This is a genomic window from Bacillus sp. Marseille-Q1617, from assembly GCF_903645295.1.
In the GTDB taxonomy this organism is placed as follows: Bacteria; Bacillota; Bacilli; order Bacillales; family Bacillaceae_B; genus Rossellomorea.
Genome location: NZ_CAHJXM010000002.1, coordinates 100,001 through 215,343 on the forward strand (window position 1 = coordinate 100,001; position 115,343 = coordinate 215,343).

A 115,343-nucleotide genomic window follows, 5' to 3' on the forward strand; every position below is an offset into this window, starting at 1 on the left:
TTATTGTCATTTATTCTTCTGAATCGTCTGCTGATTCATCATTAACTTCTTCATTGTTTAGTGCTTCATTGTCTTCAAGTTCATCTGACTCTTCGGATGTTTCGACAGGTGCGGCTGTTTCTTCCTCTTCTTCTTTTTCTACTTTGGCTACAGTAGAAACGAATTCACTTTCTTGAAGACGGATCAGTTTCACACCCTGCGTGTTACGTCCGGTTGTGGAGATATCATTTACGTCCATACGGATCAGGACACCGTGGGCAGTGATGATCATGAGATCTTCTTCGCCTGTCACAGCTTTAACGGAAACCAGTTCCCCGTTACGATCGGTTATGTTGCACGTCTTAAGACCTTTACCACCGCGGGTTTGGACTCTGTATTCACTGGCAGGTGTCCGCTTACCGTAGCCGTTGACGGTTACGACAAGGATATCACTCTTCTCTTCCAGAATCTCCATGCCTACGACGATATCATCATCGGAAAGGTTGATCCCTTTCACTCCGGTGGCCGTTCTTCCCATTGAACGGACATCGGTTTCAGGGAAACGGATCAGCATACCTTTTTTCGTACCGATGATCATGTCTTTTTCACCGTCCGTGAGTTTGACGGAGATTAGTTCATCGTTCTCCCTGAGGTTGATGGCAATGAGTCCGTTTGTACGGATATTGGCAAAATCAGAGACAGGAGTACGCTTGGAAATACCATGTTTGGTTGTGAAGAATAGATACCAGTCATCCACGAACTCTTCTACACGGATCATCGCATTGATCCACTCATCTTTTTCCACACCGAGCATGTTGATGATCGGAAGTCCTTTCGCCGTACGGCTGAATTCAGGGATTTCATATCCTTTGGCACGGTATGCTTTCCCTTTATTCGTAAAGAACAGGATCGTGTCATGAGTCGACGTTGTCAGAAGATGTTCTACAAAGTCATCACCCGTCGTACCCATTCCTTGGATGCCTCGTCCCCCGCGTTTTTGACTGCGGTAAGTGGAGACAGGAAGGCGCTTGATATAGCCATTATGAGTAAGAGAGACCACAATGTTTTCACGCGGGATCAGATCTTCATCTTCAATATTTTCAATTCCGCCGGCAACGATTTCAGATCTTCTGTCATCGTTGAAGCGCTCTTTGATTTCAAGGAGCTCTTCACGGATGATTTCAAGGACTTTTTCATCGTCAGCTAAAATAGCCTTCAGTTCGGCAATCAACTTGACTAGCTCTTGATATTCATCTTCGATCTTTTCGCGCTCCAATCCTGTTAAGCGCTGAAGACGCATATCGAGGATCGCTTGAGCCTGCTTGTCAGATAGAGAGAATTGCTCCATCAACCCCTGTTTCGCGAGTTCCGTTGTTTGAGAGCCGCGGATCAGGGCAATGATTTCATCGATATGATCCAGCGCAATGCGGAGACCCTCTAAGATATGGGCCCTTGCTTCCGCTTTGCGCAATTCGAACTCGGTTCTGCGGCGGATCACGACGCGTTGGTGTTCCAGGTATTCCTGCAGACACTGCTTGAGGTTCAATACCTTCGGCTGCCCCTTCACAAGCGCCAGCAGATTGATCCCGAAGCTTGTTTGAAGGGCCGTCTGTTTGTAAAGGTTGTTCAAGAGTACATTGGCATTGGCGTCTTTTCTGACTTCAATGACGATGCGCATACCATTACGGTCTGATTCATCGCGAAGATCCGTGATGCCGTCGATTTTCTTATCGCGGACAAGATCTGCTATTTTTTCAATCAATTTTGCTTTATTTACTTGATAAGGGATTTGATGAACGATGATCGTTTCTTTCCCGTTGCTCTTCTGTTCGATTTCGACACGGGCACGCATTGTGATGGAACCTTTACCCGTTTCATAGGCACGGCGGATCCCGCTTCTTCCGACAATCAATCCTGCAGTAGGGAAGTCCGGTCCGTGGATATATTCCATCAGTTCCTGGATCGTGATCTCAGGCTCTTTACTCAGTGCAAGGATCCCGTCAATGACTTCTCCGAGGTTATGAGGCGGAATATTCGTTGCCATCCCGACCGCGATACCTGAGGAACCGTTCACTAACAGATTAGGGAAACGGGCAGGCAAAACTTCCGGTTCACGTTCTGTGCCGTCGTAGTTATCTTTGTAGTCGATGGTATCTTTATTGATGTCACGGATCAGTTCCATAGAGATCTTGGACATACGTGCTTCCGTATAACGCATTGCTGCAGCTGCATCTCCGTCCACAGAACCGAAGTTTCCATGGCCGTCCACGAGCATGTAGCGATAGTTGAAATCCTGTGCCATACGTACCATTGTGTCATATACCGCTGAGTCACCGTGCGGGTGATACTTACCGATTACTTCACCTACGATACGCGCAGATTTTTTGTAGGCTTTATCCGCAGTCATCCCAAGGTCGTTCATCGCATATAGAATACGGCGGTGAACCGGCTTCAAACCGTCACGGGCATCCGGAAGGGCACGGGATACGATGACACTCATCGCATAGTCAAGGAAGGACGAGCGCATCTCATTGCTTATATTAATTTCTTTAACATTCGATCTTGGTGTTTCTGCCATAGTGTAAGGGACCTCCTTTTGAAGAAAGATTTGGACCTTTCTCTTTGTTAACCTTGTCCGCTATGTAAAAGACAGGATAGATTGGTGATGTCTATCCTGTTTTAAAAATGTTGTTTTCTAAGGTTGTAATCACTGGTCACGCAGACCGTTCCTTTGCGCTCCAGGCACAAGATTCTCCGGGGAGGAAGTCGAGCCTCCTCGTCGCTGCGCTCCTGCGGGGTCTTAACCTTTCCTCTACTTCCCGCCGGAGTCAAGTGCCTTCCGCTCCAATCCACTGGGTGCTCTTTATATAGCGAAAGAGCAACACGATCCGAAAACCTTATTTTATTTTAGATATCCAGGTTTTTGACATAAGCTGCATTTTCTTCAATGAAGTTACGTCTCGGTTCTACTTTGTCACCCATGAGGATTTCAAAGGTTTCATCGGCTTCGATGGCGTCCTGCAGGCTTACTTGAAGCAGTGTTCTTGTTTCAGGGTCCATTGTGGTTTCCCATAACTGTTCAGGGTTCATTTCCCCTAGACCTTTGTAACGCTGGATGCCAGGTTTCGGTGTAGGTGAAATTTCTGCCAGGATGCGATCGAGTTCTTTGTCGTTGTACGCATATTCGATTTTCTTTCCTTGCTGGATCTTATACAACGGCGGCTGCGCGATGTAGATGAATCCTGCTTCGATGATCTGTCTCATATAACGATAGAAGAACGTCAACAGAAGCGTCCGGATATGGGCACCATCGACGTCGGCATCGGTCATGATGACGATTTTATGATATCTGGCTTTGGAGATATCGAAGTCTTCCCCGATTCCTGTACCGAGCGCAGTGATGATCGCCCGAACCTCATTATTTGAGAGGATCTTATCAAGACGGGCCTTTTCCACGTTGATGATTTTACCTCGCAATGGCAGGATCGCCTGGAAATGACGGTCACGGCCCTGCTTGGCAGATCCGCCGGCTGAGTCACCCTCAACGACATAGATTTCACTGATACCCGGGTCCTTCGAAGAACAGTCCGCGAGTTTACCAGGCAGGCTTGAAATTTCGAGAGCACTCTTACGGCGTGTAAGCTCCCTTGCTTTCTTCGCAGCCATACGCGCACGTGCAGCCATGAGTCCTTTTTCGACTACTTTCCTTGCAACGACCGGATTCTCAAGCAGGAATGTTTCCAGATGTTCAGAGAACAATGAATCCGTGATCGTCCTCGCTTCAGAGTTACCCAGTTTCGTCTTCGTCTGCCCTTCGAATTGGGGATCCGGGTGTTTAATGGAGATGATGGCCGTCAAACCTTCACGGACATCCTCACCTGAAAGGTTCGCATCACTTTCTTTAAACACATTATTTTTACGTGCATAGTCATTGATTATACGAGTCAATGCCGTTTTGAAGCCGGACTCATGCGTACCGCCTTCATGGGTGTTGATGTTGTTGGCGAAAGAGTAGATATTGCTTGCAAAGCCGTCATTGTATTGCAGGGCGATTTCCACTGTAATATCATCTTTTTCACCTTCGATGAAGATCGGTTCTTCATGGATGACTTCTTTCGAACGGTTTAAATGCTCGACATAGGATTTAATCCCGCCTTCGTAAAGATAGTCCTTGCGCTTTCCTTCACCGCGCTTGTCTTCAATGCTTAACTGAATGCCTTTATTCAAGAATGCCAGTTCGCGAATACGGTTCGCCAGTGTTTCAAAGTCATATTCAGTTGTTTCCGTGAAGATCTCAGGGTCAGGAGTGAAATGAATGACCGTTCCCGTCTTGTCTGTCTCACCGATTATTTTAAGGTCGAAGCTTGGAACACCTTTTTCGAACTTTTGGTAATGGATTTTTCCGTCACGGTGGACATTGACTTCAAGTTCCGTTGACAGGGCGTTAACGACTGAAGCACCAACACCATGCAGTCCTCCGGAAACCTTGTATCCCCCGCCGCCGAATTTACCGCCGGCGTGAAGGACGGTCATGATGACCTCTACGGCAGGACGTCCCATCTTCTCATGTATCCCGACCGGAATTCCGCGTCCGTTATCGGTAACCGTGATGCTGTTGTCTTCTTCGATGATCACTTCGATTTCATCACAATATCCGGCAAGTGCTTCGTCGATACTGTTATCCACGATTTCCCATACCAAGTGATGAAGACCCTTGCCGCTTGTTGAACCAATATACATTCCTGGTCGTTTACGTACGGCTTCCAATCCTTCTAAAACCTGAATCTGATTTTCATCATAGGATTGACCTTGTGCTTGCTTTTGTTCCATAGCCATGCCGATTCACCTACACTTTCTAACCTTTCGGGCTTGTATTTCTATAATAAATTCTCATAGTTTGAGTATTTCTTTGATCGTTTCTTAAGCGTGCTTGATGCTAGTGGGGAAAGATACAATTGATCCTTCGTAATAACGAGAGATTTATATGAACCCTTTGCAAGATTACAAAGGTGATTATCTTTATTCTTCAAAAAAAGCTGTAATTCTTCTGAAAACTGTACGGTATCTCGATCGATTATTGCGATGATATCATCTGTTCGTACCATGACATCTTCTCCGACATGAATGTACAAGGTACCACCTCATTTCAGTCTTTTCATAGTTCCCGCTTCCACTTCGAATTGCGCTGCCTCGTTCAGCGTCTGATGATCGATCCCATCCACATTGGTGGTCGTGACAAAGGTCTGTACCTTGCCCTGTATCGTGTTTAGCAAATGGGATTGACGGTAATCATCAAGCTCAGACAGCACATCATCAAGAAGAAGAATCGGATATTCTTTTATTTCAGAGTGGATGAGTTCAATTTCTGCCAGTTTTACAGAAAGGGCCGTTGTCCGCTGCTGCCCCTGCGATCCGAACGTCTGGACGTCGCGTCCGTTCACGATGAACTGCAGATCGTCCCGGTGCGGTCCGGCAAGAGTGACCCCCCGATCGATTTCACGCTCGCGGATCCCTTCAAATTTCCGTTCATATACCTCTACCATTTTTGACCAATCTTGATCATCTGATACATCCAAAGAGGGTTTATAAAGGATTTCCAGCGTTTCAAGGTTCCTTGAGATTCCTGAATGGATCGGTTTTGCCCAACTCTCAAGCAGCTGGACGAATTCAAACCGTTTCTTAACTATCTTGACAGCCATCTCGATGAATTGTTCGGTCAGTACGTCAAGCATCGTCTGATCTGTCTGTTTTCTCGTCTGCAAAAGTTTCAAATAATGATTACGCTGTTGTAATATTTTTTGATAAAGGCTGATATCATGTAAATAAACAGGTGAAACCTGCCCGATTTCCATATCAATAAAACGACGCCTAACTTGAGGGCTCCCTTTTACAAGATGGAGATCTTCAGGCGCAAACATGACAACATTCATATTGCCGACGTATTGACTCAGCTTTGACTGTTCAAGGTGATTGCACTTTGCTTTCTTGCCCTTTTTAGAAAGGACAAGTTCCAAAGGCAATGGTCCATTATACTTTTGAATCCTACCTTTTATTTTAGCATATTCCTCGTCCCAACGGATTAAATCTTTGTCATTTGACGTCCGGTGGGATTTTGCCATTGCCAGAACGTAGATAGACTCCATAATGTTCGTCTTACCCTGGGCGTTTTCCCCGAGGATGACGTTCACCTTGTTTTCGAAATTCACTTCGATCGACTCGTAATTCCGATAATTTTTCAATTCCAATTCTTCAATATACATGGACATAACATCCTTTATTATTCTCCAGCAACCACAAAGACTCCTACTTCCGGAATTTCAACTTTGTCCCCGACTGCAAGCTTTCTTCCTCTTCTCTGGTCCTGTTCACCGTTTATGTATACCTCGTATTCACTTAAAAACCATTTTGCCATCCCGCCGGATTGAATCACATCTGCAAGTTTCAGGAACTGCCCGAGTGTAATGATCTCCGTCGAAATCGTGATCTTTTTCTCCACTAGAATCACTACTTTCCGTATAAAGTCTCTAATATCTTATTTTACTCTAAATTTGCTTAAGTCACAACTAACGAAAGATAGAAGGTCTATCAGCTTACTTGGAGAGGTAGATTGGAATTGAATAGACTTGCGGAATAAAGTAATCGAACAATATTGGGGGAATACGGACGAAAAGTGGGATTGGCGGACAATATTTTTGTAAAGCGGACAAAAATCGGCGGACTCGGACAATAAACATTAGTTTGCCGACAATTCGACAAGAAACTCCATTTCTCGCAACACCTTTTACAAATGAAAAAGCCGACACCTTCTCAAAGAAGGTATCAGCTTAAACACTATTAATACGTTCTAACCGGAAGAATCAACTGAAGGATGGAATCATCATGAAGCGGTTTTAACACAAATGGTCTCATCGCTCCTGTGAAATTCACATAGATTTCAGTCCCTTCGATGGCTTTCAGTGCATCCATCATGTATTTCGCACTGAATGAAATCTTCAGTTCTTCACCTTCTACAGATTGACTTTGAACCTGTTCGATGACTTTCCCGATCTCCGGGGTATTGGATGAAATTTCGATTATGCCGTCCTCAAGGGTAGAAAGTTTTACGACATTGTTTCTTCCCTCTCTCGCCAGTAGCGAAGCACGGTCGATCGCCTGCAAGAATTCCTTCGTCGCGAGCGTAAGTTCTGTCTTTGTATCAGACGGAATCAAACGGCTTGTATCCGGGTAATTCCCTTCCAACAATCTTGAGAAGAATAATAAGTGCTTCGCTTTAAAAAGCACCTGGTTTTCAGTAATAACGATTTCAACTGGCTCGTCCGTATCATCAAGGATTTTATTCAGCTCATTCAAGCTCTTCCCTGGAATGACGATATTGTAAGACGCATCATGGTTTGTTTCAATCGGCGCTTTTCTCATTGCCAGCCTGTGACTATCTGTTGCAATACAGCTCAGCTCCCCATTTTCGATCTGACAGTTTACACCTGTCAAGATGGGGCGTGTTTCTGAGGTGGACACTGCGAATACCGTTTGCCTGATCATCGTTTTTAAAAGGTCAGTGGAAACTTTGATTCCATTCCCTTCTTCGATTTGTGGAAGATGCGGATACTCTTCCGGATCCAATCCATTCAAATTGAATTCTGCTTTACCGGAACGAATGACCGTCTGGAAATGATTTTGGACTTCGATTTCAACGGTGTCTCTAGGAAGTTTTTTAACGATTTCACTAAAGAATTTCGCTTGCAGCACAATTCCTCCGGTTTCCATGATTTCGACAATTTCCGAGCCTTCTTCTTCTCTGGGGATAAATGATTCGATTGAAATATCAGAGTCGCTTCCTGTTAAGGTTACTCCTTCTTCTGTTGCAATGATTTTGATTCCCGTAAGTATAGGGATGGTTGTTCTAGACGTAACAGCCTTCATGACATCTTGAACGCTTTGAACGAGATCGTCCCTCTGAATAACAAATTTCATGATTATTTCCTCCAATTTGCACATAATTTTATGGACTGAATCATATATTAATAATTTATTTTAAAAAAGTAATAGTACTAGTAGGGCCTGTTGATATGTGGATAAGTGTGTGAATTGAACGGAAACACAGCCTATCCACATGTGGACAGACTGTGTGCTAGTTGGTCTCGGTTATCAACAGTATTCAGTTGTGAGATTTACGATTATTTGAGAAAGCCCCTTTGAATACCGCAGTTGATTTCCGTGCAGGACTTCGCTTTCCGCGGGCGAGCGGTGAGCCTCCTCGGCTGCGCCTGCGGGGTCTCGCCAGCGTCGCTATTCCCGCAGGAGTCTTCGTCCTGCACTCCAATCAACTGCTGGGACTAGTTATATCCTTGATAGGACATTAACTAGTACATAATGCTTCCCAGCCAATCAGTTTATTCAGTGGAGCGTACTGATCTGCAGTTTAATATCCGATCAAGTTTCCACTAGCTTTCTAATACACTTATTACTTCAACGAATCCCTGATGTCTTTCAGCTGCTGCTGCAGGAGAGCGTCTGCTCCGAGCAGGGTGCTGATTTTTTCGTGGGCGTGGATGACGGTTGTGTGATCTCGGCCGCCGAATTCTTCGCCTATTTTAGGAAGGGAAGAATCGGTCATCTCCCTGGAAAGATACATAGCGATTTGACGCGGAAATGCGATGGATTTCGTTCGTTTCTTTGCTTTGAAATCCTCGATTTTCACATTGAAATGCTCGCCGACAACGCGCTGGATCTCCTGGATTGTAATGGCCTTGGGCTTTGAGCTTGGAATGATATCCTTTAATGCTTCCGCTGCAAGGTCGGCATTTATATCCTTATTGATAAGTGAAGAGTACGCAACGACCCTGATCAGGGCGCCTTCCAGCTCACGGATGTTCGTATCGATTTGATTTGCGATATATAGCATGGCCTCATTTGGGATATCCAGGCCTTCTGCTTTTGCCTTTTTCCTTAAAATCGCGATTCTCGTTTCCAGATCAGGAGGAGTAATATCGGTAATAAGGCCCCATTCAAAGCGGGAACGAAGGCGGTCCTCAAGTGTCGGGATCTCTTTGGGAGGACGGTCACTGGAAATGACAATCTGCTTACTTTCTTCATGCAATGTATTAAACGTATGGAAAAATTCCTCTTGTGTCTGTTCTTTACCGGCCAAGAATTGAATATCGTCAATTAACAGCACATCGACGCTCCGGTATTTATTTCGGAAATCGACCGCTTTGTTGTCACGGATGGAGTTGATGAACTCATTCGTGAATTTTTCAGAAGAAAGATAGACCACTTTTGCAGCCGGATTATGTTCGAGCACATAATGGCCGATCGCATGCATCAAGTGAGTCTTTCCAAGTCCTACGCCCCCGTAAATAAATAAAGGGTTGTAGGCTTTGGCCGGTGCTTCGGCGACTGCCAAAGATGCAGCGTGTGCGAAGCGGTTCCCCGAGCCAATGACAAACGTATCGAATGTATATTTGGGATTCAGCATATTCTGATTGAGATCATACTGATCATCGTCTTTTGCCGCTTTTTTCGGCGGTACTGGAATATCAAACTCTTCCGGCTCCTGATTTTGGGGAATAATGAATTTAACAACCAGTTCTTCGCCGGTGATGTCATACAACACTCCTGAGATTAACTGAGAATAACGGCCTTCCAGCCAATCTCTCGCAAACTCATTCGGAGCGGTAATCACAAGAGTATCTCCTTGTATGGAGTGTGCCTTCGTCGATTTCAGCCAAGTGTCGAAGCTTGGCTTACTGATTTTTTTCTCGATATTTTCCAAGGCTTTGCTCCAAAGATCCCCGATATTCTCCAAACCTGATCCCTCCTTTTCATTTTCTTTGTCCGGCTGAAACGCCAGCTTTTCATACTTGTACAACCTCTGTATAACTTGTAAACGACTCTAATCTCGTTATCTTATAAAAATACAATGTACTGAATGTGGAAAATATATATAATAAGGAAAGAAAATGGTTAGTCGACAATATCCACCACTTGTGGACAAGGTTTTACAAACCATCTGAATAAGTTACCCACATGATATCCACATTTTGTGGATAAGTAAATTACGTAATTGCAGTTATCAAGAGTGAAAACACAATAATCATATCAAAATATCCTTAGAGGTGCAATGGTTTTTAAATATTATCCACAACCCCTGTCAGTTGTGGAATGAAATTGTCCACAAGGGTAGAACTTGTGAAAAACCTGTCAATAGCTGTTGTGGATAATTAAAAATCGTGTCGAATTCTATCCACAGGCCGATTTTATGTGTGGTGGGAGAGATTTTGTAGAAGGTGATTTGTGAGAAAAATTTATTTTGGTAACTATCCCTTTTAAGCAATTCTGATTGCCGCTTTTCATTTCCGAGCTAGACAGCTGAATCGTAGTCCGTTTCTTTCCGCTGGAGGCATTTGCTTTCCGCGGGGAGAAAGTCGAGCCTCCTCGGCGTTTCGCCTCCGGGGTCTCGACCTTTTCTCTCTTCCCGCAGGAGTCAAATGCCTCCAGCTCCAATACACTCTGTATTTTTACTATTGTAAGCAGCAGTAATTAGTAGAAGTGGATTTGTTAATCAAAACTCATTCTGCTTGGACATTTTCACCTGTAAGAAAACTTCCTTCTTTTCTTTAACGGATCCAGCGTTGATTGGAGTGCAAGACGAAGACTCCTGCGGGAGAAGTGGCCAATGTGAGACCCCGCAGGCGAAGCCGAGGAGGCTCACGGGTCACCCGCGGAAAGCGAAGTCTTGCACGGAAATCATAAGCGGCAATCGGAGCAGTTAAAAGCAAAAGACAAACCAAGTCACTAGTAAATTTTAGATACCCAAAAATAAAATAATCTGAGTGTTGACTTTTTGTGGTTGACGTCTTTATAATAGTGTAGAATGTCTTTAACTTATGAAGATGAACCCTTCAGGGAGGTGTCAATAGATGAAAAGAACGTTTCAACCAAATAATCGTAAGAGAAGTAAAGTACACGGTTTCCGTGCGCGTATGAGCTCTAAAAACGGACGTAGAGTATTAGCTCGTCGCCGTGCTAAAGGAAGAAAAGTATTATCTGCTTAGACCACTGAACTGACTCAGTGGTCTTTTTTTCTAGTAATCGGACAAAAGTGATTAAGATCTTCTATTATATGAAAGACTTATGGAAAAACAAAAAATAGGTGTGGCTTATGCGGAAAGAACAAAGAGTAAAGAAAAACAAAGAATTTCAAGAGATATTTAAAAAAGGGACATCATTTGCAAACAGGCAATTTGTTCTGTATTCCTTAAAACAGGAAGAAGCACAGCCTTTCCGGATCGGGATCTCCGTCAGCAAGAAAATCGGGAATGCGGTGTGCCGGAATAAAATCAAACGCTACGTAAGGCAGGCTTTTTTAGAATTGCGTGAAGACGTTCAAGATAACCACGATTATTTGATCATCGCCAGAAAACCGGCGGCCGACATGAATTTTCATGAAGTAAAAAGCAGTATTACCCATGTATTAAAAAGAGGGAAAGTATTGAAAAAGCCTTCTGATGGTAAAAATGATAGAAAAAAGTAAAAAAGTATTTAGTATTTAGACAAGTTTCAACATCACAATCCTTTAAAAAGATGTTACAATACGAGGGATTGTACTTTTTGAAAAAAGGGTGGGGAAACGTGTCCTTGCCTATTAGTAAACGGCTGTTTTCTGATAGATTGTTCTTTGCGTATGTTGGTAAAGGGATCTGAATGAATGTATGGTAAAACAACCTTATATGAAAAGAGCCTTGCAGAAACATATTAGTTGGGAGGAAAATAAGGGTGAAAAAGAGAATTATAGCCCTGATGGCAATTATTGGGCTAATGACTGTTTTATCAGGCTGTACGGAATATAACCAGCCCATCACACCTGAAAGTTCAGGTTTTTGGAATGAATATATTGTGTGGCCATTATCACAATTAATTACAATGGTTGCAGATTGGTTCAGCGGCTCCTATGGTATGGCGATCATCATTGTAACGCTGATCATCCGTTTAGCAATCTTACCTTTAATGATCAAACAAACGAAAAATTCCAAAGCGATGCAGGCATTGCAGCCTGAAATGAAAAAGCTTCGTGAAAAATACAGTTCAAAAGATGCTCAGACTCAACAAAAGCTGCAACAGGAAACAATGGCGTTATTCCAGTCACATGGAGTCAACCCTCTGGCAGGATGTTTCCCACTGATTGTTCAAATGCCTATTTTGATCGGATTTTATCACGCGATTGTCCGTACAAGAGAAATTGCAGAACATAATTTCTTGTGGTTCGACCTTGGAGAAAGAGATATTATTCTGGCGGTCGTTGCCGGTATTACAACATTCATCCAGCAAAAGCTGATGATGGCAGGTACGGCGGATCAAAATCCTCAAATGGCCATGATGCTTTATATCATGCCGGTGATGATCGTGATCTTTGCCATCAACTTCCCGTCAGCCCTTTCACTATACTGGGTAATCGGTAATATCTTCATGATCGTTCAGACATATTTCATCAAAGGTCCTGATATCAGGGAAGTACAAGCTGCAAAAGCTGGTGGTTCGGGAGGAAAGAAAAAGTGAGAGAAGTGAAAGCGACTGGTCAAACGGTGGAAGAAGCCATTGAATCAGCCTTGTCTCAACTGAACATCACCAAAGAAGAAGCAGAAATCGAAGTTATAGACCAAGGTAAAAAAAGCCTGTTCGGACTGTTCGGCGGAAGACCTGCAGCCGTACAGGTGAAAAAAGCAATCAACCCGGTTGATGAAGCGAAAGATTTCTTGTTATCCGTAGCACGCGCAATGGGAGTGGAAGCTTCCATTGATGTGCATCAGAATGGCAGAGATATTGAATTTCGTTTATCAGGTGAAAAAATGGCCCTTTTAATTGGTAAAAGAGGACAAACCTTAAATGCACTTCAGCATTTGACGCAATTGGCGGCAAATAAGGTGTCCGATCAATTTTTAACCATTCTTTTGGATGCAGAAAACTATCGTGAGCGCCGCCGCCAGACTCTTACCAATCTGGCAGAGAGGCTTGCAGATAAAGCGCTGCGCACCAATCGCCCTGTTTCGCTGGAACCGATGCCTTCTTATGAAAGAAAAGTGATCCATACTGCGCTAGTGAATGCTAAAAAAGTGGACACGTATTCTGAAGGCCGGGAACCGAATCGGTATATTGTCATTGCACCTAAATAAGGTTGATAGAGACGATCCTTTTTGAGGGGTCGTCTTTTTGTTTGCTTCATGTTTCAACATTGTCTATCATGTTGATTTTGAAAATGAAACCTCGTTCCGCTTTTGATCCCTCTACTGTAAAACCCACTATGACAAATCCACCATACGCATCGAACTTCCAACACTGCCACCTTGTGGATATTCCTTTTTGACCCGGTTTATTGTTATTCACATGTGGATAAGTTAAAATAATAGAGATAAGAGAAAATAGTCTGTGGATAACGTGACAACAAAGGAAATTAGTTTCTTTTGTATTAAATAGGTTTGTGATATTCTAATAATTTGGGGAAACTTTGCTCTCTGAATTTCATTCGTTCATATAGATCAAAACCGATAAAAAAGAGAGGTGATAAGAATGGAACTGGATACAATTGCAGCCATCTCTACCCCGATGGGTGAAGGAGCCATTGCCATCGTTCGTTTGAGCGGGGATGAAGCCTTTGACATCGGAGCGAAAGTGTTTAGGGGAATGAAGGGTACTTCCATGAAGGAGTTTGCCTCTCATACCATTCATTACGGACATATCATCGATCCGGATACCGAACAGGTAGTGGAAGAGGTTATGGTCTCTGTCATGAGAGGACCAAAAACCTTTACCCGTGAAGATATTATTGAAATCAATTGTCATGGCGGACTGGTTTCCGTCAATAAAGTTCTTCAGCTTGTCTTGAAGCATGGGGCGAGGTTAGCGGAGCCTGGTGAATTTACAAAGCGGGCCTTCTTGAATGGCCGCATCGATTTATCGCAGGCAGAAGCCGTCATGGATCTGATCCGTGCGAAAACGGACCGGGCAATGAACGTGGCTTTGAATCAGATGGAGGGACGCCTTTCCAATCTGATCCGGAAACTTCGTCAGGAAATCCTTGAGACCCTCGCCCATGTCGAGGTGAACATTGACTATCCGGAATACGACGATGTGGAAGAAATGACCCATCATGTCCTATTGGAGAAATCAAAACACGTACGAGACGAAATTGATAAACTGATCCGGACATCCGAACAGGGGAAGATCCTTCGCGAGGGGCTATCCACTGTCATCATCGGACGTCCGAACGTAGGGAAATCTTCTTTATTGAACAGCCTTGTGCATGAAAATAAAGCAATCGTGACAGATATCCCGGGTACGACCCGCGATGTCATCGAAGAGTATGTGAATGTACGCGGGGTGCCGCTCCGTCTTGTCGATACTGCAGGAATCCGCGAAACAGAAGACATTGTCGAGCGCATCGGTGTCGAACGCTCAAGGCAGGTTCTGAAAGAAGCGGATCTGATTCTGTTGGTACTCAACTATGCCGACGAGCTGACCCACGAGGATGAACAGCTTTTTGAAGCGGTAAAAGGGATGGACGTCATCGTCATTGTGAATAAGACGGATCTTCCGCAAAAGATCGACTTGGGTCGAGTCAGGGAACTGGCAAAAGAACATCCTCTTGTGACCACGGCCTTACTTGAAGAAGAAGGGATCGATGAGCTGGAAGAAGCCATATCGTCCCTGTTCTTCGCCGGATCCATTGAATCAGGGGATATCACATATGTGTCGAACAGCCGTCACATCGCACTATTGAATCAAGCATCGCAAGCAATCAACGAAGCAATCAACAGTGTAGAAATGGGAACGCCGATCGATATCGCGCAAATCGATTTAACGAGAACATGGGAGCTGTTAGGTGAAATCATCGGCGACAGCGTCCATGAAAGCCTGATTGACCAGCTGTTTTCTCAATTCTGCTTAGGAAAATAAACATTATATTAGTTGGATGGGTGGACGACTCATCCATAAGGAGGAAAAAATAAACCATGCAATATGACGCAGGACAATATGATGTCATTGTCATTGGTGCTGGACATGCCGGCGTTGAAGCGGGACTGGCTTCTGCCCGGATGGGAGCGAAAACGTTAATGGTGACCATCAATCTTGATATGGTTGCCTTTATGCCGTGTAATCCATCTGTCGGCGGTCCGGCAAAAGGGATTGTAGTACGTGAAATTGATGCCCTCGGTGGTGAGATGGGGCGTAATATCGATAAAACGCATATTCAGATGCGGATGCTGAATACAGGGAAAGGTCCGGCTGTCCGTGCCCTTAGAGCGCAGGCAGACAAATTCCTTTATCAGCATGAAATGAAGCGCACGCTTGAAAATGAACCAAATATGACCCTCCTTCAAGGAATGGTCGAAGAGTTGATCGTCGAAGACGGTGAATGTAAAGGTGTCGTGACCATGACCGGTGCCGCTTATCGTGCAAAAACGGTCGTCATTACGACAGGTACATTCCTGCGCGGGGAGATTATTCTGGGAGACTTGAAATACTCCAGCGGTCCGAACAACCAGCAGCCTTCCATCCGCTTGGCGGATCATCTCAGGGAGCTTGGGTTTGATACGGTCCGTTTCAAAACGGGAACGCCTCCGCGTGTCAACAGCTCATCAATCGATTATTCCAAAACGGAAATTCAGCCGGGTGATGATGTACCGCGTGCGTTCAGTTATGAGACAACAAAATATATCACGGATCAGCTGCCTTGCTGGCTGACGTACACAAATGAAGAAACACATAAATTAATCGACGAGAATCTACATCGTTCTCCGATGTATTCAGGTATGATCAAAGGGACGGGCCCTCGTTACTGCCCAAGCATCGAAGATAAAGTGGTTCGTTTCCATGACAAGCCGCGTCACCAGATCTTCCTGGAGCCTGAAGGAAGAAACACGCAGGAAGTATACGTGCAAGGATTATCGACGAGCCTTCCTGAAGACGTGCAGCAAAAAATCCTTTCTACGATCCCTGGTCTTGAAAAGGTACAGATGATGCGTGCCGGATACGCGATCGAGTACGATTCAATCGTGCCGACCCAACTATGGCCGACACTTGAGACGAAAAAAATCAAAAATCTTTACACTGCAGGACAGATCAACGGGACTTCCGGTTATGAAGAAGCTGCCGGACAGGGACTGATGGCCGGTATCAATGCTGCCTGCCGTGCCCTGGATAAAGAAGAAGTCATCCTCAGCCGTTCCGATGCTTATATCGGCGTATTGATCGACGATCTAATAACAAAAGGAACAAATGAGCCTTATCGCTTATTAACTTCCCGTGCTGAATACCGATTATTATTACGACATGACAACGCAGATCTGCGCCTGACGGATATCGGGAAAAACATCGGGTTGATTTCCGACGAAAGATACCAGCGTTTCACTGAAAAGAAAGAAGCGATCCAAGCTGAGAAGGAGCGTCTCGAAGGCATCCGCATCAAACCTGTGGAAGAAACTCAGGCCGTCATCCGTGAAGCTGGAGGCAGTGAACTGAAGGATGGCATTCTTGCAGCCGATCTATTGAAGCGTCCTGAAATGAATTACAGCCATATCAAACGCCTTGTACCAAGTGAGGCTGAGCTTTCTCCGGATGTTGAAGAACAGGTAGAGATCCAAGTGAAGTACGAAGGATATATCGAAAAATCCCTTCAACAAGTCGATAAGCTGAAAAAGATGGAAAACAAAAAAATCCCTGAAAACATTGATTACGAAGCGATCAGCGGCTTGGCTTCAGAGGCCAGACAAAAACTGATTGAAGTGCGCCCGCTGTCACTTGCTCAGGCTTCTAGAATCTCAGGGGTCAATCCTGCTGACATCTCAATCTTGCTTGTGTATATCGAACAAGGGAAAATTGCGAAAGTTTCAGGCGATCAATAGGCAAAGGAAGGGTAATAGCATGAATGTAGACCAATTCCAATCCATGCTCGAGGAGAAGGGGATTTCTCTTTCTCCCGGGCAATTAGATCAATTCGAACGTTATTTTGAAATTCTTGTCGAGTGGAATGAAAAGATGAATCTGACCGCCATCACGGACAAGGAAGAAGTATATTTAAAGCACTTCTATGATTCAATCAGTGCAGCATTTTTTATTGATTTTACCGATGTGAAAACGATATGTGATGTGGGAGCAGGTGCAGGGTTTCCAAGTATCCCTCTTAAAATCTGTTTCCCTCACCTACATATAACCATTGTCGATTCATTGAATAAACGTATTTCATTCCTGAATCATCTGTCTAAAGAGCTGGGACTGGAGAATACTCATTTTTACCATGACCGGGCAGAGACCTTCGGGAAAAAGAATGAACACCGTGAATCCTACGATATCGTGACAGCGAGGGCGGTGGCCAGAATGTCCGTGTTAAGCGAACTTTGCCTGCCACTCGTGAAAAAAGGCGGATTGTTCGTAGCGATGAAGGCTTCAAATGCCAGCGAAGAATTAAACACAGGGAAAAAAGCGATTGCGACACTTGGAGGACAGACAGAAAAAGTATTTTCATTTGTCCTTCCCGAAGAAGAAAGTGAACGTAATATCGTGAAAATAAACAAAGTAAAAGAAACACCTAATAAGTATCCAAGAAAGCCGGGTACACCAAATAAATTACCGTTGGAATAGGACTTGAACCAGAAAGGTTCTTCTTCTATAGGAAAAATGGTATGCTTTTACTGTAGTGATTTGTGTGAATATGTCTAGATGAGGCAGGAACTTGTCATATTTTAGAGAATTATAATATAGGGAGTTTCTTAAAGGTGGTGTAGGAAGATGAAGCATCCTTTCTCTCGTTTTTTTGGTCTGGGTGAAAAAGAGCAAGATGTTGAATCTGAAGAATCAAGTGTAGTGGAAGATCGAGATGAGGTAAAGAAAATACCAGTGGCTCAAATCGTTCCAAATCGCTTTCAACCAAGAACCGTTTTTAATGATGAAAAAATAGAAGAGCTATCCAGAACGATACACACGCATGGAATCATACAGCCGATCGTTGTCAGACAGTCGGCTGATGATCAGTTTGAAATTATTGCAGGGGAACGCCGTTACAGAGCCGTTCAAAAACTTGGCTGGGAAACCGTTCCTGCCATCGTCAAAAACCTGAGCGATACCGAAACGGCTTCAGTCGCTTTAATCGAAAACCTGCAAAGGGAAGAGCTTTCTCCGATTGAAGAAGCGATTGCCTACGGAAAATTGCTGGAATTGCATAATCTGACCCAGGAAGCACTTGCTCAGCGTTTAGGAAAAGGACAGTCCACAGTGGCAAATAAGCTTCGTCTCCTAAAGCTTCCAGAAGAAATTCATCATGCTTTATTAGATAAGAAAATTACGGAACGACATGCACGTGCACTGATTCCATTGAAAAAACCCGAGAAACAGATCGAGCTTCTTGGTGAAATCGTCGAAAAAAGCTTGAATGTCAAGCAGACAGAGGACAGAGTGGTAAAAATGCTGGAAGGCTCTGCCCAAAAACCAAAGCCGAAGCGTAAAGCATTCTCGAAGGACATGCGCATAGCCGTCAATACAATCCGTCAATCTCTTTCCATGGTCTCCGACAGCGGGATCAACCTCAACGCCGAGGAAGAAGAGCACGACGAATTCTATCAATTTACCATTCGCATTCCCAAGAAAAAATAGATTCATAAAAAGCGAGAAACAGATATTGGGTGTTTCTTGCTTTTTTGTTTGCTTTTTTTTAGGAATTTCATTATAGGTTTGTTCTGTTAATTACAACTCAACATAAGAAGACAGAGTGGATTGAAGCGGAAGGCACTTGACTCCGACGGGAGATAGAGGAAAGGTCGAGACCCCGCAGGCAGAATGCCGAGGAGGCTCGACTTCCTCCCCGCGGAAAGCAAGTGCCTGCAGCAGAAAGAAACGGTCTAGCATAAACCCTTCATTCATTAATTGATGACCAGCCTGGATATTTTCAATTTCAAATAATAATTTCCACGGAAATATGACATTTTTCACCGGGATTCTACTTTTCTTTTATGTAGAATTTATTTTTTCCAATTATTGAAAGAGAAGCTTTCATTATTTTCAAAAAAGAATCAGACATTTTCCCTCGAATTTTGATAGAATAGAAGAATACGATGAAGAAAAACGACCAAGCTTGGCCGTTAAAAGGTAGGTGACAACCTTGGGAAGAATAATAGCGGTGACCAACCAAAAAGGCGGTGTGGGCAAAACGACCACTTCCGTTAATTTGGGTGCGTGCTTAGCATACATAGGGCAAAAAGTTCTGCTCGTAGATATCGACCCCCAAGGAAATGCCACGAGTGGTGTTGGAGTGGAAAAAGGTGATGTACATCAATGCATTTATGATGTTCTCGTTGATGATGTCGATGTAAAAGAAACCATCAAACAATCCAAAGTCGAGAACCTTACAATTGTGCCTGCAACCATATCATTAGCAGGGGCGGAAATTGAATTAGTTCCCACCATATCTCGTGAAGTTCGATTGAAGAAAGCATTGGAAAAAGTCAAAGATGAATATGACTATATTATTATTGATTGCCCGCCATCTTTAGGGCTCTTGACGATTAATGCACTGACAGCTTCGGATGCAGTCGTGATCCCGGTGCAATGTGAATATTATGCACTCGAAGGATTGAGCCAGCTTTTGAGCACGGTGCGCTTAGTTCAAAAACACCTGAATCATGAATTGATGATAGACGGTGTGCTGTTAACCATGCTGGATGCCCGTACTAACCTTGGAATTCAAGTCATCGAAGAGGTCAAGAAGTACTTTCAAGATAAAGTGTACCGCACAATTATCCCGCGTAATGTTCGCTTGAGTGAAGCACCCAGTCACGGTGAACCCATCATTATTTATGATGCTAAGTCCAGGGGAGCGGAAGTTTATTTAGAACTGGCAAAGGAAGTGGTGGCGAATGGCTAAAGGTTTAGGGAAGGGTATTAATGCCCTTTTTCAAAACGTACAATCTCCTCAAAATGAAGAAAGTGTTCAAGAAGTAAAGCTGAAAGACATACGGCCGAATCCTTATCAGCCGCGTAAAATTTTTGACCCTGGTGCAATCGAAGAGTTAAAGGAATCGATTTTGGAGCACGGGATTCTGCAGCCGATCATTGTCAGAAAGTCGATTAAAGGGTACGAAATCGTGGTTGGAGAACGGCGTTACCGTGCAGCGACCGCTGCCAAGTTAGACGTTGTCCCTGTGGTGGTCCGTGAATTGAATGACCAGCAGATGATGGAACTTGCCGTACTGGAAAACCTTCAGCGGGAGGATTTGACTCCGATTGAAGAAGGGGCAGCGTATCAGATGTTAATGGATAAGCTGAAAATCACCCAGGAGGAAGTGGCAAAACGCTTAGGGAAAAGCCGTCCTCATATCGCAAACCATATTCGGCTGCTTTCATTGCCGGCACCGATCCAAGAATTGATTTCTGAAGGGAAATTAACGATGGGTCACGGCCGTGCCTTGCTGGGATTGAAAAACAAAAAGAATCTTTCGACCCTCGTGAATCGTATCCTGAAAGAATCATTGAACGTTCGCCAGCTTGAAAAAATCGTCGGTGAAATGAACGGAAGTGTTTCACGTGAAACAAAGAAGCCTGAGAAGAAGAAAGATGTATTCATTAAAGAACAGGAATCCATGCTGCGTGAGCGATTTGGAACAACGGTGACAATCAAACAATCCAAGAAAAAAGGGAAAATTGAACTTGAATTTTTCTCCAAGGAAGACTTGGACCGGATATTGGAGCTGCTTCAGGATAAATAAAGAACGCGGCTGAATTTAAAGGTTGAATCAGAGAAAGGACTGCCCCTTTTTATACAAAGGGTCAGTCCTCTTCCCTTTTAAGAAAATAGCAAAAAGATTCTAGTCTGGATAAGGGGAACGTGTATGGTATTATTAGGGACGCTTGTAAATGGAGTATGTATTATTATCGGGACGCTGCTTGGGGTCTTCCTTCACCGCATCCCCGAAAATATGAAGGGTACCGTGATGAAAGCCATTGGATTAGCGGTAGTTGTCCTTGGCTTGCAAATGGGACTGAAAAGCGAGAATTTCCTCGTTGTCATCATCAGTCTGGCTCTCGGGGCGGCCTGGGGGGAATGGATGAATTTAGAGGACAAGCTGAACGCAGTCGGTGCATGGTTGGAAAAGAAGCTGGGAAGCAAGAAAGAAACATCCATTTCACAAGGATTTGTTACTGCCACTTTGATCTTTGTCATTGGTGCAATGGCTGTCATCGGGGCTCTTGACAGTGGTATAAGGGGAGATCATGATGTTCTCTATACAAAGTCGATCATCGATGGTTTCACTTCCTTGATCTTGACGACTACGTTGGGAATCGGGGTCATGTTTTCTGCTGTCCCGGTTGTCCTTTATCAAGGGCTGATCGCACTATTTGCCACTCAGATTCATCAATGGGTCCCGCAGGAGCTTATGGATGCTTATATTGTGGAGATGACGGCGACCGGCGGTATCATGATTTTTGCCATCGGGCTGAACCTGATAGGAATCACCAAGATACGGGTAGCCAACTTATTGCCGGGTATTTTAGTGGTAGCGCTTGTTGTCGGCGTGATCCACGCTTATCATTTATATATGTAAGCTGACAAAAAGGGAGGCAATAGCGCCTCCCTTTTTTATATCAATGTAATTCTTCTCTCCACTTTTCAATGCTTATTGCATTCCTGCGTTCGATGATTTCTTCAGCCAGCACAATGGCTTCCACCATCGTTTTCGCCATCTTCATCACAAGGTTTAATCGGGTATTTTGAAGGACAAAGAACTCCATGAAGCCACTGACGTTCACAATCCCAGTGAGGTGTATGTTCCCTACCTCGGGCAGTTCTTTATTAACACCTGCACCCGGTTTTAACGGTCCATCACACAGCTGGATGGCCCCCACACTTTTCAATCTGCCAAGACAGGCATCAATCCCAATGATAAATGGATTGAGGTGCTTCCCTTTGATCTCCTGTATCTTCTCCTCAAGGTTCACCGCATGAATCGGATCATCCAGGGTCCCGTACACATGAAATATGCCTATGGCCTGCTCTTCCAGCAGGGATCCTATCAATGGACCCAACGAATCACCAGTGGATCGATCGGTGCCTATACAAACAAATACAATCGGACGTGTCCTATATAGAGTGGGAAGTATGGATGCCAGTTGAACGGAAAGATCCCTTGCAGCGTGCTCATCCTGATGAAAGACCCTGAAAGGCTCAGATTTCCGTTCGAATAGTCCTTTTTTAAGATTCATGACTTCCACTCCTTTGATTGGTAGGTTTCCGGGAAAGAGTTTTTATCATTATACGGCCGATATTGTTTTTTCATACATAAAGAAGGATGATTTTTCATAAAATAAAAAATTTCGTTTTAATTTGTAAGTATAGGTTAGAACTACCCAAGGTTCGGGAAACTTGATAGAATAATACGTAACTTATTACTGAAAAAAGCAGGTGATACTTCAATATGGCAAACACAACTCCTGAAGATGTTAAAAAAACAGTTGATGACACGGTGGATAAAATTATCGACAATGACCTATGGGTAACATTAGGAACGAACACACTTAAGATCGCAGCGATCATGCTGATTACATATATTGCGTTGAAACTGGGCAGGACAGCCATCCGTAATATATTCAGGGTGCGTTCGAAGGCTCCCCTCAAATTCACGGAGCGGCGCGAAGCCACTTTGTTAAAGCTGCTTGAGAATGTATTGACATATGTGGTGTACTTCATCAGTCTGATGACCATCCTCTCGACGCTCGGCATCGATATAAAAGGGTTGATCGCAGGTGCCGGAATCGTCGGTCTTGCCATCGGTTTTGGAGCCCAGAACCTTGTACGTGACATCATTACAGGTTTCTTCATCATCTTTGAAGATCAGTTTTCCGTCGGTGACTATGTCAGAATTGGGTCTGCAGAAGGAACTGTTGAAGAAATCGGCCTCCGTACGACGAAAATAAAAAGCTGGACGGGTGAACTGCATATTTTCCCGAATGGTAACATCACAGAGGTCACGAACTTCTCCATTCATAACAGTATCGCTGTCGTGGATGTCAGCATTGCCTATGAGGAGAACATAGATGAGGCAGAAAAAGTCATTCAGGACCTGCTTATCACTCTTCCGCAAAAATATGAAGACCTGGTGAATCCGCCAGAGCTGCTGGGCGTCCAGACGCTTGGAGCTTCGGATGTGGTCATCCGGATCGTCGCGGAAACTGTACCTATGAGACACTGGTATATTGCCAGGATGATCCGAAAAGATGTGAAACTTGTTCTTGATAAGCATGGTATCGAAATTCCATTCCCTCGCATGGTCATGTATTCGAGAAATGAGGATATCCACGCACAGCCATATCATGATAAAAAAAGACTTGGACAGGAGGAAGGCTGATGGAGCAAAAGACATTCCAATTAAATGATGTAGTAGAGATGAAAAAACCTCACCCTTGTGGAGTCAATCGCTGGAAAGTGATCCGTCTTGGTATGGATATCCGTATCAAATGCGAAGGCTGCGGCCACAGTGTGATGATTCCACGTAAGGATTTCACAAAAAAAATGAAAAAAGTACTGGCAAGTTCCCAAGAATAATTACTTTTTTCATACCCCTGTCTGGGAAAGCTTAATCCTCCTGCTGCAAGGGGATGGCATACTCAATAAAATAATGGACACCCTCTCGTTTTTCTGCGGCAGGGTGTTTTTTTATGTTCGGTATCAGAGACCGTATCAATAACCACTACTTGTCTTTTCCCTCCATTAACTCTATAATTGTGAAGGGTTCGACCATTTAGAAGAATTAACATCAAAACACGATTTTTCATAGATAAGAACAATAAAGAGGAGTGACCGAAATGGCTTTAACAGCTGGTATTGTTGGGCTGCCGAACGTTGGTAAATCAACACTTTTTAATGCAATCACGAAAGCAGGAGCAGAATCTGCTAACTATCCTTTCTGTACAATCGATCCGAACGTAGGAATCGTAGAGGTGCCAGATCACCGCTTGGATAAATTGACTGAGCTGGTGGATCCGAAGAAGACCGTCCCTACTGCATTCGAATTTACCGATATTGCCGGAATCGTTAAAGGCGCAAGTAAAGGTGAAGGGCTGGGAAACAAATTCTTATCCCACATCCGCCAAGTCGATGCGATCTGTCAGGTAGTCCGCTGCTTTGCAGACGACAACATCACACACGTATCCGGAAAAGTGGATCCGATTGCTGATATTGAGGTCATCAACCTTGAATTGATCCTTGCAGACCTTGAAACGGTTGATAAGCGTCTTGCCCGCGTTCAAAAGATGGCGAAACAAAAAGATAAAGAAGCGGTATTCGAGCATGATATCCTTGTGAAACTGAAAGAAGTACTTGAAGCGGAGCAGCCTGCCCGTACGGTTGAATTTTCCGAAGAGCAGATGAAACTCGTGAAGCAGCTTCACCTTCTTACTTCAAAGCCAGTACTATATGTAGCGAACGTAAGTGAAGATGAAATCTCTGATCCATCAGACAACGAATATGTTCAAAAGGTCCGTGAATTTGCGAAAGAAGACAACGCTGAAGTAATCGTCGTTTGTGCGAAAATCGAATCTGAAATTGCTGAACTTGATGATGAGGAGAAAGCGATGTTCCTTCAGGAGCTTGGAATTGAAGAATCAGGCCTTGATCAGCTGATTCGTGCAACATACTCACTTCTTGGACTTGCCACTTACTTCACGGCAGGTGTACAGGAAGTCCGTGCTTGGACGTTCCGCGAAGGCATGAAAGCTCCTCAATGTGCCGGAGTCATCCACTCCGACTTCGAAAGAGGCTTCATCCGGGCGGAAACCGTATCCTATGATGACCTGGTGGAAGCAGGAACAATGGGAGCAGCCAAGGAAGCCGGTAAAGTACGACTTGAAGGTAAAGAATATCTCGTAAAAGACGGAGACGTCATCCACTTCCGTTTTAACGTATAAGAGTTATACTGAAAGGCCGGGGCCACTCCGGTCTTTTTTCTTTTTTTGTGTTTTTTGATTTTATTGCAGTATTTATGCAGATGCATTTTTGTGAGTATATACCGTTTCTAGCTTTTGATTGGAGTGGCAGACGAAGACTCCTGCGGGAAAGCGAGACAGGTGAGACCCCGCAGGCGAAGCCGAGGAGGCTCACCGCTCGCCCGCGGAAAGCGAAGTCTGCCACGGAAATCAAAAGCGGTGATTAAAATTGGATGAATATAAAATCTATCAGATATCCTACGATATATTGCAATACTAGAAAAGCTGTGATATAATTCTATTTCGTGAGTAATGAACGCATTGCTCCTTGTCCTTTCAAAACGAAAGGACCGCATAGACCACGAGGAGGTGACATTCAGATGAGAAAGTACGAAGTTATGTACATTGTCCGCCCAAACATTGACGATGAGTCAAAGAAATCAGTAGTTGAGCGTTTCGATAACGTTTTATCAACGAACGGTGCGGAAATCATCGAGTCAAAAGATTGGGGTAAACGTCGTTTAGCGTATGAAATCAACGATTTCCGTGATGGTTTCTACCAACTAGTGAAGATGAACGCTAACACTGAAGCTGTAAACGAATTCGATCGTTTGGCTAAGATCAGTGACGACATTATCCGTCATATCGTTGTTAAAGAAGAAGAATAATCCGAACGTTTTAAGATACACTTCTATGAATGTTTCACGTGAAACAGGATACTAGAAGGAAGGGGTTGATTCTGATGATGAACCGAGTTGTATTAGTAGGGCGTTTAACCAAAGACCCTGAATTAAAATATACTCCGAATGGAGTAGCTGTTGCTTCGTTTACTCTTGCAGTGAATCGTAGTTTTACGAATCAATCAGGAGAACGGGAAGCAGATTTTATTAATTGCGTTGTATGGCGTCGCCCTGCAGAGAATGTAGCAAACTTTCTTAAAAAAGGCAGCTTAGCTGGCGTTGACGGTCGCATTCAAACACGTAATTTCGAAGGACAAGATGGACGTCGTGTGTTTATGACGGAAGTTGTAGCAGAAAGCGTTCAGTTCTTGGAACCGCGCAGTGCGAATCAAGGCGATCGTGGAGGAAGTCCGGGCTATTCGGGTGGAGGTCAGCGTGACCAAGGAAATCCTTATAGTCAGAATCAGAATCAACAGCGCAACAACAACAATAATAACTATACACGTGTAGATGAGGATCCATTTGCAAATGACGGTCAGCCGATCGACATTTCTGATGATGATCTGCCATTCTAAACGAACGATACGAATAATCTAAAATGATAGGAGGCGAATCACATGGCAGGAGGACGTAGAGGTGGACGTAGACGCCGTAAGGTATGCTACTTCACAGCAAACGGAATTACACATATCGATTACAAAGATGTGGATCTTCTTAAGAAATTCATCTCTGAGCGTGGAAAAATTCTTCCACGTCGTGTAACTGGAACAAACGCTAAGTACCAACGTAAGTTGACTCGTGCGATCAAGCGCGCTCGTACAATGGCATTGCTTCCATACGTTAGCGGTGAATAATTGAACGGTGAAAGCAGCAGGGACTTTGTCTCTGCTGCTTTTTTGTTGTTCTGATGGATTTGGTGTTACTTCTCCCCGACCTCAAAACAATCGAAATCCCCCATTCCTATTAAACTATGACGAAACGTGTCGATAAATTAGAGGAGAAAAGGTTTACGCCAGCCATGGCACAAGGGGGAAAAGAAGTGAAAAGAGAGAAACTAAAAAAGAAACATCCTAAAAGTAAAGATAAAAAAGGATCTTTGAAGCTATCATCCATAAGAGCGAAGCTGATCATGGTCTTCTCCATCTTATTTGTCGCTTCACTCATCGCAATCATTGCCATCACGAGCTGGCAGACGAGGATGAAGACCGAGGATCAGGTCATCGGTCAGACACAGGGGGTGGTGAAGGAGCTGAATAGTTCGGTGCAGCTTTTTCTCGAACAGTATGAGAAAAGCTTGAATCAATACTCAGTTTCGAATGTTTTGAAGAACTATTCCAAAGCACAGCTCGACCCGGAAACAGATGCAGCCCGGGATACGGAGTTATATGCGGATATTCAGTCAGATTTCAAGAATTATTTAGGTTTATACCAAGAGGCTACGTCCATTTACATCGCGTCACCGAACAAAGAGCTTAAGATCGTACCAGCTGTCGATCTGCCCGATGATTTCGATCCGACAAGCCGTGAATGGTATCAGGAAGCCGTGGAAGCGAAATCGGGTGCTGTTTGGAGTGAACCGTATATCGATACAGCTACGGAAGAGTATATAATTACGGCTTCAAGAGCGGTCGTTTCCGATAATAAAATCATCGGGGTGATCGGGGTCGATGTCAATCTGACAAAATTGACAGACAGTGTGTCGGATATGGAGCTTGGTTATGAAGGCTATCCATTTCTTTTTGGCCTTGACGGCACAGCGATCGTTCACCCGACTTTACGAGGGGAAAACCTTTCCGATCGACCGTTTATCAAAGAAATGTTGGAATCTGAGAATGAGCAGGGGACCATCCACTATGAATTAGACGGCGAGAAGAAGGTGCTTGTCTACAATACGGTTCCGAAAACGAATTGGAAAGTCGGATCGGCTTATGAGATGGATGCGCTTTTGCAGTCATCAAAGGAAATTGAACGACTGCTGCTCTTGACGGGGGCGGTGACCCTTGTGGTCATGTTGATCATGGTCGTTTTTGTCTCGGATAAAATGACCAAGCCAATCAAAGAGCTTCAAAAAACAGTAACGGAAGTGGCTACCGGAGACCTTTCCATCCAGTCATCGATAAAATCGAAGGATGAAACGGGACTGCTTGCCTCAGACTTCAATAAGATGATCGAGAGTATGAGAGAAACGATCAAGATTGTTCAGGAGTCTGTCTTGAACGTCCGTCAGTCAGCTGAAAGCCTTAGCGCTGTCTCGGAAGAAACCAATGCTTCCAGTGAGGAAATGGCTACGGTCGTAAATGAAATCGCACACGGTGCCTCTCAGTCGGCTGCAGATTCAGAAAACGCTCAACAAAAGTCCGAACTGCTCGGGACCCGCATCAATGAAGTGTATGATAACTCGAAAGCGATGGCTGAAATGGCCGGCCGGGCAGACGAAATGAATCAGACCGGACTCCTTCAAGTAGAGGAACTCGTCAGTGCTTATCACTCTTCAAATGAATATATTTCTTCCATGGAAAAGGTCATCATGAGCCTTGAGTCCAAGGTGAAAACGATCGAGTCTGTCATGGAGACCATCACGGACATTTCGTCCCAAACCAATCTTCTTGCCCTGAATGCAAGCATTGAAGCGGCAAGGGCAGGTGAACATGGAAAAGGATTCGCGGTAGTAGCAGATGAGGTCAGGAAGCTTGCCGATCAGTCTGTGCAGGCTACAGAACAAGTGAAAAGTACAATTAACGAAATTCAGCAGGGATCGAATCAGGCGGTCGATGAAATGGCGAAGACAAAAGAAACATTCGAGACTCAGTACGTCGTCATTCAAAAAACAAACGAAGTCTTCGATCAAACGTCTGCCCTGATGAAAACGATGCAGAACGAAATCGAACAGATGTATAAACAAGTCGGACAGATCAATCTGGATAAAGATGAAGTGGTCAACGTCATTCAGTTGATGGCGGCGACGGCGGAACAAACGGCCGCTTCCTGTGAAGAGATGAATGCGTCTTCCGAAGAACAATTAAGGGCGATCCATTCGGTCACAGAAGCCGCGGAAGTACTGACAGACTTGAGCCAGGAACTGCAGGACTCGATTCAGAGATTTAAAATCAAATAATCAAATCGGGAAGGTGCCTTCTGCATCGTCCTTCTGTGAACCCTCAGGAATACTCTTCCATGAAGCGAGTATATACTAAGGGAAAGAAGGATGGCATGCAGGGGCATTTTTTGCGCCTTCTGTTCGAAATGGACAAGCCGTTAAGATGAAATTCATTGATAAAATTGATATGATTATTCTATTATGGTTGTTTCGCCTGAAATTAATGTTGGGAGAGTTAGATATTGAAAAATAATCGTGTTTTAACGGAAGGTGTACTCATGCTTGTCTCCTTCACCGGGTTATTGCTATTGACTGTATATATACCCATTTTAGGGATAGCGGCGTTTTTTGTCCTTCCGCTGCCTCTGATGATATTCAGTTCCAAACATGCACTGATGCGCTCTTTATTTGTATTCGCCGGTACGCTGGTGCTTGGCTTTTTAGTTGGGGGACCTATAGCGCTCATGCTTGCCTTTGCAGTTGGAACTACAGCCATCGTGATGGGCTGGTGCATCAAAGAAAAGCGGGACAAACTCAGGATATTAATGGCGGCGACCTTTACGTTATTAATCAATATCGTCCTGGGCTTTATACTAACGATTGCTATTTTCAACATTAATATTGTTGAAGACAGCCTTGAGGAATCAAAAACTACATATTATTCGTTATTTGAACAAATTGGTCAGGAGCCGGATCAGAAACTGGTCGAAAGTCTTGAAAGCTCGATCAATTTACTTCAGACACTGACTCCCACGATGTTCTTGGGAATGGCAGCAAGTACAGCCCTCATCTTCATCTGGGTGAATTTCCCGCTATTGAAAAGACTGGGCGTCACGGTACCTGTTTTCAAGCCCTTCAGGGAATGGATGCTTCCTAAAAGCATTTTGTGGTACTATCTGATTATTTTAGTTGTATCGATGATCGCACAGCCGGAGCAGGGTTCCTATTTGTATACGGCAGTATTGAATGTGCTTTATGTATTACAGACACTGATGGCTGTCCAAGGCCTGTCATTCCTTTATTTCCTGGGCCATTTCAAGGGATGGTCGAAGGGGATTTTGGTATTAATTACAATCATTTCGATTCCACTCCTTTATCTCGTGAGAATTTTAGGTATAATTGACTTAGGATTTAATCTGAGAGAACGGCTGCAACGTAAGTCATAGATAAAGATAATATAATTTAAGTTCCAGGAGCTGAAATCATGCCATCTTATTTTAATAAGCGAATGATCCGGTACCCTTTGTACGGTCTAGCTATATTAGCAGCTCTCTTGTTAGTAGCGGTCGCTTTTTACAAATGGATTATTTCGTTAATCGGGTTGATTGTCTTTGGAAGCGCGTTTTTTCTCGCTTTTTATTTCGAGAAAAGATCTCATGAAGAAACAGAAGAGTATATCTCCACTTTATCTTACCGGGTAAAGCGTGTCGGCGAAGAGGCATTGATGGAAATGCCGATCGGGATCATGCTGATAAACGATGAGTACTACATAGAATGGACGAACCCTTTCCTGGCGTCATGCTTTAATGAGGATACCGTCGTAGGCAGATCTCTCTATGATGTGGCAGAAAATCTTGTCCCGCTCATCAAGCAGGAAGTGGATTCTGAAATCATTACATTGAACGAAAGAAAGTACCATGTCATTTTGAAGCTGAAAGAAAAGCTTCTGTACTTTTTTGATGTAACCGAACAAAAGGAAATCGAAAAGCAATATCATGAGGAACGTACGAATATCGCCATCATCTTCCTTGATAATTATGATGAACTGACCCAGGGGATGGATGACCAGACACGAAGCAGTCTGAACAGCCTGGTGACGTCGATCCTGAATAAATGGGCAAAAGAATATGGGGTTTTCTTAAAAAGGATTTCCTCGGAACGATTCATCGCGGTCATTAATGAGAAAATCCTTCAAGTGCTTGAAAAAGAGAAGTTTGGTATCTTGGATGATGTGAGGGATACGACTTCGAAGCAGAATGTCCCGTTAACCCTGAGCATCGGTGTGGGGACGGGGGTTCCGTCCCTTCCTGAACTGGGGACGCTTGCTCAATCAAGCCTCGACCTTGCTCTTGGCCGCGGCGGTGATCAGGTCGCCATCAAGCAGACGAACGGTAAAGTGAAATTCTACGGCGGTAAAACGAATCCGATGGAAAAACGCACACGGGTGCGTGCACGCGTGATTTCACATGCACTCCGTGAGACGATGATTGAAAGCGACAAAGTCATCATCATGGGGCACAGGCATCCTGATATGGATGCGATCGGAGCGGCTATCGGTATCCGCAAGGTCGCCCAGATGAACCAGCGCGAAGGATATGTTGTGCTGAATTTCAACGAAATAGACACTGGTGTCAAACGAATGATGAAAGAAATCAAGAACAATTCAGACCTTTACTCCCGCTTCATCACACCAGAAGAAGCGCTTGAGATGGCGACTGAAGACACCCTTCTTGTGGTCGTGGATACCCATAAGCCGTCACTTGTCATTGAAGAAAAGCTGTTGAATAAAATCGATAAAGTCGTCGTCATCGATCATCACAGACGAGGCGAGGATTTCATCAAAAATCCGCTGCTGGTCTATATGGAGCCATATGCTTCATCAACGGCAGAACTTGTGACAGAGCTCTTGGAATATCAGCCGAAGCATGAAAAGATCTCGATGCTCGAAGCCACGGCCCTGCTTGCCGGCATTATCGTCGACACAAAGAGCTTCACGCTCCGCACCGGTTCCAGAACGTTCGATGCGGCTTCCTATTTAAGGGCTCAGGGGGCTGACACGGTCCTCGTTCAGAAGTTCCTGAAAGAAGACGTCGATACTTATATCAAACGGGCCCGTCTAATCGAATCGGTGGAATTTTATCATAAAGGTGTCGCCATTGCGAAAGCGGACGAAGACGTCATTTATGACCCTGTCCTGATTGCACAGGCGGCAGACACGCTGTTAACCATGGACGAAGTCATCGCATCCTTTGTCATTTCAAAAAGGGAACCCGATACGATCGGCATCAGTGCCCGATCATTGGGGGATGTGAACGTCCAAATCATCATGGAAAGCTTACATGGCGGCGGCCATTTAACGAATGCCGCCACTCAATTAAAAGATATGTCTGTTGGGGAAGCGGAACAACAGTTAAAAGAAGCACTAAATGATTATTTCGAAGGGAGAAAAGAGACATGAAGGTAATTTTCTTAAAAGATGTTAAAGGTAAGGGTAAAAAAGGCGAAGTGAAAAATGTCGCAGACGGTTACGCGCATAACTTTCTGCTGAAAAAGGGCCTCGCTGTAGAAGCGACGAACGCCAATATCGGTCAGCTTGAAGGCCAGAAGAAAAAAGAAGAGAAGCTTGCACAGGAAGAGCTTGAAGAAGCAAAGCAATTAAAGGCAACTCTGGAAGAACTTACGGTGGAAATGAAAGCGAAATCCGGTGAAGGCGGACGTCTTTTCGGTTCCATCACAAGCAAGCAGATTGGTGATGTGTTAAAGAAAGAACATGGCATCAAGGTGGACAAGCGCAAGATCGAAATGAACGACGCTATCCGCTCTTTAGGTTTTACAAATGTACCGGTGAAGCTGCATACAGACGTAACGGCTACACTGAAAGTTCACGTGACGGAAGAATAATTTCCCGAACATACGAAATTTGGTAACTTCATTTACCGAAAAACATGATAAAATGAATATAGCTTGATAAAAAATGTGATCTGGATTCTTTCCCGATCACATTTTTTCGGTAGGAAAAAAGTCTTGAATAATTGATTATAGAGAAGCTCTTCCACCTGTTTTTCGAAATGGAGGTAATAAATAGATGAATGAGATGTTACAAGAACGGATCCCCCCTCAGAATATAGAAGCGGAACAGGCCGTGCTCGGGGCCATTTTCTTAGAACCGAGTGCCTTGACCACTGCTTCTGAAGGACTGATCCCTGAAGATTTCTATCGTCACTCTCATCAGAAAATATTCAATGTCATGCTGAAACTCGGGGATGCCGGTAAAGCGGTCGACCTGATCACGGTGACAGAAGAACTGGCAGCTGCCAAGGAACTTGAGGATGTCGGCGGGGTCGCTTATTTAAGTGAACTTGCAGGGTCTGTCCCGACTGCTGCCAATATCGAATACTACGCGAAAATCGTAGAAGAAAAGTCTTTACTCAGAAGACTCATCCGAACGGCTACTGATATAGCGTCCGACGGCTATGCACGCGAAGATGAAGTGGACATGCTTCTCGGAGAAGCGGAAAAAAGCATCATGGAAGTCGCGCAGCGGAAAAATGCCGGTGCCTTCCATAATATCAAGGACGTACTCGTTCGTACGTACGACAATATTGAAACACTCACTAATCGAAAAGGAGACGTAACCGGGATCCCAACCGGGTTCGCCGACTTGGATCATATGACGGCTGGATTCCAAAGAAATGACTTGATCATCGTCGGAGCCCGTCCGTCGATGGGTAAAACCGCCTTCGCCCTGAACATCGCTCAGAACGTAGCGGTCAAAGCGAAGGAAAATGTCGCGATCTTCTCGCTTGAGATGGGTGCGGAGCAGCTGGTCATGCGTATGCTCTGTGCTGAAGGAAACATCAACGCGCAAAACCTCCGTACAGGGGAACTTACGGACGAAGATTGGAGAAAGCTGACGATGGCAATGGGAAGCCTTTCGAATGCCGGTATCTATATCGATGATACACCGGGGATCAAGGTCGGGGAAATCCGTTCGAAATGCCGCCGTCTCGCGCAGGAGCACGGACTCGGCATGATCCTGATCGATTACCTGCAGCTCATCCAGGGGAATGGACGCGGAGGCGAGAACCGTCAGCAGGAGGTTTCTGAAATCTCCCGTTCATTGAAAGGACTTGCCCGTGAGCTTCAGGTCCCTGTCATCGCCCTTTCCCAGCTCTCCCGTGGAGTGGAGCAGCGTCAGGACAAGCGTCCGATGATGTCCGATATCCGTGAATCAGGGAGTATCGAGCAGGATGCCGATATCGTAGCCTTCCTATACCGTGAAGATTACTACGACCATGACGCAGAAAATAAAAACATCATTGAAATCATCATCGCTAAGCAGCGTAACGGTCCGGTAGGGAATGTATCGCTTGCTTTCGTGAAGGAATACAATAAGTTCGTTAATCTGGAACGGCGGTTTGATGATTCCGGGGTTCCGCCGGGGGCTTAGATCAGCCTCCGGATTGATAGATATGGACGAAAAAACCAAGCATGGTGTATGCTTGGTTTTTTTGCGTCTTATAAAATCGTCGCATGCTGATGAGCATGAAGCTTCGTAAAGATCCCATCCTCAATCGACAATAACTCTTCATGCGTCCCATCTTCTGCAATCCCGTTCTCGGTTACCACAAGGATACGGTCCGCTTTCCGAATTGTTGCCAGACGGTGGGCGATGACCAGCGTCGTGCGGTCTTTCGCGAGTTCGTTCAGCGCATCCTGGATGATGGCTTCAGTCTCTGTATCAAGTGCTGATGTCGCTTCATCAAGAATCAGGATCTGAGGATTCTTCAAAAACATTCTCGCGATTGATAACCGCTGCTTCTGACCGCCAATAACTTCAATCCGCGCTCTCCGATCTGTGTATCATAGTCATCGGGAAGCGACGCAATCAGCTCGGTCAAGTGAGCCCGTCTCGATGCTTCCTCGATCTCTTCCTGGGTCGCATCCAATCTTCCATAAGCGATATTCTCACGGAGCGTCCCGGTGAACAGGAAGACGTCCTGCTGCACGATCCCGATCTGTGAACGGAGCGACTCCTTTGTCATATCCCTGATGTCGATTCCATCGATTGTGATCGAGCCTGCCTCGATATCGTAGAAACGCGGGATCAACGAGCAGATTGTCGTTTTTCCAGCTCCGGATGGGCCGACGAATGCCACGGTCTGCCCCGGCTCGATCGCGAACGACAAATCATTCAGGATCGGCCGTTCCGGTTCGTATCCAAAGTGGACACGGTCAAACTCGATACGTCCTTTTAAGGTAGATACTTCTACTGCATCGGGGCGGTTTTCAATATCCGGCTCCATATCCATTAGCTCCGTGAACCGCTTGAAGCCGGCCATCCCTTTTGGATAAAGTTCAAGCAGTGCGGAGATTTTATCGATCGGTTTGAACAGGACATTGATGTAAAGGATGAAGGCTACCAGCTCCCCGTAAGTAAGGGCACCAGAGAAGCTCAGCCAAGCCCCGTATACGAGAATCACAAGCGTCATCAACCGCGTCGTGATATAAATCCCCGACAGGTTCACACTCATGACATTGTACGCTTTCAGTTTTGACTTTCGGAAGAACTGGTTGTTTTCATTGAAGCGGTCCATCTCGTATTGTTCATTTGTAAAAGACTGAACCACCCGCGATCCGGAAACGCTGTCCTCCACCCTGCTGTTCACATCTGCGATATTGCCGTACATCTTTGTCCATGCTTTATTCATCTTGATATTTGAAACCGAAATCAGCCAGACAAGGAATGGAACGATGATGATCGCAACAAGTGCGAGTTTCACGTTGATCGTCAGCATGATCCAGAAGGCCCCGATGAACGTCATGACCGCAATGAATAAATCCTCCGGCCCGTGGTGGGCAAGCTCGCCGATATCCATCAGGTCATTCGTCACCCGGCTCATGATGTGCCCGGTCTTCGTGTTGTCGAAGAAACGGAACGACTGCCGCTGCACATGGTGGAAAAGTTCACTCCTCATATCGGTCTCGATGTTGATCCCGAGCTTATGCCCCCAGTAGTTCACGACGAACTGCATGCTCGAACTGAGCAGGTACAGAACCAGAAGGCCTGCACTTACGGCGATAATCGTGCTCCAGTTCCCTTCAGGCAGGAGGGTGTCGATGAACCAGGACACAGCAATCGGAAACCCGAGTTCAAGCAGTCCGACCAGAACGGCACAAAAGAAATCTATGTAAAACAGCCGCCTGTGAGGACGGTAATAACTGAAAAAACGTCTAATCATATCACTCACCTCAATATCCAATTGTATGTAAAATTCAAAATGCTTATTTAACCATACCAAAAATAAAAATATCGGGCTATTACTTTTTTATCAGTCAGGCTCTCTGATGCGTTAAAGCACCGAGGGACGGGCCTTTAGTATGATAAAGTGAACTCCTTTTCACGAACATAAATATAGATACATATAATAATGTTCGTGTTTTGATTGACTTTCTACTCTACTGTTGATAAAATGAGTTTGTTTGAAAAAAGAGGGAATACTAATTCCCGTCGGAGGTGCTTAATATGTCTTCAGTAGTAGTAGTAGGAACACAATGGGGAGACGAAGGAAAAGGAAAGATCACTGACTTCCTTTCTGAACATGCAGAAGTAATCGCACGTTACCAAGGTGGTAATAACGCAGGTCATACAATTAAGTTTGACGGTGAAACATATAAGCTACATTTAATTCCTTCTGGTATTTTCTATAATGAAAAAATCTCGGTCATCGGGAACGGGATGGTTGTCGATCCGAAAGCATTGGTAAAAGAACTTAAATACTTACACGATCGTGACGTCACGACTGAAAACTTACGAATCAGCAACCGTGCGCACGTCATCCTTCCTTACCACTTAAAGCTTGATGAAGTGGAAGAAGAGCGCAAAGGCGCCAACAAGATCGGTACGACGAAAAAAGGGATCGGTCCTGCATACATGGATAAAGCAGCACGTATCGGAATCCGTATCGCTGACCTTCTTGACCGTGCATCGTTCGAAGAAAAGCTTGCACGCAACCTTGAAGAAAAGAACCGCCTTCTAGAGCGTTTCTATGAAACAGAAGGATTCAAAATCGAGGATATCCTTGATGAGTACTATGAGTACGGCCAGCAGATCAAGAAGTACGTAGTTGATACATCCGTTGTATTGAACGATGCGATTGACAACGGCCGCCGTGTCCTTTTTGAAGGTGCACAAGGGGTTATGCTTGATATCGACCAGGGTACATACCCATTCGTTACATCTTCGAACCCTGTAGCGGGCGGAGTGACGATCGGTTCCGGTGTCGGCCCTACGAAGATCAATCACGTCGTGGGTGTTTCCAAAGCTTACACGACCCGTGTCGGTGACGGTCCATTCCCGACTGAACTGAACAATGAAATCGGAGATCAAATCCGTGAAGTCGGCCGTGAGTATGGTACGACGACTGGACGCGCGCGCCGTGTCGGCTGGTTTGACAGCGTGGTCGTACGTCATGCACGCCGTGTGAGCGGACTGACGGATCTTTCTCTTAACTCAATCGATGTATTGACAGGCATCGAAACATTGAAAATCTGTGTCGCTTACAAATATAAAGGCGAAATCATGGAAGAGTTCCCGGCGAACCTTAATATCCTGGCTGAATGCGAGCCGGTATACGAAGAGCTTCCAGGCTGGACGGAAGACATCACAGGATGCAAGACGCTGTCTGAGCTTCCTGAAAATGCACGCCACTATTTAGAGCGCGTATCTCAACTGACAGGTATTCCGCTTTCCATCTTCTCTGTCGGACCGGATCGTTCCCAAACAAATGTGGTCCGCAGTGTTTGGAGTGCAAGATAATTTTTATAAAAAAGAAGCTGATCCATCATTGTGGATCAGCTTCTTTCGTTTATTCAGTTGATCGCCGTGAGCTGTTCAAAAACACGATCGTGACAAACCACATAAAGGACGTCGGTATTGTGCAATTCACGGTTGATGGCATCCGTGAAGTCCATACTGTCATTGACTGCGAGCAATATGGCCCCTTTTTGCAGAAGTTCTTCCGACGCTTCTTTGATTGTCTTCCATTCAGGGTTCGGCTTCAGTTCATGAATATTATTGCCGTAACGCTTACTCAGCAGCTGCCTGAACAGACTGGTCGTTCCAGGGTGAATCGTCGCTTTTGCCATTAAAAAAGAGACCGAATCAGTGGAAAGGATGAAATCCTCGACGGCAATATGCTTGAATTTAGGGATATGCCGGTCTTCTGAAATCTCTACAATCGTATGGATTTCTTTTTCATATGTTTTCGACAAACCTTCAACCGCTGAAGCAATCAAGAGCGTCTTCCCATCAATCAGCGATGGGTCTTCGATGCGCGAATCGGAAAAGATCGCGACTCTCTTCGCCTCAAGGATATTTGCCCGCAGTAATATGTCTTCATCCGACGGGTCCCCTTGAATATAATGGATTTGTTCATGATCGACTGGCGATTCACTGAGTGTATCGATCAGCACCATTTCTACTTCAGGCGAATGAGCCAGCACTTCAGTAATAGCCCGTTCCGTCTTCTTGGACCAGTTGATATAGATAAAATGATCATTCATGGTATACTCAAGCTTCCCTTCCCGTTTGTATTTTTGAAACGTCGTGATGGCATCCACCGTTTTGCTGATCAAGACCCCGATGATCCCGATTCCGAAGATAAAGAGGAAAATGCCCAGCAGGCGTCCGCCCACGGTGACGGGATAATAATCCCCATATCCGACAGTGGTCAACGTGGTCATCGTCCACCAGAAGCCGTCAAACAATGAAGGAAAGCCTTCCGGTTCTAAAAAATATATACCGAACGTACCCAATAATATAATGATAATGGATAACAATAAGATAAAACCGAAATCCATTTTGGATACTTGTTTCCATAGTCTCATAAAAATGGCCATGCAACCGCTCCTTAGTAAGAAATCATAGTATAATAATACCAATAACCGGGTTGTAATTGAAACCTTTCCTTTTATGAATCGTATACATAGAGAGTGATTTGGGAGATGGCCGGTTTTTCATCGTTCCGACAAGAAAAAACGATATAGAAGAAAACAACACCAAGGAGGAGGATAAGGATGAGACCCATATTGGAATACCGTTTGCTTAAGGGCATGAACGGCTTCGAGCCCATTTTTCATTATCCGGATATCGAACTCGAACAGATCCTTGCCCGCAGGGAATGTGAGTTTTTTGTCAAGGAAGGCATCACCTACAAACAGGTCTCCTCAGCAAAGGAAGGGAACCTCTTTCTTATTTATGTAGAAATATTTGAAGAAGAGCCTGTCAAGGATCCGCTGTTTCCGCCGCAGGGGCTGCTGCTCGAGATCCGCGAGCTGAATATGCGGAAGAATCATCCGATCATAAAACAGGACACGTACGAAGAGCACCTTGATATTCTGAGTGTCATCGGTTCTGTATATATCTATATAGATGGTGCGGAGTATGAACGGGACTCTGCTGAAATCGATGAAGACCGATCCGTTTATATCTTATATGTGAAAGCAACTGGCGTAATGCTGGAGGAGGAAGCACAATGAACAAAACGAAAAAAATGATGGCGGGAGTCGTCGCGTCCGTCATGGCCATTTCCGTCACAGGCTGCGGGAACAATCAGGAACTGCCGCCTGAGCCGACGGACACCGACTGCGACGACTGGGATTGGGATGACGAAAGCGGTACGTACTACTGTGATGACAGCCGCTCCTCTCATTTCGGCTACTTCTGGTTCGCCGGCCGAATGTTTAAAAATAAATCCAGCCTGAAGAATTATTCCGGCTACAAATCCTATTCGAAATCGTATAAATCAGGCATAGGAAGCGGATCGAAAGGCGGTTTCGGAGGGTAATATGGCTACTTCCCATCGTGAACAGAGAATCAAATTTTATGAAGGGATATCGGATTTCTGGCATGACCTTTTCGGGATGGAATATGCTCTTTTAGATCTGAAAAAAGAATCGCATGAGGTTGTGGCTGCGATTCGTGATGGCTCTGAAAAAGTCTATAAAGTGTACCGGAAAACGGCAGATCTGCTCCGGGAACTCAGTGATGAGTCCCTGCTGGAGTTAGGCTTTCCCGAGGAATCCCTTTCGTATATACGGTTTAAATCGATCCCCCAGGAATGCATCATCGGCAGGTTTGATTTTGTCGTCAGGGATGACGGCAGGGTGAAATTACTGGAGTTCAATAGCGATACACCGACTTTCATTAAGGAGCTATTTCACGTGAATGGCAAAGTGTGTTCGTATTTTTCATGTGAAGATCCCAATGATGGGCTTGAAGAGCGGCTGGGTCTTGAGCTGCGTCGATCGCTGCTTGCTTCTTGGCGGACACTGGAGCGGGGCGGCTCGCCGAAGATCGTATTTTCATCTCACAGTGATCATGAAGAAGACTATTTGACGACGCGGTACCTGCAATCATTGGCAGGCGTCCCCTCTGAATTTGTCAGCTTGGATCAATTGCAGATCAGGAGCGGTCGTGAAGCCGGCGTCTATACTCCTTCCGGGGAGCGGATCGATGTTCTGTACCGTCCTACATATCCCGTCGAGCATCTGGTGGATGACGTCGATCCTGAAACCGGTGATAAAGTGGGACTGGAGTTGATTAGGCTTGTGCTGGACGGGAAACTGGCTTTGTTGAACCCGCCTTCTGCCTTTTTGATGCAGTCAAAAGGAGTGCAGGCCTTGATATGGGGTCTTCATGAGTCGGGCAGCGAGTTTTATACAGAAGAAGAGCATGAATGGATTTCTTCGTTTTTTTTACCGACGTATCTGGATCCGGATGCGTTCGAGGAAAGCGGCGTGACCTATGTGCAAAAGCCAGCCTTCGGACGTGAAGGGGACACGGTCAAAATCATTGAAGCCTCAGGTGAGGTCGTGATGAAGGATCCGAAAGAAACGTATAAAGAATCATTGCCTGTCTATCAGGAGTATATCGAACTGCCGCGTTGTGACATCAGGGTTGATGCAGGTGTTGTGGAGGCAAGCCTGATGGCCGGCAGTTTCATCATAAACGGTACAGCGGGTGCCGTCGGGTATCGCGCCGGCAATGCCATCACCGACAACGAATCATACTTCCTTCCGATTGGGTTCGGGGAAGATTAAAAAGGAGAGAAATCCATGCAAATCATTACAAGTGAAGCACTTATCAGTTTTCTTGCCCATGTCGGCACCGGTCTTGGACTCATGATCCTCGGTGTCATCGTATTCGCATTCACCACCAAATTCTCGGAAGCCACCCTCATTCGCGAAGGCAATGTGGCCGTCGCGCTGAAACTGTGGGGAAAAGCCATTGGGCTCGCAATCGTCATCTACACCGTCTGGGCGAACAGCGTCAGTTTATTCGATGCCTTCATATGGGGCTTGATCGGTATCGCCACACAGGTCATCGCGTACTGGATCATCGAGTACGTATTGACGCCTAAGACGAACCTGGCCAAAAAAGTGGAAGAAGGAAACGTCGCGATCGGATTCAGTTTGTTTTCGGTTTCGATTGTGGTTGGGTTGGTCGTGGCGGCTAGTTTGACTTATTGAGGTGTTTGGGGTTGGGATAGGATGAGGCTGCAGCTTGGTTCCTGGGATGGGGCTGGGCTGTGGTTTTTTTTGTTTAGCGAGGCGGTTGGCGTCTTAAAACATGGTAGTTGAAAATAAAAGTGCCAAAGTTGAAAATAAATATACAAAAGTTGAAAATAAAATCGTGAAAGTTGAAAACAAAAGTTCAATAGTTGAAAATAAACCCACTAATATTCAACTTCTAAGGTTCATTCATTCATTTCTAGAACCCAATTGAGGGTTAAATGCTAATCTTTCAAGATTAAAAACATTAATTTGTCTATTTTGATAAAAAATTTCTACATAGTTAGTTCATTCATTTAATATTTGAACTCTGAAATTAATATTCCTTTGTTACGTTAAGAGAATTAGCAGGAGATTTTGCTTTTATACAGAATAAAGTAAGGATAACATTGATTGGAGTGATTTAATGCCCGTGAAAGAACGTACCATCCCCTGGAAAGTTCTGAAATTGCAAGCCATCCTCGAAAGGCTAGCCCCCAATTACCCCAAGGTGCCACTTCTCAAAGAAAACCTCGCTAAAAGTCTAGCTGGTTACAACGGTGAAAAGTCTTTAGATTTCCATCTTAGCTTTCTTTCTGAAAAAACCTATTATGTTCTACACGATGTTAGATTGTCAGATGGTGAACGTTATTTTCAGATCGATACATTAATTCTAACTGACAAATTTGCATTAATAGTTGAAATTAAAAACTTAGCTGGAACAATTCATTTTGACACAGATTTCAACCAAGTCATTCAGACAAAGAATGGTATAGACTATGCACTTCCTGATCCTATACTTCAAATACACCGACAAGGAGCACAGATGAAAGCCTGGTTAAAACGCAACAAGTTACCTTCTATCCCTATAAAAAGTGTGGTCGTCATAAGTAATCCTCACGCTATACTCCGCACAAACGACTCCCTTCTTCATGAAAAAATAATACGCTCTGATTACCTCCTTTATAAGATAAAACAACTTGAAACACAATTCCCTGTAAGTGTCATTTCAGATAGAGAGTTAAAAAAAATTATTAAATTCATTAAAAAAGATGATACCCCTTTGAACCAGTCTATTCTCGATCTATATAATATCGATAAAGAAGATATTATGACCGGTGTGTTTTGCAGTAATTGTAATCAACTATCGATGAATAGAATATATGGAACCTGGCTTTGCCCTCACTGCTATGAAAAGAAAAAAGATGCCCATCTAGATGCAATTTATCAGTATTTTTTGCTGTTTGGACAAGAAATTACAAATAGACAATTAAGAGATTTTCTTAGAATTTCCTCTCATTCACTTTCTACTAGAATCTTGAATTCTGTTGCTCCAACAACACGTGGTAAGAATAAAGACAAAGTCCACATCTTAAACCTTGATAAAAGATCATAAAAAAGCACCCCTTCTCTTGGGATGCATCTACTTACTAAACGATTTTATTCCCCAGAAAATAATTTTCAACAAAATTCTACAAAAAACTATTGCCCCCTTCCTCCATACGTGATAATATTAATTTCGTTGTCACGAAAGACGTCGCGAAACTTTCGTGTTGATATATATTGTGAGCCATTAGCTCAGTTGGTAGAGCATCTGACTTTTAATCAGAGGGTCGAAGGTTCGAGTCCTTCATGGCTCACCAAAGATTTTTGCGGAAGCAAAAGATCTATCATCATGCATGGCCCGTTGGTCAAGCGGTTAAGACACCGCCCTTTCACGGCGGTAACACGGGTTCGAATCCCGTACGGGTCATATCTTTATTTTTTACTAGATTCATTGTTTGGCAACTTACTTTTTTGCTAAAGTAAGTTAATGACAGTTATTTTGCTAAAGCAAAGCGATTTAAGGATAAATATTTTGCTAGCGCAATTATTGAAAGTTCTTTCGCTAAAGCGAAAAACTCTGGTCCGGTAGTTCAGTTGGTTAGAATGCCTGCCTGTCACGCAGGAGGTCGCGGGTTCGAGTCCCGTCCGGACCGCCATTTTATTTTTTGCATAATGAATCATCTGATCTGAAACAGATGCTGTTTGATTCTATGTGGAATATACATATATGGCTCAGTAGCTCAGTTGGTAGAGCAATGGACTGAAAATCCATGTGTCGGCGGTTCGATTCCGTCCTGAGCCATCTTACAAAAAGTACTGCGATGACTTTGACTCTCGTAGTACTTTTTTATTTTGTGTTTGTAACATGGGTGTAACAAAAAGTAACAAAATTCCACTTTTTTCTTCCTGAAGAATTTTTCTCCTCTGTAACCTTATACCTAGATATAAAAGGGATTTCAGTATGTAAATCATGAATTAGACTCATTGAATTTTCGGTTTATTATACAGTTTCATTACAATCGTGATACTTTTCCCCGTATTTCGTCGAATTATGGTAAATTGGTAAAGTACAAATTTACAAGAATATTTACTAAAATTAGGCATAATGAACGACCAACACAGTGATTTTTGCTTTTTAGTGTACAGGGGGCAAGAGAATGAGGTTTGGAGAAGTATTATTACCGAAATTAGAAAAATATAAGAGTCGCTCTTCTCAATTCATGAAGAAGGTTGCGATCACAACATTAGCACTTTCAACACTAACATTTTCATCTGTTTCTGCGGATGATTCATCTGATAAAGAGCTTAAGACCATCTATCATGTGTATGTAAACAGTCATTATGTAGGGGCTGTTACGAACCAGGATGATGTGAAGAATATGCTTGAAGATAAACTTGAGGATGCTCAAGAAGAATATAAAGACTTTCAAGTGACGTGGAATAACGACATCACATACATACCTGAAAATGTTTTTACAGCAAAGACAAATAATCAGGAAGTATTAAATAATGTTACTAAATCGATGGCTGTCGAAGCGAACGCTTATGCATTGGTTGTCGATGACAAACCGGTTGCTTATGTAAAAGATAAAGAAGCTGCTGACGAAGCGTTGAAAAAGATCAAGTTAAAATATGTTTCTGAAGACGAACTAAAAGAATTAGAAGCTCGTAAGAAGGATCCTAATTCTTCTCTACCCGCTTTAAAAGAAAATGAAACACGTTTATTGGAAGTTTCTTTTAAAGAGGATGTAGAAATGGAAAAATCTTCAGCAGATCCAAAAGAAATCCTTTCTTCAGATGAGGCTGTCAACCTTCTTCTTAAAGGAAGTCTAGAAGAGAAGAAGTATAAGGTCGAAGAAGGAGATGTACTTGGTTCTATCGCTGAGAAGCATAAATTGACGACTGCCGAGCTTTTAAAGTTAAACCCTGAACTTGATGAAGAGGGTGCCTTGAAAATCGGTTCTGACTTAAATGTCACAGTGAGTAAGCCGTTTGTTCATACGGTTGTGAAGAAAGAAGTCAATAAGATCGAGAAAATCGCCTATGAAAAACAAGTCATTGAAGATTCAACAATGAATAAGGGCGATACGAAAGTGAAGCAAGAAGGAAAAGACGGTGAGAAATCAGTTACCTTCACATCTACAGAAGTAAACGGATTTCAAACCGAGAAAAATATCAAAGAAGAAAAAGATTTGAAAGATCCTGTGAAATATATCGTTCTTAAAGGGACGAAAGAAACACCTTCACGCGGGTCAGGAAAATTTGCATGGCCGACAAATGGCGGATACATTTCTTCCAAGCAGGGACCTCGCTGGGGAAAACATCATAAAGGGATTGATATTGCCCGTCCGAGTGACAAAACGATCAAATCCGTTGACAACGGGGTTGTCGTATCTGCAGGCTGGGACGATGGCGGTTACGGGAACAAGGTTGTAATCGATCACCAAAATGGCTACAAAACTATTTACGCTCACCTGGATTCCATTTCTGTATCAGCCGGTCAAACAGTTGGCAGAGGCGAAAAAATCGGAATCATGGGAACTACCGGAGAATCAACCGGAGTTCACTTACACATCGAAGTATACAAAAATGGATCCCTTATCAATCCATTGGATGTACTATAATAAATAAAGAAGATACAATACGGGACTGACAACAACCACCAGCTGTCAGTCCCCTTTGTTGTATTTGGGTTTCTTTCTTTTTACTTTTAATTAGCAAAAATGAAGTGACTATGATAAAAAAATAGGTGTATATTGGCTTCTTTACATCGTACTAGGTTTTAAGCCTCTCCAGCTGTTGATTGGAGTGCAAGACGAAGACTCCTGCGGGAAAAGTAGCCCATGTGAGACCCCGCAGGAACGAAGTGACGAGGAGCATTCCTGTTATAAAGTAAATTGCGTTAATATCGAAGTTTTTGCGATGTGCATAAAAAAAGCCCCCTTGGTACGATAGAGAGTGTCATGCATGACCTCGAATTAAGTACCGAAGGGAGACTTCTATTATGGATTTTACACAAAATGAACGACTTAAGCAAATCAATGAACAGACACTAATTATAGGAATTGATATCGCCAAACATAAGCATGTTGCCAGGGCGATTGATGATCGGGGAATCGACTTATCCAAGCGCTTGGTTTTCCCTAACACGTTAGAAGGATTCAAACTATTACTCGAGTGGGCTAAGCAGTTAAGCGCTCAAACATCCCGTCCCAACCTGATGATCGGTATGGAGCCCACAGGGCATTATTGGATTAATCTAGCGTATTTCTTGAAATCTCAGAGTGAAAGGCCAGTCGTGGTAAACCCGATGAAGGTGAAGAAATCAAAAGAACTGGATGATGATTCGCCCACCAAAAATGACACCAAAGATGCGAAAGTCATCGCTCAAGTCATGCGAGCGGGTCGTTATCATGAGCCCATCTTACCTGAGGGGTTGTATGCCGAGTTACGTGAAGGAGTCAAACTCTATGACATCATCCAAGAGGATTTGTCATCCATTAAAGCTCAAATTCATAATGCGCTGGATCGCTATTTCCCTGAATTCTTAACTGTATTTAAAAAGTGGGATGGGAAAACAGCTTTATATTTATTGAAGTGTGGATATCTTCCAGATGATATTCAACAGAAAACAGAAGATGAACTTCTAAAAGAAGTGAAAACTAAAGTAACTAAAAATATTGGGATAGCGCGTATGCGCCATCTGAAAAAGGCAGCTGCCTCCAGTATTGGACTGACCGTAGGTCTTCGAATGGCTCGTGAAGAACTTCGCTATCTTGTCGATCAGTATGAATTATTAAACGGTCGTCTAGAAGCCCTTAAGGGAGAACTTGAAGAGCTTGTTCGAATGGTTCCTGGGGCCGATAGTATGATGGCTATAAAAGGCGTCGGGCCTATGACAGTTGTTGGCTTCTTTGCCGAGATTGGTGACCTTTCAAACTATAGAGATCCACGACAAATTATCAAATTAGCAGGACTCAATCTGATGATAAACCAATCCGGCAAGCATAAAGGGCAGACGACCATCACCAAACGAGGGCGGCGGAGATTACGTACAATTTTATATCAAGTCGCTCGCCCATTAGCCTTTCATAATAAAGGGTTTAAGGCCCTGCACAATTACTACAAACACCGTAGAAACAATCCTCTAAAGGGGAAACAATCTTATGTCGCTTTAGGTCGTAAACTGATTAAAATTCTATTTGTGATGGGGACACGGAAGTGTGCCTTTAGTGAAGAACGCATGCTTCGTGATATCCCGCATATTACTGATGTGCAGGCTGCTTAATACGTAATAGGTTATAGTTTCACATTATACTCTGTTTTTTAACGAATTTTTTTGTAAATCAAAAGAAGCACGGATAAGCCGGTCAACATTCCGAGCATTAGGGCATAGACCCACCCGAGGAGCATATCCGGCATCCACACATGGTCAGGTCGAACGAAGGAATTTGCGCGCATAGACGCCGAGAGAAATGGGAGGGTCCACCACCATGTCGCTTGTGGAGATCCAAAGGTGCGATCATATTATTTAGTACCTTTTATTGGAAATAACCCTTTCCAGTCTATTTAAGTGCCAAGTATGTTTCCAGATATATTTAAATCTGGGTGTATCTGTTTGACCATGTCATGTATCTTCTTTTGAACACTTAAGAAATCCAGAGAAAAACAAAGGTATTTTAAGTAACCTGTCATTATCGTGAGGGAGGCTCACGGGCTACCCGCGGAAAGCGAAGTCTTGCACGTAAATCAACAGCGGCGTAAAAAAGCATATATGCAATCAACCAGTCTTTGTAATGAAAAACCTTGGTAAAAAAGACATGAAATCAACCAAACATAGAGTAAAAGATGAATTAAGACGCAGAAAGTGATAAATTTAAAGGAAGAATCCTATACTAAGCAAAATTACTTCAAGACCGAATTTAATTGTCAAAGGAGATCAATTGATATGGATAAAAAGATTCTAGTTGTTGACGATGAAAAGCCGATTGCGGATATTTTACAGTTTAATTTAAAGAAGGAAGGCTATGAGGTTCATTGTGCTTATGACGGCGATGAGGCTGTGAAGATGGCGGAGGAAGTGAAGCCTGACTTGGTTCTTCTGGATATCATGCTTCCGAATCGTGACGGGATGGAAGTGTGCCGTGAGATTCGTAAGAAATATGAGATGCCGATCATCATGCTGACGGCGAAAGACTCGGAGATCGATAAGGTGCTGGGACTTGAGCTGGGTGCGGATGATTATGTGACGAAGCCGTTCAGTACGCGTGAATTGATCGCGAGGGTGAAAGCGAACCTTAGACGTCATCAGGCAGGGGCTGCGCAGGCAAGTGACGAGGATGAAAATAATGAGATCACGGTTGGTTCGTTGACGATTCATCCGGATGCGTATGTTGTGTCCAAACGCGGAGAAACGATTGAACTGACACACCGTGAGTTTGAGCTTCTTCATTATCTGGCGAAGCATATTGGACAGGTCATGACCCGTGAGCACCTTCTTCAGACGGTGTGGGGGTATGATTACTACGGTGATGTCCGTACGGTAGACGTAACGGTCAGACGTCTTCGTGAAAAAATTGAGGATAATCCCAGCCACCCTACTTGGATCGTAACACGTAGAGGAGTCGGTTATTACTTGCGAAATCCTGAACAGGAGTAAGGTTGAATGAAGAAAGTTGGTTTAACGCGTTCGATCCATCTTAAATTTGTCATGATTTATGTGCTCCTGATTCTTTTGGCAATGCAGATCATCGGGGTTTATTTTGTCAGGGAATTGGAGCATAAGCTGGTTGATAACTTTCAAACCAGCATAAAAAGCAGGGTGGATCTACTTGAATATTCGGTCAGGGAAGAGATGGTCAAGGATCGTGCCGAGGATGATCCCACGAAAGAAAGTGAAATTAAGAATCTATTAGAAGACAGTGATGAGCCAACATCCGATATTTATGAAATTCGCGTAGTGGATGATCGGAGCAGGATCGTAGGCACCTCTGACGAAAACAACCAGGCGCTGGTTGGGCGCCCGACGAATGAGATTTCGGTTAAACGGGTACTCGCCGGCGGAGGCACTTATGATAACATTTTTATTGATGAAAAAACCGGAGACCGGGTCTGGGTCCTGACTTCGCCTATCATGACGTCTGAAGAAGTGATCGGTGCCATCTATCTGGTCGCTAAGATTGAAAATGTATATGACCAGATGAATGAAATAAATAAAATTTTCACGAATGGGACGCTGATTGCGCTCGCCATTACAGCCATATTGGGAGTCCTGCTGGCTCAGACCATCACACGTCCGATTTCGGATATGAGAAAACAGGCACTCGCGATGGCAAAAGGTAACTTCTCACGGAAAGTAAAGGTCTACGGCTATGATGAAATCGGTCAGCTTGCGATGACTTTTAATAACCTTACCAAGCGGCTGCAGGAAGCCCAGGCAACGACAGAAGGCGAAAGAAGAAAACTTTCTTCCGTTCTTTCCTATATGACGGATGGGGTCATCGCTACGGATCGAAAGGGCAGAGTGATCCTGATCAATGATCCGGCTGTCGAAATGCTGAATGTTTCACGTGAAACAGTGCTGTCCCAGCCGATCGTAGCACTCCTCGGCCTGGATGAAGAGTATACGTTCGAAGACCTTTCGAATGAGCAGGACTCGATCATTTTGGATTACAGTACGAAGGATAAGCCATATATTTTAAGGGCCAATTTCTCGATCATTCAAAAGGAAACCGGTTTTGTTAACGGGTTGATCACGGTGCTTCATGATATTACGGAGCAGGAAAAGATCGACTTGGAGAGACGGGAATTCGTTGCGAATGTGTCCCATGAATTACGTACCCCTTTAACAACGATGCGAAGCTATTTAGAGGCATTAGCCGAAGGGGCATGGCAGGATGAAGAGATTGCGCCGCAATTTTTAAATGTGACTCAAACGGAGACGGAACGGATGATCCGCCTCGTAAACGATCTACTTCAATTATCTAAGATGGATAGCAAAGACTACCGATTTAATAAAGATTGGGTGGACTTCATCCTATTCTTCCATCGGATCATTGACCGTTTTGAGATGACGAAGAATCTGAATGTCACGTTTGAACGCTATTTACCCGATGAGGCGATGTTTGTAGAGATTGATCAGGATAAGATTACTCAGGTATTGGATAATATCATTTCCAATGCGTTGAAGTATTCTCCTGAAGGCGGAACGATTACGTTCCATGTGAAAGAAAACAATGGGTTCATTGAAATCAGCGTCTCGGATCAGGGACTCGGTATTCCGAAAGAGAACCTTGAGAAGATTTTTGAACGATTCTACCGCGTTGATAAGGCCCGTTCAAGACAGATGGGCGGTACCGGGCTGGGGCTTGCGATCGCGAAGGAAATGATATCAGCACACGGTGGTGATGTGTGGGCAACAAGTGTAGATGGCAAAGGAACGACGATCACGTTTACACTCCCATACGATTCCGCACAAGAGGATGATTGGTCATGAATTATGAAAAAATAAAATCCATTGTATTAACGCTGCTTGTGGCCATGAGTATTTTTTTGACGTGGAATCTATGGACCTATCAACCTGAATATGATGTGATTGAAAGTACCGAGGCATTTGATGTATCCATCGGAGAGGAAAGAAAAGTGCTGGAGTTGGTCCAGCCTTATAAAGTCTTCTATTATCATGATGATCAAATTTCGGGCACCCCGAATGAAAGTGAAATCGACAAAGTATTGGAGCAGATGAGCAGCTGGCGGCTGACCGATGCAAAGGATATCAGCAATCAATTCTCTCAAAGTGAACTTGATAACCTGGTCCATCGACCGGGAATCATAGACTTGGTATTTCCGGACAGCCTTCCTCTGACCGTGTACAATCAAGTCATTAAGTTTGATGATCAGAATCTGCCGAAGACTTCTTTTAACCGCATCCTTTTTGATATCAATACCAAAAAGGGAGATAAGGGGATTGTCTATTTCGTCTTATACGGGGATGACGACCGGGAATACGTGGTCGAGGCCAAGGTCGATGGTGAGAAGATGGACTCCCTGAAGGATACGTTCGTACAGAGAGCGCTGTACAATGATAACTTCCGCAAATATTATACGTTCAAAGTGAACGCCCGTAAAACCATCCTTCTTCCCATCAAGGAAGAGGAGTATTACGGATATAAGTATTCGACTGAGCAGTTAGAGGCCGAAGATTTCATGAAGGCGTTATTTAATGATCCGAACAATGTCAGTCGGAATTTGACGGATTCAGAAGAAATCTACCGGGATTCCTCGAGTTTGATGAAAGTGAACACGAATGTGAATTCTCTTTCTTTCGTCAATCCGGGAGTCGATCCGGATCCTGGGATCACGGAGGAACTATTGGTCCACAACAGTGTCGAGTTCGTAAATGAACACGGGGGCTGGACGGATCAGTTCAAACTATTTTCGGTCAGTCCTGAAGAAAGTAAGATTGAATACCGGATGTTTCTATTAAACTTTCCAGTATTCAGTGATATTGCTGGGACGACTGAAATTTCCCAGGTCTGGGGAATGGACACGATTCACAAGTATCAGCGTCCATTCTTTCAAATAGGGGATGACTATTCCATGTTATCGGAGCCTGTTAAAGTTCAGCTCCCATCCGGATTTACCGTTCAGCAGACGCTGGAGGAAAACAAGATGATCAACCTGGATTTTGTCGAGGATATAGCGATCGGATATAAACTGACGAGGGATATGAACTTCCCAGATATGCTTTTATACGACTTAACACCTTCGTGGTATTATAAATACAGCGGCAATTGGCTGCGCCTGCCTCTTGAAGAAATGGGGGCGATTTAAATGGATTGGAGTAAAACAAAGACGATCTTCATCGTGGTTTTCATGATTCTGAATATTTTTCTATTAACCATTTTCATTAAAAAAATCTCGGAACCAGAGGTGTTGGCTGATACGAGTACCCAGCAGTCGCTGGAGTCCGTCAACATCACGTATCCCGATGACCTGACAGCCCCTAAGGAAGGCATGAATGAAACGGATATCAGTGCAACATCCAAGAAGTTCACAGATGGTGTAAAAGAGAGTCTTAAGAACCAAGAGGTCAGCGTCCTGAATGATAATACTCTGTACTCGACTCTTGATGAGCCATACGCTTTGGGTGGTAAGCTATCAGAAGATGAGTTGAAAGAAAATCTGAGAGGATTCCTGGAAGAGTATACGATTGACGGTGATCAATATGCTTTCAGGGAGTATAACAAAGAAAATCTGACAGTCAGTTATAACCAGACATACAACGGAAAACCATTATTCCACAATGCCAGTGCAGAAATTGTGTTAGAGCTAAATAACGAGAATGAGATTGTTTCTTACAAGCAAACGATGATGGAGGATATTCAAGCGTTTGGTAAAGTAAGCAGGGTCATCAACCCGCTTGAGTCCCTTCAGATCCTTGCTGACAGTGGTAAAATTGAGCCGGATAGTAAAGTCACAAGTTTCGAGCAAGGATATTCCACAGAGGTTCCGATCTCGGATTCACAGGTACTGACACCAACGTGGCACTATGTCGTGGAAAAGAATGATAAAAAACAGGATCTTTACTTTACTGCATTTGAAGGAGAAGTCATCGAGTTTTCAAAAAAAGAGAAAGAACTACTGGAGTGAGAGGTATGACCATGCATTTTAGTGTACTCGCGAGCGGCAGTACAGGGAATGCGATATTTGTTGAATCGGAAGAGCATTCCTTTCTTGTCGATGCAGGCCTTAGCGGCAAGGCGATGGAAGGGTTGTTCAGTCAAATCGACCGTAAAATCGAGGATCTGTCCGGCATCCTAGTCACACATGAGCACAGCGACCATATAAAGGGGCTTGGCGTTCTCGCAAGAAAGTACAAGCTCCCGGTCTATGCGAATGAGAAGACGTGGAATGCGATGGACGGTCTCGTGGGGAAAATAGAGACAGATCAGAAGTTCACGTTCGACATGGAAACGGCCAAGCATTTTGGGGGCCTGAGTATCGAGTCATTCGGTGTTTCACACGATGCCGCTGAGCCGATGTTCTATGTGTTCCACCAAGGGGAAAAGAAGCTGGTCCTCGTTACTGATACAGGCTATGTGAGCGACCGGATGAAGGGCATCATTTCGAATGCCGATGCTTACGTGTTTGAAAGCAATCACGATGTCGGCATGCTCCGGATGTGCCGTTACCCATGGAACATCAAGCGGCGTATCCTGAGTGATGTCGGACACGTTTCAAATGAAGATGCAGCCGTTGCCATGAGTGAAGTTATCGGTGACAGGACAAAAGGCATTTATCTTGCCCACTTGAGTCTTGATAACAACATGAAAGACCTGGCAAGAATGAGTGTGACACAGACACTGGAGTCAAGAGGAGTAGGCGTCGGCGAACAAATCGACTTGTTCGACACCGATCCTAAAGTCCCAACCCCATTAGTAGCCATCTGACCCATTTATGTGTTTAAATGGGTAATTTTAGAGGAACATAAAAAGGTGAAGGCTGCTAATGGCTTTTGCCTTTTTATTTTGTGATAAAAAAGAGGATGACTGGTTTATTCGATTGCTTTTTGCAGATTATTGATCCATTAAGAACACAGAGTGGATTGGAGCGGAAGGCACTTGACTCCGACGGGAAATAGAGGAAAAGTCGAGACCCCACAGGCGGAACGCCGAGGAGGCTCGACTTCCTCCCCGCGGAAAGCAAGTGCCTGCAGCGGAAAGGAACGGTCCGGTTTATTGCTTGAAACCCTTTAGATAAACAATTCTTAAAGGATATGAGATCAAGCGCCCCCAATTCATTAACTGTTTTTAATCATTTTTTAATTTAACCTGACTATAATCAGGCTTGTAAAGATAAAATAACAAAAGGTATATCTGATGAAAGGATGATGGTAGATGGGATATTATGATGACCAGGATTATAATAGAGAAGGCAGAACCAAACAAAAAGGCAACCGGGGCGGTATGTTCCTTGCCGGGCTGCTTGGTGCGGTTCTAGGAGCTATTTTGATTATTATCGCGATTCCCCAGTTACATAACCTCAATGTTTTACCTTATTCAATCCAGCCTGATCAGGATTTAAAAGAGACTGACGATGAATATCATAACGGGACGACAAAGAACGTGTCGGTTGATGTAACGACTGATATCACGAAAGCCGTGGAGAAATCGAGTGATTCGGTCGTCGGGATTTCAAATATCCGTTCCCAAAGTTTCTGGGGTCAAAGCGAATCCCAGGACCAGCAGGCAGGGACAGGCTCGGGTGTCATTTATAAAAAAGAGGGAAATAAAGCTTATATCGTCACCAATAACCATGTCATTGAAGGTGCCGACCAGCTGGAGGTGACGTTGGCTGACGGAACAAAGGTGCCGGCAACCCTCCGCGGGGCGGATGTATGGACAGACCTTGCCGTCCTTGAAATGGATGGAAGCAGCATAGATAAGGATAATATTGCCGAAATCGGTAACTCAGATGAACTGAAAGCCGGGGAACCGGTCATTGCAATCGGGAATCCACTAGGTCTGCAGTTCTCGGGTTCAGTCACACAGGGTGTCGTGTCCGGAGTCGAAAGGACAATCCCTGTCGACATCAATCAGGACGGGATGGAAGATTGGAATGCCGAAGTCCTGCAAACAGATGCAGCCATCAATCCTGGTAACAGCGGCGGCGCGTTGATCAATATTTCCGGTCAGTTAATCGGGATCAACTCTATGAAAATCGCCCAGGAAGCGGTAGAGGGCATCGGACTTGCGATTCCTATCAACTATGCAAAGCCGATCATCGATGATCTTGAACAGTATGGTGAAGTGAAACGGCCAGCCATGGGTGTCATGCTTGAAGATGTGAACCGCATTTCCGCTTATCACCAGCAGGAAACGTTAAAACTTCCGAAAGAAGTCAATTATGGTGTCATGATCAGACAGGTAGTTCCGAATTCTCCTGCAGCGCAAGCGGGTCTGCAAGAAATGGATGTCATCGTGGAGCTTGATGGTGAGAAGGTAGAGAACCTGATTGACCTTCGAAAACATCTGTACAACAATAAGGACGTCAATGACCAAATGAAGGTCACGTACTACCGCAATGGAGAAAAGAAAGAACTGACGATGAAATTGACGGATGAATCACGTTTATAATCCATCGTTGTGGATAAGTGAAAAGCAGGAGGGGAATTGCACCTTTCCTGCTTTTTCTATACGTGATATGATAACCTGTGGATAAATAATAGACATGATATTTTATTAAAAACAAGGAGGAATCAGCTGTGATATACTGCTGTTTAGACCACGTGGAGCTTGCTATGGACATCATTGTAGACGAGCATGAAGTAGCGCCGGACTTAAAAGAATTGTCCAAAGAAGAACAGTTATCCACAACATGTGAATATTGTGGGAATAACGCAATATATATTGTGGCGAACTAATATTCCCATACAGTATGTGGATGGATGGTGTGGATATGTGGATAAGTTCTGTGGATAATGTGTTTGTAAATTGTTTGTAAAGTGAGGATGAAGTGTGAATATCACGATTGTAACGGTTGGAAAGCTGAAAGAAAAGTATTTGAAGCAAGGAATCAGCGAATATGTAAAGCGGCTCGGCGCCTATGCCAAGCTGGATATCATTGAATTGGCGGATGAAAAAGCACCGGAAGTGTTGAGCGATTTAGAAATGGAACAAGTCAAGAATAAAGAAGGCGAACGCATCCTCTCCAAGATTTCACCAGATCACCATGTCATCGCACTCGCCATTCAAGGCAAAATGAAATCATCCGAGGAGCTGGCGGATAATCTCGATAAGCTGGCCACCTACGGAAAAAGCAAAGTCGCCTTCGTCATCGGCGGATCACTCGGGTTAAGTGATGAGGTAATGAAGCGGGCTAATGATACATTATCTTTTTCTAAAATGACGTTTCCTCATCAGTTGATGCGGTTGATTTTAGTGGAGCAGATTTATCGGGCGTTTCGCATTAATCGGGGTGAACCGTACCATAAATAAAAAAATTGGTTGTTAAAATTCATTTACAAGAGATAGATGTCTTTCCTATTGACAAACAACCCAACTCCTACTAAAATAATCAACTATTCGAAGCAAAACGAGTAACCAAACAATTTAATTACGTAGAAAGCTATGATTGCTATGGATCATACTATAGCAGGAGCAGCTTCTGGAGAGACCGCGAGTGTTTTCGCGGCGCCGAAGGGTTCATAATCTCAGGCAAAAGGACAGAAGAGTATCGGATATTTATTTTGGCGTGCCGGCATTGATTACTGCTGGCACGCAGAATCGTATTTGTTATTCTTATGACCATGAGATTGGAGCGCATCCAGTCTCTTTTTTTATGCTCTAAATATTGCTTTCTGAATGTTTGTAAGGAGGAGTTAAGATTGGAACAACGAGAATTGAAGAGGGATTTATCCAATCGCCATGTTCAGCTGATTGCGATTGGCGGAACGATCGGGACGGGGTTATTTTTAGGTTCCGGGAAAGCGATACAGCTTGCGGGTCCCTCGATCATCTTTGCTTATTTAATCGTTGGAATTGCCCTGTTTTTTGTGATGAGGGCGCTGGGGGAACTGCTGTTGTCAAAAGCGGGTTATCAATCGCTGCCGGATATTGCGGAAGAGTATCTTGGAGTTTCTGCTGCATTTGTAACGGGATGGACCTATTGGTTCTGCTGGATCATGACGGCCATGGCTGATGTGATCGCTGTTGGTGTGTACGTGAATTATTGGTTCGATATCCCGCAGTGGATACCGGCACTCATCTGTGTGATCATTTTATTAGGGTTCAACCTGCTGACTGTAAAGCTATTCGGGGAAATGGAGTTTTGGTTCGCTCTGATCAAGGTCATCACGATTCTTGCGTTGATTGGTGTCGGCGTTGTGCTGCTGGTGATTGGATTCAAAACGGATGCAGGTGCTGTTACGATGACCAATCTGTGGGAACATGGAGGACTATTTCCAAATGGAGTGTCAGGATTCCTGCTGTCATTCCAGATGGTCATCTTTGCCTATGTCGGTGTGGAATTAGTGGCCGTATCGGCAGCGGAAACCTCTGATCCGAAAAAGAATATTCCATCGGCCATCAATAAGATTCCTTTACGGATTCTATTTTTCTACGTCGGCGCGCTGATTGTGCTCTTATGCATCAACCCATGGACGGGCCTCAATGCCGCGGAAAGTCCGTTTGTGAAAACATTCAGCTTAATCGGGATTCCCCTGGCGGCCGGCATCATCAATTTTGTGGTGCTGACATCAGCGGCTTCTGCCTGCAACAGCGGCATGTTCTCCACAAGCCGAATTCTATATAACTTGAGCAAGACCAACCAGGGGCCGTCTCTATTTGCAAAACTGAATAAAAACCATGTGCCAAGTAATGGGTTATTCATCTCCACACTGGTCGTTTCTGCGGGAACCCTTCTAAGCAAAATGCTGCCGGAGCAGGCCTTCGGGATCGTGACAACGATCAGTGCGATCTGCTTCATCTGGGTGTGGGGCGTCATTCTCATCTGCCATATAAAATATAAGAAAACACGTGGGGATTTGCACGTGAAATCAACATTCAAAGCACCACTCACGCCATTTATCAATTACACTGTGCTGACGATGTTCGCCGTGATCCTGGTGATCATGCTGGTTTCTGAGGCCACGCGTCCAGCCTTATTGCTGACGCCTTTATGGTTCATTCTTTTATTTATTTTATACGGGATAAGGAGTAAGAAGGAAAAACATCAAGGGTTGATGCATCAATCGTAATCGTAGTCATTATTCAGAAAAATCAGGTATGATGGTTACGAACGAAACCAATAGGGGGAACGTAACCATGAAATTTGATAAAGTCCGGTGGGGAATCATCGGCTGCGGAGATGTAACCGAAAAGAAAAGCGGTCCTGCTTTTCAAAAGGTTGAATACTCGGAACTTGTGGCGGTCATGAGAAGAACGGGTGAGCTGGCCAGGGATTATGCGGAAAGACATCAGGTCCCTAAGTGGTACGATGACGCGGATGCATTGATTAACGACCCTGAGGTGGATGCAGTTTATATCGCTACACCGCCTGGTTCGCATAAGGAATATACGCTGAAGGCAGCCGCAGCGGGGAAACCTGTCTATGTGGAGAAGCCGATGGCCCGCAACTTTAAGGAATGCAGTGAAATGGTGGCTGCCTGCAAAGAAGCCGGTGTTCCTTTATATGTGGCTTACTACAGACGTGCGCAGGAGCGCTTTTTGAAAATAAAAGAACTGCTGGATCAAAAGGCAATTGGGGACGTTCGTTATGTCTCTACGACTCAGTATCAAAAAGCGGGGGACGACGTGAAGGATCCTGATAATCTTCCATGGCGCGTGCAGCCTGAACTAGCCGGTGGCGGCTTGTTCTTTGACCTGGCGAGCCATACCCTCGATATTCTCGACTTCCTGCTCGGACCGATCCAGGAAGCAAAAGGCTTCTCTTCGAATCAAGCCGGCTATTATGAGGCGGAGGATATGGTGACGGGTACATATCTATTTCAATCTGGAGTCCATGGGGTTGGAAAATGGTGTTTCACTGCGTTTGAAAACGTGGATAGGAATGAGATTGTCGGAAGTAAAGGAAAAATCAGCTTTTCTACCTTTGGGAATGATCCGGTCATCTTGACGACCTGTGAAGGACAGCAGCAATGGAGCTTCGAACGCCCAGAGCATGTCCAACAGCCGCTTGTAACGACGATTGTCAAAGAGTTAACAGAGGTCGGCAGTTGGTGTCCGAGTACCGGAGAATCGGGTGCGAGAACCAACCGCGTGATGGATGAGGTCGTCGGGAAATAAAGAATATAGATATGGGTGAATTTGCTGTGTCAGCTCAGCAAGTCTCTACCAAAAAGAAGAAGTTTATCCAAATTGAGATAAACTTCTTCTTTTCTAATTATTAACGCGCTTCAGCAGACACCAGCACATCCTTTTCCACTTCCAGCTTTCGATACCCAAGCGCAATGAACATCGCCGGCAGGCTGCAGGCAAGCATTCCGATGAAGGCGTATCTTGGCTCGATTTCATATAAGAACCCGCCGAATATTGTAAACACCGCCGTGCTCCAGCTGAGTGCAAAGGCTGAATACATGCCCTGAGCCTTTGGGATTTGTGTATGCGGAATGTTTGTCGTTAAGTATTTCATAAATGCATAGTGCCCCATCGCAAACGAAAATGCATGCAGGGTCTGAGCAATGCAAAACACCACAACGTTTGGAAACGTAAACACCAATATCCACCGCAGCGAAGATCCGGCTGCAGCCAGTGCCAATAAGGTTCCTGGTGAAAAGCGGTTAAAGCGTTTATCAGCCATCGAAAAAAAGATAATTTCTGCAATAACGGCAATGTTAATGATGACACCGATGAGATAGATCGGTGCGTGTATCTCCTGTAGAAAGATGTAGCCATAGTTGTAATAGGCAGCGTGGGCTGCTTGAAGAAGTACCACAATAATCAGGACGACCAGGAAATGTTTTGTCTTGAATAAATCAAGGATATTGACCTTCACGGCCTGATTTACTTGCGGTTTCTTCGACAAAATCTCCGGGCCGTTCGTTAAGCTGAGAGCGACAAAGCAGCTGATTCCAAGCAGCAGTGCCCAAAAAATCATGTCATCCCCAAACATTCCTGTAAAGACCGTTAACAGGATCCCCACTGAGACAAATCCGATGGATCCCCACTGGCGGCTTTTCCCATAGTGCTTCAATTGCTTGCTTTGCACTAGAACACCGGCAACACTATCTAAAGCAGGCATCAAAGTCGGGTAAAAGATGTGCAGTACAACGGTTACGATTAGTAAGGCGGTAAACGAGTCAGCCGGGATATAACTGAGAAGCGCGGCCAGTGTACCCATTCCGGCTATGTTCAAGAGTACCTTATTACTGACCCTTTCCAGTAAATAAGGAAAGGCAAACAGTGTTGAAAGACCCCTTGCCACTAAGCCTATGCTCATGATTAAACTCGCTTCTGAAACCGTGATGCCTTTTGTTTGTATCATCCATCCTGACCAATAAGGGAGAAAGATTCCCCATGTCAGAAAGAAACTAAAAAAATGAGTGCTCATCCAACGTTGTGTATTCATTGTGTATCCTCCTTGTCAAACGCATGATATCATGGGATCAAGGAAGATTAATATGAGATATCTCATATTTTCGAGGTGGATGATGGAAATTTATAAAGGTGAGAAAAAGCGGATTTATCTAGAAAATCACTCAATCGCTCATCGATTTTCTTTTCAGATTGAAGAATATCTTGAAATGAGGGAATATAAGCGGGATGAATGGATCATACAAGAAGGGAATAGACCCGATTACTTATTTTATGTGACAGAAGGAAAAGCAAAAATATATGTCACGCATCAAAATGGTAAAGTGTCACTTATCAACTTTATCAATGCGCATGATTATATTGGTGAAATGGAATTATTGAACGATGTGTACTATACAAAAGGAATTCAGGCATCCACAGAAACCGTCTGTTTTGCTTTGCCTTTTTCCAAGTACCGCACCAAACTGCTTGAAGATACGAAATTCCTTCGTGAATTAACAACATTCTTGAGTCTGAAGGCAACGTTAATGGCGGCCAAGTATTCACAGAGCCTTGCTTTTCCGCTTGAGAACAGGCTTGCAGACTTTATTTTACAGACGTCCGATAAAGGGGTTTACCTGGAAAAGCACGTCATTGTTTGTGATTTTTTAGGCGTCTCTTACCGACATCTGCTGCATGTACTGACACAGTTTTGTGAAAAGGGGTATTTACGAAAAGAAGGCAGGAATTATAGGATTAAAAATCAGCATGCTTTATATGAGCTTGCCGAAGCGATTAAGAATAAATAAATTTTATCTTCAAATAAAAAAGGTGAATCTCACCATATAGAAAATGAAGTTTTATCTATACAATGAGTTAAAGAGACTGTCTCTTACTACTAGTGACAATCTCTTTCAACTTACTTGTACTTAAAACCCAGCCAGCACCTTAGCATATTCAAAAGGGGTAGGCAGTATATAAGGCAGGACCCGACGCTCATCCATGGTTCTCTTTGCTTTCCTCTCTGCAGCATAATTCGGCTGCATTTCTAACACCCACACCTTGCACTCACTATCCAATATGAAATCGAAAGCAACATCCCCGAGGTGTGTTTCTTCATCACTCTCCATCACGCTTAAGATGCTCATACATAACTGGGTGATCTCAACTATTTTTTGTTTCATTTGATCTTCACTCAGATGATATATTTCCTTAAGCGCTGCTTCTCCTGGCAGTACTTTCTCTCTGTTGCTTGAGTTTGAGATGACACTTCCGACCATTGCTACTTTTGTTTCCATGCCTGAATACTTCCAGTTCTTTGTTTCATCTTTTTGAAGGTACAGCCGGAAGTCGATTTTTTTCCCGGAGTGGGTAAAAGGGATTTCCCGTTGAATAATATATCTGCTCTTTTTCATTATGCTTGATTGTAATCTCTCGTCCAACGTCTCTATTGATTCGATAAGAACCTTATCTCCGGTGATGCTGGATAATATATATCCTTCATCCGCTTTTTTTATATGGAAAATTCCCCTGCCTCTGCTTAATGAAGTAGGTTTTAAAAAGACGGATTCATATTTTGTGAGCATGTGAAGCAAACTTTCTACTCCTTTATACCTTCTTGTAAAAGGTAAATGCTCTCGTATATAAGGGATTTTGGACATGTTGATCCAAAAAGAATATTTATTGTCATTGCGATATGGGTAGTTGAATATCTTCTCACCAATATGCTCTTTAAAGTGTTTATAAAGGTTTGGGTTCATAGGAGAACGATTGTAGATGGCACAGGGGTAAGGAAAGGTGCCTTTAATGAGGCGATTTGCAGTTGGTTCGTAATAATAGCCGGAAATCGTTTTAGTGGATTGATCAATCGTCTTACTATTAAAAATGTAGATTAACCCCTTAATTGTATCATAATTTGAAAAACGCAACTTGGCGGTCTCTTGCTTGGGATTGAACCAAGGTGTTTCCAGAAAACCGATAACCGGCCCTAAGAATAATTGATTCTCAATAAAGTAGGAATCATATGGGAGATCGGGGATGGAGAGGTTTTCGTTCAAGCAGGAGGAAAGTTTCATTTGATTAAGTTGCAGATTATGAACGATTCCGATCATAAGTTCTTTTTTGAAATGACCGAAATTCAGTATGATGGAGTTTGACTCAATATTTAATTGTTTTAATGTTTCTTCATTCAAGTAAATATAAAGTGGATCAAGCTCCTTATCAAGATGTACTGAACAGAAATAGGGTTCTTTCATCGTATATGCAGCTCCCTTTATTTTTATAAAAAGCCTTATACCTATGTTGCTTTTTGAACAGCCAGTTTCGCCAGTAGAAGAGTTGGATCAACCATCTTCATGTCAGCTTTGAATAAATGAAACAATAAGGGTATTTCAGTGCAGCCGCCTATAATCATTGAAATTCCGTTTTCTTTATACTCATTTAAGACTCAGTTAAGGTCTTTTATATATTGATTAGAAGAAATCCTTCCCAATTTTACATCGTTAATGGCGTTATCAATGATCGTTTGTTCTTCTTTGAGAGGAGTGAGTATTTCACTAGGGCTGTTATGAAATGCTTTTTGATATAATCCATGATTTATGGTGGTTTCAGTAGCAAGTAAGAGGATTTTTTTATGGGCAGGGTCTTCTTCTGAAAGTATTGATTCCACAGTGGTATCAATGATGCTGTGGAATGGGATTTGAATGGCCGCTTTTATTTGTTCAAGCCAAATATTGGCTGCGTTACAGGGCATAATAAGGAAATCTGCCCCCGCCTTTTCCAACGATATCGCAGATTTGATGAGCCCGGGTAATGGATCCGATTGCTGCGTTCGAGGAGGGATTTTAGGGTTATTGTAGATGATGATGCGATGATGTTCTTGTTCTGTTTGTACTGGAGTATTTACTATAATTTTATGAAATAAGTCCAACGTTGCTGCTGGACCCATTCCTCCGAGGATTCCGATTGTTTTGGACATATCATTCTTTCCTCCTTTTTTTAAACTTATATATGATGATTCTAGTAGTAATATATGTTGATAGAAGAGTTGGAGTGTGGACGAATTTCCAAAAGTAATTATTTCTAATTAATAGGAATAGCCATACCACAAGGTTGAAACCTTTTTAGGGTATGGCATCTTTTATCTATTTATGAACGTTGCAATCAGTTTGTTTTGAATTGTATTCCCATAACGATCAAGTTAGTGTCTTATTGGTGGAATAGTTATATTTTTTTCATCTTTTAAAGAAACATGCAACTCGAGATTTCGATTGACTGAAGCAAAAAACACATTGTTTATATCGATATTTCCTTTATGAGATAATTGTTGTTCTATCCAAGCTTCATTTAGATTAAAATCCCTTAGGACATTGGTGTAAATGGTGCCTTCTACGATAACAGGAAAGGAAATTGAAGATGTTGTTTTTGTCATGTTCATATCTTCTAACGTCACTGAATTTTTTTGTGGCTTTTTTAACACGCTTAAAGCCCCGTTAGGTTCGATAATGGCTGTTTCAACTTCACTAATATCAAAAATACCTTTTTCCCTAAGCATTTGAAGTATATTATCAATCGAATAACGAATTTTTTTTAGGTTTTTATCAAGGAATTTTCCATTCTGAATGACCACAGTTGGTTCAAATGTAAGGTATCTCCCTATTTTTCGATTGGAAATTTTCCATTTTGCGACCACCTTCTGGAGAATTCCAATCCCAATGATCGCTACTGCAGTCGGAAGATGTTTAATATTAGGGTCTGCGATATCCGCTCCAACCACAGCGCCTAATGTTAAGATAACCAAAAAATCAAATATAGGCAGTTCCCCAATTGCACGCTTTCCCATAAATAGGGTGATAATTAATAGTAAGGGTAAAATGGTAATGATTCTCCCAAGGATCAAGAGTAAATCTTTCAAATGCTCCAACATTTCCCACTCCTTTCTTACCTTTTTTTGCATGAGTTTGGAGAAATAGTCAAAATAACCCTATAACTAGCTTAATAGAATGTGTAATAATTCCACCATTTACTCCCCAAAAAGTTTCTTAAAGAATAGTACACTATCATCTTTTCCAATATTTAACCCAAAAATACATATACAAAAAAATATAGACAGATTCATATAAATATATAGAGGCTGGGACAAAAGTGTTTTAGCATATAAAACCCGAACTAAATTGCTAGCTGGCAAATTAGTTCGGGTTTTTAGTTTAAATGTATATTTATGGGCACTCATTCCAGCGGTTGATTGGAGTGCAAGACGAAGACTCCTGCGGGAAGAGTAGCTAATGTGAGGCCCCACAGGGAGGTACGACCGAGGAGGCTCACGGGCTACCCGCGGAAAGCGAAGTCTTGCACGGAAATCATTAGCGGTATTAAGAGACTACTCTAAATGTTCGTCTTAAGGCAGTCGTTTTATAGTTTTGTCCCAGCCTCTTTATTTAGGTGATAGTCGGCGAAACATATCTTCAGGAAATGAGATTTGATTATTTCTTTTGATACCGTGTATTTACGCCCTTTTATGTAAAAGATAATTGCATATAAATAAAGATGGTGACTACTATGAAAACGGTATGGGTTTTTCTGATTTTAGCAATCGTATCCTTTATTTCCTTGTACATCTTGATGAAAAAAATGAACGTCATTAACGTCTTGGGTTCTTATTTTTTATCCAATATCCTGCTTACAAATACCGGTGTGATTATTAATTTAAATTTAAAATTAACAAAGCAAGATCCATCAAATGAGTTGATTTTTTGGGCACAAAAAATTCCTGAGTTGTCACTCAAGCCGGCACTGCTTTTGTGGATCATTTATATTTTGTTCTCTAGTAGAACTATTTTAAAAAAACTTATTCATCTATTCGTCTTTTTAACAGCACTTGTTTCAATTGAAGTCTATTTCGTACACATTAACTTTTTGGAATGGGTAAATTGGAATGTGTTTTATTCTTATGTACGATACATTCTGATCATTTTATTAATGGCTGTTTACGCATTTTATCTGGAAAAAAGTATGTTTAGAAACAAAGAGGTGAATACGATATGATTTTCCCTCTCCCTAAGGAATTTGATGAAAATGAACTGTTTATTATGATTTCCACCATCATTACCTGGGCGCTTATGTTTATGCTTCCAAGACGCCTGTCGGCTGTTACGATCACGATTATTTGGACGTTTAATGTCTTTCTTGCGCTGCTGGCCGATATTACACTTACGGTGAAACCATATGAGCTTTACTTTACGATCGATCATAAAACCCATGAGTTATTCGATGTGGTACTGCACTTTATCACGTACCCGACTCTTCCTTATTTTGTAGTGAACTCTTATCAACATTACAAACCTAAAGGGCTGAAATTTTTATTTTTTGTTGTTTTTTGGGGAGGGGCAGCGATAGCACTAGAATGGACATCCGTGCTATTTCATGTTTTCACCTATACCGGCTGGAAGGTGTATCTATCCTTTCTTGTTTATCTGATTGTGTTTGCCGTTACCATTTGGCTAGCGAACTTTGTTGAAAAGAACTATCCTTCCAGGTGGAATTCGAAGGTTCTGAATATGAAAAAAGGGTCAGCCCCCCAGTAAGTTAACGCTCACTGGGGGCTGACCCTTTTTTTATATAAAAATTACTTAGAAACAGAAAAGCCTTCATCTTCCTTCACTGCACTTGCATACTCATCAAGCAAAGCGCGTACTTCATCTGTGGTTTCTGTCTCCATCAGACGATTTCTGAGCTCGCTTGCGCCGCGGAATCCGCGGACGTAGATCTTGAAGAAGCGGCGGAGCGGTTTGAACGGACGGGGCTCAAGTTCATCATTGTACTGATCATGAAGATCCAGCTGCAAACGAAGAAGGTCGAGCAGCTCCTCACTCGTATGCTCCTTCTTCTCTTTTTCGAAGGCGAACGGATTTTGGAAGATTCCTCTTCCGATCATGACGCCGTCGATCCCGTATTTCTCGGCAAGTTCGAGTCCCTTCTGGCGGTCAGGGATGTCTCCGTTGATCGTCAGTAAGGTGTCTGGGGCAATCTCGTCACGGAGTTTCTTGATCTCCGGAATCAGCTCCCAATGAGCATCGACTTCACTCATTTCTTTTCTTGTACGAAGGTGGATGGACAGATTGACGATGTCCTGTTCCAACAGGTGTTTCAGCCAGTCATGCCATTCCTCGACTTTCGTATAACCCAGGCGGGTCTTCACGCTGACGGGAAGACCTCCCGCTTTGGCTGCCTGGATAAGTTCGGCAGCGACTTCCGGACGGCGGATCAAGCCGGAGCCTTTCCCGTTCGCTGCGACGTTGTGTACAGGGCAGCCCATATTGATATCGATTCCCTTGAAGCCCATTTCCGCCATTCCGATACTCATTTCGCGGAAGTATTCGGGCTTGTCCCCCCAGATATGGGCGACGATCGGCTGCTCATCTTCCGTGAACGTCAGACGCCCGCGCACGCTGTCTTTTCCTTTCGGGTGACAGTAGCTTTCCGTATTCGTAAATTCTGTAAAAAACACGTCAGGTCTCGCCGCTTCACTCACGACGTGGCGGAACACGACATCGGTCACGGCTTCCATCGGTGCCAACACAAAAAACGGCCGAGGCAACTCATGCCAAAAATTATTTTTCATAATATATTAAACCCTTTCCTTAAGGGAAACATGTTCCCAAAATTAAAAAGTAAGATGACTTAGTTTATCCATTCCCAGTCAGGACGGATTTCAACCAGTATATACTTTAATGGTATTGCACGAAAAGTGCAAGGGGACCGGTTCATAAAATAGAGGAAAAAATGGTTCATTCCGCCAATATGGAAGCTCTGGGCTTGCTGGAGGTCAAGCCCTAATTTCTTGAATATTTTTCAAATATAATAAACAAAATTTGTAAAAAATTGCTATAATGATTCTTAGGAGCGGCAGGGTAACTCCTGTCTATTGATTGACAGTAAAGGGGAGCGGTCAATGGCTGAATTGAATGAAAACCCGTTAATGAAGAATGATGATAAGAAACCGAAGGTCAAGGTGGAAAGAAAAGAAGGGGAACCAACTTCCGCTTTTAAAGGGGCGAGCTGGGCAGCGTTGGTGATAGGTGTTTCCGCTTATCTGATCGGCCTGTTCAATGCGGGGATGGAACTGAATGAGAAGGGGTATTACTTCGCTGTACTCATCTTCGGATTGTATGCAGCGGTATCGCTTCAAAAAGCGGTCAGGGACAAGGAAGAGGATATCCCTGTTTCCGGCATCTATTACGGACTCAGCTGGTTTGCCGTGATCGTCGCCATTTCATTGATGGCGATCGGACTTTATAATGCCGGCAGTATCATCCTGAGTGAAAAAGGGTTTTATGGGATGGCATTCGTTCTTAGTCTGTTTGCTGCTATTACCATTCAGAAAAATATTCGGGATACGCAGGTGGCTAGGGATAGAGATTGATAAGGGGGGCAGTGCTGTTGACAGTACTGCCTTTTGTCGATCTGGAAGAATTCCTTTTTCCCTTTCTTGACTTAGAAGTAAGACTAAACTAATCTTCCTTGTCCCGTGTTGATGAAGAGTTTGTGAAAGACAACAGGGATAGAGTGCAAACTGTAAGTATAATAGCACTTGTATTAATGTCAGAGCTTTTAATCAAACTGTATATAAAAGAAATGCCACCATATATTGCTGCAAAAACCGTAGCTATTTTTACCAAATTCCTTTTCTTAATAACATAAAACAATCTATCCAACTCCCTTAACTTTCGGTCGAAACAGGATACTTCCGCGCATTCTTCACCATTTTCTCTTCGATAATCTCTTTCACATCCAAATCAAGTTTAGAGCAAAGCATTAACGAGTAGATCAGGACATCCGCGATTTCTTCACGGATGTTTTCTTTGTTCTTTTCTAGAGCTTCTTCGCTGCTGATCCACTGGAAGTCTTCTAGCAGTTCGGCGGCTTCAATGGAAATGGAGATAGCGAGGTCTTTTGGGGTTTGGGAGGGTCCCCAGTTACGTTCTTCTATGAATTGGTTGAGTTTTTTTGTTAGATCTTGGATTTCGCTCATTTTGCTTCTCCTTTCAGATAAAAGAAAATTGTTTAGTAGAGTGATAGGTATATTTTAACATTATTTAATCGGAAGAAGTGGGAATGCTCAGAATGATTGTTGTACACAAACATCTATCTTCTTTGATAAACTCACACCCACACTAATCCCCATCACAATGAATACCAAACTTTTAAGAAAGCATTAATAAAGCTCAGAGGTCATGCACCTCTGAGCCGCTGATCAAAATTTTTTCAATTTTATGATAAAGAAGTTGTGCGATAGTCTACCTCGATGTTCCCGCTTGTAGCTTTAGAATAAGGGCAGACACCGTGTGCTTTTTCAACAAGCTGTTCCGCTTCAGTAAGATCAACACCGCCTACTGCAACGGACAGGATGACACCAAGCTTGAAGCCGCCGTCGGCAGGATCTTTTCCGATCGACACTTCAGCCGTCACTTTGGATTCGATCTTTTGCTTTGCTTGTCTTGCGACCAGATTCAACGCACTGTCAAAGCATGCGGCATAGCCGGCTGCGAAAAGCTGTTCAGGATTTGTCGCTCCTTCTGCACCGGTGCCTCCAAGTGATTTTGGCATGGCCAATCCAAGGTCCAATACCCCATCGCTGCTCTTTACTTTACCTGCTCGGCCGCCTTCAGCCGTCGCTTTTGCTGTATAGATTGCATCCATTTTTGAACACTCCTTAAAAGTTCTTTTTTAATTGTGCACAATTTAATAGTAGTGTGCGTTATATTAATTGTCAACAATTAAGTTGTGTACAATTTAATTTGATAATTATTATTGGATTTTGTATGATTATTTCAACAATCAGTATGTACAGGGAAGGATACAACAGATATGGATGATGTACTTTTATTGGAGAATCAGATTTGTTTTAAGATCTACACAGCGGAAAGGGAAATTACAAGATTATACCGGGGCCTCCTTGAAGAGATCGGGGTAACCTATCCCCAGTATCTTGCCCTGCTTGTCCTTTGGGAGAAGGAGAGCATCACGGTAAAAGAATTAGGGAAAAAGTTATTCTTGGATTCCGGGACACTTACCCCTATGCTGAAAAGAATGGAGGGCAATGGCCTATTGATCCGGGAGCGTTCGAAAGAAGATGAACGCAGTGTAATCATCAGCCTGACGGAAAACGGAGCCCGTTTGAAAGAAAAAGCCAGCTGTATCCCGACCCGATTATTGGAGAGTCTGGACATGGAGGGCAATGAGCTTGAGCAGTTTAATGATACGTTGACCTCGATATTAAGGAAATTGAAGGATAGGGAATAGCGGCTTGCAGGCCGCTGTTTTTTTATTTTATAGAAATGATAAGGATGTTGGGGGAACGTCATGGGGGTAGGTTTTTATTTTTACTTATTTTTTCAAAATGACGGAATTATCGCTGGAATCGAAAGATTAATTGTCCAAAGTGAAAGATTATTGGTCCAAACTCAAAGATTAACGGCCCAATCTCAAAGATTATAAGCTGAAACTGGCTGGATAAGAGGGGTGTGTAGGACATCCCTCGGGATAAGACTGAGGTAAAAGGTAGGTGTTGAATTTTTCAAATGTTTTTGCTACAGCTTTTGAGTTCAGCACCTGAGGATGGATAGGATAACAAGCGTTTCCAGTTAACGTGTTATGAACACGTCCGCCGAATTCCTCTGGACGGAGGCGACGGTGCACAAGCCACTTTTGATACCAGGCTCCTTCTAAGCCGGAACGCGCTGCTCTTGTGACGAAATCCAATATATGAGGAATTCCGAAGGTGGAAAATCCGATTTGAGTGTCAGAGTTGAGATAAGGATTATTCTTATCCAATGCGGCAGGGCCATAACTAAGCATGATCAAACATGCGTCTAAGCCACTTTCGATGGATAAATCATTATGAACAAACTCTGCCATATCCCGTGCATTTCGGATATAACGCGGGGTAGGGTCATAGTCAGGACCCGGAGGTATGGCACCATTCTGTACAGCCAGCCACTCATCGTAGTCTGTCAAATAGTCTATACCTGGTTTCGTGGTACGGTACTGCTGCACAATCTTTGTGGAAATATAAGGGGTGTCTTTCAACAGAAATTGGGAGATATATGGCCCTGTCAACGGTCCTGGGAGATTGTCCCTGAATAAAGTCTCCGTTGTTACTTTCCATCGACTTTTGGTCCATTAAAATCAAGCAGGCTGGACAGCTCATTTGCTGCTGCAATCGTCAAATGATTGCTATCATAATCGTTGAAGGAAACATCCCTTGTAAGTGCCTGCCAGTAAAGCTCAACCATTTCAGCGGCTACTTCTGCACTACTGAATGATGGAGGGGGAGATGTCACCAATTGATGACTATCAGGACCAACCATTTCAAACGAATAAGCAGCTTGTGGATTAACCAACTTCCTCTCCCCGGCCAATGGGAGGTTTTCAAATTTATCTGAGTCCCCAGACTTCAATATTTCAATATACTTTTTATAAGCATTGAGGTCTACTTCACCCAGCTCATTATGTGGTAACCCCTTAGAAAAGTTAGCAATCTTATTACGGTACCTTTCTTCATCACCATTAGTAGAGTGATTGGAGAACGGTTTACTTGTATAATATAAAGCTGCCCTGAAACGTAATAGGAAAGCCTGCAACCTTCGTTTCCATTGTGATAACGTCTCTTTTAAAAAGCTCAATGATTTTTACTCCTTCCTATATAAATTTTTAATAGTATATGTGAGGAAATCAGTTTTTGATTGGACTAATAGTTTAATCATAGTGCGGAGATTGTGTCATTCTATCAATTTTGATTACATTGATTAATTTTTGGTCCTGAATTTGAAATAGGGTCTGATCCCCAGCATATAATGCTTTAGTACACTGGGGATCAGACCCTATTTTTTAAAAACGATTCCAACGTATCAGAAGCGCCTTATTCTTGTTTAATTACCATACAGTTAGTTAAAGAACAATACAAGTATAAGTGTTAAGATTGACTTGCATCCTGTTCTAAGTTGCCTTCGCCTGACTCGGTACCTTGATTGAATCGATCATTTGGCTGAGAAGCGGCATTACCTCTGGTGGTAGCTTGAGCGGAGTTAGGATCAGCAACTTGTGCTGTACCGTCACCACCAACTGAAGCTGATTCAGGGTTCGTACCTGCAGCAGCAGAACCGTCTTTACCTACAAATGCAACATTAGCGTTTTCGCCTGCTGCAACGCCAACCTTTCCGATTGCAACCTCACGAGCAGTGTCATTTACAATATTAATCCCTTCGCAACAATACTCTTCTTGATGCTTTTTATCTCCCATCATGTTCACCTCCTTTACAGGATGATTCATTTAATGGTTTGGATGAATGATAGTATCTTATTGGCTTGCATTCTGCTCCAAATTACCTTTGCCTGACTCGGTACCTTGATTGAATCGATCGTTTGGTTGGGAAGCTGCATTACCTCTGGTGGTAGCTTGAGCGGAATTTGGATCCGCAACTTGTGCCGAACCGTCTCCCCCAACCAAAGCTGACTCAGGGTTCGTACCTGCAGCAGCAGAACCGTCTTTCCCAACGATTCCAATGTTCGTATTCTCCCCGGCACCAACACCTTTTTCGCCAATCGCCACTTCGCGTTGGGTGTCGTTTATGACATTAATTTGCGGATTGACTTCAATATTAATCACCATATTTCTAAGTGCATTCTCAACTTCGGATTTAATGATATTTTTTAATTCATCCTTTTTCAGATATTTTTTCCTGTCACCCATATCTCTCCCTCCTTCCTACTATTAGTAGTATTCATAGTCTAGTAAAAGAGGAAGGGCTTTTGATTGATATTATTCACACATTTTAAGTAGATGGGATCATTTAGTTCCTGCATTCCATCTATTTATTCTCTTTTTCTTTTCTTCTATCTCTAGTAAAAGCAGGTCAAAGTCACCTGGGGGTGAGCGCCCATTTTATAAAATAATAAAAAACCCGCCTCACCCCGAGACGGATTTCCGATGGTACCATTCATAAAATGTTCCCGCTTCTTCTTTCGACACTCCATACAACAAGCTCTCATGGGAAGGGTCCGCCCGGTTCGAGAACATGATGGTGGCGACCCCGAATTTCCGCTGCAGCCATGAGTGTTTGACGGTCACCTGCTGGATCCGATGAAGATGGGTGACGAACGTTTCGTTCATCCATCCTCCATGACGGATCTGGACGGTGTGTCCGTGGCGGGTGTAGCTTGTGAACATGTAGTCCAGGGCCCGCAGGAGGATGGAGAGTGCGAATACGATCGCTGCAATCCATAGCCAATCTTTTTTGTAAAACCATAATCCGATCAGGGCGGCAAGCGTCAGATAATACGGCTGAATCAGTTTCAGCCAAAGGACCTTGACGGGGAAGCGCTCCATCCCTTCTTTGATGTAATAGTGCGGCAGGATGGTGTGAAGCATGTTGTAGGCTTCGTGCTTCGGCATGAACGGATACAGGGAACTGATTTCCTCCTCCCCTTCTGAGGTGCCGGCACTGATCAGCTTGATCGACACCAGGCTGAATAACCTTTTTACAAGGGTCTGTTCTACTTTGACAGCCTGTACTTTCTTCTTGGCGATTGAGAAACTCATTTCATTTCCTATGCCTTTTTCAATATAAATCCGTTCTTCATCATCACGGATGACATAATTTCCGTATTTGATTGACGTCTTGATGAACCCGATGCCTATCGACAGCATCATCGCCACTATAAAGAGCACGACCAGGACCCATACATGATCCAGCAGGTAGGCCAAGGCACTTTCCGCCGATTCTTCAATGGCAAAGAAATCGGCCAGGTTGAAATAGATGGCACTCAGCAATGGGAAGATGGCGAGGAAACTGAGTGACGTGAAGGATGCTTTCAAAAGGTCTTTCCGCGTTGCCCGGAAGTGGACGATGGGTTCCGGCTTTGTCTCTTCTGCCGGCTCATCCGGAACTTGCTCTTGTTCCAGATGCCAGAGGATGCGGTCCTTTTCAGCCTGCGTAATGACCGGAAAACCAAATTCGGCATTTTCCCCGCTCGTCCCCGTTTCCAGTGTCAGGGAAGTCAGACCGAACCAGCGGTGAATGAAGGTCGTGCTGGTCCGATGGCTGTGGATCCGGTCCCAGGCGACCGTCCTTTGCTTCTTAACGAACATCCCTTCTTTGACGATAATGGTTTTGGGTCCGAGTTCATAGAGGCTGAACGCCCATTTGGAAAGGATGAACAGGATGGAACCAAAGGTGGCCGCCAGCAGGGCGTAACGCCCCCATACGACCCATCCTGCGGTAGAATTTGCCTTTAAAAGAAATAAGAGAAGATAAAAGCCTGCCAGGCCTTTCAGCGATGCGAACACTTCAACTGCAATATATGCCGGATGATAACGCTTGGCGGAAGGGTTCATGCCCCGATCTCTCCTTCTTCTGAGTCTTTGTCGGTGATTTTCGCAAAGGTCGCGATCTGTGCTTTCAATGTTTTTGCAACATCCTCAGGTATGGCAGGGATCTTGTGGCTTGAAGCCGTCGTGCCGACTTCAAGGTCGTAAAGCCCGTAACGGCGTAAGAGAGGTCCCTGCTCCGTGCGGACGTATTCCACTTTTTCCATCGGTATCAGGATATGCTGCTGTTCCCATCTCCCGAATTTCAGCTGGACGAATTCCTTGTCCACCTGGTAGCGCCATGTCTTTTGCAGATAAACGGGTTCGATGAATATCGAAAAGGCGGCAGAGACTATGAACAATCCGCCAAGGACGTAAAGTGTGATCCCGATCCAGTTGTACCAGTCAAATTTATCTGAACAAAGGAGCAGAATGCCGATGATGATGAGGACAATCGTATGCCCGATGCTATTGGAGATCCGCCACACTTTTGCTGCGTTTTTTGATATGGTTTCCGTTGGTTCATCTATGTGTATGTACATGTTCTTCACCTCAGCTTTACTTACGCTGGAAACGGTGTAAAGGTTTCAATTAATCAGGTAATTTTGTAAAAATTTATCAATTATATCTTGCAATACAAGATAGTGGTGAATATAATAAACTTATATCTTGCAATACAAGATAGCGGTGAATATAATAAACTTATATCTTGTATTGCAAGGTACTGGAAGGAGATATTCAATGGCAGGTACAACTCAGATGTTAAAGGGGATATTGGACGGATGCCTTCTATCCATCATAAAAGACGGGGAAATCTATGGGTACGAGCTGGCAGCGCGGCTTGAGTCTTATGGTTTCACCTCGTTCAGTGAAGGGACCATTTATCCTTTATTGCTGCGGATGCAGAAGGAAGGCTTGGTCAGTGCCACGTTAAGAAAGTCGACGGCCGGGCCCAAAAGGAAGTATTATTCCCTGACCGAAAAAGGTGAAGGGGAGCTGGAGTCATTTATCAAGAGGTGGGGACAGTTGAGTGCCACAGTCAACAATGTGTTGAATAAAAGGGAGATGTGAGAAATGCTTTCCAAAGAGTCGGAACAGTTTTTAATCGAACTTCGCATGCATTTGATTTCGAAAGGGAAAAACGACAACGAAATCAATGAAATCACGGAAGAATTGGAAGACCATCTGCTCCAGGCTGAGGCAGAGGGAAAAGATGTCACGCACATCGTCGGGGAAAGCCCGAAGGAATATATGAAAAGCATAGGCGAATCGATGAAGACGGATTATCGGCAGCTGGTGGGGCTGGTGCCGATGTTCATCCTGTTATTGGCTGCTTATTTCAGTCTTGGGCCAGCCATTGAAGGCAACTTCTCGCTGTCGGGAGGCACGATCATTATTGCATCCGTTGGCTCTATCGCCGGAGGTTTGATCTATGCTGTCCTGCTATTCAAAGTGCTGCCTGGATACATCCAGTCTAAATGGGGCTACTTACTGATATTTGCGACCACGCTTCTCGTCACCGGATTGGGCGTTGCCGTCTTGTTTTGGTACAATGCGCAGGAGTTTCAGCCGGTGTTCACAGCGTCGCCCCTGCAAAACAATTTGATCCTCGCTGCGTGCATCGTGATTTTCATTGCTGCAGCCATCTATACGAAAACATGGTTTACCATCATCATCCCGCTGTTTCTTTCGCTCGGACCGATTGCGAGCCGTTTTATTCCTGAGGATGCCAACGAAGACCCAACCCTGATCCTCTATACGATCATTTTGTTGGCGGTCATTTCATCAATTGTTGTATTTGTTCTAGTTATAAGGAGGAAAAAGCAAAAACAGTCGACTCTGTAACTTTCTGAGCCCAGGTATCAAACCGGTGCTATTTTTGTACAGAAAATGAGTTGTGATGTTCATCATCCGACCATAAGAGCAAGAATCAGGAGGAAAGGTGAGGGGCGTCCTTGATAATATAGTAAACAAACAGTATGTGAAGACAGAAAGGGGGGTGTGATGATGACTGAGGTCAACCTGACGTTCGAAGAGATGTGGGAAAAGATCATGGCTTGCGACCGGAAGTATGACGGATTGTTTTTTACGGCTGTGAAGACGACAAAAATTTATTGTCGGCCCTCTTGCCGGTCAAGGAAACCGAAAAAAGTGAATGTGGATTTTTATTTTGACATCCATGAGGTTGAGAAAGCCGGATTTCGTGCCTGTAAAAGATGTCAGCCTGAAGTGGAGCATTCCCCTAATATCGAGGTGGTAAGGAACGTCATCGGCTATCTCGTCAATCATACGAACAAACCCCTGGTGTTGAAGGATATTGCGGATCATGCTGGTCTGAGCCCCTACTATCTTGAGCGCATGTTTAAACAGGAAACAGGGGAGACGCCGCGTACGTACCTGGAAAAAATCCGCGTCGATAAAGCGGCTCATCTGCTGGTGACGACAGGCCTGACGAATCTTGAAATCGGCTATGAGGCCGGATTTCAAAGCTCCTCCAATTTCTATAAAGTGTTTAAGCAGCTGAAAGCATGTTCACCTAGCGAATATCGAAAGCGTATGTCGGAGGTTTCAAAAAATGAAGTGGACTGACGGACAATCTTGGATCAAGATTTATCCTCCAAAGGAATTTAGCTTTGATGAGTGCCTGCTGTTTTTAGGAAGGTCGAATTTGGAAATTCTTCATGAGATTGAAGAAGGTTGTTTATTGAAATTGGTCCGAGTGGATGAAGAATTGATTTTGTGTAAGATTGACTATATCCATGAGTTCTTGAACGTTGAATTTCTGAACGGCACCCCATCTGAAGACGCCAGGGAAAAAGTGGCGGAGTATATATGGGAGTGGTTTGAATTGGATGTGGATCTGGCGGGGTTTTATGAATGGGCGGCCGGTGATGCCATTTTATCGGGACTCACCCAGAGCTATTACGGACTGCGGATGATCTGCCTTCCCGACCTGTTCGAAGCATTGATATGGGCGATCCTCGGGCAGCAGATCAACTTATCTTTTGCCTACACATTAAAAAAACGGCTTGTTGAGCAATATGGTGAAAGTGTGACGGTCAACGGCAAGCGGTTTTGGCTATTTCCTTCTTTTCACAAGATAGCTTATTTGGATGTGGAGAATCTGCGGAAGCTGCAAATCACAGGCAGGAAGGCTGAATACATCCTTGGGATCGCGGTGGCGATGGAGACGGGTGAATTGACGAAAGAATCTTTGATGAAACTGGATGAGCGGCAAGTGAGAAACACGCTCTTGCAGTATAAAGGCATTGGAGCCTGGACAGCGGACTATGTCATGATGAAATGTCTGCATGTCAAATCGTCATTTCCAATCGCAGATGTCGGCCTTCAAAATGCGTTGAAGGTTTTATTGGGATATGACCGTAAACCGACGCTTGAGGAAATGGAGCAATTATCGGCAAAATGGGAAGGGTGGCGGGGATATGCCGCCTTCTATCTTTGGAGGTCTTTATATGACGAAACTATATAACAAACTGTACCGGTCACCGATCGGATTGATTGACATACAGGGAACGGATGAAAGGATCACATCCATTCTGTTCATCGAAGAACAGGAGGCAGATGATTGCGGGGATGAATGTCCCCTGGTGCTTGAAGAGTGCGAAAAGCAGCTCGATGAATACTTCAAAGGCAAGCGGCGTACGTTCACCTTCCCCTATCAGCTTGATGGAACCCTTTTTCAAAAAAAGGTGTGGGAAGCATTGACGGGAGTATCGTATGCGAAAACGTCCACCTATAAAGACATCGCCGTCACGATCGGGAATGAGAAGGCGGTCAGGGGAGTGGGCAGCGCCAATGGAAGAAACCGTCTGAGCATCGTCGTCCCCTGTCACCGGATCATCGGATCGAATGGAAAGCTGACCGGCTATGCGGGCGGTTTGTGGAGGAAGGAATGGCTTTTACGGCATGAGCGGGGTTTGATCTAAAGTGAAATAGGTTTATACCCGTGTGTGTATTGGAAGTAGGATGTATAATGAAATTTGTCTAAAAATCAGTAGTTCGCCCTTATATTTGAGATATCGCCCTTAAAATGAAAATTTCGCACATATATCGAGAATTTCGCCCATAAATCCTGCCCCCGGACCCTCCGAAACCTCGTAGGGATTTCCGAGCTGGAGAGACAACATACCAGCGGGAATCAAGCTTTCTTCCGCCACCAACTCAATAAATCCCGCTGAAACGTAAATTCCCCTTATATCATCACTCTCCGTTGTAACATGATGAATCAACAAAAAACGCATGGTGCTTTCTAAAGTGAAAGACCATGCGTTTTGGCATTGTAGACCGTTTATTTTGATGTGAAACGTTCCTTTTTAAGGATCAAGCCTCTTTCGTCGTCTTCGTGAAGTAGATGATCGTCTCAATGATAAAAATCGCGAGAACGGATAATCCGAAAAGCGGCATAAGGATACCGAGTATCATGATTGTTGCGATTGCACCTATCGACCATGGCTTGTTGATCCTCTTCGGACCCTTCGCTCCACCAGGTTTCACCCGCTTCATCCATGACATGAAGCCCATCGCGATCGCTGCAAGGAATGCGATGCAGACGAGCAGGTTCAGGATCTTGTTGGCCATCCCGAATAGATGCCCTTCATGAAGAGGGATTCCCCACGTGAACCACTTGCCGATGATGCCGTAGTCCTCAAAGTCGATTTGAGCGATCATGTCTCCGGAATACTGATCAAAGTAAGCGGTTGTTTCTTCGTCCGGATTGACATCGAGTCCGGTGACGCCCGTATTGCTTCCTTTGGACACGGTGAAGACACCGGTTTCATCAGAAGGATAGACAATGGAGAACGGTCTTGAAATATTGTTCTCTCCGGATTCCGTGATGATTTCTTCGATGGTTTTCTGGCCGGCTATCGTGTCATCAGTACTGCTGTCGGAGTGATGTCCCGCGTGCCCCTTATGTTCCGAAGCGGGCTGGTCCATGCTTCTTGTCGCCCAAGGGATTTCATCCACATCCGACTGAGGGGGATTGTACCGAAGCTCCGTCCTGCCCCAATCAGGATGGTCGGCTGCGAATTGCCCAATTTTACTTCCCGTAAAAACTGACCATGGAATCCCGGTCACCACAATGATGATCAGAGGTACGGCAAGTGCCAGTCCAAGTATTGCATGTAGTTTCTGGAACCTGAGAGGGTTTTTCCTGGAACGGTTCTGGAGCAGTTTCTTCTTGAATGTCATATAGGTCCCCGACACGATCAGGAAGATGGCCCAGCAAGCCGTCAGTTCGACCAGGTAACGGACAAAGGTATGCTCGGTCAATAAGGAACTATGGAATGTCCTCATAAAGTTGGAATAGGTATTTTTCGAATTTTGGCTGGCGACGATCTGATTGTTTTCGTCTAAAAATACATATTGAGACTCTCCTTGATCATTGCTGATCGTCACCCTGTTGTTATAGGGTTCTTCCATCATGCTGATTTTACTGACGGAGTAGCCGTTGTATGTTTCTTTTATTTCTTCGATCGCTTCATCTATGTTTTGCATCTCCTTGTTATCACTTTGCCCGAAAAATTCATGTTCATAAATCATATTTTCGACTTCTGGATAAAAGAGAAATCCAATCCCTGAAAGGGTCAGTGTCAACAATAATGGTGTGATGAACCAGGCTGCATAAAAATGAAGCCTTCTGAATGGATTGAATGTGTTCCTGTTCATATGAATCTCCTTCTCTTGCTCTTTTTAATAGGTTGATTGGACTGAATCGTCTTCATTATTCAGTTTATATAGAAAATGTGTTGAAAGAATGAAATAAAAATAGATATTTTTTAACAGCAGGTACCCGCTTCCCGCATTATTTTATATATAGAAGGTAAAGAGGTCTGGAGGTGAGAGTGATGATATGATTTTATGGAAAAAAATAGACGGGAATCTATGTAAGGTGAAACTAGTTTGCTGCGGTACGAAAAACGTACTGTATTTCTTTTTGTGAATCAGACATGAATCAGGTTTGCAGCAAGTTTGATTCAGAATCGAAAACAGAAAGAAGAATGTAAAGAAAGAAAAGAATGAAAAGAATGAAAAGAAATATCTCACCACCCTAACATACACTTTGGCAGATAGTAGGGCGTGCAAGGCTTGACGATGCTGACGGGGAGAAGTCGAAAGCCATAGCGGGATTCCTGGAAAAGCGATACAATTTACTAGAATTCAATTTTTTTGAAAACCTTGGAGGAACGATGAAAAAGTTTAAGAGAATCATGAAACGGACTTTGCTGGGTGTTGGTATTCTGGCAGCGTTCATGTACATAAACAACACATCTTTATTTACAAAAACCGAAGATAAAAACCCTTTACTGCTTGCACACAGGGGGATGTCGCAGACGTTCCCGATGGACGGCATCAAGAGTGATACTTGCACGGCTGAAAGAATCCATGAGCCTGAACATCCATACCTTGAAAACACAATCTCCTCGATGGAAGCTGCCTTTGAAGCCGGGGCGGACGTTGTCGAGTTCGATGTCCAGCCGACGAAGGACGGAAAGTTTGCGATTTTCCACGATTGGACACTGGAGTGCCGGACGGACGGCGAAGGGGTGACGAGGGAACATACGATGGAAGAGCTTAAACAGTTGGATATCGGCTATGGATATACGGCTGATGACGGGAAGACCTACCCTTTTCGCGGGAAGGGAGTCGGAATGATGCCGTCACTTGATGAGGTGATGGAGCATTTCACGGAGGGCTCTTTCCTGATCCATATCAAGAGTGACGACCCCGAGGAAGGGAAGCAGCTTGCCCGCTATCTTGAAGGTCTGCCTGAGGATCGTCTGGACCGGCTCACCGTGTACGGCGGGGACCGGCCGATTGCGTCGTTGAAAGAAAAGCTGCCGGACCTTCGCGTGATGTCGATTGCCACGATGAAAAGCTGTATGCTGCCATATATCGCTGCAGGATGGACTGGATACGTCCCTTCCGCCTGTGAAAATACACAGATCCATTTACCCGAGAAGTATGCCAAATGGATGTGGGGATGGCCAGACAAGCTCATCAAGCGGCTGGAAGATGCAGGCACGCGCGTAATCCTGGTGGCGGGTGACGGAGGCTGGTCGGAAGGGTTTGACACCCCTGGGGATCTTGAGCGGCTGCCTGCCGGTTATTCAGGCGTTGTTTGGACCAACCGGATTGATATAACGGCCCCTATTTTACACGAAAAATAGAAAAATGGGTCAGCCCTCAATTACGAAGCACTGTGCTTTTTTACCGAAAAGTCCGCCTTGCTTCCAGCCCTTTTAAAAAATTTAAATCGTAATCGAAGTACCATCAAATTTTGTCAAAGTGAATCCCTTGAACGCCTCATTGTAGGTGGACTTGTAATCCCTCAGGATCCCGATGGCTGCCTGCTCTCCAAGTTTTAAACCGTTGATGCCGCTGGCCCGAAAGTGGACTCCTGCTGCGTCCCGTCCATTGGCGATATTATAGGCGAGTTTGTTCAATTCACCGCCGACAGTGAGGGGCGGCCCTTCATAGTCTATTAATTGGAGGCCGTCGCTTGTCGCGATGACAGGGTCGGGAATCACGAATGATTCGTCGAACAGTGCCTTCAGCATGGTCACCATCGCCCCGACAAATGCTGCATGGCCGGCGGGATAGGCAGGATGTAAAGGAGAGCCTTCCGGGTAAGACTGCGGCAACAGGTAGGAACCATAGATTTCATAGGTTTTTGCCAGTGCTACTGAGTTCAGTACGTCCGGGTGTATTGGATATTCAGCCTTTCCGGTCAATTTGTTGTGGATGCGCCCGCCGAATTCTTCCGGGCGGAGACGTCTGTGGACAAGCCATTTTTGGAACCAGGCAGCTTCTAGTCCGGGACGGGCTGATCTTGTAACAAAATCGAGGATATGCGGAACCCCAAAGGTAGAGAATCCGATCTGGGTGTCAGAATCGAGGTAGGGGTTATTCTTATCCCATGCGGCAGTCCCGTATTGGAAGATGATCAAACTAGCGGCTAGTCCGCTTTCGACGGATCGATCATTGTACACAAATTCGGCTAAATCCCGCGCATTTCGTATATATCTTGGAGTGGGATCATAATCGGGACCGGGTGGGATAGAACCGTTCTGAACCGCAAGCCAGTCATCGTAATCTGTTAAAAAGTCTTCTCCGGCCTTGGTTGTCCGGTAGCGTTGGATGGTCCTGGTTGATACATAAGGAATGTCCTTCAAAAGAAATTGTGAAACATACGGGCCCGTCAATGCTCCCGGGAGATCGTCCCGGTATAATGTCCCGGGGGTGACTTTCCCAACAATTTTAGGTCCACGGAAATCTGTTAAATTCGACAGTTCATCTGCAGCTGCCAGCGTCAGAGGGTTCGTGTCATAGTCGTTGAAAGGAACATCGCGGGTAAGAGCCTGCCAGTACAGCTCGACCATTTCAGCAGCCATCTCTGCACTGCTGAAGCTCGGAGCGGGCGGTAAAACCAATTGGTGACTGTCCGGTCCGGTCATTTCAAATGCATATGCGGCTTGAGGATTAACCATCTTCCTTTCACCAGCAAGCGGGAGTCTTTCAAAGTCTTCCGGATCGCCCGACTCCAATATCCCGATATACGTGTTATACGCCTCGACATCTACCTCGCCGAGTTCATTATGAGGGAGCCCTTTTGAAAAGCCGGCTATTTTCTTCTTATATCGTATCTCATCTTTGTTAGTGGGGTGGTTCCGAACAGGCAGAAGCTTATAGAATAAAGCTGCCTTCCAGCGAAGGGTGAAGGCCTTTTTCACGCGGCATTTCAGCGCTCTGACATAATCTATTACACTTGTTTTTTTGTATTTCAACTGTTCATCCTCCTTTCTTTTAGAGCTTGTATTATCTTATGTTGAAAAATACTGAACGGAATGGACAGATAAATTAGTCATCTGTAATAAGCATAAAAAAATCGGATGAAAATCAGTTTTTTAAAATAACATGTGTCGAGTCCGGGGGTACATATAATCACTTAATAAAATGGTATGGCCCCTATCTGAAATCACGGCAAAAAAAATAAATGAACGGTTTATTCCAAGCGAAAAAAGCCTTAGCCCTTGGAACAAGCTGGGTGAAGGCCTCTTTTTCTATATTTTCTTAAGACATGGGAGAGCAGTTTGCACTTTTTTATTATCTTTAAATAGTTTATAATTATCAGATAAAAGAAGTTATTTTTATCCATCAATCATTATAATAGACTATGATATATTTAGTTTGAGACAGAGAAGATGTGTTCCTGGAGTGACGCCTTGCATTTTTGACACCTAAGCAGGAGCGCCTGCTCTTTTTTATGAAAATATTAAAGGTAAGGAAGGTTATCATGAGCAGCATACAGAAGAAAACAGACGTTATCTTAATTGGTGCCGGAGTCATGAGTGCGACTTTGGGGTCATTACTGAAAGAGTTAGCACCGCAATGGGAAATCACAGTGTTTGAAAAGCTCAGTGAGCCGGGGGAGGAAAGCTCGAATGAGTGGAATAATGCAGGTACGGGACATGCTGCATTATGCGAGCTGAACTATACATCCGAAAAACCCGACGGCTCCATCGATATCACAAAAGCGATAAAGGTAAATGAACAGTTTCAGGTTTCGAGACAGTTCTGGTCTCATCTTGTCAACAGCAATCTAATCCGCAGCCCACAGGAATTCATCATGCCGCTTCCTCATATGAGTATGGTCCAAGGGGCTGAAAATGTGGAATTTTTGAAAAAACGATTGGAAGCGCTGTCAGTGAATCCGTTGTTTGAGGGCATGGAATTTTCAGACGATCCTGAAAAACTGAAAGAGTGGATCCCGCTGATCATGAATGGGCGAACGTCGAATGAACCGATCGCGGCCACCAAGATCGATTCCGGTACGGATGTCAACTTCGGTGCGTTGACACGCATGTTATTCGACCACTTGAAGACTCAGAATGTCGAGGTCAACTACGGGCACAGTGTCCAGGACCTTAAACAAATGAGCGACGGTTCATGGGAAGTGAAGGTGCAGGACCTTGCCAATGGAAGAATCGAAACCCACACGGCGAAGTTCATCTTTATCGGTGGGGGAGGCGGAAGTCTTCACCTGCTTCAAAAGACGGGCATACCGGAATCCAAGCGTATCGGCGGATTCCCGGTGAGTGGACTCTTCATGGTGTGCAACAATCCTGAAGTCGTGGCGCAGCATCATGCAAAAGTATACGGCAAGGCGAAAGTCGGTGCTCCGCCAATGTCTGTGCCGCATCTTGACACACGCTTCATCGATCATAAAAAATCACTGTTATTCGGACCGTTTGCAGGCTTTTCTCCTAAGTTCCTGAAGACCGGTTCAAACCTGGACCTGATTACTTCCGTCAAACCGAACAACGTCCTGACAATGCTTGCGGCAGGCGCGAAGAATATGGGATTGACAAAGTATCTGATCCAGCAGGTGCTTCTATCAAAAGAAAAGAGAATGGAAGAACTGCGTGAATTCATTCCTAACGCCAAAAGCGAGGATTGGGATATCGTTGTAGCCGGCCAGCGTGTGCAAGTGATCAAAGATACCGAAGCAGGCGGGAAAGGAACGCTTCAATTCGGTACGGAGGTGGTAAGTGCTTCCGACGGTTCGGTCGCTGCACTTCTTGGCGCATCCCCGGGTGCTTCCACTGCCGTTCACGTCATGCTAGAAGTACTGGATAAATGTTTCCCTCAGCATATGAAAGAGTGGGAACCAAAAATCAAGGAAATGATTCCTTCTTACGGCCTGTCGTTATCTGAGAATCCAGAGCTGTTCAGGGAAATCCACGCATCGACAGCCCATGCACTGGGACTGAATGGAAGAGAGCTTGCTCATAGTTGATGTTTGAAATGTAAATAGCATTGGTGAAGGAACCTTCGATCTGATTTTGATCGGAGGTTCTTTTTGTGGCTTCTCCATCAGAGTCATGATAACAACATAAAAATACAGCCGGTAACGAGCGGAATCTACTAATATAGTCAAGAGAATCTATTATTTCTTAAAAATATGGTTGTATAATTATACAGTAAGATGTTATCTTATTTATATTCAGAAAATTTAACGAACGAAATAAACAATATTCACGGAAACGGGAGGGTTTGATTATGCAGGCAGAAAAACTGCAGCACGTCGAGGCGGTAACAGGTAAAAAAGAGTATACAGCAAAGCAATATTTGAAGTTTTGGCTGCCTTCATTATTGGGGGTATTGCTATTTCTTGTTCCCATTTCGATTGACGGCAAGGTGACGATCGGCCTTGGGATCCTGGCGGACGGACTTCAGGCGATGATTGGTGATTATATTCCTGCCATTATGACCGGTATCATCGGTCTATCTGCGGTTGCCAGTTTAGTCGTCAGATTCAGTGACATTCAATTGGTCAAGAAGAGTCCATTCCTCACGGCTTTATTCGATGTTACGCCGTTTTGGCTGGCGCTGCGCTGGATCGGTGCGCTGTTCGCGGTCTCGACCTTCCTTAAAGTCGGTCCTGAATACATATGGTCGGAGTTCACAGGCGGGGTGGTCCTGTATGATTTGATTCCGGTGCTGATGGTTTGGTTTTTATTTGCCTGCTTATTCATGCCGCTGCTGCTTGAGTTCGGCCTGATGGATTTCTTCGGTACATTGGTTCGGAATGTAATGGTGCCTCTGTTCAAACTTCCAGGCAGGTCCTCCATCGATGCACTGGCTTCGTGGATGGGAAGCGGGACGGTCGGCGTCTTATTGACGACACAGCAATATGAAGGCGGATATTATACGAAAAGGGAAGCTGCAGTCGTTGCGACGAACTTTTCGATTGCGTCAATCGCCTTCAGTCTGGTAATTGCCAAATTTCTAGCGATTGATCACCTGTTTGTCCAATTCTACTTGACGGTGGTCGTGACGGGAGTGATTGCTGCCATCATCTGTCCAAGGATCCCGCCGCTTTCCTTTAAAAAGGAAACGTATTATGAGCCGGTCGGGAAGCAGATCGAAGAGGATGTGCCTGAAGGGGTCTCCAACTTCCGCTGGGGTCTCGAAACCGCGGTTGAAAAGGCCGATGGGGTCAAAAGCTTCCGCAGTGTGATCGGCAGCGGGATTAAAAATGTGGTGGATATCTGGTTCGCATTGATTCCTTTGGTCATGGCCATCGGGACGGTCGCCCTCGTGATTGCTGAATTCACACCGATTTTTGATTATTTGTCGTATCCGTTCGTGCCCCTGCTGGAATTGCTGCGTATTCCTGAAGCACAAGCCGCCGCACCGGCGATGATTGTCGGGTTTGCCGATATGTTCCTCCCGGCTGTAGTAGGAAGCGGGATCGAATCGGATTTGACCCGTTTTGTGATCGGGGTCATGTCCCTGTCTCAGTTAATTTATATGTCTGAAATCGGGATACTCTTGCTGAAATCAAAGATCCCGATTTCGTTCCTGCACCTGTTCATCATCTTCTTACAGCGTACGATCATCACACTGCCGGTCGCAGCATTGATGGCGCATTTGTTTTTCTTTTAATGAATGTTTCACGTGGAACATCGGGACGGGACTGTACTATGAAATACAGCTTAAAAGTGTATAACCGAGAGCATTGACACCCGTCAATGCTTTCGTTTTTTTATTGCAAGTTCGGGTAGAAGCTCCGGGGTTCTTCCTATACAATGAAAATAAACAAAGAATGGAAAGGTGTTTGATCGTGTGAATCCCCAATCTTTTTTTTCAAAAGACATTAAATCCGCATTGCAAAATGATCCCCCGGGGGAATGGATGCCCGTCATCCCTGACGGATGCATAAGGCTCAGTTCCGGCTACCCGGATCCCGGGCTTGTCCCGGTTGAGGAGCTGAAGAACTCGGTTGTGAAGCTTTTGGAAGAGGAGAAAGATTTGCCGCTTCACTATATTGGCAGCAAGAAGGTCGAGGATTTAAAAGCTTTCATCCAAAACCTGATGGTGGACCGTTCCATGCTGGACGAGAATGATGAAGTCCTGATCACGTCTGGTGCGTGCCAGGGAATCGATTTGATCGCCAGGATCCTCATGGACGACGAGACGGTCGTGGTTGTAGAGTCGCCGACGTATATGGAAGCGTTGGAAATCTTCCAGAACTATACGAAGCACTTTATCAATATCGAAGTGGATGAACATGGTCTACGGACAGATGTATTGGAAGAACTGCTGGCTGAACGGAAAAGCAAGGGGCACAAGCTCCCGAAAGTATTGTATACCATTCCTACATTCCAGAATCCGACCGGGACGACCATGACATCTGAACGCAGGGAACATCTTATAAAGCTCGCAGGTGAGTATGATTTCATCGTGATTGAGGATGATGCTTATGGGGAAGTGCATTTCGATCAGGGGATGGATTCATTGAAGTCCCTAAGGAGCGGGGCTGATCCACGTGTATTGTATGTCGGTTCACTTTCGAAAGTGGTGGCTCCCGGAATGAGGATTGGCTGGGTCGCCGCGGATAAGGAATTCATTCAGGCACTCGCATGGTTTAAGAAAGACCTTGATCATCCCTTTTCACAGGCGAGCATGGGTGCATTTCTAGGCAACATGGATCTGGATGCACACTTTACCACCTTGAGAAACGTGTATCGTGAAAAGTGCAGCCTGTTGCTTTCCGAACTAGAACGGCATCTGCCGGATTCTGTTTCCTGGTACGTCCCCCAAGGCGGATATTTTGTATGGGTCAGGGTACCGGGTGCCGATACGTCGAAGATTTTGGAAGATTCTGTTGCTGAAGGCGTTTCCTTTGTTCCCGGCAAGTATTTCTTTTTGAATCAGGAAGAAGGACTGGAGTATTTGCGGCTTTCGTTCAGTTATGCAAGTGAGGGGGATATTTCGGAAGGTGTGAGGAGGCTTGGCCGGGTGATTAGGGCTGCGATTGATGGATAATAATTTTATGAAAAGCATTCATCTTCTCAAGGATGAATGCTTTTTCTTATGCCCGCTTCTCCAAATCCTTCACCGTCTCACTGGAATCCACTTCCTTCTCCTCTTTCAACGTCCCGAACAAGGCATCAATAAACGGGGTAGAGACACCGTACCAATAATTTTCGTTTTTGTAGTGATGCAGGACATGTGTTTTCTTCAGCCACTTGCCGAATTTAGTTTTCGGCTTGAGCGGCCGGTGGGCTACGTAGTGTTTCCATTCGTAGACGAAGAACATAATCAGGATCCCTGCGCTGAAGGCCAGGGTTGTGGAAAGGGAGCCTGTGATGAAATAGAAAATGAGGCTCAGGGCAAACAGGCTGGGTGCGCTGTACCAGATGGGAAGGAATAGCAGCTTCAGGTCATTTGGCTTCTTGTGGTGGTCATAATGGAGCCGTTTGATTAATTTTAAAAGGATGCTGTTCTTCGGGGCCTTAATGTGAAAGACGAATCGGTGGGTGAGGTACTCGCTGAACATGTAGGTGACAATCCCGATCGCAAGGAACAGAGGAGTGAAAGCTGTCGTGCCGGCAGTAAAAAGAAAGGCCAGTACGGTCAGAAAAATACCGGCCATGATCAAAATGTCGATGTGCAGGAAAAAGTCCCGGTAAATCCCTTTATTCTTCATGTTCATCTACTCCCGTCATTTTAGTTTCATAGCGTTTGGACTTTCTATTATACGCTGAAAACAGGACAAAACGCCTACTAAATTACAGAAAATTCATATTTATTTTTCTGTGTAGATGGCAGTTTACTAGTTGCTATCCCTATCTTTTTCTGTTGACTTTTGTATAATTTAACATGTATACCAAAATATTAATTTCAAAATTACGTTAAATGAGGTTGTTCTATGTTTTCATTACCGGAATCACCGGACATCTACGTCCTGCAAGGGGAATACTCCCTCCCTATGGTGGTGTTGTCGATTGTGATCGCCTGCTGTGCTTCTTATACGTCGCTGTCGTTGAATCAGCGGATGCAGCAGAGCAGTTTTTTTCATAAATCGTTTTGGCTGGTGCTGGCGTCGGTGTCGATGGGGCTCGGGATCTGGTCGATGCATTTTATCGGGATGAGCGCGTTCATGCTGCCTGTTTCGATGACGTACGATTCGTTCTTGACGGCTGCTTCTGTCATACCGGCTGTGTTTGCTTCTTATTTGGCCTTTTCGTTTGCCAATAGGAAGAAGAAGGGGCATGTGCCTGCGATCATCGCCGGGATCATCATGGGGATCGGGATATCCGCGATGCATTATATCGGGATGGCTGCGATGGAGATGAATGCGGAGCATGTGTATAAGCCGTTGATCCTCATGTCCTCAGTCATGATTGCGGTTGTCGTTTCCTATGTGGCTTTGTTCATTTTCTCCAGCCTGCAGAAGTTCATGGGAACCCAGTGGATTAAAATCCTCACATCAGTCCTGATGGGACTCGCCATCACGAGTATGCACTATACGGGGATGGCGGCCGTCGTCTTTTATACAGTGACTCCGGGGAATGGCATGCACGGAATGCATAAAATGGACATGCCGCTGCTTGTTACGGTTGTGACGGCAGGTATTTTCATACTGCTGGCGGTTTCCGGACTTGCCGGCCTTCTGGACCGCTATGTGGACCACCGCCTTCATCAGTACGACGCGCTCACATTGCTTCCTAATCAAAGACAGTTCGAACAGGATTTGAAGAACTCGAAGACGGCCGGGAGCCTTGCCATCATCCATATCCATGACTTCGAAAAGTGGGTCAGCGGCTATGGCTATACCTTTGGCGACGGCGTGATCAAAGCGGTCGGGGAAATCATTGAAGAACGAAAACTGCGCACTTCAAAAGTCTATCGGATCGAAGGAAACCGTTTTGCGGTCTATCACAGTGAAAAGCATGAGTTTGAAATATTGAAGTCATCTATGGAAAAGGTACTGTCTGAATTGAAGAAACCGTTGTTGATCGATGACTACCGTGTCGTCGTTGAAATGGTATGTGCCGCTTCCCACTGTGAGGAAGGTGACTGCAGCCAGCTGCTGGCCAATACGATGGCTGTTCTCCAACATCCTTCCATTCAATTTCGGCACGGAGTAATGGAATATGACCCTGCTGTTCATACGTACAGCTTTGAAAGACAGATCGTTCAGGATATCAATCGGGCGATCGAATTCGATGAGCTGTTCATGGTCTATCAGCCGAAAGTGCTGCCCGTCACGGGGGAAGTAACGGGCGTTGAGGCGCTGCTGCGTTGGGAGCACAGGGTACACGGGATGATTTCACCAGGTGTATTCATCCCTGTTCTTGAAGAGAACGGAAAGATCTTCGAGGTGACGGACTGGGTCATCGAAACGGTTTTCCGTCAGGTCTCCAGCTGGCTGGAAGAAGGTGTTGAATTCAAGCGGGTATCCATCAACATCCCGGGGCAGTATGTGACCTCCTCCAGGCTGCTGTCGGTCCTGAGTGAGGGGTTGAGGAAGTATGGAGTCGACAGCCGCTTCATCGAACTGGAGATTACGGAAACGAGTGTCATCCATGACATCGATAACGCCATCACTGCCGTCGGACGCTTCAGGGAAATGGGCCTGTCCGTTGCGCTCGACGATTTCGGGACCGGGTTATCATCCCTCTCATATTTAAGAAAAATCCCGATTTCAACGATTAAAATTGATAAATCGTTCGTGGACGGTGTCCCGCTTTCCGAGAAGGATTCCGCGCTGCTGAGGGCGATCATCACATTATGTTCTTCCTTGAATCTCCGGGTGGTCATCGAAGGAGTGGAATCGCAGGAACAGATCGATTTCATCATGTCGATGATCGAGCGCCCTCACATTCAAGGCTATTATTTCTCGCCTCCGCTGCGGGAGGGAGAGTTAGTGAGCTGGATGGCAGAACGGGAGCTCACAGGACAAGTATAAATTCTGGATTCCGTGGTCACGGGGATCCCCCTTTTGAATACGATGGGTTAAAAAGAGCAGAGGATGATTACATTGTCCATATCGTTTCCAGTAAGTATAAAAACGAGGATGATCAGCAGCGGACCTAAGCAGACGGTCTATTATCCAAAAGCAGTGGAAATGCAGAATCGGGAATTACAACGATTCATCAACCGTTCCATTGTCCATGAGACCCAGAACCTGATCCATGAGCAGGCCGGCAATATGCCGACGAGCGTGGAGGAGATGCTTGGGTCATTTGAAATCAAGAACAACCAGCGTGAGGTACTGAGTCTATCACTCTCGAACTATACGTATCATTACCAGGCAGCGCACGGGCTGACGATCATCAAGTCGCTGACATTCGATCTCGGGAAAGAAAAGCTTTGCAGTTTGAAAGATTTATTCAAGCCCGGCAGCGGGTATGTGAAGAGGATCTCGGACCTGGTGGCCCAGCAGATCAAACAGCGGGACATTCCGCTCCTCGGCGAGTTCCAGGGCATACGCCCCGACCAGGATTTTTACATCGCTGACAAGGCGCTGGTGGTCTATTTTCAACTCTATGAAATAACGCCATACGTCTTTGGATTCCCGATGTTTCCGATCTCCGTCTATGATCTGCAGGACATCATTGAGGAAAGCGGCCCGCTTGGAAGGATGGCAGTCAATAATTAAGCCGCGGAGGCATGCTCCACGGCTTTTTTTCATTATTAAAAAATAGAAATCAATTTCGTCACTGCAAGGATCGCGAATAACAGGATACACGCAGCAAATACAAAATTAGCCAATGGACTGTTGCGGTAGTCCTTGTCCACTTTCTTTGAGTTTAACAGCCAAATCAGGCTGAATGATAAAAACGGCATGAACAACGCACCCAATGCTCCGTATAAGATGATCAGCTGGACCGGTTTACCGAAGAACAACAGCAGCAATGGCGGAAAGGTGAGCCATGCCAGGAAGAGGCGGTATGCCGGGTCCTTTTCCGTTACAGGCCGGTCGGTCCGTTTCTTTATAACCCTTATGAAATCGGCGAATAGATAAGGGACCCCGTTCCATACACCGAGCAGGGATGAAAATGCCGCAGACCAGAATCCGATCAGGAACATCCACGAAATGAATCCGCCATATTTATCCCCAAGCAGCCCCGTCAGTTTGATCAAGCCTTCTTCCCCTTCAATTTCTACGCCTGTCCCATATAAAAATTGGCTCCCCACGATGAGCAGGGCGAGAGTGAAGATAGCCGTCATCGTGTAGGCTGCCTTGGAATCGAGACGCATCGTCGGAATCCATTCCTTCCCGCTCCAGCCCTTTTCCTTCAGCCAATAGCCGTAAGAGGTCATCGTGATCGTCCCGCCGACTCCCCCCACTAATCCAAGGGCAAGGAGGAATGATCCTTCCGGAATGGTCGGGACAAAGCCTTTCATGAACTCACCGAGGTTCGGCAGGAATAAGGCTGCCGAACCCACGACTGTTACAAACATAAGCCCGATCAGAAACATCATGACCTTTTCAAATATCAGGTAGCGGCCGGTCCACACCAACAGGAAGCCTGCAATGGCATGAATGACTGCCCACGCCCAGAAAGGCATGACCGGAAACATCGTGGTCATGGCAAGCGCACAGGCCGAGGCTGCGGCAGCCCCGTAGACGAAACCCCAGATGACAGCATATATACCGAAGTATCCGGTCGCCCATTTCCCCATCTCCTGCCAGCCTTCAAGAATCGTTTTCCCTGTGGCAAGGTGCCAGCGTCCCACCCCTTCATTGAGGAAATGCTTCAGGATGGAACCGACCACGATCGCCCAGACAAACACGAGCCCGAAACCGGCTCCGGCCACCAGGGCAGCAACGAGATCCCCTGTGCCGACCCCGGTTGCCGCTGCAACGAATCCAGGACCGATCAGGGCGGCCCGTTTTTTAAAAGATTTAGGTGCTGATACATTCGTGTTCACTTCAAGTGACATCGTTTTGCTCCTTCCTTGATGTAAGCGACTACATTTTTATGTACGGAAAGCAATTATGTAGTAGAAAACAACCCTATATACAAAAAATTTAGAATATTAATACTTTACTATGTTAAACGTTTTTGTACAATCGTTACAACCCATCTTTCTGGTAATTAAGGCAGAGGTCTGATAGCCGCCGGGTCTTAGTACTCCTGTTATTCTTTTGAAATAGTTCGTATTGACCAAAAAAACCGAACACCATCATGTTCGGCTTTTCATATCGGGGAATCAACGTTAACACCACACGATTATCTTATAAGGCGTGGTCTGTGCGGGGATGCTCATGGTAGAAGGACCATATTGAACAATCAGATTTCGGTTGGCAGGATTACCTGTGAAAAGCTGCCCATTTCGCAGAAGGATTTGGGTATAGGGTGAAAGATTCAGCTTCAGGAAGCCGTCACTGCTCACCAATTGAGAATTGAAATAATCAACTTTCACATTCCGGGACGGATTTTCCTTTACCATGATCAGTGCCCGGTATTGCGGCGGATAGATAAGCGGGACAGGGGCATTTGCATCATAGTATCCCGTCACTCTATCACCCGCTGCGACCATCTCGTGATCAACAAAATAAGTGGCCGGTTCCACTACGAAATTGACGGTGCCCCCTGTATCATCCACTAAAGAGATCAGTTTATAACAGCCTTCTCCCTCCCCGTTCTGCCCAATCAAAAAATCACTGATCGCGGTGATCGTCCCCTGAAAGAAATTGAAATTGATCATGTTGTGCACTCCTTCAAAATAACTTTGAATTTCAAGGTAATCCATATGCTTCATGGAGGATGAAAAGAACAAGTGATTCTTTATGGGAGGTCTGCTCAATATGAAGGTATGAGCCAGGCCCGGGGCATCATAAACATAAGATGTAAAAAATAGTAAACAGTCTGGAGGTAAGTGAATGTACAGCATGTATCCGTATCGAACCAACCCGCAAGTACCTTCCAATGGACCGATGCAAGTGGTTGTAGTGGAGCCTTATGTATATGCTGCCCTTAAAAGTCTTATCGGGAAAAGAGTGGTCATTGATACATCACGGGGCTCGGTAAGCGGTACAGTGGCTGATGCTAAGCCTGATCATGTCGTGGTGAAGGAGCATGATTCTTCTTTCTTTGTCCGTATTTGTGAGATTGTGTGGATTATGCCGGAGGACTGAAGCCATTTAAAAAAGTGTCTGCCGCTCGTGCGCAGACACTTTTTATATGTTTGGGTAGTTTTAAACACTGCTGTTGATTTCCGTGGTAGACTTCGCTTTCCGCGGGTAGCCCGTGAACCTCCTGTCCTTTTTCAGGGGGAGGAACTGTCCAGCTGCAGGGCTTAGAGGCACATGTCATAAGCAAAAACGACCAAGAAGGCAAAGAGCGCCTTCCAGGCCGATTCGTCTTATGCCACACGCCTCTCTTCAAAGCCCTTCCTCTTTTCTTCATTAAGCCTGCGAGTCGATTGATTTAACGATCCTCTCACAGATTTCATGGGTGATGAGGGAATCCTCGATCGAAGGGTCCGGTGTCCGGTTGTTTGCAGCACAGTCGATAAAGTGATCGACCAGCTGGTAGAATCCGCGCTTATGGAGGGTCGGTTCCCAGTCACCGAACTTGGTGATGCTGATATCTTTGTTATGGTAATGAGTGGTTTCAACCAGGCTGTTGACGACATATTTGTGATGTCCGGTATGATACTCGATGGTTTCTTCCGTCACCCCGCCATTTCGGTTCATGATGCCGATGGCTGTGCAGCCATCGCCGAGCAGCTGGATGACCAGGTGGTGGAGCTCATCCCCGTCTTTCAGGCATTCCACTTTGACATTTCGGACATCCGTATTCATCAGGAAGCGGAGCGTGTCGACTACGTGAATGAAATCTTCAACGACAAATCTCCTTACATGGTCAGGGGATGCGAACCGGTTCTTCTGCATCAGGATCAAGCTTGCTTTTCCATGTTCCTTCAGCTCATGTACACGAGGGATGAAGCGTCTGTTGAATCCGACCATGGCGATTTTGTTTTGCTCCTTGGCGAGACTGACGATTCTATCGGTTTCCCCGAGGTTCATGGAAATCGGCTTGTCGATGTAGACATGAATCCCGCGTTCAAGGAGCTTCTCCGCTATTTCAAAATGGGCTTCCGTTGCGGTGCTTATGAAAGCAGCGTCGATTTCTTTTGTGATCAATTCATCTATTGACTGGACCTTCTCCTCGATTCGATACTTATCCGCCAGTGTGTTCAGCGTCTCTAAGTTTCTTGTACATAGGACAAGCTCGATTCCTTCCTTTTGGGATAGAACGGGTAAGTATGCTTTTTTTGCGATATCGCCTAAACCGATAATGGCTATTTTCATCAAAATGCCTCCTGTCTGTTTTCTCATTACCCTGAAGATTGGCACGGTAACGGCTGGACTTTCGTATAAATTCTTCTAAATCGGTCAATGATGATGACAGCAATGATAAGTAGGTGTGTATATGTATTTACTATTGGTGATCGTGGTTTGGATTCTGTTTGCATATAAATTCGTTGATTGGTCCCAGTGGGGAAAACAGTATCCGACGCTATTATTTTTCATGCTGGTCAACTTTGTATACAATTATTTTTATTATGACTATACTCTCTGGGCCTTCAGGGGTGTGACCGCAGAGTGGCTGAATCATTCCATCATCAACACGGCGTTTACTTTTTTTATCTGTCCGGTGGGCCTCATCATTTATCTTCAACGTTTTCCTGAAAAGAGAACCAGCCAGCTTCTCTATATTTTAATATGGACCGCATTTTATACTGCCATTGAGGCCCTTTTCGCTCACAAAGGCATGTATGTGTATGACCATGGATGGAATGGATGGTGGAATATCCCGTTGAACCTTATATTGTTCAGTGTACTGTATCTGCATTACAGGAATCCACTGAGAGCCATTGGTGTGTCGGTTTTACTTGTGGTCGTCTTTTATTTAATATTCCCGTTCCCTTTGGAAAGTTTAAAATAATCTGGGGTGTGACGTCATGTTAATCCAAAATGTTCTTTCAGTACCGGTCTTCTTAATCTTATTATTCGCCACGTACATGGCGATGTGGCTGTATTTAAGGAAAAAAGCCGTTAATAAAAGCAAGCACGAAGAATAGACAAGGTTTTTCCCTGCAAATGATCAATCTCCTTGATGAAAGAATCTTTCTTTCATCTTATTTTATTTGAGGACAAGGCGTCCGTTTTTCCAAAATATTCTATTAATTGTGGTAAGATAATACGAAAAAGGAGTGACCTTTAGTGAATAAGGAATTCGAAGCCCGCAGCCGTCCGAGAGCATGTGCTGCAATCATCAAAAACGATCATATCCTCATGGTGAAAATGAAGCGCGGGGATAAAGTATGGTGGTCACTGCCGGGCGGAGGACTGGAAGAAGGGGAAAGCTTTGAAGAGACCGTTGTGAGGGAAGTGAAGGAAGAGGTAAATCTTTCCGTGAAAGTGGACCGGCACTTATTTACCTATGACTACGGTGCGGGGGAATGCCGCGTCTTTTCAACCGATCTTATGGGCTCCCATGTTCCGCAGCTTGGTTACGACCCGGAATATGCCGGGGATGAGCAGAAGCTTCAAGAAGTAAAGTGGTGGCCGCTTGAAGCAATGAAGGATGACCTTGAAGTCTCCAGGGTCATTGAACAGATGAACATCATGACGAAATAGATACATAGAAAACCTGACTGACCTTCCATGATTCAGTCAGATTTTTTTATAGCCTCCCTTTAGTGAATTAACGCATCGCGGGACGGGCCTTTGGTGTATAGGGATTGTACAGGATGGTTAGGTGGGTTGCAGCCACAGATTCCTTTATTTACAGGGGTTTGGCTGCTTTTTCATATTTGAATAATGTTATTTGTGGCAATTCACTTTTAATATATGTATAATGATTGTATAACTTTTGTACGAATGGGAGGTCTTGTGAATGGGTAAGCGGATTATCGTGGTTGGAGCAGGTCCCGGCGGCTTGGCGGCTGCCATGCTTCTGGCCGGTAAGGGATATGATGTAAACGTTTTTGAAAAGCAGGATTATATCGGCGGCCGGAATGCGGAGATCCGCCTGGGAGATTACAAGTTCGATATGGGACCGACATTTTTATCGATGTTTCATATTGTCGAAGAGTTGTTCTCCGCTGCGGACCGGAAAGCGTCGGATTACATGGAGGCGGTCGAACTGAGGTCCATGTATGAATTGATCTTCGAGAACCGCAGAGTCGTCATGTCACGGGACCGGGAGCGCATGAAACAGGAAATCGAAGCCCACTATCCGGGCAATGGGGAAGGGTATGAACGCTTCATGAATGAAACGGCAAAGAAGATGGAGGCCCTTTCCCCGGTGCTGCAGTCGAAGATGGACCGCTTCATGCATTATTTTCAGCCCAAGGTGCTTCAGGCACTTCCGGAACTTGAACTCGGACGTTCCCTCTACGATGTGCTGTCGCGTTATTTCACAGAAGAGGAACTGAAGCTCGCCTTTACGTTCCAGTCGAAATATCTCGGCATGTCGCCGTGGGAATGCCCGGGTGCCTTCTCGATCCTTTCTTATATGGAACATGCCTATGGGGTCTTCCATCCGATCGGGGGCGTGAATCAGCTTTCGAAGGCGATGGCCCGGGTGACTGAGGAGCACGGCGGTAAGATCCATACCGGCTCCGGGGTGAAGAGCCTGTGGATCGAAGGAAAAAAGGTACGGGGTGTCTATCTTGAAGACGGCCGCAGCGTGGAGGCGGAAGAAGTCATCATCAACAGCGATTTCGCCCATGCGATGACAAATCTTGTCGATGGCAATCAGCTGAAGAAGTACTCGCCGAAAAAACTCGCGAAAAAGAAGTATTCGTGTTCGACGTTCATGCTGTATCTCGGTCTCGACACGATTTACAAGGATATGCCTCATCACACGATCGCTTTTTCAAAAGACTACAAAAAGAATGTCGAGGAAATCACGAAGGAGAAGATCCTCTCAGAAGATTCCTCCCTCTATATCCAGAATGCAAGCGTGACCGACCCGACGCTTGCTCCGGAAGGGAAGTCCACCCTGTATATCCTGGCCCCAGTGCCGAATAACTTCAGCGGAATCGACTGGGAACAGGAAAAAGGAACCTTTCGTGAACTCATTCTGAAAACGGTCGAAGAAAAGACAGGATTCAAAAATCTTGAAGCTCACATAGACGTGGAAAAAATGATCACACCGAAGAACTGGGAACAGGATCTCTACGTCTATCAGGGAGCCACATTCAATCTTGGCCATCAGCTCTCGCAAATGATGGTGTTCAGGCCTCATAACCGTTTCGAGGAACTGGAATCCTGCTGGCTCGTCGGCGGCGGTACACATCCGGGCAGCGGGCTTCCGACGATCCTTGAATCGGCCCGTATCACAGCTAACGGCATCCTGGAACAGGATCTGCAGGAATCGATCCCTGTATCTCCTCTTCCCATTATGGAGGGATTGTAATGAATACAGCGATCATTGGAGGCGGCGTCGGAGGGCTGATGAGTGCCTTGCTCCTGTCGAAACAGGGTGTAGAGGTGACCATTTATGAAAAAGAAGCACAGTTGGGCGGGAGATTGGCATTCGTGGAAAGGGACGGTTACCGGATCGACCAGGGACCGACCATCGTCCTTCTCCCCGAGATGTTTCAGGCCCTGCTGGAAGAAGCGGGAATTTCCCGGGACAGATACGAACTGCTCTTATGCGACCCGCTCTATTCCCTTCAATTCCCCGACGGCCTGACATTCACGAAATACCCTGATCGGGACCGGCACCTCGAGGAAATGGAGAACGTGTTTCCACGTGAGGTCGAGGGGTTCAGGCAATTTTTAAAAGAAGGAAAAGAACGGTTCCGGATCGGGAAGAAATCGTTCCTGGAAGAGTCATTCGTCAATCCATTTGATTTCTGGAAGCCGGGTAATCTCAAGTCGCTTTTCAAACTCAAACCCTATCAATCTGTCAAAACATTGATGTCCGGCTACTTTCAGGATGAGCGGCTGCAGACGATCTATGCGCTCCAGTCCCTCTATATCGGGGGAAATCCGTTTCAGTCGCCTGCCATGTATTCGCTCGTTTCCTTCGCGGAGCATCAATACGGCATCCATTACCTGAAGGGCGGGTATGCTAGCCTTGTCCCTGTATTGGAAGAAGAGCTCAGGAGACGGAATGTAAGGATCCATCTCAATTGCGAGGTGAAGGATATCCCGAGACAGGGCAAGCGGGTAACGGGAGTGAGGACAAGGGACGGTCTGCAACCCTATGATTCTGTCATTTTCAATGGAGACTTCCCGGGACTCGACCCATTGATCAAGAGGAAAGAAACAAGGGAATATGTACCGTCATCAGGTTGCGTGCTGCTGTATTTCGGCTTAAATAAAGTGTATGACGATGTCAATGTACATCATTATGTGATGGGGGAAAGCTTTTCAAAACATATGAAAGATGTGTTCGGTGATAAGGTAATTCCGGATGATCCCGCCATTTATACGTTTCATCCGTCCAAGATGGATGACAGCCTGGCACCAGAAGGCAAAGGCGTGCTGTATGCGCTCGTACCCGTCCCCTCTGACACGGATATCGATTGGGAAAACGAAAAAGAGTGGATCGATGGGCTAATTGACCGTTTGGAAAAACGGGCCTTCCCGGGGCTCCGTGAATCGATCGAATGGATGGAAGTCCGGACCCCGCAGGATGCAAAGCAATTCGGGCTTCACAGGGGCGGGAGCTTCGGCGTGGCACCGACCCTCCTGCAATCAGGCGTATTCAGACCCCAGGTCAAACCGTATCGCATCGGCAATCTTTACGCAGTCGGGGCGTCCATCCATCCCGGAGGCGGCATCCCGCTGGTTATGCAGGGAGCAAAACTTTTGGCCGATCAACTATTGAGCGATCAAAAAAATCCAGCGATAAAAGGAGTGAATGTACATGTATAGTGTCAAAGAAGCGTATAAACATTGTGAAAACATCATATCGCACCATTCCAAAACCTTTTATAAAGCCTTCTCCATGCTGCCGAAAAACGAACGCAACGCCGTGTGGGCCGTCTATTCCTTTTGCCGGAAAGTGGATGATATTGTGGATGAGGGGAGTAACCCCGAAGTGGAACTTGCCCAGTTCAAAACGGAATTCGATCTGTTTTTAAAAGGAGACTCTGATTCCGCGAACCCTTCATGGATGGCCCTCAATGATGTGTTCAAGCGCTATGAGATGAACGAACGTGCCTTTCATGACTTGATCAAGGGGCAGGAAATGGATTTAACGATCAACCGCTATGAAACCCTTGATGAGCTTCTGGACTACTCCTATCATGTCGCCAGCACGGTCGGGTTGATGCTCCTGCCGATCCTTGCCCCTGGTAAAACGGACGTGTTGGAAGAAGGTGGTGTGTCGCTCGGCCTCGCCATGCAGCTCACCAATATTCTGCGTGACATCAGTGAAGACCTTGAACGTGATCGGATCTACCTCCCCCGGGAAATCATGAAGCGTCATGGGGTTACGGAAGGGTCGCTCCGAGCCGGTATCGTCGATGCTTCCTTCATCGACATGTGGGAAGAAATCGCCGGGCATGCCGAATATTATTATGGTGAAGCGTTCAAGACGATGAAAGAATACCCGCTTTCATCCCGAATCCCGGTGAAGGGTGCTGCGTATCTGTATCGGGCAATCCTCCCGACGATCCGTTCGAAGGAATATACCGTGTTCGGTCAGAAACATTATGTAGCAGAGGAAACGAAGAAGGAAATTGTGGTTGGTTTGAGCTCACTTTGTTGATGGAAGTGGGCTTTTTTCGTTGCAGGGAGTGAGGGTGGATTGTTTGTGCCGGGGTGTGGTTGTTTGGGGGAGTAGTGCTGGTTTTTGGCACGATTTCTTATGAAATGTAGGTTAGTGGATGGTACTGGATAGTTTGGGCAGCGTTTATCGATGGGATGGTGGGTTTGCCCGGGGGTATCGGGAAGGGTTGATGTGTGGAACTCAGCCGATAAGGGCGTAATTTTCAATATAAGGTCGATATTTTCAGTTTAAGGGCGAAATCTCAACTATATGGGCGAACTACCGATTTTTCGACAATATTCGAGTGTTATATACCTGCACGCGTATGCAAAATTGGATCCCAAATATAAATCCATAAAGTCAGCTGATCGAACCTGCGCAGTATAACACCGCATGTATACCATATAATAAAAAACGAAACAGGATGTCGTCTGGCTTCGTCTCCCGCTCCTCCATTGAAGATGTATACATACAGGAACGGATATCCTTGTCACACCGGCTGATTCGGAACATCCGATAATCAATTCTTTAAAAATGGACAGCGGGGAAGTACAATAGGACTTATATGACATGCACTTATGATGAAGGAGAACATATATGGCTGAAAATTTACTATTGGCGTTCGGGTTAACATTGATGGCCGGGCTTGCGACCGGGATCGGAAGCTGTCTTGCATTCTTTGCCTCAACTACGAATACGAAGTTCCTGTCGATATCGCTCGGTTTTTCGGCCGGGGTGATGATTTATGTGTCGATGATCGAGATTTTTGTAAAGGCGCAGGATGCACTTGTATCCGCAATGGGCGTCACACAAGGGAACTGGGTGACGGTTGCAGGTTTTTTCGGCGGGATCATCTTGATTGCATTGATCGATAAGTTGATCCCGAAGCAGGGGAATCCCCATGAACTAAAGAAAGTCGAGGATATGAATAAGCCGGGAAATGCGAAGCTCTTAAAAATGGGTACATTCACCGCGCTCGCCATCGCAATCCATAACTTCCCGGAAGGAATCGCCACGTTCACATCCGCCCTGCAGGACCCGTCGCTCGGGATTGCCATTGCAGTGGCGGTCGCAATCCACAATATCCCGGAAGGAATTGCAGTGTCCGTTCCGGTTTATTTTGCAACGGGTGATAAGAAAAAGGCATTCAAGCTTTCTTTCCTATCCGGTTTATCAGAGCCGGTCGGAGCGGTGGTGGCTTACCTGGTTTTGATGCCTTACCTGAACGATATCATGTTCGGGATCATCTTTGCTGCCGTTGCCGGGATCATGGTATTCATCTCGCTGGATGAGCTGCTGCCGGCCGCGAAACAGTATGATGAAGCCCACCTGTCCATTTATGGGACGATCGCCGGAATGGCGGTTATGGCGGTAAGTTTATTGTTGTTTATTTAGTTTTAATGATTTATTGCTCCGCTTGTTCCTTAAAGAGTATGCTGGAATAAGGCTTTGCCGTGTATCCAATCAAAAATCAAAAAGTGTGACCGGCCAGGCAATTGTCATTAACGGCGGTTATACGGCTCAATAAACTCTTTACGAGGCTCCCGTCTACATCTGAAGACGGGATTTTTTTCATTTCTGAAGAGCCGTGCATTTTTTCTGCCGTGGGACATTTATGCTTTGACCCCAACGACCGAATGATTTCTTTCATAAAGCCCATACTACTAACAGTATGTAATACGAATAATTGTATGGAGGAAATGCCCATGCCCGAAAAACCGGCACTAACTTCGTCAGAACTGGGTGTGTTGTGGATCACCTATCAGCAAAAAACGATGATCAAACGAATGCTCGAATATCTGATCAACCACGCAGATGATGAACAGGCGAAAACGATCATGGAAGATTTGTATGATGAAATCAGTTCCATCCCTGATGAAATAAAGACCATGTTTCAGCAGGAAGGAGCAGCGGCCCCGATCGGTTTTACAAAGGAGGATGTGTCCCTCGATGCTCCTAAATTGTATGAAAATGGTTTCGATATCACTTTGATCCGTATGGTCCAGGAAATCAGTATGGGGATGCATACGCTGAATATCACGATGTCCTATCGCGAGGATGTAATCAAACTTTGCCAGAGGCTGACCGCCATCACGCAGAAATATTATGCGATCTGCACACATTATCTGCTTGAAAGGGGTCAGCTCAGCCGCTCACCATTTATTCCGATGCCAAAGTCGGTAGAATTTATTAAAGACACAAATTATTTAAAAGGCATGACCCCTATGTCCAAATCAAGACATCTGAACACGGTGGAGGTGGCCAACTTGTATCACGCTGTGGAAGCAAACGTATCCGGAATCATCATGATTGATGGTTTTGCGCAGGTTGCGCAGAAAAAAGATGCCCGCAAGTTCTTTGAAAGAGGCAGTAAAATTGCGAATGATATCGTCCATGACCTGAGTAAAAAGATGATGGAAAGCAAGCTTCAGGTCCCCGTTGCGGCCAATGGAAACGTCACAAATTCCACTACTCCGCCTTTCTCGGACAAATTGATGATGTACTGTGTCAGCTTATTCTGCAGCTTTTCTGTCGGAAGCGGATCGATCGGCACGGCTTTCAGTCTGCGGAATGACCTGCCAGCGAAAATGGTCATGATCATGCAGGATATCTTCAGCTACGCCCATGACGGAGCGAAAATCATGATCAAACACGGCTGGATGGAAGAACCGCCTCAGACTTGAAGCTGAGACACCTGGAAGGGATTTCGGGTGTCTTTTTTTATGTCCCCGACACCCCAGCCTCATCATATTGTCAAAAATTCTGTGAGTATAATAGGATTCCTGAGGGTTTCGTAGAATACTCTTACAGTAAGACAATGTCAGGAGGGGGACACATGAAACAATTATCAGCTGCCGAAACGGCATTCTCATCGGTGCAATGGCTGTTTTTTATATTTGCCAATACAGTGGTGGTCCCTATTTCTGTAGGGATGGCCTTTGATCTGCCATCTCATGAAATTGCCGTGATCCTCAGAAGTTCGCTCATCTTCACCGGGATTGCCTGTATGCTGCAGGGACTGATCGGCCATAAGTATCCGCTGATGGAAGGTCATTCAGGGGTCATGTGGGGAGTCGTGCTCAACCTGGCAGCAGCGGCACCTGCACTTGGAATGAGCCTGACATCGGTCGGCGGAGGAATTGCGACCGGGATGCTGCTGTCCGGAGCAGCGGTCCTGATCCTGTGGGCACTTCGACTTCTGTCCTTGATTCAAAGGATTTTTACACCGATGGTGATGAGCGTCTATTTATTCCTGTTGACCTTTCAGCTGATTCTGATCTTTTTTAAAGGGATGCTGACCATTTCAGAGGATGGAAGTTTGGTGCTTCCGGTCAGCTTGTTTTCCATTTCGATTGCGGTACTGGTCAGTCTTTTGAAAATAAAGGGGACGCCCTTTCTGAGTAATTTCTCGATTTTGATCGGGATGGTGGCGGGCTGGATTGGCTATCTTCTGTTATTTCCATCAGAATCGGAAGCCAGTGCAACAAGCGGGGAGTCTTTTTTTATTTTGTTTCCTTTCGGTACACCCAACCTGAATGCAGGTATCGTCTTCATCACATTTTTGGCAAGTTTGATGAACCTCAGTAATACGCTTGCTTCGGTGCAGGCTGCATCACAACTTTTCGGGGAATCGCCGGTTGAGAAGAGGGTCCACCGCTCATATGTATTATCCGGCATGTATTCAATCGTCGGCGCCTTGTCCGGTCTGGTATCTTATGCACCATTCGCATCTTCGGTCGGATTCCTGGAAAGCACGAGGATCTTCCGTATAAGGCCGTTTCTTATCGGCGGGGCCATTATGTCTCTTTTAGGGATTGTACCGTTCCTGGGGGGCATTCTGGCCACTCTGCCGATCACTGTCGGCAATGCTATCCTGTTTACCGCTTATCTGCAGCTATTCGGCACTTCGTTGAAGAGCCTGCAGGGAAGGGTGTTTAACTCTGTGACCATTTACCGGCTGGCTGCACCCGTTCTCGTCGGGATCTCAATCATGAATATGGATCCCCGGCTATTCACCAGTCTTCCGGTCTTTGTTCAGCCGATCGTGTCCAACGGCTTCATCGTGGGCGTCCTCGTCTCGATTGTCTTGGAAAAGATGGTGAATTGGGAAAAGGAAGAGGAAATGAATCAAACAGAATCGGCATGAAAAAGAGGGGAGGGGAGAAGATGCCCTCCCCGAAGACGAGAGAAAATAATAATTTTTAGAAAAATGCGGAGAAAAGGCTCCCGTCAGACACGTTCCTGACGGGAGCCTTTTATTTATTCTGCCGTTAAGATTCTTTCTTCTCCAAGAACAGATTCGATACCGAGGCGTCCTTCTTCCAAGACGGACTTCTTCCATTCGTCATTAAGGGGGTAGAACATCTCCCTGAACTCGGCGAGGATCCACTCCCTGTCATCCGGGTTTTCCGCTCCTTCCCAATAGAGCCGGTTTTCAAGGACGATGGTCATGAACTCTCTTAATTCAGCTTTTTTACCTGTACCGAATGTACCGAATTCGAAGAGGGCAGAGAACAAATAATTTGCTGGATATTTCTCGTTCTTCAGTTTATGAAAGTGGTTGGTAGAATCACCTTTCACCTTTTTAGGTGTAAATTTCTGGATGTTTTTCAAGTCATACTTTGCTTTTAGTTCCTCTTCTCCCCGTTCATCTTCAGAGGAGACGACCATGGTGATCTCATTTGAAGGTCCGAGGGCGGTGTGCCAGTCCATATGAATGACGCGGGGATACTCGGATAATAGCTGATTTTGTAACTTTTTCAGGAAAATTGACGTTTCTTCCTCTTTTTCGCCTCCATAATAGACACCGCGTTCAAACTCAAACTGCCCCATCCCTTTCGCTTCTTTGATGGCGCTGTATCCTTCTTCCGCCAGGGCCTTGACCAGCTGGGACTGCAGTTTCATCTTCTCTTTCGACAGGTCTGTGATCTTTCCGTCGGGCAGGAAGAGTTCACTTTCCTTTTCGTAGTACTTGTTGACATCTTCGGGTACATTGGAACGGTTATATAAGTAATTTCGATTTAGGTCGACATTATTTTCGGTCACCCGCCTGAAGTTTCTCATCCCCCAAGGATTAAGGGCGTGTATAAAGCAAATACCCGTAGTGGAAGGATCGACGCGGTGCAGGTATTCCTCGGTAAACAGGTGAATCATTGCAGCGCCTGCGTATCCTTCTATTCCATGTTCGCCAGTCGTGAAGAAGAGGACTTGATCATTCGACTCTGTTGCTCCCGAAGCAATCATATCGATTGTATTATCTTCCTCCTTTCCGATGGAAGTGGTCTTCAACTCTGCTTGAGGCCACTTTTCTTTGATTTTTTCCAGATGCCCGCGAAATGTATGTCTCGATTGTTCATAGTCAGCGGGAAAGTATCCTTTTCTTTCGTTCATAAAATCATCACCCTCATCTATGGTTTTTATCTTTTTCAACTGTTTTCTCTCAATAACTTTTTTACACACTACCCTTTTCCCGAATTGGTTTTTCATAAACGGATACTTTTTGTGTAATCCATTTTTTACAAGTGGTAGAATGATAGTTTTTATAAATCAAAAAGTACTAATTTCTAACCAATTAATGGTTGTTTACAAATTTGTATACTTGTATACATTTACGTACACAATTGTAGACAAAAATGTATACAAGTATACAAAGTCGTGTACATATTGTTATATATGGATGTGTACGATTTTGTGTACAACGAAACATAAATGTATACAAATAGGTCGAACATTACAGTTGTATGATAGAGTTGAAAGTAGGATTGACCGGAGGCCGGAAGTGTTTTAATCTTTGATTAAGAGTTTAAATTTTTTGATAAATTTTTACTTCTATATGAAAGGATGATTTTTTTGACGAACTCTCGAATTGCTGCAATTGATGTAGGTAATGATTCCCTTAAAGGTATTTTTGGAAAATTGGACAGCGAACTGAATATCCCCAATGTGATTGCAAGGGACATTGAAGATCGTCCGATTATCGGGATCGAGGAACTGGACAAGCAAGACCCTCTAGATGGAATACATATCCGCGTCCACTCCCCTGCCCTGCAGGATAACAATGCTATTTACCGTGTAGGTAATCTGGCAACGAAAAGCAATAACTCCACTGAATTGGATCCGGGGAGCAGTAAATCCGAAGAAGACCAAACACTGATCATGCTGTTTGCTTCATTGGCACTTGATGCTGCTGAACAGGATTCACTATTTAAAAAGAATAATAATGTCATAGAAGCGAACTATACGCTCGGTACAGGTCTTCCCCTTCGTGAAGTAAAGGAAGGTAAAGATGTCGGCTACCGTTCGAAGCTTCTTGGATCTGTCCACCAGGTTGAATTCCTTGTGACACCGCGCCACCAAGGCATCAAGGTGAATATTAAGTTTGATGAAGTGAAGGTGTATCCTGAAGGATTCGCGGCGTTCATCAATCTTGTGATGGACAATAACGGTAATATCATCAATAAGGACCTGATCGATAAGCGCATCCTAATCCAGGATATCGGCGGACTTTCAACTGATATCGCCGTGATCAAGAATCGTAAAGTGGATGATGACAAAGCACAGGGCTTCAACCTCGGTGTGTCTGAATCGCTTGAATTGATCCGTGAAGAAATCCGTTCGAAATACGGCATCGAGCTCGACAGCCGCCGTGACGTGGTGGAAATCATCACGAAGAAAAATGACCGCAACCACATCATGGTCAAAGGAAGCCGTACAAGCGTGCATGAAATCGTCGACCGTATCCTTGTGGAACTTGCGAAGAAGCAGTACCGCCACCTCCGCAATATGTGGCAGAAGAACTCACAGACGGAAATCTGCTACTTCATCGGCGGCGGATCCAGCGTTCTTAAGGAATATATCAAGACGCTCAATAACAACCTGGACGGCTACAACATCGACTTCTTCGAAGACGAAAACGAAAGCATCTGGATGATGGCTAACGCGTACTACAAACTAATCGCTGATTTTTCAAGAAAGAACCAACAGCAGAACCAAAAGAAAGAAGACGAGAAAAAATTAGCGAAAACCAAATAGGGTGATTGTATGAAAGAAAAGGGGATGTCAAGGGGGCAGCCGATCACGTTCCGCCTCCCCTCCGATACGCCTGATCATATTTTGAAGCATTTGCAGAAGCTTAAGGAAACAGAGAAGCGGAATTTCTCGAGCAAGATTGCAGAGCTTGTCGTAAACGGGATCAATGAGTCTGTCTCCAAGCAGCGTGAAGCGATAACCATTCCGCTGCCGAGGGCACTCGACAAGTCTCAGCGCGACTGGCTGAAGCATGAACATTCGGAGGCACTGCTCGGCAGCATCGTCTATCAGTTATTGACGAATCCTGTCAGGACCGCCTCCCTGCTTACCCCTCTCAACAGCAATGCAATGGATGTGGATGACGTGCTGTTCCATCAGGAGGAGACGGCTGCAAGCCGGGATTCTTCCCGTGAATGGTCGCTTGATTCGGTCATCGGGGATGATGAACAGGAGCCGGAAGTGGAAGAGAGATCTCATTCCACGGATGAAGACCTCGACGGCTTTGATTGGGAAAGTGCCATGAAATCGCGTCAGCCGGAAGAGGATGAAGAGCCGAAGGAAGAAAGCATGGAAGACCTGCTCGGCGACTTCCTGTCACAGATGAATAAATAATCGAAGGTTAAATTGAAGGCCCGTCCCACTAGCGTTGCACGAAAGTAATTAAATTGAATATATTCAATTATTTTACATCTATTTTGAGTTTCTAAATTAAAAAAGGGAAGTAAGGTGTTAACTCAACCTTGTTCCCTTTTTTTTACATATGTATAATGTGCCATTGTTATTTCTTCTTCGTTTTCTTTTCTTTCACCATCACAATCCCAGTATCACCAAAAAACAGATTCTTTTTCCCCAGAGGTTTTTGCACTTTCTGCCTTCCTTTGGATGGTTTCTTCCTTCGGTTTAACTCATTCAAGATTCTGTCTGCCGGTTGGAATAAATAAATCTGTAAGACTCGAAAGAAGTTCCATGCCGTCTTCGTTGAGTTCAGTTGAAGCTTGATTAACAGTGATAGCCCGTATGCGATTAGTGCTAGAAACATGTGATTCCAGATACCTTGCGGTTTGGTACTCCATATCTTTTTCATCTTGAGATGACCCTTTATCCATTTGAAGAAGAGTTCAATCAACCATCGGTTTTTGTAGATTTCGAGGATTTCCACATCCGTTAAATCAAAGCGAGTGGTCAAAATCCGATATACTTGATTCTTTTCATCGACAAACTCAATGTAGCGAACGGGTTCATTTGAAATACCAAAATTAACGGTCTCGTCTTTTAGAACAGACGAGTGAGTTGGTTCTCGTTCTTCCAATGTGTAAAGAACTAAGTTCTTTCCAATACGGGCAACAAAATCAATTTCTTTGTCCAACCAGTCCATCAAGTTTTTCTTCGATCCATACCCTCTATCCATGACATAGGTAGCGTTAGCCTCTTCAATGATGACATCTGAGCTTTCAAAGTCTGTCACATTACCCGTTGAAGGGACGATTTTATCTGGAAACACTGTATTTTTGGAAGTGACAACCAATCGTGTATGCATTTTAACAGCATTATGGCCCTTTGAAATAAAGGCCCAGTCACACATGTTTTCAGGTAACCGAAATTCTGTAGAATCCACGATGTTCAAACGTCCAATCGCATTCGAAATACCGTTTTGCTTCCGAGTGTAGTGACGAACTTTAGCCATTACTTTGATAAAAACACTTTGTACTACCTCGGTAGAAAGATCGTTGATCCGCCGGCTTATTTGAGAGCCACTAATCCCGTTGACATTCAATAGTTTCATTAGATCGGTATACGCTCGGATCTTTTCTTCAATATGAGAATACGAACTCATCTGATCCAGGTGCGCAGCCACACCTATCCTTAATAGGGCTTCGGTAGTCAGCTTCTTTCCATAATCAAGAAGAGGACATTGTAAATCTTCCGTAGGAAGTTGGGATAAACATTGACAAATTAACATTCTTTGACCTATACTTTTACTCATTGCGTGAGCTCCTTTTGTAGAAGATTAGGGAACGTTTAGGTCACTATCTTCTACATTAGGGCTTTTTTTGTTTTTGTAAAGAAATTTTACCATTTTGCGTTATTTTACATATTTTTGAAGTCGTGCAACGCTAGTGGGCCCGTCCCTCTCCGCTTTAAAGCGGTGAAGGACGGGCCTTTTTTAATGATCGTGTTCCGTGTCGGAATCTTCCTCTGGTCCATGATTTTTAAGGAAGAAATGTTCTCCGGTAAAAATCAGGATCATGAAGACTATGGAGACACCGACAACGAGCAAGTCGGATTGTGCTTTTACCCATATGAAGGCTGCCAGGACGATGCCATCTAGCACGAGGGCGGTCAGGACGATGGCCGGATTCGCCTTTACTTTGTTTCTGAGATGCTTGAACACGCCCCAGTGGACCATCATATCCATAACCAGGTAGAGGATCGCACCCATGGATGCAATCCTGCTTAAATCAAAGAAGATCGTCAGGAGCATCGCAGCCACAATGGTGTAGACCAGCGTATGCTTTTGAATCGATCCAGGCATGCCAAAATGCTTGTGGGGGATCAATTTCATATCCGTCAGCATGGCAAGCATGCGGGAAACGGCGAACACGCTGGCAATGATACCGGTGATCGTCGCGATGATTGCGATGATGACGGTAAACCAGAGCCCCATATCGCCGAATGCCGGCCTGGCTGCTTCAGCAAGGGAATAATCTTTCGCTTTGATGATTTCGGTAAGGGATAAATTACTTGAAACAGCCCATGCAAGCAGCAGGTAAACAACAAGGCTGATCAAAATGGAAATTGTGATTGCCCTGCCGACGTTTTTCTTAGGCTTCTTGATTTCCGATCCACTGTTGGTGATCGTGGTGAATCCTTTGAATGACAGGATCGTCAGTGCGACTGCAGCGACATAACTGGCTATTGAAGGGTCTGGCGGATTCGCTCCCCCTTCGGCAGGCTCAAAAGCAAAACCGGCCACCCATAAACCGGCGATTGCGAACACGGCCAGTCCGGCAATTTTTATGAGTGAAGCGATGCCGGTGAAGGTCTGGATAAAGCTGTTTCCTGATATATTCACCAGGAATGCAAACGTCAATAAGCCGACACCCAATAAGGGAATGAGGTAATCAGACTGCTTTCCATCCACCAGCTGAAGGGTGTAGGTACCGAATGTCCTTGCCACGAGACTTTGGTTGATGACCATTGAAAAGGCCATCAGCAGCGCGGCGGATGCGGTCAGCGTCCCCTTCCCGTAAGCTTTCACCAAATACATCCCGATCCCTCCGGCTGAGGGGTATTGGTTACTCATTTTCACATAGGAATACGCACTGAAGCCGGTCACCATTCCCCCGGCAATAAATATAAGCGGGAACCAGGCACCTGAAAGCTCAGCCACCTGCCCGAGCAGGGCGAAGATCCCTGCACTGATCATGACCCCGGTGCCGAGCCCGACTGCCCCGGTCAGGGTGATGCTGTCTTTTTTATAATTCGAATCAGACATATTTCCACCTCACTATATCTACGTTTTCTCGTCTATGCCTCTTGTATACCCCGGGAGTATGCAGTTTAAATGCAGAAATCGTTATTTATCAACGAGTGTGGGTATAAATACTGAAAAGGAGTGATAGTGAATGCCGGTAAAAATAAAACGAGCATACGAAAATAAATCGGAACAGGACGGGGTCCGGATTCTTGTCGACAGACTGTGGCCGCGTGGAAAGTCCAAGGAAGAACTGGACATCGATCACTGGATGAAACAAGCGGCACCCTCCCCCGAATTGCGAAAATGGTTTGATCACGATCCCGATAAATTTGATGAGTTTAAAGGGAAGTATAAAGACGAACTGCATAACGATGAAGACAAACAAAAAGCTATGGAAGAGCTGAAAAGGATTGTGAAGGAAGAAAATAAGGAAGTCAGCCTGATTTACGGAGCAAAGGATGAGAAGCATAACCATGCCATTGTTTTAAAAGAAATCCTTGATCGGCAGCAGGTGTAAGGGAAGAGTGGTTTAGAGGCAGAGTGTTGAATGGTTGTTCGGAAGAATGGATCAGTGTTGTTTACCGGATTGAGTGTGATAATAAAGTGGTGTGATTGATAATAAGAACGTTTTTTAGAAAATAAGGAGGTCGTTTCAATAATATAAATTGACCTAACAAACCTTTCGATAATAAGTTTGCCGATTTCGATAATAAACTTTTAACATTCGATAATAAAACTTCGATTTTCGATAATAAATCCAAAATGAACTTCGTAAATCAATCCTTTTTTTCTGCACATTAATAGATTTACCACTAAAATTTCTCTAAAACCATACAGGAAAGAGTGAAAATCCAAAAAATCACGGTTTTAAGGTGGATTATCAGTATAAATGCTCTGTTTCTGCTTGTTATTCCAATAAACCTTTTCAGCTGTTGTTGGCGTAATGGACGATGACTCCTGCGGAAGAAGTGAGGCATGTCAGACTTGTCCAGCTACAACGGCTATAGGCTCGAGACATAAGCCAGTGCATCCATAAAAGCACCAAGCGCCTTTTGTGGATGCACTGGCTTATGTTTTTCGCCTCTAAGAAAGCCGCCCTCCCTTTTTAACCAGCAGGAACTTTAAAGAAGTTTGTCACGGTCACTCATGGAATACAAAGTCAATCACGAAAATTAACTGCGTAATGAGAACTCATTTACACAGGTTTCACAGCTCCATATACCTCCTCAACTCATCAAACCACCCCTGAAACACAATTCATTTAAATGTAATCAATTTGTCTTAATTGACTTGTATCTACACCCCCAAATCCTAAAAATGCTTGTTAGTACTGCTCTCCATTTATTACAAATCCAGCATGTCCTCATAAAACATGTATAAAAAATTCCAGTTTGTTTCAAGTTCTTTCCATAGCAGGTTTTAGGTTGGATAAATCGAGGTAAACACGTTGTAAACCGAATAACAAATCGCAGTGAAAATTGACCTTTGACAGCGTCTGACTGAAGAAAATGATGAATCAGACAACTTCCATTAAGAGAGGAGTGAAAGGATGAGTATTCAAAAGAGTACGGATAGTTCCAGTCTCGCTGAAGTAATTGACAGGATTTTGGATAAAGGGATCGTAATCGATGCCTTTGCAAGGGTATCCCTTGTGGGTATTGAAATCCTCACAGTCGAAGCAAGAGTAGTCATTGCAAGCGTGGACACTTGGCTGCGCTATGCTGAAGCAGTCGGCCTCCTCCGCGATGAGGTTGAAGAAGAAGGGCTTGCCAGACAGGAAAATGATAGAAACAAACAATTCAGCATTTAACGATAGAAATAGAAGTTGCTAACCATTTTTAAATAAATCAGTTTTAAGAAAAGAGGATGAAACATGGCAGAAAAAGAAAAGCAGGAAAAACAAAATCAGGAAGAACAAAATCAGCAAGATCAAACCAACCAAACTGAATCAAAAGACGGCGGGCGTTCAAATATGAACGTGAATTACGCCATCATCGGCGGAGTTGTCGGTGCAGGTGTCGGGCTGCTCAGTCATCCCGGCACCGGAAAAAAGATTGCCGGCAGCCTGGGTAAATCCGAAGTCGTTCGCATCGCAGGGAACGAACTGCGCAGAACGGCCCAGGAGTTCATTACGGAACAGGCCATGATCACATTAAGGCAGACGGCTGCGGGATATGTAAGTAAATATGAAAATGGGCTATTGCCATTCAATAAGAAAAAGGAAGAGGAGAAAGCCCAAGAAGAGCAGGAAGAAACTTCGTCTTCTGCGCAAAACGATGAAATTGAAGAAATCAAAGAAGAAAACAAGAATCTGAATGAGCGATTGGAACGCATCGAAGAAATGCTCAGCAGCCTTGTGGAGTCAAAAAAATAACGGTTCAACTGAAATGGGCGTTTCCGAAGGGGGAATGACATGGGTAAGTCAGCAGCACAAAAAGCAGCCGGTAAGATGGCTGAAACAATCGTCGAGTACACCCCGGAACCGGTCAAGGACAAGGTAAAAGACAAGGTGAAGGAAAAAGCCAAGGAAAAATTTGTGGAAGGCGTCCAGGACAAAGTTGAAGGCGGTATTCAATCAAAAGCCAATGAGGCTGCTGAAAAGCTTCAAAAAGCGAAGGATAAAAATGCAGAAAATGTTCACACGAAAGCGGAGGAAGCGAAGGAAAAAGTACAGGAAGTTCTGCTTTCAGTCCGCGAGAAGTTAGGAAATGCCAAGGAAGCCGGTGAAGAATTTCAAGATAAAATCTCTTCATCGAAAAAAGACAAGACCAAATTGAAAAGTGTCTCGGACATCAAGGGAGTAAGTGATATCAAGAGTTCCATGAACATCAAGAGTTCCACGGATATCAAAAGCTCCACCAACATTAAATCGTCGACTGACATCAAAACGATCAGTTCAAGGTAAAAGCACCGAAGGGAGATTTTTTAAATGGCAATTCAAAAAACAACAGACAGTTCAAGTTTAGCAGAGGTAATTGACCGTATTCTCGACAAAGGTATCGTCATCGATGCGTTCGCAAGGGTATCAGTAGTCGGTATTGAAATATTAACAGTTGAAGCGAGAGTCGTAATCGCCAGCGTCGACACATGGTTACGTTATGCAGAGGCAGTTGGGCTGCTTCGTGATGATGTGGAAGAAAACGGCCTTGCAAATCAGGAAAATGAAAGAAGTTCACAATTTAGTATTTAATGCATGATGGAAAGGGGAAGTTAAAAAGGGGATCCGAAAAAGGATCACCCTCCCCATTTTTTTATGTCTAGAGTAAGGAGGCCATTATGAAGATCAAAGAAATCATGGGAAATGTATCCGATTTCTTCAATGAACACGTAGCTCCCGTCCATAAGATTACTTCAGTAGAAGTAAGGGAAGAGGAGGGCTGGCGTGTGATTGTGGAAGTAATTGAAGAAAAGGAATACATGAAGAAGTACGCCAAAGATGAAATGCTTGGCACGTATGAAGTCCTTCTTGATAAAGACAAGGAAGTCATATCGTTTAAACGCCTTGATATTCGTTACAGAAGTGCGATCGGACAGGAAATGTAGCGGCAAGTGAGTAGGAGGGAAAACCAACGTGACAGTCTTAAGGAACAGTATCAAAAAAGACAGCAGGGCCATCGTGCAGGATGAGGAAACGGAGGAATTGATGACTCGTTCGCTGCACTATCTTAAAGCTGGTTACCCTGTGCATTTTACAGGCCCCTCAGGAGCCGGGAAAACCTCCTTTGCGCTCGCTTTAGCCAAGAAAAGAAAGCGGCCCGTCATGCTCATACACGGAAATCATGAATTAAATAATAGAGATTTAATCGGTGACTTTACAGGCTATACAAGTAAAAAGGTTGTCGACCAGTATATACGCTCCGTTTATAAAAAGGATGAAAGCGTAACAGAGACCTGGAGGGACGGCCGGCTGCTCGAAGCGGCTAAAAATGGCTATACACTTGTTTATGATGAATTCACGAGGTCGCAGCCGACCACGAATAATATCTTTTTATCGATTTTAGAAGAGGGAGTCATCCCTTTATACGGAACGAAATTAACGGAACCGTTTGTGAAGGTCCATCCGGATTTTTCAGTGATTTTCACCAGTAACCCGGCAGAGTATGCAGGGGTTTATGATACCCAGGATGCCCTGTTGGATAGGATGATCACCATCCCGGTCGATTTCATGGACAGTGAACGTGAAGCGATGATCGTATCGGAGAAAGCGGACCTGGTGATTGAAGAAGCCCGGACCATTACGTCGATCATTTCTTCATTAAGAGAACAATGTACAAAGGAAAACGAACACGGACCAAGCTTGCGTGCATCCCTGATGATTGCAAGGCTATCCATTGAATTAGACATTCCCATAGACGGTGAAAACAAAGAGTTTCAGCGCCTATGTATTGATATAGCAGGTAACAGCGTGAAACGCGGCATTGAAGCCGATAATCCCAGAGAAAAAGCGGAACAATTGATCATAGATGCATGCGTAGGCATGAAGTGATATACAAAGGAGAGTCTTACTCATGAGCCAAGAGAATGGAATTTATGTATTTTGCGCAATTCAGACAGATAAGAAGGAAGAATCGTTCGGGTCAGTGGAGTTAGAAGGAGAAAAGCGTGACGTCTTCACAATCACTTACAAAGATGCTGCGATGGTGGCGGCTGAAGTACCAATGAAGATCTATCATCCGAAGAAAGAAAATCTCTTGATGCATCAGGAAACGGTATCAAAAGTGATGAGCGAGAATGACACGGTCATTCCAATCAGCTTCGGTAACGTTTTTCAGAGCAAAGAGGATGTAGAGGCGCTGCTTGAAAATCTTTACCCTCAATTTGAAAAGCTCTTCCCGGCCATCAAAGGAAAAATTGAGATAGGTCTTAAAGTGATCGGTAAGAAAGAATATCTTGAAAAAATGGTAAAAGAAAATCCTGAAATGGTAAAAATGTCTTCTTCCGTGAAAGGTAAATCAGAATCCGCTGCTTATTATGACCGCATCAAACTTGGCGGCATGGCGCAAAAGCTCTTTACTTCCCTTCAAGAGGAAATGAAGAGTGAAATTTTCGAGCCCCTGGAAGAAACAGCCGAAGCTGCAAAAGCAAATGAGCCTTCGAGCGAAACGATGCTTCTCAACGCAGCATTCCTAATCGATCGCGATAAAGAAGAAGCATTCGATCAAAAAGTGAATGAAGCTCACGAAAAGTGGAAGGATAAGGTCGACTTTCATTACAGCGGACCATGGCCGGCGTATAACTTCGTCAACATCCGCTTAAAGGTAGAGGAAGCCGGATGATCCATAAGTTGGTCAGTGCGCCAATTAATATGGTCATTAAAGTCGGTGAAAAGGTTAAAGAAGAAGCAGATAAAGAATTATACGACCTTCCTACCATTCAGCAAAAGCTGATTCAGCTTCAAATGATGTATGAGCTTGGTGAAATCCCTGAGGAAGCCTTTCAGGAAAAAGAAGACGAATTGCTGGCACGATATGAAATCGCGAAGCAGCGTGAGATGGAGCAATGGGAAGAATTGACGAAGAAGAAAGAATGAGGGTGAAAGAATGAGCGACTTA

At 44.7% G+C, this 115,343-nt stretch carries 109 protein-coding genes, 4 tRNA genes, 1 pseudogene and 1 riboswitch (1 of these 115 cut by a window edge); of the genes and pseudogenes, 81 read left to right on the forward strand and 33 right to left on the reverse strand.

Translation table 11 applies throughout. The features are described 5' to 3' along the window. Positions 1 to 10: 10 nt before the first annotated feature. The 7 genes from gyrA to dnaA all read right to left on the reverse strand — a co-directional run bounded on the left by gyrA (position 11) and on the right by dnaA (position 9,784). Entirely contained in the window at positions 11 to 2,557 is a 2,547-nt protein-coding gene (gene gyrA, locus HWX64_RS12040) for a DNA gyrase subunit A (protein ID WP_175989814.1), read from the reverse strand. A gap of 329 nt (positions 2,558 to 2,886) precedes the next feature. Further along, a complete protein-coding gene (gyrB, locus tag HWX64_RS12045) occupies positions 2,887 to 4,809 on the reverse strand; it encodes a DNA topoisomerase (ATP-hydrolyzing) subunit B (protein WP_175990711.1) in 1,923 nt (640 codons plus the stop codon). A gap of 47 nt (positions 4,810 to 4,856) precedes the next feature. Beyond that, positions 4,857 to 5,111 carry an extracellular matrix regulator RemB gene (gene remB, locus HWX64_RS12050; RefSeq protein WP_175989815.1) on the reverse strand — a complete coding sequence of 85 codons (255 nt, stop codon included), beginning with the start codon at positions 5,109 to 5,111 and terminating at the stop codon, positions 4,857 to 4,859. Positions 5,112 to 5,120: 9 nt separating this feature from the next. Beyond that, positions 5,121 to 6,239 carry a DNA replication/repair protein RecF gene (recF, locus tag HWX64_RS12055; RefSeq protein ID WP_175989816.1) on the reverse strand — a complete coding sequence of 373 codons (1,119 nt, stop codon included), beginning with the start codon at positions 6,237 to 6,239 and terminating at the stop codon, positions 5,121 to 5,123. 17 nt (positions 6,240 to 6,256) lie between these two features. Next, the gene (gene yaaA / locus HWX64_RS12060) at positions 6,257 to 6,475 is read right to left on the reverse strand and encodes a S4 domain-containing protein YaaA (protein WP_175989817.1); all 219 of its coding nucleotides are present in this window, start codon (positions 6,473 to 6,475) and stop codon (positions 6,257 to 6,259) included. A 338-nt stretch (positions 6,476 to 6,813) separates the two neighbouring features. Then, a complete protein-coding gene (gene dnaN / locus HWX64_RS12065; protein ID WP_175989818.1) occupies positions 6,814 to 7,950 on the reverse strand; it encodes a DNA polymerase III subunit beta in 1,137 nt (378 codons plus the stop codon). 490 nt (positions 7,951 to 8,440) lie between these two features. Continuing rightward, a complete protein-coding gene (gene dnaA / locus HWX64_RS12070; RefSeq protein ID WP_175989819.1) occupies positions 8,441 to 9,784 on the reverse strand; it encodes a chromosomal replication initiator protein DnaA in 1,344 nt (447 codons plus the stop codon). A 1,114-nt stretch (positions 9,785 to 10,898) separates the two neighbouring features. Here dnaA and rpmH point away from each other — a divergent pair. The 8 genes from rpmH (at position 10,899) to noc (ending at position 18,621) form a co-directional block, all read left to right on the forward strand. Further along, complete coding sequence (gene rpmH, locus HWX64_RS12075) at positions 10,899 to 11,033, forward strand: 50S ribosomal protein L34 (RefSeq protein ID WP_175989820.1); 135 nt, start codon at positions 10,899 to 10,901, stop codon at positions 11,031 to 11,033. A 107-nt stretch (positions 11,034 to 11,140) separates the two neighbouring features. Continuing rightward, the gene (rnpA, locus tag HWX64_RS12080) at positions 11,141 to 11,512 is read left to right on the forward strand and encodes a ribonuclease P protein component (protein ID WP_175989821.1); all 372 of its coding nucleotides are present in this window, start codon (positions 11,141 to 11,143) and stop codon (positions 11,510 to 11,512) included. A gap of 242 nt (positions 11,513 to 11,754) precedes the next feature. Continuing rightward, the gene (spoIIIJ, locus tag HWX64_RS12085) at positions 11,755 to 12,534 is read left to right on the forward strand and encodes a YidC family membrane integrase SpoIIIJ (protein ID WP_175989822.1); all 780 of its coding nucleotides are present in this window, start codon (positions 11,755 to 11,757) and stop codon (positions 12,532 to 12,534) included. Further along, positions 12,531 to 13,148, forward strand: coding sequence for an RNA-binding cell elongation regulator Jag/EloR (jag, locus tag HWX64_RS12090; protein ID WP_175989823.1), 618 nt, complete (start codon positions 12,531 to 12,533; stop codon positions 13,146 to 13,148). The genes spoIIIJ and jag overlap by 4 nt, the downstream gene beginning before the upstream one ends. 400 nt (positions 13,149 to 13,548) lie before the next feature. Continuing rightward, positions 13,549 to 14,928, forward strand: coding sequence for a tRNA uridine-5-carboxymethylaminomethyl(34) synthesis GTPase MnmE (gene mnmE, locus HWX64_RS12095; RefSeq protein ID WP_175990712.1), 1,380 nt, complete (start codon positions 13,549 to 13,551; stop codon positions 14,926 to 14,928). Positions 14,929 to 14,984: 56 nt separating this feature from the next. Then, on the forward strand, positions 14,985 to 16,877 hold the full coding sequence (gene mnmG / locus HWX64_RS12100; RefSeq protein ID WP_175989824.1) for a tRNA uridine-5-carboxymethylaminomethyl(34) synthesis enzyme MnmG: 1,893 nt from the start codon (positions 14,985 to 14,987) through the stop codon (positions 16,875 to 16,877). A 19-nt stretch (positions 16,878 to 16,896) separates the two neighbouring features. Next, complete coding sequence (gene rsmG, locus HWX64_RS12105) at positions 16,897 to 17,613, forward strand: 16S rRNA (guanine(527)-N(7))-methyltransferase RsmG (protein ID WP_175989825.1); 717 nt, start codon at positions 16,897 to 16,899, stop codon at positions 17,611 to 17,613. A 147-nt stretch (positions 17,614 to 17,760) separates the two neighbouring features. Then, entirely contained in the window at positions 17,761 to 18,621 is an 861-nt protein-coding gene (gene noc / locus HWX64_RS12110) for a nucleoid occlusion protein (RefSeq protein WP_175989826.1), read from the forward strand. A gap of 90 nt (positions 18,622 to 18,711) precedes the next feature. Here noc and HWX64_RS12115 read toward each other — a convergent pair whose 3' ends face one another. Beyond that, entirely contained in the window at positions 18,712 to 18,957 is a 246-nt protein-coding gene (locus tag HWX64_RS12115; protein WP_175989827.1) for a hypothetical protein, read from the reverse strand. A gap of 169 nt (positions 18,958 to 19,126) precedes the next feature. On the opposite strand from HWX64_RS12115, the gene HWX64_RS12120 reads away from it, so the two are divergent. The 3 genes from HWX64_RS12120 (at position 19,127) to HWX64_RS12130 (ending at position 21,566) form a co-directional block, all read left to right on the forward strand. Next, positions 19,127 to 19,888: a ParA family protein gene (locus HWX64_RS12120; protein ID WP_175989828.1), complete on the forward strand. Its 762-nt coding sequence runs from the start codon at positions 19,127 to 19,129 to the stop codon at positions 19,886 to 19,888. Next, entirely contained in the window at positions 19,881 to 20,729 is an 849-nt protein-coding gene (locus tag HWX64_RS12125; protein WP_175989829.1) for a ParB/RepB/Spo0J family partition protein, read from the forward strand. The genes HWX64_RS12120 and HWX64_RS12125 overlap by 8 nt, the downstream gene beginning before the upstream one ends. Before the next feature lie 123 nt (positions 20,730 to 20,852). Next, the gene (locus HWX64_RS12130; protein ID WP_175989830.1) at positions 20,853 to 21,566 is read left to right on the forward strand and encodes a DUF554 domain-containing protein; all 714 of its coding nucleotides are present in this window, start codon (positions 20,853 to 20,855) and stop codon (positions 21,564 to 21,566) included. 40 nt (positions 21,567 to 21,606) lie between these two features. On the opposite strand, the gene yyaC is transcribed toward HWX64_RS12130, so the two are convergent. After that, entirely contained in the window at positions 21,607 to 22,224 is a 618-nt protein-coding gene (yyaC, locus tag HWX64_RS12135) for a spore protease YyaC (protein WP_175989831.1), read from the reverse strand. Positions 22,225 to 22,436: 212 nt separating this feature from the next. On the opposite strand from yyaC, the gene HWX64_RS12140 reads away from it, so the two are divergent. The 11 genes from HWX64_RS12140 (at position 22,437) to dnaB (ending at position 33,889) form a co-directional block, all read left to right on the forward strand. Continuing rightward, entirely contained in the window at positions 22,437 to 23,366 is a 930-nt protein-coding gene (locus tag HWX64_RS12140; protein ID WP_175989832.1) for a mechanosensitive ion channel family protein, read from the forward strand. Beyond that, the gene (locus HWX64_RS12145; protein ID WP_175989833.1) at positions 23,366 to 23,563 is read left to right on the forward strand and encodes a DUF951 domain-containing protein; all 198 of its coding nucleotides are present in this window, start codon (positions 23,366 to 23,368) and stop codon (positions 23,561 to 23,563) included. Before HWX64_RS12140 ends, HWX64_RS12145 begins: the two co-directional genes overlap by 1 nt. Before the next feature lie 260 nt (positions 23,564 to 23,823). Further along, positions 23,824 to 24,924 carry a redox-regulated ATPase YchF gene (gene ychF, locus HWX64_RS12150; RefSeq protein ID WP_175989834.1) on the forward strand — a complete coding sequence of 367 codons (1,101 nt, stop codon included), beginning with the start codon at positions 23,824 to 23,826 and terminating at the stop codon, positions 24,922 to 24,924. A gap of 398 nt (positions 24,925 to 25,322) precedes the next feature. Beyond that, positions 25,323 to 25,610, forward strand: coding sequence for a 30S ribosomal protein S6 (rpsF, locus tag HWX64_RS12155; protein ID WP_175989835.1), 288 nt, complete (start codon positions 25,323 to 25,325; stop codon positions 25,608 to 25,610). A 74-nt stretch (positions 25,611 to 25,684) separates the two neighbouring features. Then, entirely contained in the window at positions 25,685 to 26,197 is a 513-nt protein-coding gene (gene ssb / locus HWX64_RS12160) for a single-stranded DNA-binding protein (RefSeq protein ID WP_175989836.1), read from the forward strand. A gap of 42 nt (positions 26,198 to 26,239) precedes the next feature. Further along, a complete protein-coding gene (rpsR, locus tag HWX64_RS12165; RefSeq protein WP_175989837.1) occupies positions 26,240 to 26,476 on the forward strand; it encodes a 30S ribosomal protein S18 in 237 nt (78 codons plus the stop codon). Between the two features lie 185 nt (positions 26,477 to 26,661). Next, complete coding sequence (locus HWX64_RS12170; RefSeq protein WP_175989838.1) at positions 26,662 to 28,737, forward strand: methyl-accepting chemotaxis protein; 2,076 nt, start codon at positions 26,662 to 26,664, stop codon at positions 28,735 to 28,737. Positions 28,738 to 28,961: 224 nt separating this feature from the next. After that, on the forward strand, positions 28,962 to 29,885 hold the full coding sequence (locus HWX64_RS12175) for a YybS family protein (protein ID WP_175989839.1): 924 nt from the start codon (positions 28,962 to 28,964) through the stop codon (positions 29,883 to 29,885). Positions 29,886 to 29,923: 38 nt separating this feature from the next. Continuing rightward, a complete protein-coding gene (locus HWX64_RS12180) occupies positions 29,924 to 31,897 on the forward strand; it encodes a DHH family phosphoesterase (RefSeq protein WP_175989840.1) in 1,974 nt (657 codons plus the stop codon). Further along, complete coding sequence (gene rplI / locus HWX64_RS12185) at positions 31,894 to 32,340, forward strand: 50S ribosomal protein L9 (protein WP_175989841.1); 447 nt, start codon at positions 31,894 to 31,896, stop codon at positions 32,338 to 32,340. Before HWX64_RS12180 ends, rplI begins: the two co-directional genes overlap by 4 nt. 184 nt (positions 32,341 to 32,524) lie before the next feature. Then, complete coding sequence (dnaB, locus tag HWX64_RS12190) at positions 32,525 to 33,889, forward strand: replicative DNA helicase (RefSeq protein ID WP_175989842.1); 1,365 nt, start codon at positions 32,525 to 32,527, stop codon at positions 33,887 to 33,889. 68 nt (positions 33,890 to 33,957) lie between these two features. Here dnaB and HWX64_RS12195 read toward each other — a convergent pair. Continuing rightward, positions 33,958 to 35,681: pseudogene (locus HWX64_RS12195) on the reverse strand (ABC transporter ATP-binding protein). A gap of 284 nt (positions 35,682 to 35,965) precedes the next feature. On the opposite strand from HWX64_RS12195, the gene HWX64_RS12200 reads away from it, so the two are divergent. Beyond that, complete coding sequence (locus HWX64_RS12200; protein WP_175989843.1) at positions 35,966 to 37,258, forward strand: adenylosuccinate synthase; 1,293 nt, start codon at positions 35,966 to 35,968, stop codon at positions 37,256 to 37,258. Positions 37,259 to 37,311: 53 nt separating this feature from the next. On the opposite strand, the gene HWX64_RS12205 is transcribed toward HWX64_RS12200, so the two are convergent. Then, a complete protein-coding gene (locus HWX64_RS12205) occupies positions 37,312 to 38,382 on the reverse strand; it encodes a potassium channel protein (protein ID WP_303049480.1) in 1,071 nt (356 codons plus the stop codon). A gap of 135 nt (positions 38,383 to 38,517) precedes the next feature. Here HWX64_RS12205 and HWX64_RS12210 point away from each other — a divergent pair, with 135 nt between their 5' ends. The 21 genes from HWX64_RS12210 (at position 38,518) to HWX64_RS12310 (ending at position 58,124) form a co-directional block, all read left to right on the forward strand. Next, positions 38,518 to 38,979, forward strand: a complete 462-nt coding sequence (locus tag HWX64_RS12210) for a hypothetical protein (RefSeq protein WP_175989845.1) — start codon at positions 38,518 to 38,520, stop codon at positions 38,977 to 38,979. Then, positions 38,976 to 39,287 carry a hypothetical protein gene (locus HWX64_RS12215; protein ID WP_175989846.1) on the forward strand — a complete coding sequence of 104 codons (312 nt, stop codon included), beginning with the start codon at positions 38,976 to 38,978 and terminating at the stop codon, positions 39,285 to 39,287. Before HWX64_RS12210 ends, HWX64_RS12215 begins: the two co-directional genes overlap by 4 nt. Position 39,288: 1 nt before the next feature. After that, positions 39,289 to 40,542: a glutathionylspermidine synthase family protein gene (locus HWX64_RS12220; protein WP_175989847.1), complete on the forward strand. Its 1,254-nt coding sequence runs from the start codon at positions 39,289 to 39,291 to the stop codon at positions 40,540 to 40,542. Positions 40,543 to 40,557: 15 nt separating this feature from the next. Then, complete coding sequence (locus tag HWX64_RS12225) at positions 40,558 to 40,971, forward strand: DUF350 domain-containing protein (protein ID WP_175989848.1); 414 nt, start codon at positions 40,558 to 40,560, stop codon at positions 40,969 to 40,971. Positions 40,972 to 41,419: 448 nt separating this feature from the next. After that, entirely contained in the window at positions 41,420 to 42,388 is a 969-nt protein-coding gene (locus tag HWX64_RS12230) for a nuclease-related domain-containing protein (protein ID WP_175989849.1), read from the forward strand. A 171-nt stretch (positions 42,389 to 42,559) separates the two neighbouring features. After that, positions 42,560 to 42,635: transfer RNA gene (locus HWX64_RS12235), tRNA-Lys, on the forward strand. A gap of 38 nt (positions 42,636 to 42,673) precedes the next feature. Next, positions 42,674 to 42,745: transfer RNA gene (locus HWX64_RS12240), tRNA-Glu, on the forward strand. Between the two features lie 152 nt (positions 42,746 to 42,897). After that, positions 42,898 to 42,974 (forward strand) — tRNA-Asp (locus HWX64_RS12245). A 73-nt stretch (positions 42,975 to 43,047) separates the two neighbouring features. Continuing rightward, positions 43,048 to 43,120 (forward strand) — tRNA-Phe (locus HWX64_RS12250). A 355-nt stretch (positions 43,121 to 43,475) separates the two neighbouring features. After that, entirely contained in the window at positions 43,476 to 44,942 is a 1,467-nt protein-coding gene (locus HWX64_RS12255) for a M23 family metallopeptidase (RefSeq protein WP_175989850.1), read from the forward strand. 380 nt (positions 44,943 to 45,322) lie between these two features. Then, positions 45,323 to 46,606: an IS110 family transposase gene (locus HWX64_RS12260; RefSeq protein WP_175989851.1), complete on the forward strand. Its 1,284-nt coding sequence runs from the start codon at positions 45,323 to 45,325 to the stop codon at positions 46,604 to 46,606. A 660-nt stretch (positions 46,607 to 47,266) separates the two neighbouring features. Then, on the forward strand, positions 47,267 to 47,977 hold the full coding sequence (gene yycF / locus HWX64_RS12265) for a response regulator YycF (RefSeq protein ID WP_175989852.1): 711 nt from the start codon (positions 47,267 to 47,269) through the stop codon (positions 47,975 to 47,977). Between the two features lie 6 nt (positions 47,978 to 47,983). Further along, on the forward strand, positions 47,984 to 49,813 hold the full coding sequence (gene walK / locus HWX64_RS12270) for a cell wall metabolism sensor histidine kinase WalK (RefSeq protein ID WP_175989853.1): 1,830 nt from the start codon (positions 47,984 to 47,986) through the stop codon (positions 49,811 to 49,813). Continuing rightward, the gene (locus HWX64_RS12275; protein ID WP_175989854.1) at positions 49,810 to 51,150 is read left to right on the forward strand and encodes a YycH family regulatory protein; all 1,341 of its coding nucleotides are present in this window, start codon (positions 49,810 to 49,812) and stop codon (positions 51,148 to 51,150) included. Before walK ends, HWX64_RS12275 begins: the two co-directional genes overlap by 4 nt. Further along, positions 51,151 to 51,969 (forward strand): two-component system regulatory protein YycI, encoded by an 819-nt coding sequence (locus tag HWX64_RS12280; protein ID WP_175989855.1) that lies wholly within the window; start codon positions 51,151 to 51,153, stop codon positions 51,967 to 51,969. Positions 51,970 to 51,974: 5 nt separating this feature from the next. Then, positions 51,975 to 52,769, forward strand: a complete 795-nt coding sequence (locus tag HWX64_RS12285; protein WP_175989856.1) for an MBL fold metallo-hydrolase — start codon at positions 51,975 to 51,977, stop codon at positions 52,767 to 52,769. A gap of 447 nt (positions 52,770 to 53,216) precedes the next feature. Beyond that, positions 53,217 to 54,455, forward strand: coding sequence for a S1C family serine protease (locus HWX64_RS12290; protein WP_175989857.1), 1,239 nt, complete (start codon positions 53,217 to 53,219; stop codon positions 54,453 to 54,455). Between the two features lie 128 nt (positions 54,456 to 54,583). Beyond that, positions 54,584 to 54,742 carry a CxxH/CxxC protein gene (locus HWX64_RS12295; protein ID WP_175989858.1) on the forward strand — a complete coding sequence of 53 codons (159 nt, stop codon included), beginning with the start codon at positions 54,584 to 54,586 and terminating at the stop codon, positions 54,740 to 54,742. A gap of 94 nt (positions 54,743 to 54,836) precedes the next feature. Then, on the forward strand, positions 54,837 to 55,316 hold the full coding sequence (gene rlmH, locus HWX64_RS12300; RefSeq protein ID WP_175989859.1) for a 23S rRNA (pseudouridine(1915)-N(3))-methyltransferase RlmH: 480 nt from the start codon (positions 54,837 to 54,839) through the stop codon (positions 55,314 to 55,316). A gap of 159 nt (positions 55,317 to 55,475) precedes the next feature. Then, a riboswitch (glycine riboswitch) is annotated at positions 55,476 to 55,557 on the forward strand. A 148-nt stretch (positions 55,558 to 55,705) separates the two neighbouring features. After that, a complete protein-coding gene (locus HWX64_RS12305; protein WP_175989860.1) occupies positions 55,706 to 57,076 on the forward strand; it encodes an amino acid permease in 1,371 nt (456 codons plus the stop codon). Positions 57,077 to 57,143: 67 nt separating this feature from the next. Further along, the gene (locus HWX64_RS12310; protein WP_175989861.1) at positions 57,144 to 58,124 is read left to right on the forward strand and encodes a Gfo/Idh/MocA family protein; all 981 of its coding nucleotides are present in this window, start codon (positions 57,144 to 57,146) and stop codon (positions 58,122 to 58,124) included. Between the two features lie 100 nt (positions 58,125 to 58,224). Here the strand turns inward: HWX64_RS12310 and HWX64_RS12315 are convergent, their stop codons facing one another. Continuing rightward, positions 58,225 to 59,406, reverse strand: a complete 1,182-nt coding sequence (locus tag HWX64_RS12315) for an MFS transporter (RefSeq protein ID WP_175989862.1) — start codon at positions 59,404 to 59,406, stop codon at positions 58,225 to 58,227. 82 nt (positions 59,407 to 59,488) lie between these two features. On the opposite strand from HWX64_RS12315, the gene yeiL reads away from it, so the two are divergent. After that, complete coding sequence (yeiL, locus tag HWX64_RS12320) at positions 59,489 to 60,160, forward strand: transcriptional regulator YeiL (RefSeq protein ID WP_175990713.1); 672 nt, start codon at positions 59,489 to 59,491, stop codon at positions 60,158 to 60,160. Between the two features lie 120 nt (positions 60,161 to 60,280). Here yeiL and HWX64_RS12325 read toward each other — a convergent pair whose 3' ends face one another. The 3 genes from HWX64_RS12325 to HWX64_RS12335 form a co-directional block, all read right to left on the reverse strand. Continuing rightward, positions 60,281 to 61,606, reverse strand: a complete 1,326-nt coding sequence (locus HWX64_RS12325; RefSeq protein WP_175989863.1) for a YheC/YheD family protein — start codon at positions 61,604 to 61,606, stop codon at positions 60,281 to 60,283. Positions 61,607 to 61,797: 191 nt separating this feature from the next. Further along, positions 61,798 to 62,328, reverse strand: a complete 531-nt coding sequence (locus HWX64_RS12330; protein WP_254871138.1) for an aspartate/glutamate racemase family protein — start codon at positions 62,326 to 62,328, stop codon at positions 61,798 to 61,800. A 222-nt stretch (positions 62,329 to 62,550) separates the two neighbouring features. Next, entirely contained in the window at positions 62,551 to 63,276 is a 726-nt protein-coding gene (locus tag HWX64_RS12335; protein WP_175989864.1) for a DUF421 domain-containing protein, read from the reverse strand. Positions 63,277 to 63,908: 632 nt separating this feature from the next. On the opposite strand from HWX64_RS12335, the gene HWX64_RS12340 reads away from it, so the two are divergent. Continuing rightward, positions 63,909 to 64,394 carry a hypothetical protein gene (locus HWX64_RS12340; RefSeq protein ID WP_175989865.1) on the forward strand — a complete coding sequence of 162 codons (486 nt, stop codon included), beginning with the start codon at positions 63,909 to 63,911 and terminating at the stop codon, positions 64,392 to 64,394. After that, positions 64,391 to 64,933 (forward strand): hypothetical protein, encoded by a 543-nt coding sequence (locus tag HWX64_RS12345; RefSeq protein WP_254871139.1) that lies wholly within the window; start codon positions 64,391 to 64,393, stop codon positions 64,931 to 64,933. The genes HWX64_RS12340 and HWX64_RS12345 overlap by 4 nt, the downstream gene beginning before the upstream one ends. Before the next feature lie 41 nt (positions 64,934 to 64,974). Here HWX64_RS12345 and HWX64_RS12350 read toward each other — a convergent pair whose 3' ends face one another. Further along, positions 64,975 to 65,970: a tRNA-dihydrouridine synthase gene (locus HWX64_RS12350; RefSeq protein WP_175989866.1), complete on the reverse strand. Its 996-nt coding sequence runs from the start codon at positions 65,968 to 65,970 to the stop codon at positions 64,975 to 64,977. A gap of 330 nt (positions 65,971 to 66,300) precedes the next feature. Between HWX64_RS12350 and yiaA the strand changes: the two genes are divergently transcribed. Further along, a complete protein-coding gene (gene yiaA / locus HWX64_RS12355) occupies positions 66,301 to 66,771 on the forward strand; it encodes an inner membrane protein YiaA (protein ID WP_175989867.1) in 471 nt (156 codons plus the stop codon). A 297-nt stretch (positions 66,772 to 67,068) separates the two neighbouring features. Here yiaA and HWX64_RS12360 read toward each other — a convergent pair whose 3' ends face one another. Continuing rightward, positions 67,069 to 67,380, reverse strand: a complete 312-nt coding sequence (locus tag HWX64_RS12360; RefSeq protein WP_175989868.1) for a nucleotide pyrophosphohydrolase — start codon at positions 67,378 to 67,380, stop codon at positions 67,069 to 67,071. Positions 67,381 to 67,619: 239 nt separating this feature from the next. Beyond that, on the reverse strand, positions 67,620 to 68,048 hold the full coding sequence (locus HWX64_RS12365) for an organic hydroperoxide resistance protein (RefSeq protein ID WP_175989869.1): 429 nt from the start codon (positions 68,046 to 68,048) through the stop codon (positions 67,620 to 67,622). A 168-nt stretch (positions 68,049 to 68,216) separates the two neighbouring features. Between HWX64_RS12365 and HWX64_RS12370 the strand changes: the two genes are divergently transcribed. Further along, positions 68,217 to 68,651 carry a MarR family winged helix-turn-helix transcriptional regulator gene (locus HWX64_RS12370; RefSeq protein ID WP_175989870.1) on the forward strand — a complete coding sequence of 145 codons (435 nt, stop codon included), beginning with the start codon at positions 68,217 to 68,219 and terminating at the stop codon, positions 68,649 to 68,651. Positions 68,652 to 68,840: 189 nt separating this feature from the next. On the opposite strand, the gene HWX64_RS12375 is transcribed toward HWX64_RS12370, so the two are convergent. From HWX64_RS12375 to HWX64_RS12400, 6 genes are all read right to left on the reverse strand, one after another. Then, positions 68,841 to 69,365, reverse strand: a complete 525-nt coding sequence (locus tag HWX64_RS12375) for a hypothetical protein (protein WP_175989871.1) — start codon at positions 69,363 to 69,365, stop codon at positions 68,841 to 68,843. A 140-nt stretch (positions 69,366 to 69,505) separates the two neighbouring features. Then, positions 69,506 to 70,033, reverse strand: coding sequence for a hypothetical protein (locus HWX64_RS12380; protein ID WP_175989872.1), 528 nt, complete (start codon positions 70,031 to 70,033; stop codon positions 69,506 to 69,508). Positions 70,034 to 70,323: 290 nt separating this feature from the next. Next, positions 70,324 to 70,653 carry a hypothetical protein gene (locus tag HWX64_RS12385; RefSeq protein ID WP_175989873.1) on the reverse strand — a complete coding sequence of 110 codons (330 nt, stop codon included), beginning with the start codon at positions 70,651 to 70,653 and terminating at the stop codon, positions 70,324 to 70,326. Positions 70,654 to 70,707: 54 nt separating this feature from the next. After that, positions 70,708 to 71,100 carry a hypothetical protein gene (locus HWX64_RS12390; protein WP_175989874.1) on the reverse strand — a complete coding sequence of 131 codons (393 nt, stop codon included), beginning with the start codon at positions 71,098 to 71,100 and terminating at the stop codon, positions 70,708 to 70,710. 216 nt (positions 71,101 to 71,316) lie between these two features. Beyond that, positions 71,317 to 72,744 carry a PH domain-containing protein gene (locus HWX64_RS12395; protein ID WP_175989875.1) on the reverse strand — a complete coding sequence of 476 codons (1,428 nt, stop codon included), beginning with the start codon at positions 72,742 to 72,744 and terminating at the stop codon, positions 71,317 to 71,319. Next, the gene (locus HWX64_RS12400) at positions 72,741 to 73,259 is read right to left on the reverse strand and encodes a PH domain-containing protein (protein WP_175989876.1); all 519 of its coding nucleotides are present in this window, start codon (positions 73,257 to 73,259) and stop codon (positions 72,741 to 72,743) included. The genes HWX64_RS12395 and HWX64_RS12400 overlap by 4 nt, the downstream gene beginning before the upstream one ends. 199 nt (positions 73,260 to 73,458) lie before the next feature. Here HWX64_RS12400 and HWX64_RS12405 point away from each other — a divergent pair, with 199 nt between their 5' ends. The 5 genes from HWX64_RS12405 (at position 73,459) to HWX64_RS12425 (ending at position 76,664) form a co-directional block, all read left to right on the forward strand. Continuing rightward, positions 73,459 to 73,788, forward strand: coding sequence for a PadR family transcriptional regulator (locus HWX64_RS12405; protein ID WP_175989877.1), 330 nt, complete (start codon positions 73,459 to 73,461; stop codon positions 73,786 to 73,788). A gap of 3 nt (positions 73,789 to 73,791) precedes the next feature. Then, positions 73,792 to 74,562: a DUF1129 family protein gene (locus HWX64_RS12410; RefSeq protein ID WP_175989878.1), complete on the forward strand. Its 771-nt coding sequence runs from the start codon at positions 73,792 to 73,794 to the stop codon at positions 74,560 to 74,562. A 159-nt stretch (positions 74,563 to 74,721) separates the two neighbouring features. Next, complete coding sequence (locus HWX64_RS12415; RefSeq protein WP_175989879.1) at positions 74,722 to 75,306, forward strand: bifunctional transcriptional activator/DNA repair enzyme AdaA; 585 nt, start codon at positions 74,722 to 74,724, stop codon at positions 75,304 to 75,306. Continuing rightward, positions 75,293 to 76,207: a DNA-3-methyladenine glycosylase gene (locus HWX64_RS12420; protein ID WP_175989880.1), complete on the forward strand. Its 915-nt coding sequence runs from the start codon at positions 75,293 to 75,295 to the stop codon at positions 76,205 to 76,207. The genes HWX64_RS12415 and HWX64_RS12420 overlap by 14 nt, the downstream gene beginning before the upstream one ends. Next, positions 76,191 to 76,664: a methylated-DNA--[protein]-cysteine S-methyltransferase gene (locus HWX64_RS12425; RefSeq protein WP_175989881.1), complete on the forward strand. Its 474-nt coding sequence runs from the start codon at positions 76,191 to 76,193 to the stop codon at positions 76,662 to 76,664. Before HWX64_RS12420 ends, HWX64_RS12425 begins: the two co-directional genes overlap by 17 nt. 394 nt (positions 76,665 to 77,058) lie before the next feature. Here the strand turns inward: HWX64_RS12425 and HWX64_RS12430 are convergent, their stop codons facing one another. Beyond that, on the reverse strand, positions 77,059 to 78,405 hold the full coding sequence (locus HWX64_RS12430; RefSeq protein WP_175989882.1) for a PepSY domain-containing protein: 1,347 nt from the start codon (positions 78,403 to 78,405) through the stop codon (positions 77,059 to 77,061). Positions 78,406 to 78,926: 521 nt separating this feature from the next. Here HWX64_RS12430 and HWX64_RS12435 point away from each other — a divergent pair. Further along, positions 78,927 to 79,907, forward strand: coding sequence for a glycerophosphodiester phosphodiesterase family protein (locus HWX64_RS12435; protein ID WP_175989883.1), 981 nt, complete (start codon positions 78,927 to 78,929; stop codon positions 79,905 to 79,907). Between the two features lie 81 nt (positions 79,908 to 79,988). Here HWX64_RS12435 and HWX64_RS12440 read toward each other — a convergent pair whose 3' ends face one another. After that, the gene (locus HWX64_RS12440) at positions 79,989 to 81,524 is read right to left on the reverse strand and encodes a vanadium-dependent haloperoxidase (RefSeq protein WP_254871140.1); all 1,536 of its coding nucleotides are present in this window, start codon (positions 81,522 to 81,524) and stop codon (positions 79,989 to 79,991) included. Positions 81,525 to 82,033: 509 nt separating this feature from the next. Here HWX64_RS12440 and HWX64_RS12445 point away from each other — a divergent pair. The 3 genes from HWX64_RS12445 (at position 82,034) to HWX64_RS12455 (ending at position 86,571) form a co-directional block, all read left to right on the forward strand. Further along, the gene (locus tag HWX64_RS12445; RefSeq protein WP_254871141.1) at positions 82,034 to 83,536 is read left to right on the forward strand and encodes a malate:quinone oxidoreductase; all 1,503 of its coding nucleotides are present in this window, start codon (positions 82,034 to 82,036) and stop codon (positions 83,534 to 83,536) included. A gap of 263 nt (positions 83,537 to 83,799) precedes the next feature. Further along, on the forward strand, positions 83,800 to 85,188 hold the full coding sequence (locus HWX64_RS12450) for a YjiH family protein (protein WP_175989885.1): 1,389 nt from the start codon (positions 83,800 to 83,802) through the stop codon (positions 85,186 to 85,188). 180 nt (positions 85,189 to 85,368) lie between these two features. Further along, entirely contained in the window at positions 85,369 to 86,571 is a 1,203-nt protein-coding gene (locus tag HWX64_RS12455) for a PLP-dependent aminotransferase family protein (RefSeq protein WP_175989886.1), read from the forward strand. Between the two features lie 46 nt (positions 86,572 to 86,617). Here the strand turns inward: HWX64_RS12455 and HWX64_RS12460 are convergent, their stop codons facing one another. Further along, entirely contained in the window at positions 86,618 to 87,235 is a 618-nt protein-coding gene (locus tag HWX64_RS12460) for a sterol desaturase family protein (protein WP_175989887.1), read from the reverse strand. A 222-nt stretch (positions 87,236 to 87,457) separates the two neighbouring features. Here HWX64_RS12460 and HWX64_RS12465 point away from each other — a divergent pair, with 222 nt between their 5' ends. Together HWX64_RS12465 and HWX64_RS12470 are read left to right on the forward strand one after the other, a co-directional pair. After that, entirely contained in the window at positions 87,458 to 89,500 is a 2,043-nt protein-coding gene (locus HWX64_RS12465) for an EAL domain-containing protein (RefSeq protein WP_175989888.1), read from the forward strand. 72 nt (positions 89,501 to 89,572) lie between these two features. Beyond that, positions 89,573 to 90,193: a DUF3298 and DUF4163 domain-containing protein gene (locus HWX64_RS12470; RefSeq protein ID WP_254871142.1), complete on the forward strand. Its 621-nt coding sequence runs from the start codon at positions 89,573 to 89,575 to the stop codon at positions 90,191 to 90,193. Positions 90,194 to 90,228: 35 nt separating this feature from the next. Here the strand turns inward: HWX64_RS12470 and HWX64_RS12475 are convergent, their stop codons facing one another. Continuing rightward, positions 90,229 to 91,482, reverse strand: coding sequence for an Nramp family divalent metal transporter (locus HWX64_RS12475; RefSeq protein WP_175989890.1), 1,254 nt, complete (start codon positions 91,480 to 91,482; stop codon positions 90,229 to 90,231). Positions 91,483 to 91,758: 276 nt separating this feature from the next. Beyond that, a complete protein-coding gene (locus HWX64_RS12480) occupies positions 91,759 to 92,250 on the reverse strand; it encodes a hypothetical protein (protein WP_175989891.1) in 492 nt (163 codons plus the stop codon). 175 nt (positions 92,251 to 92,425) lie between these two features. Between HWX64_RS12480 and HWX64_RS12485 the strand changes: the two genes are divergently transcribed. Then, complete coding sequence (locus HWX64_RS12485; RefSeq protein WP_175989892.1) at positions 92,426 to 92,680, forward strand: YuzF family protein; 255 nt, start codon at positions 92,426 to 92,428, stop codon at positions 92,678 to 92,680. A gap of 270 nt (positions 92,681 to 92,950) precedes the next feature. Here HWX64_RS12485 and HWX64_RS12490 read toward each other — a convergent pair whose 3' ends face one another. Next, positions 92,951 to 93,859 carry a Gfo/Idh/MocA family protein gene (locus tag HWX64_RS12490; protein WP_175989893.1) on the reverse strand — a complete coding sequence of 303 codons (909 nt, stop codon included), beginning with the start codon at positions 93,857 to 93,859 and terminating at the stop codon, positions 92,951 to 92,953. 121 nt (positions 93,860 to 93,980) lie between these two features. Here HWX64_RS12490 and HWX64_RS12495 point away from each other — a divergent pair, with 121 nt between their 5' ends. The 8 genes from HWX64_RS12495 to HWX64_RS12530 all read left to right on the forward strand — a co-directional run bounded on the left by HWX64_RS12495 (position 93,981) and on the right by HWX64_RS12530 (position 103,431). Then, a complete protein-coding gene (locus HWX64_RS12495; RefSeq protein ID WP_175989894.1) occupies positions 93,981 to 94,496 on the forward strand; it encodes a CBO0543 family protein in 516 nt (171 codons plus the stop codon). A 278-nt stretch (positions 94,497 to 94,774) separates the two neighbouring features. Beyond that, positions 94,775 to 95,191, forward strand: a complete 417-nt coding sequence (locus HWX64_RS12500; protein ID WP_175989895.1) for an NUDIX domain-containing protein — start codon at positions 94,775 to 94,777, stop codon at positions 95,189 to 95,191. Positions 95,192 to 95,450: 259 nt separating this feature from the next. Continuing rightward, positions 95,451 to 96,977 carry an NAD(P)/FAD-dependent oxidoreductase gene (locus HWX64_RS12505; protein ID WP_175989896.1) on the forward strand — a complete coding sequence of 509 codons (1,527 nt, stop codon included), beginning with the start codon at positions 95,451 to 95,453 and terminating at the stop codon, positions 96,975 to 96,977. Beyond that, a complete protein-coding gene (locus HWX64_RS12510) occupies positions 96,977 to 98,446 on the forward strand; it encodes an NAD(P)/FAD-dependent oxidoreductase (RefSeq protein ID WP_175989897.1) in 1,470 nt (489 codons plus the stop codon). Before HWX64_RS12505 ends, HWX64_RS12510 begins: the two co-directional genes overlap by 1 nt. Beyond that, positions 98,439 to 99,284, forward strand: coding sequence for a phytoene/squalene synthase family protein (locus tag HWX64_RS12515; RefSeq protein ID WP_175989898.1), 846 nt, complete (start codon positions 98,439 to 98,441; stop codon positions 99,282 to 99,284). The genes HWX64_RS12510 and HWX64_RS12515 overlap by 8 nt, the downstream gene beginning before the upstream one ends. 597 nt (positions 99,285 to 99,881) lie before the next feature. Continuing rightward, a complete protein-coding gene (zupT, locus tag HWX64_RS12520) occupies positions 99,882 to 100,679 on the forward strand; it encodes a zinc transporter ZupT (RefSeq protein ID WP_175989899.1) in 798 nt (265 codons plus the stop codon). Positions 100,680 to 100,990: 311 nt separating this feature from the next. Beyond that, on the forward strand, positions 100,991 to 101,968 hold the full coding sequence (locus tag HWX64_RS12525; RefSeq protein ID WP_175989900.1) for a DUF3231 family protein: 978 nt from the start codon (positions 100,991 to 100,993) through the stop codon (positions 101,966 to 101,968). Between the two features lie 152 nt (positions 101,969 to 102,120). After that, positions 102,121 to 103,431, forward strand: coding sequence for a uracil/xanthine transporter (locus HWX64_RS12530; protein WP_175989901.1), 1,311 nt, complete (start codon positions 102,121 to 102,123; stop codon positions 103,429 to 103,431). Positions 103,432 to 103,544: 113 nt separating this feature from the next. Here the strand turns inward: HWX64_RS12530 and HWX64_RS12535 are convergent, their stop codons facing one another. Further along, positions 103,545 to 104,675, reverse strand: coding sequence for a M14 family metallopeptidase (locus tag HWX64_RS12535; protein WP_175989902.1), 1,131 nt, complete (start codon positions 104,673 to 104,675; stop codon positions 103,545 to 103,547). 459 nt (positions 104,676 to 105,134) lie between these two features. Between HWX64_RS12535 and HWX64_RS12540 the strand changes: the two genes are divergently transcribed. Then, positions 105,135 to 106,316 (forward strand): ParM/StbA family protein, encoded by a 1,182-nt coding sequence (locus HWX64_RS12540; RefSeq protein ID WP_175989903.1) that lies wholly within the window; start codon positions 105,135 to 105,137, stop codon positions 106,314 to 106,316. A 9-nt stretch (positions 106,317 to 106,325) separates the two neighbouring features. After that, positions 106,326 to 106,925, forward strand: a complete 600-nt coding sequence (locus HWX64_RS12545; protein ID WP_175989904.1) for a hypothetical protein — start codon at positions 106,326 to 106,328, stop codon at positions 106,923 to 106,925. A 166-nt stretch (positions 106,926 to 107,091) separates the two neighbouring features. Here HWX64_RS12545 and HWX64_RS12550 read toward each other — a convergent pair whose 3' ends face one another. Next, the gene (locus tag HWX64_RS12550; RefSeq protein ID WP_175986849.1) at positions 107,092 to 108,297 is read right to left on the reverse strand and encodes an IS4 family transposase; all 1,206 of its coding nucleotides are present in this window, start codon (positions 108,295 to 108,297) and stop codon (positions 107,092 to 107,094) included. A gap of 180 nt (positions 108,298 to 108,477) precedes the next feature. Next, positions 108,478 to 109,809: an APC family permease gene (locus HWX64_RS12555; RefSeq protein WP_175989905.1), complete on the reverse strand. Its 1,332-nt coding sequence runs from the start codon at positions 109,807 to 109,809 to the stop codon at positions 108,478 to 108,480. A 130-nt stretch (positions 109,810 to 109,939) separates the two neighbouring features. Between HWX64_RS12555 and HWX64_RS12560 the strand changes: the two genes are divergently transcribed. From HWX64_RS12560 to HWX64_RS12605, 10 genes are all read left to right on the forward strand, one after another. After that, positions 109,940 to 110,308, forward strand: a complete 369-nt coding sequence (locus HWX64_RS12560) for a DUF488 domain-containing protein (protein WP_175989906.1) — start codon at positions 109,940 to 109,942, stop codon at positions 110,306 to 110,308. A 1,032-nt stretch (positions 110,309 to 111,340) separates the two neighbouring features. Further along, the gene (gene gvpA, locus HWX64_RS12565; protein ID WP_175989907.1) at positions 111,341 to 111,601 is read left to right on the forward strand and encodes a gas vesicle structural protein GvpA; all 261 of its coding nucleotides are present in this window, start codon (positions 111,341 to 111,343) and stop codon (positions 111,599 to 111,601) included. Between the two features lie 63 nt (positions 111,602 to 111,664). After that, positions 111,665 to 112,165 carry a GvpT/GvpP family gas vesicle accessory protein gene (gvpT, locus tag HWX64_RS12570; protein WP_175989908.1) on the forward strand — a complete coding sequence of 167 codons (501 nt, stop codon included), beginning with the start codon at positions 111,665 to 111,667 and terminating at the stop codon, positions 112,163 to 112,165. A 39-nt stretch (positions 112,166 to 112,204) separates the two neighbouring features. After that, positions 112,205 to 112,696 carry a gas vesicle protein GvpQ gene (gene gvpQ, locus HWX64_RS12575; protein ID WP_175989909.1) on the forward strand — a complete coding sequence of 164 codons (492 nt, stop codon included), beginning with the start codon at positions 112,205 to 112,207 and terminating at the stop codon, positions 112,694 to 112,696. A 24-nt stretch (positions 112,697 to 112,720) separates the two neighbouring features. Then, positions 112,721 to 112,981, forward strand: coding sequence for a gas vesicle protein GvpJ (gene gvpJ / locus HWX64_RS12580; RefSeq protein ID WP_175989910.1), 261 nt, complete (start codon positions 112,721 to 112,723; stop codon positions 112,979 to 112,981). Between the two features lie 86 nt (positions 112,982 to 113,067). Further along, the gene (gene gvpO, locus HWX64_RS12585) at positions 113,068 to 113,334 is read left to right on the forward strand and encodes a gas vesicle protein GvpO (protein WP_175989911.1); all 267 of its coding nucleotides are present in this window, start codon (positions 113,068 to 113,070) and stop codon (positions 113,332 to 113,334) included. Positions 113,335 to 113,362: 28 nt separating this feature from the next. After that, on the forward strand, positions 113,363 to 114,277 hold the full coding sequence (gene gvpN / locus HWX64_RS12590; RefSeq protein ID WP_175989912.1) for a gas vesicle protein GvpN: 915 nt from the start codon (positions 113,363 to 113,365) through the stop codon (positions 114,275 to 114,277). A gap of 22 nt (positions 114,278 to 114,299) precedes the next feature. Further along, positions 114,300 to 115,067 (forward strand): GvpL/GvpF family gas vesicle protein, encoded by a 768-nt coding sequence (locus HWX64_RS12595; protein WP_175989913.1) that lies wholly within the window; start codon positions 114,300 to 114,302, stop codon positions 115,065 to 115,067. Further along, positions 115,064 to 115,321 carry a gas vesicle protein GvpG gene (locus tag HWX64_RS12600; RefSeq protein WP_175989914.1) on the forward strand — a complete coding sequence of 86 codons (258 nt, stop codon included), beginning with the start codon at positions 115,064 to 115,066 and terminating at the stop codon, positions 115,319 to 115,321. The genes HWX64_RS12595 and HWX64_RS12600 overlap by 4 nt, the downstream gene beginning before the upstream one ends. Before the next feature lie 10 nt (positions 115,322 to 115,331). Continuing rightward, positions 115,332 to 115,343: the 5' portion of a GvpL/GvpF family gas vesicle protein gene (locus tag HWX64_RS12605; protein WP_175989915.1), read on the forward strand. Its footprint extends 795 nt past the window's final position; the window shows 12 of its 807 coding nt (coding positions 1-12); it begins with the start codon at positions 115,332 to 115,334; its stop codon lies off the right edge, out of view.

What these genes read in the sequence shown, in the direction of transcription:
- gyrA (WP_175989814.1), bottom strand. Translation starts at nt 2,557, where the DNA reads ATGGCAGAAACACCAAGATCGAATGTTAAAGAAATTAATATAAGCAAT.
- gyrB (WP_175990711.1), bottom strand. Translation starts at nt 4,809, where the DNA reads ATGGAACAAAAGCAAGCACAAGGTCAATCCTATGATGAAAATCAGATT.
- recF (WP_175989816.1), bottom strand. Translation starts at nt 6,239, where the DNA reads ATGTATATTGAAGAATTGGAATTGAAAAATTATCGGAATTACGAGTCG.
- dnaN (WP_175989818.1), bottom strand. Translation starts at nt 7,950, where the DNA reads ATGAAATTTGTTATTCAGAGGGACGATCTCGTTCAAAGCGTTCAAGAT.
- rpmH (WP_175989820.1), top strand. Translation starts at nt 10,899, where the DNA reads ATGAAAAGAACGTTTCAACCAAATAATCGTAAGAGAAGTAAAGTACAC.
- rnpA (WP_175989821.1), top strand. Translation starts at nt 11,141, where the DNA reads ATGCGGAAAGAACAAAGAGTAAAGAAAAACAAAGAATTTCAAGAGATA.
- mnmG (WP_175989824.1), top strand. Translation starts at nt 14,985, where the DNA reads ATGCAATATGACGCAGGACAATATGATGTCATTGTCATTGGTGCTGGA.
- rsmG (WP_175989825.1), top strand. Translation starts at nt 16,897, where the DNA reads ATGAATGTAGACCAATTCCAATCCATGCTCGAGGAGAAGGGGATTTCT.
- noc (WP_175989826.1), top strand. Translation starts at nt 17,761, where the DNA reads ATGAAGCATCCTTTCTCTCGTTTTTTTGGTCTGGGTGAAAAAGAGCAA.
- HWX64_RS12125 (WP_175989829.1), top strand. Translation starts at nt 19,881, where the DNA reads ATGGCTAAAGGTTTAGGGAAGGGTATTAATGCCCTTTTTCAAAACGTA.
- HWX64_RS12130 (WP_175989830.1), top strand. Translation starts at nt 20,853, where the DNA reads ATGGTATTATTAGGGACGCTTGTAAATGGAGTATGTATTATTATCGGG.
- yyaC (WP_175989831.1), bottom strand. Translation starts at nt 22,224, where the DNA reads ATGAATCTTAAAAAAGGACTATTCGAACGGAAATCTGAGCCTTTCAGG.
- HWX64_RS12140 (WP_175989832.1), top strand. Translation starts at nt 22,437, where the DNA reads ATGGCAAACACAACTCCTGAAGATGTTAAAAAAACAGTTGATGACACG.
- HWX64_RS12145 (WP_175989833.1), top strand. Translation starts at nt 23,366, where the DNA reads ATGGAGCAAAAGACATTCCAATTAAATGATGTAGTAGAGATGAAAAAA.
- ychF (WP_175989834.1), top strand. Translation starts at nt 23,824, where the DNA reads ATGGCTTTAACAGCTGGTATTGTTGGGCTGCCGAACGTTGGTAAATCA.
- rpsF (WP_175989835.1), top strand. Translation starts at nt 25,323, where the DNA reads ATGAGAAAGTACGAAGTTATGTACATTGTCCGCCCAAACATTGACGAT.
- ssb (WP_175989836.1), top strand. Translation starts at nt 25,685, where the DNA reads ATGATGAACCGAGTTGTATTAGTAGGGCGTTTAACCAAAGACCCTGAA.
- rpsR (WP_175989837.1), top strand. Translation starts at nt 26,240, where the DNA reads ATGGCAGGAGGACGTAGAGGTGGACGTAGACGCCGTAAGGTATGCTAC.
- HWX64_RS12180 (WP_175989840.1), top strand. Translation starts at nt 29,924, where the DNA reads ATGCCATCTTATTTTAATAAGCGAATGATCCGGTACCCTTTGTACGGT.
- rplI (WP_175989841.1), top strand. Translation starts at nt 31,894, where the DNA reads ATGAAGGTAATTTTCTTAAAAGATGTTAAAGGTAAGGGTAAAAAAGGC.
- dnaB (WP_175989842.1), top strand. Translation starts at nt 32,525, where the DNA reads ATGAATGAGATGTTACAAGAACGGATCCCCCCTCAGAATATAGAAGCG.
- HWX64_RS12200 (WP_175989843.1), top strand. Translation starts at nt 35,966, where the DNA reads ATGTCTTCAGTAGTAGTAGTAGGAACACAATGGGGAGACGAAGGAAAA.
- HWX64_RS12210 (WP_175989845.1), top strand. Translation starts at nt 38,518, where the DNA reads ATGAGACCCATATTGGAATACCGTTTGCTTAAGGGCATGAACGGCTTC.
- HWX64_RS12215 (WP_175989846.1), top strand. Translation starts at nt 38,976, where the DNA reads ATGAACAAAACGAAAAAAATGATGGCGGGAGTCGTCGCGTCCGTCATG.
- HWX64_RS12220 (WP_175989847.1), top strand. Translation starts at nt 39,289, where the DNA reads ATGGCTACTTCCCATCGTGAACAGAGAATCAAATTTTATGAAGGGATA.
- HWX64_RS12225 (WP_175989848.1), top strand. Translation starts at nt 40,558, where the DNA reads ATGCAAATCATTACAAGTGAAGCACTTATCAGTTTTCTTGCCCATGTC.
- HWX64_RS12230 (WP_175989849.1), top strand. Translation starts at nt 41,420, where the DNA reads ATGCCCGTGAAAGAACGTACCATCCCCTGGAAAGTTCTGAAATTGCAA.
- HWX64_RS12255 (WP_175989850.1), top strand. Translation starts at nt 43,476, where the DNA reads ATGAGGTTTGGAGAAGTATTATTACCGAAATTAGAAAAATATAAGAGT.
- HWX64_RS12260 (WP_175989851.1), top strand. Translation starts at nt 45,323, where the DNA reads ATGGATTTTACACAAAATGAACGACTTAAGCAAATCAATGAACAGACA.
- yycF (WP_175989852.1), top strand. Translation starts at nt 47,267, where the DNA reads ATGGATAAAAAGATTCTAGTTGTTGACGATGAAAAGCCGATTGCGGAT.
- walK (WP_175989853.1), top strand. Translation starts at nt 47,984, where the DNA reads ATGAAGAAAGTTGGTTTAACGCGTTCGATCCATCTTAAATTTGTCATG.
- HWX64_RS12275 (WP_175989854.1), top strand. Translation starts at nt 49,810, where the DNA reads ATGAATTATGAAAAAATAAAATCCATTGTATTAACGCTGCTTGTGGCC.
- HWX64_RS12280 (WP_175989855.1), top strand. Translation starts at nt 51,151, where the DNA reads ATGGATTGGAGTAAAACAAAGACGATCTTCATCGTGGTTTTCATGATT.
- HWX64_RS12285 (WP_175989856.1), top strand. Translation starts at nt 51,975, where the DNA reads ATGACCATGCATTTTAGTGTACTCGCGAGCGGCAGTACAGGGAATGCG.
- HWX64_RS12290 (WP_175989857.1), top strand. Translation starts at nt 53,217, where the DNA reads ATGGGATATTATGATGACCAGGATTATAATAGAGAAGGCAGAACCAAA.
- HWX64_RS12310 (WP_175989861.1), top strand. Translation starts at nt 57,144, where the DNA reads ATGAAATTTGATAAAGTCCGGTGGGGAATCATCGGCTGCGGAGATGTA.
- HWX64_RS12315 (WP_175989862.1), bottom strand. Translation starts at nt 59,406, where the DNA reads ATGAATACACAACGTTGGATGAGCACTCATTTTTTTAGTTTCTTTCTG.
- yeiL (WP_175990713.1), top strand. Translation starts at nt 59,489, where the DNA reads ATGGAAATTTATAAAGGTGAGAAAAAGCGGATTTATCTAGAAAATCAC.
- HWX64_RS12325 (WP_175989863.1), bottom strand. Translation starts at nt 61,606, where the DNA reads ATGAAAGAACCCTATTTCTGTTCAGTACATCTTGATAAGGAGCTTGAT.
- HWX64_RS12330 (WP_254871138.1), bottom strand. Translation starts at nt 62,328, where the DNA reads ATGTCCAAAACAATCGGAATCCTCGGAGGAATGGGTCCAGCAGCAACG.
- HWX64_RS12335 (WP_175989864.1), bottom strand. Translation starts at nt 63,276, where the DNA reads ATGTTGGAGCATTTGAAAGATTTACTCTTGATCCTTGGGAGAATCATT.
- HWX64_RS12340 (WP_175989865.1), top strand. Translation starts at nt 63,909, where the DNA reads ATGAAAACGGTATGGGTTTTTCTGATTTTAGCAATCGTATCCTTTATT.
- HWX64_RS12345 (WP_254871139.1), top strand. Translation starts at nt 64,391, where the DNA reads ATGATTTTCCCTCTCCCTAAGGAATTTGATGAAAATGAACTGTTTATT.
- HWX64_RS12350 (WP_175989866.1), bottom strand. Translation starts at nt 65,970, where the DNA reads ATGAAAAATAATTTTTGGCATGAGTTGCCTCGGCCGTTTTTTGTGTTG.
- yiaA (WP_175989867.1), top strand. Translation starts at nt 66,301, where the DNA reads ATGGCTGAATTGAATGAAAACCCGTTAATGAAGAATGATGATAAGAAA.
- HWX64_RS12360 (WP_175989868.1), bottom strand. Translation starts at nt 67,380, where the DNA reads ATGAGCGAAATCCAAGATCTAACAAAAAAACTCAACCAATTCATAGAA.
- HWX64_RS12365 (WP_175989869.1), bottom strand. Translation starts at nt 68,048, where the DNA reads ATGGATGCAATCTATACAGCAAAAGCGACGGCTGAAGGCGGCCGAGCA.
- HWX64_RS12370 (WP_175989870.1), top strand. Translation starts at nt 68,217, where the DNA reads ATGGATGATGTACTTTTATTGGAGAATCAGATTTGTTTTAAGATCTAC.
- HWX64_RS12385 (WP_175989873.1), bottom strand. Translation starts at nt 70,653, where the DNA reads ATGATGGGAGATAAAAAGCATCAAGAAGAGTATTGTTGCGAAGGGATT.
- HWX64_RS12390 (WP_175989874.1), bottom strand. Translation starts at nt 71,100, where the DNA reads ATGGGTGACAGGAAAAAATATCTGAAAAAGGATGAATTAAAAAATATC.
- HWX64_RS12395 (WP_175989875.1), bottom strand. Translation starts at nt 72,744, where the DNA reads ATGAACCCTTCCGCCAAGCGTTATCATCCGGCATATATTGCAGTTGAA.
- HWX64_RS12400 (WP_175989876.1), bottom strand. Translation starts at nt 73,259, where the DNA reads ATGTACATACACATAGATGAACCAACGGAAACCATATCAAAAAACGCA.
- HWX64_RS12405 (WP_175989877.1), top strand. Translation starts at nt 73,459, where the DNA reads ATGGCAGGTACAACTCAGATGTTAAAGGGGATATTGGACGGATGCCTT.
- HWX64_RS12410 (WP_175989878.1), top strand. Translation starts at nt 73,792, where the DNA reads ATGCTTTCCAAAGAGTCGGAACAGTTTTTAATCGAACTTCGCATGCAT.
- HWX64_RS12415 (WP_175989879.1), top strand. Translation starts at nt 74,722, where the DNA reads ATGATGACTGAGGTCAACCTGACGTTCGAAGAGATGTGGGAAAAGATC.
- HWX64_RS12420 (WP_175989880.1), top strand. Translation starts at nt 75,293, where the DNA reads ATGAAGTGGACTGACGGACAATCTTGGATCAAGATTTATCCTCCAAAG.
- HWX64_RS12425 (WP_175989881.1), top strand. Translation starts at nt 76,191, where the DNA reads ATGACGAAACTATATAACAAACTGTACCGGTCACCGATCGGATTGATT.
- HWX64_RS12430 (WP_175989882.1), bottom strand. Translation starts at nt 78,405, where the DNA reads ATGAACAGGAACACATTCAATCCATTCAGAAGGCTTCATTTTTATGCA.
- HWX64_RS12435 (WP_175989883.1), top strand. Translation starts at nt 78,927, where the DNA reads ATGAAAAAGTTTAAGAGAATCATGAAACGGACTTTGCTGGGTGTTGGT.
- HWX64_RS12445 (WP_254871141.1), top strand. Translation starts at nt 82,034, where the DNA reads ATGAGCAGCATACAGAAGAAAACAGACGTTATCTTAATTGGTGCCGGA.
- HWX64_RS12450 (WP_175989885.1), top strand. Translation starts at nt 83,800, where the DNA reads ATGCAGGCAGAAAAACTGCAGCACGTCGAGGCGGTAACAGGTAAAAAA.
- HWX64_RS12460 (WP_175989887.1), bottom strand. Translation starts at nt 87,235, where the DNA reads ATGAAGAATAAAGGGATTTACCGGGACTTTTTCCTGCACATCGACATT.
- HWX64_RS12465 (WP_175989888.1), top strand. Translation starts at nt 87,458, where the DNA reads ATGTTTTCATTACCGGAATCACCGGACATCTACGTCCTGCAAGGGGAA.
- HWX64_RS12475 (WP_175989890.1), bottom strand. Translation starts at nt 91,482, where the DNA reads ATGTCACTTGAAGTGAACACGAATGTATCAGCACCTAAATCTTTTAAA.
- HWX64_RS12480 (WP_175989891.1), bottom strand. Translation starts at nt 92,250, where the DNA reads ATGATCAATTTCAATTTCTTTCAGGGGACGATCACCGCGATCAGTGAT.
- HWX64_RS12485 (WP_175989892.1), top strand. Translation starts at nt 92,426, where the DNA reads ATGTACAGCATGTATCCGTATCGAACCAACCCGCAAGTACCTTCCAAT.
- HWX64_RS12490 (WP_175989893.1), bottom strand. Translation starts at nt 93,859, where the DNA reads ATGAAAATAGCCATTATCGGTTTAGGCGATATCGCAAAAAAAGCATAC.
- HWX64_RS12495 (WP_175989894.1), top strand. Translation starts at nt 93,981, where the DNA reads ATGTATTTACTATTGGTGATCGTGGTTTGGATTCTGTTTGCATATAAA.
- HWX64_RS12505 (WP_175989896.1), top strand. Translation starts at nt 95,451, where the DNA reads ATGGGTAAGCGGATTATCGTGGTTGGAGCAGGTCCCGGCGGCTTGGCG.
- HWX64_RS12510 (WP_175989897.1), top strand. Translation starts at nt 96,977, where the DNA reads ATGAATACAGCGATCATTGGAGGCGGCGTCGGAGGGCTGATGAGTGCC.
- HWX64_RS12515 (WP_175989898.1), top strand. Translation starts at nt 98,439, where the DNA reads ATGTATAGTGTCAAAGAAGCGTATAAACATTGTGAAAACATCATATCG.
- zupT (WP_175989899.1), top strand. Translation starts at nt 99,882, where the DNA reads ATGGCTGAAAATTTACTATTGGCGTTCGGGTTAACATTGATGGCCGGG.
- HWX64_RS12525 (WP_175989900.1), top strand. Translation starts at nt 100,991, where the DNA reads ATGCCCGAAAAACCGGCACTAACTTCGTCAGAACTGGGTGTGTTGTGG.
- HWX64_RS12530 (WP_175989901.1), top strand. Translation starts at nt 102,121, where the DNA reads ATGAAACAATTATCAGCTGCCGAAACGGCATTCTCATCGGTGCAATGG.
- HWX64_RS12535 (WP_175989902.1), bottom strand. Translation starts at nt 104,675, where the DNA reads ATGAACGAAAGAAAAGGATACTTTCCCGCTGACTATGAACAATCGAGA.
- HWX64_RS12545 (WP_175989904.1), top strand. Translation starts at nt 106,326, where the DNA reads ATGAAAGAAAAGGGGATGTCAAGGGGGCAGCCGATCACGTTCCGCCTC.
- HWX64_RS12550 (WP_175986849.1), bottom strand. Translation starts at nt 108,297, where the DNA reads ATGAGTAAAAGTATAGGTCAAAGAATGTTAATTTGTCAATGTTTATCC.
- HWX64_RS12555 (WP_175989905.1), bottom strand. Translation starts at nt 109,809, where the DNA reads ATGTCTGATTCGAATTATAAAAAAGACAGCATCACCCTGACCGGGGCA.
- HWX64_RS12560 (WP_175989906.1), top strand. Translation starts at nt 109,940, where the DNA reads ATGCCGGTAAAAATAAAACGAGCATACGAAAATAAATCGGAACAGGAC.
- gvpA (WP_175989907.1), top strand. Translation starts at nt 111,341, where the DNA reads ATGAGTATTCAAAAGAGTACGGATAGTTCCAGTCTCGCTGAAGTAATT.
- gvpT (WP_175989908.1), top strand. Translation starts at nt 111,665, where the DNA reads ATGGCAGAAAAAGAAAAGCAGGAAAAACAAAATCAGGAAGAACAAAAT.
- gvpQ (WP_175989909.1), top strand. Translation starts at nt 112,205, where the DNA reads ATGGGTAAGTCAGCAGCACAAAAAGCAGCCGGTAAGATGGCTGAAACA.
- gvpJ (WP_175989910.1), top strand. Translation starts at nt 112,721, where the DNA reads ATGGCAATTCAAAAAACAACAGACAGTTCAAGTTTAGCAGAGGTAATT.
- gvpO (WP_175989911.1), top strand. Translation starts at nt 113,068, where the DNA reads ATGAAGATCAAAGAAATCATGGGAAATGTATCCGATTTCTTCAATGAA.
- HWX64_RS12595 (WP_175989913.1), top strand. Translation starts at nt 114,300, where the DNA reads ATGAGCCAAGAGAATGGAATTTATGTATTTTGCGCAATTCAGACAGAT.
- HWX64_RS12600 (WP_175989914.1), top strand. Translation starts at nt 115,064, where the DNA reads ATGATCCATAAGTTGGTCAGTGCGCCAATTAATATGGTCATTAAAGTC.